General features: G+C 65.5%; 108 protein-coding genes and 1 riboswitch (1 of these 109 cut by a window edge). Of the genes, 54 read left to right on the top strand and 54 right to left on the bottom strand.

Translation table 11 applies throughout. From position 1 onward, the window contains the following. Nucleotides 1–43 precede the first annotated feature (43 nt). The gene (locus tag ACQ3DC_RS11445) at nucleotides 44–2962 is read right to left on the bottom strand and encodes an exo-alpha-sialidase (protein WP_430752362.1); all 2919 of its coding nucleotides are present in this window, start codon (nucleotides 2960–2962) and stop codon (nucleotides 44–46) included. A 177-nt stretch (nucleotides 2963–3139) separates the two neighbouring features. On the opposite strand from ACQ3DC_RS11445, the gene ACQ3DC_RS11450 reads away from it, so the two are divergent. Continuing rightward, nucleotides 3140–4831 carry a sialidase family protein gene (locus tag ACQ3DC_RS11450; protein ID WP_430752274.1) on the top strand — a complete coding sequence of 564 codons (1692 nt, stop codon included), beginning with the start codon at nucleotides 3140–3142 and terminating at the stop codon, nucleotides 4829–4831. Between the two features lie 52 nt (nucleotides 4832–4883). On the opposite strand, the gene ACQ3DC_RS11455 is transcribed toward ACQ3DC_RS11450, so the two are convergent. Next, nucleotides 4884–5786 carry a DUF4862 family protein gene (locus ACQ3DC_RS11455; RefSeq protein ID WP_421093630.1) on the bottom strand — a complete coding sequence of 301 codons (903 nt, stop codon included), beginning with the start codon at nucleotides 5784–5786 and terminating at the stop codon, nucleotides 4884–4886. Nucleotides 5787–5903: 117 nt separating this feature from the next. Here ACQ3DC_RS11455 and ACQ3DC_RS11460 point away from each other — a divergent pair, with 117 nt between their 5' ends. The 8 genes from ACQ3DC_RS11460 (at nucleotide 5904) to nagA (ending at nucleotide 15404) form a co-directional block, all read left to right on the top strand. Next, a complete protein-coding gene (locus ACQ3DC_RS11460) occupies nucleotides 5904–7529 on the top strand; it encodes an ABC transporter substrate-binding protein (RefSeq protein ID WP_157242445.1) in 1626 nt (541 codons plus the stop codon). 111 nt (nucleotides 7530–7640) lie between these two features. Beyond that, nucleotides 7641–8597, top strand: a complete 957-nt coding sequence (locus ACQ3DC_RS11465) for an ABC transporter permease (RefSeq protein WP_323057261.1) — start codon at nucleotides 7641–7643, stop codon at nucleotides 8595–8597. Between the two features lie 3 nt (nucleotides 8598–8600). Beyond that, a complete protein-coding gene (locus ACQ3DC_RS11470; RefSeq protein ID WP_430752275.1) occupies nucleotides 8601–10727 on the top strand; it encodes a dipeptide/oligopeptide/nickel ABC transporter permease/ATP-binding protein in 2127 nt (708 codons plus the stop codon). Continuing rightward, a complete protein-coding gene (locus ACQ3DC_RS11475) occupies nucleotides 10724–11530 on the top strand; it encodes an ATP-binding cassette domain-containing protein (RefSeq protein WP_430752276.1) in 807 nt (268 codons plus the stop codon). Before ACQ3DC_RS11470 ends, ACQ3DC_RS11475 begins: the two co-directional genes overlap by 4 nt. Before the next feature lie 35 nt (nucleotides 11531–11565). Then, nucleotides 11566–12495 carry a dihydrodipicolinate synthase family protein gene (locus tag ACQ3DC_RS11480; RefSeq protein WP_430752277.1) on the top strand — a complete coding sequence of 310 codons (930 nt, stop codon included), beginning with the start codon at nucleotides 11566–11568 and terminating at the stop codon, nucleotides 12493–12495. A 22-nt stretch (nucleotides 12496–12517) separates the two neighbouring features. Next, nucleotides 12518–13489, top strand: a complete 972-nt coding sequence (locus ACQ3DC_RS11485) for an ROK family protein (RefSeq protein WP_430752278.1) — start codon at nucleotides 12518–12520, stop codon at nucleotides 13487–13489. Then, nucleotides 13486–14169, top strand: coding sequence for an N-acetylmannosamine-6-phosphate 2-epimerase (locus ACQ3DC_RS11490; RefSeq protein ID WP_430752279.1), 684 nt, complete (start codon nucleotides 13486–13488; stop codon nucleotides 14167–14169). Before ACQ3DC_RS11485 ends, ACQ3DC_RS11490 begins: the two co-directional genes overlap by 4 nt. Beyond that, on the top strand, nucleotides 14166–15404 hold the full coding sequence (nagA, locus tag ACQ3DC_RS11495; RefSeq protein WP_430752280.1) for an N-acetylglucosamine-6-phosphate deacetylase: 1239 nt from the start codon (nucleotides 14166–14168) through the stop codon (nucleotides 15402–15404). Before ACQ3DC_RS11490 ends, nagA begins: the two co-directional genes overlap by 4 nt. Nucleotides 15405–15436: 32 nt before the next feature. Here the strand turns inward: nagA and ACQ3DC_RS11500 are convergent, their stop codons facing one another. Next, entirely contained in the window at nucleotides 15437–16204 is a 768-nt protein-coding gene (locus ACQ3DC_RS11500) for a glucosamine-6-phosphate deaminase (RefSeq protein WP_430752281.1), read from the bottom strand. Nucleotides 16205–16303: 99 nt separating this feature from the next. Then, nucleotides 16304–17035 carry a FadR/GntR family transcriptional regulator gene (locus ACQ3DC_RS11505; RefSeq protein WP_323057270.1) on the bottom strand — a complete coding sequence of 244 codons (732 nt, stop codon included), beginning with the start codon at nucleotides 17033–17035 and terminating at the stop codon, nucleotides 16304–16306. 525 nt (nucleotides 17036–17560) lie between these two features. On the opposite strand from ACQ3DC_RS11505, the gene ACQ3DC_RS11510 reads away from it, so the two are divergent. After that, entirely contained in the window at nucleotides 17561–17701 is a 141-nt protein-coding gene (locus ACQ3DC_RS11510) for a hypothetical protein (protein ID WP_157242452.1), read from the top strand. A gap of 59 nt (nucleotides 17702–17760) precedes the next feature. Here the strand turns inward: ACQ3DC_RS11510 and ACQ3DC_RS11515 are convergent, their stop codons facing one another. Next, nucleotides 17761–18039, bottom strand: a complete 279-nt coding sequence (locus tag ACQ3DC_RS11515) for a hypothetical protein (protein WP_157242453.1) — start codon at nucleotides 18037–18039, stop codon at nucleotides 17761–17763. Nucleotides 18040–18307: 268 nt separating this feature from the next. Then, nucleotides 18308–18961, bottom strand: coding sequence for a hypothetical protein (locus ACQ3DC_RS11520; protein WP_157242454.1), 654 nt, complete (start codon nucleotides 18959–18961; stop codon nucleotides 18308–18310). Nucleotides 18962–19426: 465 nt separating this feature from the next. Here ACQ3DC_RS11520 and ACQ3DC_RS11525 point away from each other — a divergent pair, with 465 nt between their 5' ends. Then, on the top strand, nucleotides 19427–19999 hold the full coding sequence (locus ACQ3DC_RS11525) for a hypothetical protein (protein WP_157242455.1): 573 nt from the start codon (nucleotides 19427–19429) through the stop codon (nucleotides 19997–19999). Between the two features lie 49 nt (nucleotides 20000–20048). Here the strand turns inward: ACQ3DC_RS11525 and ACQ3DC_RS11530 are convergent, their stop codons facing one another. The 8 genes from ACQ3DC_RS11530 to ACQ3DC_RS11565 all read right to left on the bottom strand — a co-directional run bounded on the left by ACQ3DC_RS11530 (nucleotide 20049) and on the right by ACQ3DC_RS11565 (nucleotide 29984). Further along, nucleotides 20049–21254 carry an MFS transporter gene (locus ACQ3DC_RS11530; RefSeq protein WP_430752282.1) on the bottom strand — a complete coding sequence of 402 codons (1206 nt, stop codon included), beginning with the start codon at nucleotides 21252–21254 and terminating at the stop codon, nucleotides 20049–20051. Nucleotides 21255–21397: 143 nt separating this feature from the next. Then, nucleotides 21398–21649 (bottom strand): hypothetical protein, encoded by a 252-nt coding sequence (locus ACQ3DC_RS11535; RefSeq protein ID WP_430752283.1) that lies wholly within the window; start codon nucleotides 21647–21649, stop codon nucleotides 21398–21400. A gap of 99 nt (nucleotides 21650–21748) precedes the next feature. Further along, nucleotides 21749–22675, bottom strand: a complete 927-nt coding sequence (gene pdxS, locus ACQ3DC_RS11540) for a pyridoxal 5'-phosphate synthase lyase subunit PdxS (protein WP_041652076.1) — start codon at nucleotides 22673–22675, stop codon at nucleotides 21749–21751. Nucleotides 22676–22818: 143 nt separating this feature from the next. Beyond that, nucleotides 22819–23442 (bottom strand): phosphatidylinositol phosphate synthase, encoded by a 624-nt coding sequence (gene pgsA, locus ACQ3DC_RS11545; RefSeq protein ID WP_157242049.1) that lies wholly within the window; start codon nucleotides 23440–23442, stop codon nucleotides 22819–22821. Continuing rightward, nucleotides 23432–24019: an HIT family protein gene (locus tag ACQ3DC_RS11550; RefSeq protein WP_321213642.1), complete on the bottom strand. Its 588-nt coding sequence runs from the start codon at nucleotides 24017–24019 to the stop codon at nucleotides 23432–23434. The genes pgsA and ACQ3DC_RS11550 overlap by 11 nt, the downstream gene beginning before the upstream one ends. Nucleotides 24020–24037: 18 nt before the next feature. Further along, nucleotides 24038–26047, bottom strand: coding sequence for a threonine--tRNA ligase (thrS, locus tag ACQ3DC_RS11555; protein WP_430752284.1), 2010 nt, complete (start codon nucleotides 26045–26047; stop codon nucleotides 24038–24040). 116 nt (nucleotides 26048–26163) lie between these two features. Beyond that, nucleotides 26164–29652: a DNA polymerase III subunit alpha gene (locus ACQ3DC_RS11560; RefSeq protein WP_430752285.1), complete on the bottom strand. Its 3489-nt coding sequence runs from the start codon at nucleotides 29650–29652 to the stop codon at nucleotides 26164–26166. Next, entirely contained in the window at nucleotides 29649–29984 is a 336-nt protein-coding gene (locus ACQ3DC_RS11565) for a DUF6504 family protein (RefSeq protein WP_321213645.1), read from the bottom strand. Before ACQ3DC_RS11565 ends, ACQ3DC_RS11560 begins: the two co-directional genes overlap by 4 nt. 157 nt (nucleotides 29985–30141) lie before the next feature. On the opposite strand from ACQ3DC_RS11565, the gene ACQ3DC_RS11570 reads away from it, so the two are divergent. Next, nucleotides 30142–30531, top strand: a complete 390-nt coding sequence (locus ACQ3DC_RS11570) for a hypothetical protein (RefSeq protein WP_157242047.1) — start codon at nucleotides 30142–30144, stop codon at nucleotides 30529–30531. A gap of 19 nt (nucleotides 30532–30550) precedes the next feature. On the opposite strand, the gene ACQ3DC_RS11575 is transcribed toward ACQ3DC_RS11570, so the two are convergent. After that, nucleotides 30551–30871 carry a chorismate mutase gene (locus tag ACQ3DC_RS11575; protein ID WP_157242046.1) on the bottom strand — a complete coding sequence of 107 codons (321 nt, stop codon included), beginning with the start codon at nucleotides 30869–30871 and terminating at the stop codon, nucleotides 30551–30553. 19 nt (nucleotides 30872–30890) lie between these two features. On the opposite strand from ACQ3DC_RS11575, the gene ACQ3DC_RS11580 reads away from it, so the two are divergent. Beyond that, nucleotides 30891–31313, top strand: coding sequence for a VOC family protein (locus ACQ3DC_RS11580; RefSeq protein WP_430752286.1), 423 nt, complete (start codon nucleotides 30891–30893; stop codon nucleotides 31311–31313). 27 nt (nucleotides 31314–31340) lie between these two features. On the opposite strand, the gene ACQ3DC_RS11585 is transcribed toward ACQ3DC_RS11580, so the two are convergent. Continuing rightward, nucleotides 31341–32102 (bottom strand): SOS response-associated peptidase, encoded by a 762-nt coding sequence (locus tag ACQ3DC_RS11585; RefSeq protein WP_430752287.1) that lies wholly within the window; start codon nucleotides 32100–32102, stop codon nucleotides 31341–31343. Between the two features lie 139 nt (nucleotides 32103–32241). Between ACQ3DC_RS11585 and ACQ3DC_RS11590 the strand changes: the two genes are divergently transcribed. Further along, nucleotides 32242–32499, top strand: a complete 258-nt coding sequence (locus tag ACQ3DC_RS11590) for a mycoredoxin (protein ID WP_104998100.1) — start codon at nucleotides 32242–32244, stop codon at nucleotides 32497–32499. A gap of 21 nt (nucleotides 32500–32520) precedes the next feature. Here ACQ3DC_RS11590 and ACQ3DC_RS11595 read toward each other — a convergent pair whose 3' ends face one another. Next, a complete protein-coding gene (locus tag ACQ3DC_RS11595; protein WP_409339679.1) occupies nucleotides 32521–33294 on the bottom strand; it encodes a lipoate--protein ligase family protein in 774 nt (257 codons plus the stop codon). Here ACQ3DC_RS11595 and ACQ3DC_RS11600 point away from each other — a divergent pair. Then, nucleotides 33287–33679, top strand: coding sequence for a DUF2177 family protein (locus ACQ3DC_RS11600; protein WP_157242043.1), 393 nt, complete (start codon nucleotides 33287–33289; stop codon nucleotides 33677–33679). The genes ACQ3DC_RS11595 and ACQ3DC_RS11600 overlap by 8 nt on opposite strands. Before the next feature lie 11 nt (nucleotides 33680–33690). Here the strand turns inward: ACQ3DC_RS11600 and ACQ3DC_RS11605 are convergent, their stop codons facing one another. From ACQ3DC_RS11605 to ACQ3DC_RS11615, 3 genes are all read right to left on the bottom strand, one after another. Then, nucleotides 33691–35403: an ABC1 kinase family protein gene (locus ACQ3DC_RS11605; RefSeq protein WP_430752288.1), complete on the bottom strand. Its 1713-nt coding sequence runs from the start codon at nucleotides 35401–35403 to the stop codon at nucleotides 33691–33693. Between the two features lie 5 nt (nucleotides 35404–35408). Then, a complete protein-coding gene (locus tag ACQ3DC_RS11610) occupies nucleotides 35409–35951 on the bottom strand; it encodes a PadR family transcriptional regulator (protein ID WP_157242041.1) in 543 nt (180 codons plus the stop codon). A 126-nt stretch (nucleotides 35952–36077) separates the two neighbouring features. Next, entirely contained in the window at nucleotides 36078–36881 is an 804-nt protein-coding gene (locus ACQ3DC_RS11615) for a thioesterase family protein (RefSeq protein WP_430752289.1), read from the bottom strand. A 186-nt stretch (nucleotides 36882–37067) separates the two neighbouring features. Between ACQ3DC_RS11615 and ACQ3DC_RS11620 the strand changes: the two genes are divergently transcribed. Beyond that, nucleotides 37068–37745 carry an endonuclease/exonuclease/phosphatase family protein gene (locus ACQ3DC_RS11620; RefSeq protein ID WP_157242039.1) on the top strand — a complete coding sequence of 226 codons (678 nt, stop codon included), beginning with the start codon at nucleotides 37068–37070 and terminating at the stop codon, nucleotides 37743–37745. On the opposite strand, the gene ACQ3DC_RS11625 is transcribed toward ACQ3DC_RS11620, so the two are convergent. Together ACQ3DC_RS11625 and ACQ3DC_RS11630 are read right to left on the bottom strand one after the other, a co-directional pair. Then, nucleotides 37742–38245 (bottom strand): NUDIX domain-containing protein, encoded by a 504-nt coding sequence (locus ACQ3DC_RS11625; RefSeq protein WP_157242038.1) that lies wholly within the window; start codon nucleotides 38243–38245, stop codon nucleotides 37742–37744. The genes ACQ3DC_RS11620 and ACQ3DC_RS11625 overlap by 4 nt on opposite strands. A gap of 55 nt (nucleotides 38246–38300) precedes the next feature. Next, nucleotides 38301–38498, bottom strand: coding sequence for a DUF1918 domain-containing protein (locus ACQ3DC_RS11630; RefSeq protein ID WP_104999751.1), 198 nt, complete (start codon nucleotides 38496–38498; stop codon nucleotides 38301–38303). A gap of 131 nt (nucleotides 38499–38629) precedes the next feature. On the opposite strand from ACQ3DC_RS11630, the gene ACQ3DC_RS11635 reads away from it, so the two are divergent. Next, nucleotides 38630–39136 (top strand): metallophosphoesterase family protein, encoded by a 507-nt coding sequence (locus ACQ3DC_RS11635; protein WP_430752290.1) that lies wholly within the window; start codon nucleotides 38630–38632, stop codon nucleotides 39134–39136. 74 nt (nucleotides 39137–39210) lie between these two features. Here ACQ3DC_RS11635 and ACQ3DC_RS11640 read toward each other — a convergent pair whose 3' ends face one another. The 4 genes from ACQ3DC_RS11640 to ACQ3DC_RS11655 are packed head-to-tail and all read right to left on the bottom strand — an operon-like array spanning nucleotide 39211 to nucleotide 41936. Beyond that, the gene (locus tag ACQ3DC_RS11640) at nucleotides 39211–39666 is read right to left on the bottom strand and encodes a DUF1810 domain-containing protein (RefSeq protein ID WP_430752291.1); all 456 of its coding nucleotides are present in this window, start codon (nucleotides 39664–39666) and stop codon (nucleotides 39211–39213) included. Next, a complete protein-coding gene (locus ACQ3DC_RS11645; protein ID WP_430752363.1) occupies nucleotides 39650–40219 on the bottom strand; it encodes a DNA alkylation repair protein in 570 nt (189 codons plus the stop codon). Before ACQ3DC_RS11645 ends, ACQ3DC_RS11640 begins: the two co-directional genes overlap by 17 nt. After that, nucleotides 40216–40575, bottom strand: a complete 360-nt coding sequence (locus tag ACQ3DC_RS11650) for a TraR/DksA family transcriptional regulator (protein ID WP_430752292.1) — start codon at nucleotides 40573–40575, stop codon at nucleotides 40216–40218. Before ACQ3DC_RS11650 ends, ACQ3DC_RS11645 begins: the two co-directional genes overlap by 4 nt. 20 nt (nucleotides 40576–40595) lie before the next feature. Next, the gene (locus ACQ3DC_RS11655; protein ID WP_430752293.1) at nucleotides 40596–41936 is read right to left on the bottom strand and encodes a lytic transglycosylase domain-containing protein; all 1341 of its coding nucleotides are present in this window, start codon (nucleotides 41934–41936) and stop codon (nucleotides 40596–40598) included. 268 nt (nucleotides 41937–42204) lie between these two features. Further along, nucleotides 42205–42376, top strand: a riboswitch (cyclic di-AMP (ydaO/yuaA leader). A 3-nt stretch (nucleotides 42377–42379) separates the two neighbouring features. On the opposite strand from ACQ3DC_RS11655, the gene ACQ3DC_RS11660 reads away from it, so the two are divergent. Further along, entirely contained in the window at nucleotides 42380–43213 is an 834-nt protein-coding gene (locus ACQ3DC_RS11660) for a LysM peptidoglycan-binding domain-containing protein (RefSeq protein WP_430752294.1), read from the top strand. Nucleotides 43214–43368: 155 nt separating this feature from the next. Here the strand turns inward: ACQ3DC_RS11660 and ACQ3DC_RS11665 are convergent, their stop codons facing one another. The 6 genes from ACQ3DC_RS11665 to ACQ3DC_RS11690 all read right to left on the bottom strand — a co-directional run bounded on the left by ACQ3DC_RS11665 (nucleotide 43369) and on the right by ACQ3DC_RS11690 (nucleotide 48547). Next, on the bottom strand, nucleotides 43369–44844 hold the full coding sequence (locus ACQ3DC_RS11665) for a protein adenylyltransferase SelO (RefSeq protein ID WP_430752295.1): 1476 nt from the start codon (nucleotides 44842–44844) through the stop codon (nucleotides 43369–43371). Further along, entirely contained in the window at nucleotides 44841–45872 is a 1032-nt protein-coding gene (locus tag ACQ3DC_RS11670; RefSeq protein WP_430752364.1) for a ribonuclease Z, read from the bottom strand. The genes ACQ3DC_RS11665 and ACQ3DC_RS11670 overlap by 4 nt, the downstream gene beginning before the upstream one ends. 67 nt (nucleotides 45873–45939) lie before the next feature. Next, entirely contained in the window at nucleotides 45940–46122 is a 183-nt protein-coding gene (locus ACQ3DC_RS11675) for a hypothetical protein (RefSeq protein ID WP_430752296.1), read from the bottom strand. A 219-nt stretch (nucleotides 46123–46341) separates the two neighbouring features. Further along, nucleotides 46342–47697, bottom strand: a complete 1356-nt coding sequence (locus tag ACQ3DC_RS11680) for a phenylacetate--CoA ligase family protein (RefSeq protein ID WP_430752297.1) — start codon at nucleotides 47695–47697, stop codon at nucleotides 46342–46344. Nucleotides 47698–47733: 36 nt separating this feature from the next. Next, entirely contained in the window at nucleotides 47734–47991 is a 258-nt protein-coding gene (locus tag ACQ3DC_RS11685; protein ID WP_430752298.1) for an SHOCT domain-containing protein, read from the bottom strand. Between the two features lie 124 nt (nucleotides 47992–48115). After that, nucleotides 48116–48547, bottom strand: a complete 432-nt coding sequence (locus ACQ3DC_RS11690) for a hypothetical protein (RefSeq protein WP_157242029.1) — start codon at nucleotides 48545–48547, stop codon at nucleotides 48116–48118. A 191-nt stretch (nucleotides 48548–48738) separates the two neighbouring features. On the opposite strand from ACQ3DC_RS11690, the gene ACQ3DC_RS11695 reads away from it, so the two are divergent. The 6 genes from ACQ3DC_RS11695 to ACQ3DC_RS11720 all read left to right on the top strand — a co-directional run bounded on the left by ACQ3DC_RS11695 (nucleotide 48739) and on the right by ACQ3DC_RS11720 (nucleotide 56152). Continuing rightward, entirely contained in the window at nucleotides 48739–49605 is an 867-nt protein-coding gene (locus ACQ3DC_RS11695; RefSeq protein WP_157242028.1) for a universal stress protein, read from the top strand. Nucleotides 49606–49672: 67 nt separating this feature from the next. Further along, nucleotides 49673–51277 carry a DUF4389 domain-containing protein gene (locus tag ACQ3DC_RS11700; RefSeq protein ID WP_430752299.1) on the top strand — a complete coding sequence of 535 codons (1605 nt, stop codon included), beginning with the start codon at nucleotides 49673–49675 and terminating at the stop codon, nucleotides 51275–51277. Nucleotides 51278–51394: 117 nt separating this feature from the next. Then, nucleotides 51395–51733: a hypothetical protein gene (locus tag ACQ3DC_RS11705; protein ID WP_157242026.1), complete on the top strand. Its 339-nt coding sequence runs from the start codon at nucleotides 51395–51397 to the stop codon at nucleotides 51731–51733. A 117-nt stretch (nucleotides 51734–51850) separates the two neighbouring features. Beyond that, nucleotides 51851–52309, top strand: a complete 459-nt coding sequence (locus ACQ3DC_RS11710; RefSeq protein WP_157242025.1) for a universal stress protein — start codon at nucleotides 51851–51853, stop codon at nucleotides 52307–52309. Nucleotides 52310–52357: 48 nt separating this feature from the next. Then, entirely contained in the window at nucleotides 52358–53338 is a 981-nt protein-coding gene (locus ACQ3DC_RS11715; RefSeq protein ID WP_430752365.1) for a polysaccharide deacetylase family protein, read from the top strand. An 18-nt stretch (nucleotides 53339–53356) separates the two neighbouring features. Beyond that, on the top strand, nucleotides 53357–56152 hold the full coding sequence (locus ACQ3DC_RS11720) for an HAD-IC family P-type ATPase (protein ID WP_430752300.1): 2796 nt from the start codon (nucleotides 53357–53359) through the stop codon (nucleotides 56150–56152). A 41-nt stretch (nucleotides 56153–56193) separates the two neighbouring features. Here the strand turns inward: ACQ3DC_RS11720 and ACQ3DC_RS11725 are convergent, their stop codons facing one another. Then, nucleotides 56194–56805 carry a hypothetical protein gene (locus ACQ3DC_RS11725; RefSeq protein ID WP_323057083.1) on the bottom strand — a complete coding sequence of 204 codons (612 nt, stop codon included), beginning with the start codon at nucleotides 56803–56805 and terminating at the stop codon, nucleotides 56194–56196. A 137-nt stretch (nucleotides 56806–56942) separates the two neighbouring features. On the opposite strand from ACQ3DC_RS11725, the gene ACQ3DC_RS11730 reads away from it, so the two are divergent. Then, a complete protein-coding gene (locus ACQ3DC_RS11730) occupies nucleotides 56943–57380 on the top strand; it encodes a VOC family protein (protein ID WP_430752301.1) in 438 nt (145 codons plus the stop codon). A gap of 128 nt (nucleotides 57381–57508) precedes the next feature. Continuing rightward, nucleotides 57509–58036, top strand: coding sequence for a hemerythrin domain-containing protein (locus ACQ3DC_RS11735; protein ID WP_430752302.1), 528 nt, complete (start codon nucleotides 57509–57511; stop codon nucleotides 58034–58036). Between the two features lie 14 nt (nucleotides 58037–58050). Here the strand turns inward: ACQ3DC_RS11735 and ACQ3DC_RS11740 are convergent, their stop codons facing one another. Next, nucleotides 58051–58518 (bottom strand): universal stress protein, encoded by a 468-nt coding sequence (locus ACQ3DC_RS11740; RefSeq protein ID WP_430752303.1) that lies wholly within the window; start codon nucleotides 58516–58518, stop codon nucleotides 58051–58053. Nucleotides 58519–58793: 275 nt separating this feature from the next. Here ACQ3DC_RS11740 and ACQ3DC_RS11745 point away from each other — a divergent pair, with 275 nt between their 5' ends. Next, nucleotides 58794–59468, top strand: coding sequence for a response regulator (locus ACQ3DC_RS11745; protein WP_157242021.1), 675 nt, complete (start codon nucleotides 58794–58796; stop codon nucleotides 59466–59468). 45 nt (nucleotides 59469–59513) lie between these two features. Here the strand turns inward: ACQ3DC_RS11745 and ACQ3DC_RS11750 are convergent, their stop codons facing one another. Continuing rightward, entirely contained in the window at nucleotides 59514–61169 is a 1656-nt protein-coding gene (locus ACQ3DC_RS11750; protein ID WP_421093672.1) for a GAF domain-containing sensor histidine kinase, read from the bottom strand. Nucleotides 61170–61447: 278 nt separating this feature from the next. Between ACQ3DC_RS11750 and ACQ3DC_RS11755 the strand changes: the two genes are divergently transcribed. From ACQ3DC_RS11755 to ACQ3DC_RS11775, 5 genes are all read left to right on the top strand, one after another. After that, complete coding sequence (locus ACQ3DC_RS11755; RefSeq protein ID WP_157242020.1) at nucleotides 61448–61909, top strand: pyridoxamine 5'-phosphate oxidase family protein; 462 nt, start codon at nucleotides 61448–61450, stop codon at nucleotides 61907–61909. Nucleotides 61910–61955: 46 nt separating this feature from the next. Next, entirely contained in the window at nucleotides 61956–62828 is an 873-nt protein-coding gene (locus tag ACQ3DC_RS11760) for a universal stress protein (RefSeq protein ID WP_157242019.1), read from the top strand. A gap of 27 nt (nucleotides 62829–62855) precedes the next feature. Then, nucleotides 62856–65324, top strand: a complete 2469-nt coding sequence (locus tag ACQ3DC_RS11765; protein ID WP_430752366.1) for an HAD-IC family P-type ATPase — start codon at nucleotides 62856–62858, stop codon at nucleotides 65322–65324. 68 nt (nucleotides 65325–65392) lie between these two features. Then, complete coding sequence (locus tag ACQ3DC_RS11770; protein WP_321213666.1) at nucleotides 65393–66448, top strand: zinc-dependent alcohol dehydrogenase family protein; 1056 nt, start codon at nucleotides 65393–65395, stop codon at nucleotides 66446–66448. Nucleotides 66449–66509: 61 nt separating this feature from the next. Continuing rightward, a complete protein-coding gene (locus tag ACQ3DC_RS11775) occupies nucleotides 66510–66932 on the top strand; it encodes an Hsp20/alpha crystallin family protein (protein ID WP_157242018.1) in 423 nt (140 codons plus the stop codon). A 41-nt stretch (nucleotides 66933–66973) separates the two neighbouring features. Here the strand turns inward: ACQ3DC_RS11775 and ACQ3DC_RS11780 are convergent, their stop codons facing one another. The 7 genes from ACQ3DC_RS11780 to ACQ3DC_RS11810 all read right to left on the bottom strand — a co-directional run bounded on the left by ACQ3DC_RS11780 (nucleotide 66974) and on the right by ACQ3DC_RS11810 (nucleotide 79267). Continuing rightward, on the bottom strand, nucleotides 66974–67999 hold the full coding sequence (locus ACQ3DC_RS11780; protein WP_157242017.1) for a 6-phosphofructokinase: 1026 nt from the start codon (nucleotides 67997–67999) through the stop codon (nucleotides 66974–66976). Next, nucleotides 67996–71181, bottom strand: coding sequence for an HAD-IA family hydrolase (locus tag ACQ3DC_RS11785; protein ID WP_430752304.1), 3186 nt, complete (start codon nucleotides 71179–71181; stop codon nucleotides 67996–67998). Before ACQ3DC_RS11785 ends, ACQ3DC_RS11780 begins: the two co-directional genes overlap by 4 nt. Before the next feature lie 42 nt (nucleotides 71182–71223). Beyond that, the gene (gene ppsA, locus ACQ3DC_RS11790) at nucleotides 71224–73638 is read right to left on the bottom strand and encodes a phosphoenolpyruvate synthase (protein ID WP_430752305.1); all 2415 of its coding nucleotides are present in this window, start codon (nucleotides 73636–73638) and stop codon (nucleotides 71224–71226) included. 111 nt (nucleotides 73639–73749) lie between these two features. Continuing rightward, nucleotides 73750–76305, bottom strand: coding sequence for a cation-translocating P-type ATPase (locus ACQ3DC_RS11795; protein WP_421093652.1), 2556 nt, complete (start codon nucleotides 76303–76305; stop codon nucleotides 73750–73752). Then, entirely contained in the window at nucleotides 76305–76766 is a 462-nt protein-coding gene (locus ACQ3DC_RS11800; RefSeq protein ID WP_421093651.1) for a universal stress protein, read from the bottom strand. Before ACQ3DC_RS11800 ends, ACQ3DC_RS11795 begins: the two co-directional genes overlap by 1 nt. Nucleotides 76767–76833: 67 nt before the next feature. Then, entirely contained in the window at nucleotides 76834–78813 is a 1980-nt protein-coding gene (locus ACQ3DC_RS11805; protein WP_430752306.1) for a heavy metal translocating P-type ATPase, read from the bottom strand. Next, entirely contained in the window at nucleotides 78785–79267 is a 483-nt protein-coding gene (locus tag ACQ3DC_RS11810) for a pyridoxamine 5'-phosphate oxidase family protein (protein ID WP_157242012.1), read from the bottom strand. Before ACQ3DC_RS11810 ends, ACQ3DC_RS11805 begins: the two co-directional genes overlap by 29 nt. A 157-nt stretch (nucleotides 79268–79424) precedes the next feature. Between ACQ3DC_RS11810 and ACQ3DC_RS11815 the strand changes: the two genes are divergently transcribed. The 5 genes from ACQ3DC_RS11815 (at nucleotide 79425) to ACQ3DC_RS11835 (ending at nucleotide 81944) form a co-directional block, all read left to right on the top strand. Further along, nucleotides 79425–79889: a flavodoxin family protein gene (locus tag ACQ3DC_RS11815; RefSeq protein ID WP_430752307.1), complete on the top strand. Its 465-nt coding sequence runs from the start codon at nucleotides 79425–79427 to the stop codon at nucleotides 79887–79889. Between the two features lie 66 nt (nucleotides 79890–79955). Then, on the top strand, nucleotides 79956–80426 hold the full coding sequence (locus ACQ3DC_RS11820) for a pyridoxamine 5'-phosphate oxidase family protein (RefSeq protein ID WP_157242010.1): 471 nt from the start codon (nucleotides 79956–79958) through the stop codon (nucleotides 80424–80426). A 15-nt stretch (nucleotides 80427–80441) separates the two neighbouring features. Continuing rightward, nucleotides 80442–80813, top strand: coding sequence for a DUF5655 domain-containing protein (locus ACQ3DC_RS11825; RefSeq protein WP_421093648.1), 372 nt, complete (start codon nucleotides 80442–80444; stop codon nucleotides 80811–80813). Between the two features lie 74 nt (nucleotides 80814–80887). After that, nucleotides 80888–81358, top strand: a complete 471-nt coding sequence (locus tag ACQ3DC_RS11830) for a GyrI-like domain-containing protein (RefSeq protein ID WP_157242009.1) — start codon at nucleotides 80888–80890, stop codon at nucleotides 81356–81358. A gap of 22 nt (nucleotides 81359–81380) precedes the next feature. Next, nucleotides 81381–81944 carry a flavodoxin domain-containing protein gene (locus tag ACQ3DC_RS11835; RefSeq protein WP_157242008.1) on the top strand — a complete coding sequence of 188 codons (564 nt, stop codon included), beginning with the start codon at nucleotides 81381–81383 and terminating at the stop codon, nucleotides 81942–81944. Between the two features lie 55 nt (nucleotides 81945–81999). Here the strand turns inward: ACQ3DC_RS11835 and ACQ3DC_RS11840 are convergent, their stop codons facing one another. The 3 genes from ACQ3DC_RS11840 to ACQ3DC_RS11850 form a co-directional block, all read right to left on the bottom strand. Then, nucleotides 82000–82509 (bottom strand): DUF1003 domain-containing protein, encoded by a 510-nt coding sequence (locus tag ACQ3DC_RS11840; RefSeq protein ID WP_321213675.1) that lies wholly within the window; start codon nucleotides 82507–82509, stop codon nucleotides 82000–82002. A 113-nt stretch (nucleotides 82510–82622) separates the two neighbouring features. Next, entirely contained in the window at nucleotides 82623–84068 is a 1446-nt protein-coding gene (locus tag ACQ3DC_RS11845; RefSeq protein ID WP_430752308.1) for a DUF5129 domain-containing protein, read from the bottom strand. A gap of 52 nt (nucleotides 84069–84120) precedes the next feature. Beyond that, on the bottom strand, nucleotides 84121–84891 hold the full coding sequence (locus ACQ3DC_RS11850) for an SDR family NAD(P)-dependent oxidoreductase (protein WP_430752309.1): 771 nt from the start codon (nucleotides 84889–84891) through the stop codon (nucleotides 84121–84123). A gap of 151 nt (nucleotides 84892–85042) precedes the next feature. On the opposite strand from ACQ3DC_RS11850, the gene ACQ3DC_RS11855 reads away from it, so the two are divergent. The 13 genes from ACQ3DC_RS11855 (at nucleotide 85043) to ACQ3DC_RS11915 (ending at nucleotide 98942) form a co-directional block, all read left to right on the top strand. Further along, nucleotides 85043–85894, top strand: a complete 852-nt coding sequence (locus ACQ3DC_RS11855) for a universal stress protein (protein ID WP_157242005.1) — start codon at nucleotides 85043–85045, stop codon at nucleotides 85892–85894. Nucleotides 85895–86040: 146 nt separating this feature from the next. Then, the gene (locus ACQ3DC_RS11860) at nucleotides 86041–86940 is read left to right on the top strand and encodes a CPBP family intramembrane glutamic endopeptidase (RefSeq protein ID WP_157242004.1); all 900 of its coding nucleotides are present in this window, start codon (nucleotides 86041–86043) and stop codon (nucleotides 86938–86940) included. A gap of 121 nt (nucleotides 86941–87061) precedes the next feature. Continuing rightward, on the top strand, nucleotides 87062–87592 hold the full coding sequence (locus ACQ3DC_RS11865; protein ID WP_370460697.1) for a hypothetical protein: 531 nt from the start codon (nucleotides 87062–87064) through the stop codon (nucleotides 87590–87592). Then, nucleotides 87589–87783 carry a hypothetical protein gene (locus tag ACQ3DC_RS11870; protein ID WP_321213679.1) on the top strand — a complete coding sequence of 65 codons (195 nt, stop codon included), beginning with the start codon at nucleotides 87589–87591 and terminating at the stop codon, nucleotides 87781–87783. The genes ACQ3DC_RS11865 and ACQ3DC_RS11870 overlap by 4 nt, the downstream gene beginning before the upstream one ends. Nucleotides 87784–87840: 57 nt before the next feature. Further along, nucleotides 87841–88713, top strand: a complete 873-nt coding sequence (locus tag ACQ3DC_RS11875) for an HNH endonuclease (RefSeq protein WP_430752310.1) — start codon at nucleotides 87841–87843, stop codon at nucleotides 88711–88713. Between the two features lie 108 nt (nucleotides 88714–88821). After that, the gene (locus tag ACQ3DC_RS11880; protein WP_321213681.1) at nucleotides 88822–89568 is read left to right on the top strand and encodes a hypothetical protein; all 747 of its coding nucleotides are present in this window, start codon (nucleotides 88822–88824) and stop codon (nucleotides 89566–89568) included. 170 nt (nucleotides 89569–89738) lie between these two features. After that, entirely contained in the window at nucleotides 89739–90761 is a 1023-nt protein-coding gene (locus ACQ3DC_RS11885; RefSeq protein ID WP_323057068.1) for a LacI family DNA-binding transcriptional regulator, read from the top strand. A 143-nt stretch (nucleotides 90762–90904) separates the two neighbouring features. Then, the gene (locus tag ACQ3DC_RS11890) at nucleotides 90905–92197 is read left to right on the top strand and encodes an ABC transporter substrate-binding protein (RefSeq protein WP_157242001.1); all 1293 of its coding nucleotides are present in this window, start codon (nucleotides 90905–90907) and stop codon (nucleotides 92195–92197) included. Nucleotides 92198–92268: 71 nt separating this feature from the next. Continuing rightward, the gene (locus ACQ3DC_RS11895; RefSeq protein ID WP_321213684.1) at nucleotides 92269–93237 is read left to right on the top strand and encodes a carbohydrate ABC transporter permease; all 969 of its coding nucleotides are present in this window, start codon (nucleotides 92269–92271) and stop codon (nucleotides 93235–93237) included. Between the two features lies 1 nt (nucleotide 93238). Beyond that, nucleotides 93239–94117, top strand: a complete 879-nt coding sequence (locus tag ACQ3DC_RS11900; protein WP_104998153.1) for a carbohydrate ABC transporter permease — start codon at nucleotides 93239–93241, stop codon at nucleotides 94115–94117. 2 nt (nucleotides 94118–94119) lie between these two features. Beyond that, nucleotides 94120–95637, top strand: coding sequence for a glycoside hydrolase family 32 protein (locus ACQ3DC_RS11905; protein WP_430752311.1), 1518 nt, complete (start codon nucleotides 94120–94122; stop codon nucleotides 95635–95637). A gap of 133 nt (nucleotides 95638–95770) precedes the next feature. Beyond that, complete coding sequence (locus tag ACQ3DC_RS11910) at nucleotides 95771–96850, top strand: glycerophosphodiester phosphodiesterase (RefSeq protein ID WP_430752312.1); 1080 nt, start codon at nucleotides 95771–95773, stop codon at nucleotides 96848–96850. Nucleotides 96851–97085: 235 nt separating this feature from the next. Beyond that, the gene (locus ACQ3DC_RS11915; RefSeq protein WP_430752313.1) at nucleotides 97086–98942 is read left to right on the top strand and encodes a substrate-binding domain-containing protein; all 1857 of its coding nucleotides are present in this window, start codon (nucleotides 97086–97088) and stop codon (nucleotides 98940–98942) included. Between the two features lie 139 nt (nucleotides 98943–99081). Here the strand turns inward: ACQ3DC_RS11915 and ACQ3DC_RS11920 are convergent, their stop codons facing one another. Further along, entirely contained in the window at nucleotides 99082–99993 is a 912-nt protein-coding gene (locus tag ACQ3DC_RS11920) for a hypothetical protein (RefSeq protein ID WP_430752314.1), read from the bottom strand. Between the two features lie 70 nt (nucleotides 99994–100063). Continuing rightward, the gene (locus ACQ3DC_RS11925; protein ID WP_430752315.1) at nucleotides 100064–101032 is read right to left on the bottom strand and encodes a metallophosphoesterase; all 969 of its coding nucleotides are present in this window, start codon (nucleotides 101030–101032) and stop codon (nucleotides 100064–100066) included. A 363-nt stretch (nucleotides 101033–101395) separates the two neighbouring features. Between ACQ3DC_RS11925 and ACQ3DC_RS11930 the strand changes: the two genes are divergently transcribed. The 4 genes from ACQ3DC_RS11930 (at nucleotide 101396) to ACQ3DC_RS11945 (ending at nucleotide 105042) form a co-directional block, all read left to right on the top strand. Continuing rightward, nucleotides 101396–102088, top strand: coding sequence for a histidine phosphatase family protein (locus tag ACQ3DC_RS11930; protein ID WP_430752316.1), 693 nt, complete (start codon nucleotides 101396–101398; stop codon nucleotides 102086–102088). 24 nt (nucleotides 102089–102112) lie between these two features. Next, nucleotides 102113–102667, top strand: coding sequence for a DUF3090 domain-containing protein (locus tag ACQ3DC_RS11935; protein ID WP_430752317.1), 555 nt, complete (start codon nucleotides 102113–102115; stop codon nucleotides 102665–102667). Then, a complete protein-coding gene (locus ACQ3DC_RS11940) occupies nucleotides 102667–103434 on the top strand; it encodes an SCO1664 family protein (protein WP_430752318.1) in 768 nt (255 codons plus the stop codon). The genes ACQ3DC_RS11935 and ACQ3DC_RS11940 overlap by 1 nt, the downstream gene beginning before the upstream one ends. Before the next feature lie 69 nt (nucleotides 103435–103503). Further along, nucleotides 103504–105042, top strand: a complete 1539-nt coding sequence (locus tag ACQ3DC_RS11945; RefSeq protein WP_430752319.1) for a DUF222 domain-containing protein — start codon at nucleotides 103504–103506, stop codon at nucleotides 105040–105042. Between the two features lie 79 nt (nucleotides 105043–105121). Here the strand turns inward: ACQ3DC_RS11945 and nrdF are convergent, their stop codons facing one another. The 7 genes from nrdF to ACQ3DC_RS11980 form a co-directional block, all read right to left on the bottom strand. Continuing rightward, a complete protein-coding gene (nrdF, locus tag ACQ3DC_RS11950) occupies nucleotides 105122–106096 on the bottom strand; it encodes a class 1b ribonucleoside-diphosphate reductase subunit beta (protein ID WP_056079660.1) in 975 nt (324 codons plus the stop codon). Between the two features lie 92 nt (nucleotides 106097–106188). Then, nucleotides 106189–108309 carry a class 1b ribonucleoside-diphosphate reductase subunit alpha gene (gene nrdE, locus ACQ3DC_RS11955; protein WP_157243134.1) on the bottom strand — a complete coding sequence of 707 codons (2121 nt, stop codon included), beginning with the start codon at nucleotides 108307–108309 and terminating at the stop codon, nucleotides 106189–106191. A 20-nt stretch (nucleotides 108310–108329) separates the two neighbouring features. Beyond that, entirely contained in the window at nucleotides 108330–108794 is a 465-nt protein-coding gene (nrdI, locus tag ACQ3DC_RS11960; RefSeq protein WP_430752320.1) for a class Ib ribonucleoside-diphosphate reductase assembly flavoprotein NrdI, read from the bottom strand. Between the two features lie 74 nt (nucleotides 108795–108868). Then, nucleotides 108869–109114, bottom strand: a complete 246-nt coding sequence (gene nrdH, locus ACQ3DC_RS11965) for a glutaredoxin-like protein NrdH (protein WP_013601222.1) — start codon at nucleotides 109112–109114, stop codon at nucleotides 108869–108871. A gap of 383 nt (nucleotides 109115–109497) precedes the next feature. Then, the gene (locus tag ACQ3DC_RS11970; protein WP_321213724.1) at nucleotides 109498–110922 is read right to left on the bottom strand and encodes a class I SAM-dependent methyltransferase; all 1425 of its coding nucleotides are present in this window, start codon (nucleotides 110920–110922) and stop codon (nucleotides 109498–109500) included. Beyond that, the gene (locus tag ACQ3DC_RS11975) at nucleotides 110919–111650 is read right to left on the bottom strand and encodes a DUF1365 domain-containing protein (RefSeq protein WP_157241987.1); all 732 of its coding nucleotides are present in this window, start codon (nucleotides 111648–111650) and stop codon (nucleotides 110919–110921) included. The genes ACQ3DC_RS11970 and ACQ3DC_RS11975 overlap by 4 nt, the downstream gene beginning before the upstream one ends. Further along, nucleotides 111647–112504, bottom strand: the 3' portion of a protein-coding gene (locus ACQ3DC_RS11980) for an NAD(P)/FAD-dependent oxidoreductase (protein ID WP_430752321.1). The gene runs 543 nt beyond the window's last position; the window shows 858 of its 1401 coding nt (coding positions 544–1401); its start codon lies off the right edge, out of view; its stop codon occupies nucleotides 111647–111649. Before ACQ3DC_RS11980 ends, ACQ3DC_RS11975 begins: the two co-directional genes overlap by 4 nt.

Here is a 112504-nt window from a genome sequence, read left to right on the forward strand (position 1 = left end):
CCGGCCGTTCCTGTCCACTCTGTTCTCCTTGAATTCTGGCCGGTTATCCCTTCGGGGTCACCTGCAGCCTGTCGAAGGAGGCCTGTTTGCCGTCCTGGTCGAGGACCACGACGTCGTCGCGTCCGTTCTGGACGTCAGCCGGCAGGATGAACTCCACAGTGTTGTGAGTGGTGGGGAAGAACCAACCGATGCGCTGGCTGTGCTTGTTGAGGTAGACGTAGTACCACTGGCCGTATTCGAGGCCGTTGAGGACCACTTTCTGGCCGTTGCGGTATTTCTCCGCGGTGCCCAGATCGAACGGCGGAAGCTGTTCCTCAAGGTCCTGCACGGTCAGCGCCGGAACGGTTTCCGGGCGCGCCGGCTGCAGGTCCAGGACGGTTTCGCCGCCGGCCAGCATTGCGGAGATCTGCTGTGCACCGTTGGCGGCTGTGACCTCGAACTCCACAGCCTCCAGCCGTCCGGCGGCGATGTCGGCAGCGGTCAGGACGTAGTCGCGGGTTGTCGTTACGGTGGCGCCCACCCCCAGGCCCGGTTCGTAGATGGCAGCGTCGGGGGCACTCAGTTCCGTCAGGGAGACATTTCCGGCGTTGCCCAGGGTGTAGGTGTAGGTGACGGTGTCGCCTGCAGAGGCATACCGGTCCCCGTCGGTGTCCTTCCACTCCGTTGCTACGGTGCCCTCAAGCCGTGCATCACGGACCTTGAGGTCCACTTCCCCGCCATCAACGGCGTAGGTCCGCGCAGACTGGCCGGAAGAACTGACCTCCCACGTGGTGGCCGGAACAAAGAAGCCCTGCTCGGCTTCCGCCGCGGTGACTTCATGCCGCGGCGTGGTGCAGGCGTAGCTCTGGCCGGCGGGCAGCACACCGTAGCGGCAGTTGCCGGGGCCTTCAGGGACAAAGGGGCTGAAATTTCCGGCCGTGGGAACGACCTTCTCCGTCAGCGGGCTGGTGTTGGTCACATTGAATGTGTAGGGAAAGGCTTCCCCGGCGGTGTAGGGCTGGGTGGCCAGGTCACGGCCGGCATCGTTCCGGGTGCCGCTGATGTCCGCTGCAACCAGTCCGTCCCGTAACGCAACGGCCGCACCGGTAAACGTGACTGTCTTGGTGAGGGATGGCGTCGAGCTGGCCGTGATGGTGAAGCTCGCCTGGGGAACAAAGTAGCCGCGTGCGATGTCCTCGGCCGTCAGCGTGTGCTTTGCCGTGGTGCAGTTGTAGCTTGAACCGGCGGCAAGGTTGTTGTACCGGCAGTTCGGAGCCGACGGCGGAAGGAAGCCGGCGTCGAAGGTGCCGGATACGGGCACCGAGTTCGCCGTGACGTTGGCCGTGCTCCTGACGTTGAACGAGTAGCCCAGCGCCTCGCCCTCACGGTAAGGGTTGGCGATGACGTCCCTGGCAGGTGCGGATCCTGCGACGGAGAGGCCTACCTGCGGCGCCACCGGAACGGTGGCCGTGAAGGTGTGCTGCGAGACCCGGCCGTCCGACGTCGTAAAGGCCGCGTTGAGGTTTTGCGGACCGCTGGCGCTGGTTGAGGCGGTCAGGTCGACGTTGACGGTCACCGAGGCGCCGGGCGCGACGTCGGGCACGGGAACCGTGGAGGCGGACCAGCCGCTGGGGGTGTAGACCGTGGCGTTCGCGCCCGAGAGCGTGGCGGCTTCCTGGTTGGTGATGGTGACAGGGACCTGCTGGGTGGCACCGGGTGCGGTGGTGACAGCCGGCACTGACAGCGGAGCGCAGGCGTAGTTCAACCACGCGTCGTCGAACTTGGAGAACGTGATGTTGTCCGTGTAGTTGCCCTCGTAAAGGACCCCGAACTGCCCGTCTTCCAGCCGGGTCACGGTGGAATAGGCGGAGAAGCCCGGACGGATGGTGCGGACCCCCGGCCAGGTCGCTCCGTCGTCACACGAAATCCTTGCCGATACGTTCTCCCGGCCGGTCTTGGAATTGGAGTTGGTGAAGATCAGTTTCCTGGCCTCAGCGGATCCTTCCGCTGCCGCAGGATACATCCGGGCGATGGCTCCGTTGTTGGCCGGGTCCGGAAGTTCCGTGTCCTGCGTTACCGGGCCGTAAGTGGCGCCGCCGTCGGTGGAGATCGCCACCTTGCGGTAGCCCTGGTTGGCGTTGTCGCGGGAGTTCAAGAGGACCCGGCCGTCCGAAAGTTCCACGGTTTTGTTTTCATCCATGCGGTCACCCACGTTGGCACCCTTGTGCCAGGTGGCCCCGTGGTCATCCGAGAAGACGCTGTAGGCCTGGATTTTATTGGTGCCGTCAGCTTGCCTGACATCCCCGGCGTACTGCTGGATCAGGCGGCCCTTGTACTGGCCGTACTTGAGCTGGATCCCCTCTCCGGAAGACGCAAAGTTGGATCGGATGTCACCTGCTGCGGGGTTCGTCTTGTTGGTGCCCGGCTTCGTGACGCTGGTAATCAGCCGCGGTTGGCTCCAGGTGACGCCGCCGTCGGAGGACTCGATCACGGCGGAGGATATGACAGTGCGGTCGGCATCGTCGTTTCCGTACTGGCTGCCGAAGAAGCCCTGGTCCTTGGAGTAGACGAAGAAGGTGAACACCTTGCCGGTCTCGGCATCAAAAATGTAGGAGGGGTCACTGTAGCCGTACTTGGGGGTGGTTGCATTGCCGGTGTGGCCCGCAGCGATGACCTGCACGGGACCCCAGGTGCGGCCGCCGTCGGTGCTGCGCCGCTGCACGATCGAGTTGGGGTTTGGGGCGTCGGCGGCGCTTCCCGGCCTGCCGTCCCAGGAGGCCAGGACAACACCGTTTCCCAGGTATGTCATGGCCGGGATCCGGTAGAAGAAGTTGCTGGCGGTCCGGTCTGCCGCCAGGTTCATTTCCGACAAGGTCCCGGGAGGTGCCGTGGGGCTGTTCGGCGGGATGGGGGCGGCTCCGGCAGGAACGGCTCCGGCCAGCAGGGCAAGGGCCAAGGCCGCTGTTCCTGCACTCCTTCCCACCACTGCTGCGCGTCTGGTTCTTCTTTTGGTGGAACCCAAATTAGATGTCCTTTCGGGGTGCCCGCTGCATTTGCGGGCCTGGTGAGGTGACCGTCGGGAGAGGCAAAAATCTGCACCTTCTACATACGACGTCCTACCACCGTATAGTGGTCGGCTTCACATTGCTAGACTTAAGGGGTGACGTCCTACATCTTCCCTCATGTCCCCCGACTCCCAGATGCCGTCCCGGCCGTGGAGCACGTCCTCGCCACCCGCGGCACCGGCGGCTACCGGCAGTACCGCATCCCGGCCCTCGCCGTCACCGCACAAGGAACCCTGCTGGCCGCCTACGATGGCCGGCCCAACCTTGATGACCTGCCAAGCCCCATTGACTTGCTGCTCCGCCGCAGCACGGACAGCGGCCGCACATGGGGCAAGCAGGCCGTGGTCCGCACGGGAAAAGGCCTCGAGGGTTTCGGGGATCCGAGCCTGCTGGTGGACATGGAAACGCAGCGCATCTTTCTCTTCCATGCGGCGGGCACCCGGGCGGGATTCTTCGAAGCCACCGCGGGCCACGATCCGGACGATGAGTACGTCCAGCACTGCGATCTCAGCTTCTCCGACGACGACGGCCTGACCTGGCAGCACCGCAGGATCACCAGCCAACTGAAGAACAGTACTGACCGCCCGGTCACGGGAATCTTTGCTGCTGCCGGCCAGGGCATCCAAATCCATTCAGGACCTTTTACGGGCCGGCTGGTGCAGCAGTTCGTTGTCCTCTGCGAGGGCACCATCATGGCCGCCTCCGCGTACAGCGATGACCACGGAGACTCCTGGACCCTCGGCCAGCCTGTTGGTGAGTGTACGCACGGCTTCAGCCCCAACGAAAACAAGGTGGTTGCACTGGCGGACGGCCGCCTCCTGCTGCACAGCCGCGGCACGCCGCGCCGCCTGGCAGCAACATCAGACGACGGCGGGGCCACCTGGAGTGCGCTTAGTCCCGTTGAGGAGCTTCCGGATCCGAGCGACAACGGTTCCCTTGTCCGTTTCGACGGCCTGCCCAATGTGGCCGGCCGGACGGACGGCGCCACCGACTCGTGGCTGCTGGCCACCAACAACCACGACACGGCCCTGCGGCGGAACACTGTACTCAGCCTGTCGCCGGACAACGGCCGCACCTGGCCAACGAAACTGGTCCTGTGCCCGGGAAGCTCCGCGTACTCGACGGCAGCGCGTCTCCCCGACGGCAATATCGGCGTCCTGTATGAGCGGCAGGGTTACCGGGAGATCGTATTCGCCTCCGTGCCGCCGGAGCAGCTCACGCAACAACGTGCTGCGCCTCCCGAGACTGCGCCGGGGGAGGAACCTGGACTGGTATTCGATATGGAACTCCGTTCCATCACCCCCGGACGCCCGGCCGCCTGGCTCAACGCGGGTGATTTCCACGTCATGCCTGCCAATACGGGAGGCTGGAACGTCCATACCTGGAAGGAGATCGGCCAGGGCTACTCCGACGAATCAGCGCAAGTTATCGGCACCCGGGAGGCACAGGACCTGAACTACGGCCCTGTCACACCCGGTTACAGGGCCGGTGACATCCTGGCTTTCACCGGCAGGGCACGCAATCGCGGCACTCTCCCAGTGACCGAGATGCGCCTGGACGGCCCGGGCGCGGATGCGTTCCCCGCTGCGGATCTCCTGCCCGGGGCGGAAGCGCTCTACTTCACTCCCACGCACACCGTGACCGAAGCCGAGGTAGAGCGAGGGTCCGTAGAAGTGGCGTACACGGTCGAGGGAGTCGTGGGCGGTTCCCGCCACCGCACGTCCCGGACCTTTCATTTCGATACTGCAACAGGGGCGGTCCGCGTCGAACACAGGCCTTGGTCGTGACCGGCTTCCGGCCGGACCGTCACTGATCTGCAGTTACGGCACTCCATCCCGGTCAGATCGGCGCCTCCACCAGATCGCACATCTGCCGCAGGCGCCCTGCCCTGTCGCCGGCCGACAGGCCATGCTGGGGAAGCCCGATCTTGAAGCCTGAGATGGCTACCGGCCCCGCCGCCGCCAGGCAGCGCTGGACCTCGGCGCGGTTCAGCAGCGAGCTCGGCGGGGCACCATCAACCTCAAGAGCAGGGAGGTGGGCATCAATCCATGGGTATCCGAACTCTGTTGGCTCCGGGGAGCATCCGGAAAACATAATCCCCGCGAGGACGCCTGCTTCCCGGGCAAGCAGCAAATGCTCAACTGCGGTGCCGGTGTCCCCTGATTCAATGACCGACCGCGCCCAATTGACCAGGACTCCAACCTGATCCCACCCCTGGCCCTGGAGCGAGGCGACGACATTGACCTCCTCAGCGAATGTCAGAAAGCCCTTCTCCGGCCTACTCCCCCGCCGCGGAGCGTCGCAGTGCTCCACGAGCACACGCGTGCTGCCCCATTCCCAGTCGAGTACTTCCTTAAGGGACTCCTCAAACAAGCGGGACGAGGAATGCAGGGGCGGCGCAGAGTGCAGCTCAATTGCCTCCACCTTGTGCCCCTCGCCCGCGAGGCGGGAGGCATAATCCCGCACGCCTGAAACAAACTGCAGCGCCGCCCTCCGCCCTTCATCGTCCCTGGAGGCCAAGCCGAAAGTGGGGGCCTGGCTCACTCGCTTCATGGTGCCGGGAATTGCGGTCACTACGGCCGACCACCCCTCGGGAGCCCCCGCCGGCCACGGGCTTCCGCCATGGGGGCCGTAGGGCAGCTCCAATCCCCGGATTGAAGGGATACAGCCCAACTCCTGGTAGAAGCGCTGCGGCAGGTCTTCCGGCTGGGCAGGATAGGCACCAACGATGAGGGACGACATTTGGACTCCGTTGTGGATGGCGAACGCACTTGACGATGCGCTGTGATGGGACTTACAGTTTTATCACGAGCTCGGACGTCCTACATCCGATAAACCCTCTGGAATCGCGAGGCCCACATGAACATCTCCTCCAAGAACCTGCCGCTGGTCAATGACGCCAGCCGCCGGAACTTCCTCAAGCTGACTGGCGCCATGGGCGTCGCCGCGGCCTTCACCGCTTCAGTGGCTGCGTGCGGCAGCCCGGCAGCCACAACCACCGGCGGAGGCGCCGCAAGCGCCGCCGCGATCAACAAGGACCTCATCATTGAGGCGGGCATCTCCTACGCACTCTCCACCGGTTTTGATCCCCTGAGTTCCTCCGGAGCCACGCCCATGGCCGCGAACCTGCACATCTTTGAAGGCCTCGTGGAGCTGCATCCGGCCACCCGCGAGCCGTATAACGCCCTGGCAGCCGCGGACCCCAAGAAGGTCAACGACACCACGTACCAGGTGACCATCCGCGATGGTGCCAAGTTCCACGACGGTTCGCCCGTCACCACCGAGGACGTCGCTTTCTCGTTCACCCGCGTCATGGACCCGGCAAACAAGTCCCTGTTCTCGCAGTTCATCCCGTTCATCCAGGACGTAAAGCCCGTCGACGCAAAGACGGTGGAGTTCACCCTGAAGTACGCCTTCCCCGGGTTCGGCCCCCGCATCTCCGTGGTGAAGATCGTCCCCAAGGCACTCGCCAGCGACCTGAAGGCCTTTGATGCCAAGCCGGTGGGCTCCGGTCCCTACAAGCTCATCTCCGCCGTCAAGGACGACAAGATCGTTTTCGAGGCGTTCGCCGACTATAACGGCCCCAAGCCTGCGCTGGCCAAGGGCATGACCTGGCACCTGCTCTCCGACGCCGCTGCCCGCGTCACCGCCGTGCAGTCCGGCCGTGTCCAGGCCATCGAGGACGTCCCCTACCTGGACGTGGAAGGACTCAAGTCCAAGGTCAAGGTTGAATCCGTCCAGTCCTTTGGCCTGATGTTCCTGATGTTCAACTGCGCAAAAGCCCCCTTCAACAACAAGCTCGTCCGCCAGGCGCTGCACTACGGGCTGGACAAAGACGCCATCATCAAGAAGGCCCTCTTCGGCAACGCCAAGCCGGCCAGTTCCTACTTCCAGGAAGGCCACCCGGACTACGTCAAGGCCAAGAACGTCTATGGCTACGATGCCGGTAAAGCTGAACAGCTGCTCAAGGAAGCCGGCGTCACCAGCCTTGAGTTCGAACTGCTCACCACGGACACCGCCTGGGTCAAGGATGTCGCGCCGCTGATCCTCGAGTCCTGGAACAAGATCCCGGGCGTGAAGGTCACAGTGAAGAGCATCCAGTCCGGCGCGCTGTACGCGGACCGCGTTGGCGCCGGTGACTACTCCGTCGTCGCGGCTCCGGGCGATCCGTCAGTCTTCGGTAATGACGCGGACCTGCTCCTGAGCTGGTTCTACTCGGGCGCTACCTGGATGGAAAAGCGTGCCTACTGGACCGCGCCTGAACGCGCCAAACTGCAGGAACTCATGAATAAGGGTTCGCAGGCAGCTGCGGCAGATGCCAAGAAGATCACCGGCGAAATTGTGGACCTCGTCTCAGAGGAACTTCCCCTGTACCCGATCTTCCACCGCCAGCTGCCCAGCGCGTGGGACGACAAGAAGCTCAACGGCTTCAAGCCGCTGCCCACCACTGGCATGTCGTTCATCGACGTCGGCCGCACGTCCTAGGCAGCCCCTTGCGTTGCGAGGCCGGCCCCGCGCACCTGATCCCCTCGGGAGCAGCCAGGGCAGGCCTCGCAACTTATTGAACTGCAGCATCCAAACACACCGGAGAATAAATTGGTCACGATATTGCGCCTGCTGGGCCGCAGGCTCGCAGCATTGCCATTGATGATCCTGGGCATCACCCTGCTGGTCTTCCTCGTACTGCAGGCCGCACCGGGCGATCAGGCAAGCTCGGCACTGGGCGAAGGCGCCAGCGAAGAAGCAAAGCAGCAGTACCGCCAGGAGAATGGGCTGGACGATCCGCTGGTCGTCCAATACTTCGCTTTCCTTGCAAAGCTGCTGCAATTCGACCTCGGTGTCACCACACCGCCCGCCAAGTCCGTGGCGTCGATGATCGGCTCAGCGTTCCCGCTCACGCTCCAGCTGACGTTCCTGGGCGTCATTATCGCGGTGGTCGTATCCCTGGTATTCGGAATCCTCGGCGCACTTTACCGTGATAAGTGGCCGGACCAGCTGGTCCGGGTCTTCTCCATAGCCGCCATCGCCACACCGTCGTTCTGGCTGGGCATCCTGCTCATCCAGTGGTTCGCCTTGGGCTCCAGTCCCCTGTTCCCCTCAGGCGGAATTGCGACGCCGGAATCAGGTTTTGGCGGATGGCTGAACTCCATGGCCCTCCCGGCCCTCGCCCTCGGCATTCCCGTCTCGGCATCACTGATCCGCGTGGTCCGCACCTCAATGGTGGAGGAACTGGACCGGGACTACGTGCGCACAGCCATCGGCAACGGTGTTCCCTACCGTGAGGTGGTCTCCCGGAACGTGCTGCGCAACGCACTGGTGACTCCGGTGACCGTGCTGGGACTCCGCGTCGGCTACCTGCTGGGCGGCGCCGTCGTGATTGAAATGATTTTTGCCCTGCCCGGCATGGGCCAGCTCATCCTGAACGGCATCACCAACCTGGACGTCAACCTCGTCCAGGGCGTGGTGCTCACCATCTCCGTCACCTTCGTTCTGGTGAACATCGTGGTGGATCTCCTGTACTTGCTCATCAACCCCCGAATCAGGACGGTATAGCCCATGCGCAGCAAACTCGCTGAACGGCTGAGCGCCCCGGGCCTCCGGTTCAAAGCCCTACCCTGGGGCTCCCGCATCGCCCTCCTCTTCCTCATCGCGGTCGTCCTGGCCGCCATCCTCGCGCCGGTCCTCGCCCCGCACGATCCGCTTGAGACCTTCATCCCGGCCACCCCGCCCGGCGCCGAGCACTTCTTCGGCACCGACCGGCTGGGACGCGACATCTTTTCCCGCCTGCTCTTCGGCGCCCAGTCCTCGCTGCTGATCGGCCTCGGCGCCGTTGGCCTGGCCATCCTGGTGGGCGCCCTGCTGGGCTCCTTCGCAGCGACGTCCAGCAAGGCCGTGAACGAACTGATCATGCGCCTCATGGACATCCTGATGGCCTTCCCCGGCATCGCCCTGGCGGCGGTACTGCTGGCAGCGTTCGGCAACTCGGTTCCCACCATCATCATTGCGATCGCCATCATCTACACCCCGCAACTGGCCCGCGTGGTCCGCGCCAACGTGCTGTCCCAGTACGGCGAGGACTACGTCCGCGCCGAACGCGTCATCGGCGCGGGCCGGTTCTACATCCTCCTCAAGCACATCGTCCGCAACACGGCCGCCCCCGTGCTGGTGTTCGCCACGGTCATGGTGGCCGACGCCATCATCCTCGAAGCGTCGCTCTCCTTCCTGGGCGCCGGCGTGCAGGACCCCGCGCCATCGTGGGGCAACGTGATCTCCTACGGACGCAACCTGGTGCTCTCCGGCGGCTGGTGGGCCACAACCTTCGCCGGTGCCACCATCCTGCTCACGGTTCTGTCGCTGAACATCCTCGCCGAGGGCCTTACCGACGCCATGGTGAACCCCAGGCTGCGCAAGGCGGCGGCCGTAAAGGACGACGACGGATCAGCTGCGGCTATTGGCGCTGCAGTTGCGGTGGACACGGAAGTTGGCACGTCCGTGGCCCAGTCCTCCGTCGTGGAACAGCACGAGCTCGACGGCGTCCAGGCGGCTCCCGGCGGCGTCCTTACCGAGGAGGACTACAACCAGGCCGCCGTCCTGTCCGACCCGAAGCTTGCTGCGGCGAACCCGCACCTGCTGTTGGATAAGGAACTGGAACTGCTGGCCGCCATCGAAGCCAGGCGCACCGACAGGCTCCCCCAAGTGGAACCGGGCGCCCGCAACGTGCTGGAAGTGAAGAACCTATCCATCCGTTTCCCGGCCCGCTTTGGTGACATCGCAATCGTGGACAACGTCTCGTTCACAGTCCGCGAAGGCGAGACCATGGGCCTGGTGGGCGAGTCGGGCTGCGGCAAGTCCATCACGTCCCTGGCGGTCATGGGGCTTCTGCCCAAAACGGCAGAGGTCACCGGGTCCATCAAGTTCGACGGCAAGGAACTGCTGGATCCGGCCACGAAGCACAGCAGCATCAAGGCCTACGAAGGCCTCCGTGGTGAACAGATCGCCATGGTCTACCAGGACGCCCTGAGCTCCCTCAACCCGTCCATGAAGATCAAGGACCAGATGGAGCAGCTGACCAGGCGCGGCGGCCGCAAGACCCCCGCCGAGCTGCTGGAAATGGTCAAGCTCGATCCGGTACGGACCCTGGCCAGCTACCCGCACGAGCTTTCCGGCGGGCAGCGCCAGCGCGTGCTGATCGCCATGGCCCTGTCGCGCTCCCCCAAGATCGTGGTGGCCGATGAACCCACCACCGCCCTGGATGTGACCGTCCAGAAACAGGTGGTCGACCTGCTCAACGAGCTGCGCGAGCAGCTCGGATTCGCCATGGTGTTCGTCAGCCACGACCTCGCCCTGGTGGCGTCCCTGGCGCACCGGATCACCGTGATGTACGCCGGCCAGGTGGTGGAATCCGCCCAGGCATCCGAGCTTTTGCGCAATCCCAAACATGAGTACACCCGCGGCCTGCTCGGCGCTGTCCTCTCCATTGAGGCCGACGCCGTCCGCCTGCACCAGATCCCCGGCACCGTTCCCTCACCGCGCGACTTCGCACCGGGCGACCGCTTCGCGCCGCGTTCCCTGCGGTCCGACGCCGATCCCGACCAGAAGCTGGTCCTGACCCCGGTTGGAGCCGCGGCCGGCGGCGATGCCGACCACTACTGGGCAAGCCACCTGAAGGAGGATGCGAAATGAGTGAATCAACCGGCAAGCCGGTCATCGAACTCAAGGACGTCAAGGTCTACCACCAGGCGCGGGGCGGCAAACTCTTCCGGCCCAACATAGTCAAAGCAGTGGACGGCGTGGACTTCACCATCAGCCGCGGCGAAACCGTCGGCATAGTGGGTGAGTCCGGCTGTGGCAAGTCCACGCTTGCGTCGGTCCTTGTGGGGCTCCAGCCGCCGACGTCGGGCCAGGTGCTGTTCCACGGCAGGCCCGCCATTAAGCGGAACGCCGCGCTGCGCAAGGAGTTCGGCCGGTCGGTGTCCGTGGTCTTCCAGGATCCGGCCACTGCACTGAACCCGCGCATGACGGTCCAGGACATCCTCACGGATCCCTTGCAGATCCACGGGATCGGCACCGCCGCTTCCCGTGCAGCGAAGGTCAAGGAACTGTTGGCGCTGGTGGGACTGCCGCAGTCCGCAGCCGAAGTGACGCCGTCACAGGTCTCGGGCGGCCAGCGGCAGCGCGTGGCGATCGCCCGGGCACTGGCGCTGGACCCGGACATCATTGTGGCCGATGAGCCCACCTCGGCACTCGACGTGTCCGTCCGTGCCCAGGTGCTGAACCTGCTCTCTGACCTGAAGACCGAACTGAACCTCGGCATGGTGTTCATCTCGCACGACATCCAGACCGTCCGGTATGTCTCCGACCGCATCTGCGTCATGTACTTCGGCAAGATCGTCGAGCAAGGCAGCGCAGCCCAGGTGTTCGACAACCCCACCAACGACTACACCAAGAAGCTCTTGGGCGCTGCCCCGAGCCTTCTCCACATCTAGATCCCCCCATCAGCACCAATCATCGGAGAACCTACGTGTCCACCCAGTTCCAGGGCGTCATCCCGCCCGTTGTCACCCCCCGCCACGCCGACGGCAGCATCGACACGGCGTCGCTGACCAACGTCACCAAGCATCTGCTCGACGGCGGCGTATCCGGACTGTTCGTCCTGGGCTCCTCTGCAGAGGTTCCGTACATGACCAACGCCGAGCGTGAGCTGGTGGTCAGCACCATCGCCGAAGCCAACGCGTCTGCTGGTGCTGACGCCGTGCCGCTGATCGTCGGCGCAAACGAGCAGACCACGAACCGCGTCATCGAGGAGGCGAAAAAGGTCATCGACCTCGGCGCCGACGCCATCGTGGTGACCTCCATGTACTACGCGATCGGCAACGCCGCAGAAACTGAAACGCACTTCCGCGCCGTCCACGCCGCCGTCGACAAGCCGATCTTCGCCTACGATGTTCCGGTCCGCACGCACTTCAAGCTCCCCACCGACCTGCTGGTCCGGCTGGGCCGTGACGGCGTGATTGCCGGCGTCAAGGATTCCTCCGGCGACGACGTCTCCTTCCGCCAACTGCTGCTGGCGGCGAAGGACATCCCGAACTTCGACATCTTCACCGGCCACGAAGTCGTTGTCGACGGCGCCCTCCTGGGCGGTGCACAAGGCGTGGTGCCCGGCCTGGGCAACGTGGACCCGCGCGGCTACCGCAGCCTCGTCGACGCCGCCCAGGCAGGCGACTGGGCAAAGGCCGCATCCGAACAGGACCGCCTCGCAGACCTCTTCGAGATTGTGTACACCCCCAATGGCCGCGTCTCCGGCGGGGCGGCAGGCCTCGGTGCCTTCAAGACGGCCCTGCAGCTCATGGGCATCATCGAATCCAACACCATGAGCGTGCCGATGCTTTCCCTCAACGAAACCGAGACCACGGCCATCAAGGTGATCCTGGAACGCAACGGGCTGCTCTAGCACCGCCCAAGAAAGAGAGCAGATGCAGTACGCGATCGGTGTTGATCTTGGCGGCACCAAGACTGCTGCGGGCGTTGTTTCCTCCGCCGGCGAGGTCCTGTTCCCGGAGACGATTCCTACTCTGAACCGGGCCGGCAGTGATGCACTCCTCGATGCCACCGCTGGACTGGTTTCATCCCTCCTTGGCCGGGCCCGGGCTGAAGGCCTGGATGTTGCAGGTGTCGGGGTAGGCTCTGCCGGGGTGATTGATGCCGGGCGCGGCGTGGTGGTGTCGGCGACGGACGCGATCTTCGGCTGGACCGGGACGGCACTCACCGGCGGGTTGGCAACGCGGCTGGGCCTGCCGCCGTCGTCCATCAAGGCCGTGAACGATGTCCACGCGCACGCCCTGGGTGAATCCTGGGCAGGTGCCGCCGCTGGAACCGCCAGTTCGCTCCTGGTGGCTTTCGGCACCGGCGTCGGCGGAAGCTTTGTGCTCTCCGGGCACCCGGTCCTGGGCCACCGGTTCGTGGGCGGCCATGTGGGCCACTTCGCTTCACCCTACGCGTACGACGGCGGCACTCCGGTTCCCTGCGTTTGCGGCGGTTCCGGCCATGTCGAGGCCATAGCCTCCGGGCCCGCCATCCACGCCACCTATCTGAGGCTCGGCGGCCGCGAGGGGGAGGCGGCTGACACGCGGGCCGTTTTCGCGCTGGCGGGAGCGGGCGACACTACGGCCATCAGAGCCGTAAGGCTCGGCGCGTCTGCCGCCGGCCAGGCTGTTGGCGGACTGGCCAACGTCCTCGACCCGGCGGTAGTTGTTGTTTCCGGCGGACTCACCGATGCCGGCGCCCCCTGGTGGGAACCCATGGAGCGGGCGCTGCGGGCCGAGCTCCTCCCCGCCTTGTCCGGGCTTCCGGTCCTGCCCGCCAAGCTCGGCAACGCAGCGGCTATCGCGGGCGCTGCGCGCCTTGTCCTGCCGCACACAAACCCCTCCGAAGGAACCGACCAGTGATCCTGACTTCCGAAGCACTCGAGGCCCTGCGCGGGCACCTCATTGTGTCCTGCCAGGCCTATCCCGGGGAGCCAATGCGCGATCCCCGGACCACGGGGCAGGTAGCCGCCTCCGCGGTTATTGGAGGCGCTGCCGCCGTGCGGGTCCAGGGCCTGGCCGACGTGCAGCACACGCGTTCCGCGGTAGAGGTCCCGGTGATCGGGCTCTGGAAAGACGGCCATGACGGCGTCTTCATTACTCCCACCCTTCGGCACGCACTGGCAGTCGCCAACGCCGGCGCCCATGTTGTGGCAATCGACGGCACCCGCCGGGGCCGGCCGGACGGCCTCACCCTGGCGCAGACGGTGGCCGGCATCCATGCTGAATCCCACGCCCTCGTGATGGCGGACTGTGGTTCCTTCGACGACGCCGCGGCAGCGGTCGAAGCCGGAGCAGACCTTGTGGGCACCACGCTGTCCGGCTACACCGGCGAGCGTCCCAAAACCTCCGGCCCCGACCTGGACCTCCTTCGGCATATCGCGGGAGCGGACTTTGGGGTCCCCGTCATCGCCGAAGGCCGCATCCATACTCCCGCCCAGGCACGGCAGGCCCTCGACGCCGGCGCCTTCGCCGTCGTCGTCGGGACAGCGATCACGCACCCGGCCACCATCGCCGGCTGGTTCGCCGAGGCCCTGAAATGACGCCGCCGGCCGCGCCGCCCGGCAACTACCTCATCTCGGGCACAGTTGTGACGGACGGGCATTCTGCCGCGAATTCCGCGGTCGCCGTAGTTGACGGCATCATCGCCTACGTGGGGCCCTTGGCCGATCTTGACCGCTCCGTCCTGCCTGAACTTGAACCGCTCGAACCTCCGGCCGGAAGCATGATCCTGCCAGGCCTGGTGGATTTGCACTGCCATGGCGCGGCCGGCGGAGACTTTCCAAGCGGCAACCTGGCCGCGGCCCGCACTGCCATAGACTTCATCCACCGCAGCGGTACCACTACCCTGCTGGCCAGCCTGGTGACCGCGCCGCGCGAAGACCTGTTGAAGGGCATGATGGCCCTGCGGCTGCTGACTGACGAGGGGCTCATCGCGGGCATACATGCCGAGGGCCCGTTCCTGTCCGACGCCCGCTGCGGGGCGCAGGACCCGCGGTTCCTGCTGGACCCCGACCTGGACCTGCTGGACGAGTTGCTGGACGCCGCCGGCGGTCACCTGCGGACCATGACTTATGCGCCGGAACTGGCCGGCGCGGAGGCCCTGGTCCGAAAGCTTGCGGAGAACGGCGTGGTTCCGTCGCTGGGCCACACGGATTCTGACGCACGGACTGCGGCGGCTTCCCTCACGGAGGCCGCGGAACTGCTTGCCGCCTCCGGCCGCGAACCGATCTCGCGCCCCACGGTCACACACTTGTTTAACGGGATGCCTCCGCTTCACCACCGCAGCCCGGGCCCTGTTGCCGCTTGCCTACGGCTGGCCGGCGCCGGCAGGGTGGCCGTCGAACTTATCGCCGACGGCGCGCATCTTGACCCGGATACCGTTCAGATGGTTTTCGAACTGGTGGGCGCGGACAATATTGCTCTCGTGACCGATTCCATGGCCGCCACAGGCCTGCCTGACGGTGACTATCGTCTGGGGCCTGCTTCCGTCTCGGTCAGGAATTCCGAGGCGCGACTGACCGGCAACGGGTCCCTGGCCGGCGGCACCGCGACCCTCCTTGACGTTGTCCGCCGCACCATCGAGGCAGGTGTGGATCCGGCCGCCTCCGTTAAGTCAGCTACGGCCGTTCCGGCGGCGATTATCGGCCGGGCCGGAGACCTTGGGAGCCTCCGCGCGGGCCGCCGCGCCGACGTCGTTGTGGTGGACCGGGACTTCCACCGCGTCCTGGTCATGCGCGCTGGCCGCATCCTGTGCCGCCCCGCAGCCCGGCCCTGAACCTGCCGTCTCCGGCTCCTTGTGCAGCGGCCCTACACTGCGGCGGATGCACCGCCCACGCGCACGGCTACCTGTCCGCTGCCTGGAGGCAATTGCGCAGCAGCGGCTTCGTCAGCCACCACCGTCACGTGAGGGTGCAGCTGCAGGACCGATGCAGGGCAGTCCGATGTCACAGGTCCGTTGAGGGCGGCAGCAAGGATGCCTGCCTTGTCCGCGCCGTTGACCACCAGCAGGAGATGCCGGGCTTCAAGAATGGTGCCCAGTCCCTGGGTGATGCAGAGCAGGGGCACGTCCGACGGCGAGTCGAAGTAGCGCGCGTTGGCCTGCCGGGTTCGTTCTGTGAGCATTTCAACCCGGGTCCGGGAATCCAGTGCCGAGCCCGGTTCATTGAAGGCCAGGTGGCCATTGTGGCCGATCCCGAGGATCTGCACGTCAATGCCGCCCGCGCCGGCGATGGCAGCCTCGTAGTCAGCCGCCGCGCGTTGGGGGTCCGGGGCGCTCCCGTCCGGCACCGAAACCTTCGCGGGGTCAAGGTGCAGCCTTTCAGTCACTTCGCGCCGGACAACTTCAGCGTAGCTTTCAGGATGTCCTGCCGGCAGGCCCACATATTCGTCCAGCGCGAAGGCCCTGGTACGCGTCACATCAAGCTGGTGCCTGGCCAGAGCTTTATAGATCGGAAGGGGCGATCCTCCCGTTGCCACACCCAGCACGGCGTTCGGCTTACTGCGGATGACGGCTGCCAGGATCCCGGCCGCGACGGCGCCTGTGGCTGGGGCGGTAGGCACTACGAAAATTTCCACGGCAAAGCACTCTCTACGAAAAACGGAACCGGGCACGGGTGAGGCCGCCCGGAGCGCGGGCGTTGAAGGAAGTCCAGGCAGGGAGTCGGCGGGCGTCCGTCAGGAGGCCGCGACGTCCTTGAGTTTCAGGCGGATGCCGTCGAAGTGGCGCTGGAGGCGCTCTGATGCCAGGGTCTTGTCCCTGCCGGCTACGGCCTCGTAGATGTCCCAGTGGATCTGGACCTGTTCTTCAAGGTTGACCGGCCCGGAACCGAGCGCCTCATGGATTTGGCGGTACACCTGCCAGAACACGTCCATCAGGTTGATGAGCAGTTCGTTGTTCAGGGGTGCGTAGAGACGGCGGTGGAACTCCGCGTCATGCTCCGCGAGGGGTTCGCCTTTTGCGGCGGCATCCTGCATCGCCTGCATGGTGGACCGGAGGTCTGCAAGATGGTCCTCCGTCAAAAGGTCGATGGCCGAACCGATGAGACCCGATTCAAGTGCCTGCCGCACATCAATGAGTTCCATTGCTTCTTCGCCCTTGTGCCTGAGCGAGAGCCTGCCGCGGAAGGTCAGTCCGGACACCAGGGCACTGAAGTTGTTGGGGGCAACGAACATGCCGAACCCGTGCCTGATTTCTATGACGCCGAGCGCCTGCAAAACCTTGAGGGACTCGCGGACAGTGTTCCGGCCTACACCCAGCTCAGCGGACAGTTCACTCTCGGTGGGAAGCGCGTCCCCAACATCGAGGCCACGTTCCAGGATCAGTTCCATGATGCGCGTTTGAAGTGCCTGGGAACGGATTTGCGCGCTAAACCTTGCCGACGATACCGCTGCGGGTGTTACTGTCACGTGATCTCCTTCGACCGCACTCTGTCGGCGGTCTTCCTCTTTTAGTAAGTGTACAGGAGATAGGACGTCCCTCCTTCGTTTTCGGGAAATGTTTTATCCGCTCCCGGCAGGGCAGGTGCCCAAGTTCCCAGGACGGCCAGTCCCGGGCATGGCGATCTTCACGCTCAAGATCACCTGGTTGAACTTCAGCTACGGCGTTCCTGCTGCCGGCGAACCCCCGCCCCGTCCGGCCCGCCCACCCCCGACTGCAGGGCCAGGCCAGTACGGACGGCCGTGGAAGTTATCCTTCATCATCCCGATCCACCCAGCGCCGGGTAGTCATGGTTTGCGGTTAGGGCTTGCGCTACGGGTCAAGGCCACCACTTGCAAACCCTATCGTAAGCATGCTTATGATATGTGCAGCCGAAGACGAACGGCATGGAGAATCGAGAAGGGCGCGCTCAGCGAACGGGGCGCGCTTTTTTCGTGCCTAAGCGTTACGGAGTTGCGCCCGGGTCTCCGGTCATGCCGTCCTAGACTTTCGCCATGCACCCCTTAGCGGCAATCGGCCTGGTGTTCCTCACAGGGCTTGCCTGGATGGTCACCATCCTGACCTTGTTGATTGCCCTGGCCAAAGCCCGGCGCCGTCCTCCGGCTGAAATCAGGCACGCAGGCCCAAACGACTGATGGCGAGGCAGCGTAGCATTAGCCGGCTAGAGGGTTGCCAGTTCAGGAACACTTGGCAGCTACTTGGGCAGAGTGAAGAAGCTCTCGGAACCGTCCGGATGATGCACTGGAGCCTCGGCGCGGACGACCTCAAGCTCAGCAATGTCCACAAGCCGCCGGCTCCCGGCGAGCACGTCCATCATCCAAAACAGCTCATGATTGGGGGCCAGCTCCGTCACCTCACCGCGGTGGACAAGGGTGCCCTTGCAGTAGGCCTCTACGCAGTCACCGGAGGTGAGCTCACTGTTGGAGCGAATGAATGTGCCGCGGGAATCGGTCAGGTCGGAATTGTCGTCCATGCTCCCAGCCTTGCGCTTGAAGGTTACTAGCAGGTAACCGGGGAGAGACGCCTTCGGCGTCCCCTAAGGGACGGATAGTCCGCTCCGCTCTACGCCCGGTGGCTGGAACGCCGCAAAATCACTGCAACGCAAGGCCCGCGGGAAGGTCGCTGACAGCCGTGGTCAGAAACCCATTCAGGAACACCCACCAGACACATGAACGCCGAGAACTCGGACAGAAAGAGACCTGACGCGACGTGGCGAGTTCACTGACACAGGTGTGCGCCTGCTACGCCCGCGGGACCGATTCAACCGAGTCCACCGCGAATGGCTTGGCCGCCGAGCGCTGCAGGGGACGACGAAGGCGGACCTGGTACAAACCATCCCTGAACGTGACGCGGGGATCCAACTGGACAACCAAGAGGGGCTCTTCGCGGGCCGCGTCCACCCTCAACACTATTCCCTCACGCCGGCCGTCCACGAGCAGCGGTGTGGCCGGCTCCACCGCGGTCTCCCTCAGGCGGTTCTGAAATTCCGCCGTGGCCGCCAGGAAGAGGATTCCATGGGCGGCCCCAACGACGCGCAGCGGAATCACCATGTCACGCGGCGGGTGTGCGGGAGAGGGCGGAGCTTGCACCTGATAGTGCCGGGCAGACGACGTCCTGGCTGCCTTCAAGACCCGGTCGCATTCCGGGCAACGGGTGCGCCTCCCGACGTCGGCCACCATGGTCACCAGCAGTCCCCTGGGTGCGTGAGCCCACTTATCGGCCACAATGTGGCACCACGCCGGGTGGTACTCGTTCCCGTACTTCATCACGTAGACCTGATCATCGCCGAGGAGGGGCATCCCCTCCCGCCAGGCGGCCGGCTGGATCGGCTTGAGCACGCCGAGGTCACCGGCTCTCGCATCGGCGGGGCGGCCCGCATTAAGGTACTTGCGCAACAACGGACTGCGTTGCCTTTTTGACTGTGGAATCCCAGGTCCTTCCTGTGCAACGGGAGTGCGATCAGGCACACCCTCATGACCCCCTACTCAGCTTGCGTCCATTTCCCGCAAGTTGCCAGCCGGGACTATATCTTTCTGTCCGGACCAGGGCGCGAAGTTCCGCCAGGATGCTTGACGCGTGATAATTCACCCCCGCAGTCATGCTGCCTGATCTCAATGCCCCGATGAATGAGCAGAAGTTCCATCGCTGCTTGTCATTCTGATATGCCCCCATAATCGCCGGGCGCGTCCTCCGCGCAACCAGGGCGCTACCGCGCCGGCGTCAACCCGGCCAGGAACTCCCCTACGCGCGCACCGTCGCCCTCTACCTCACCAGTGACACCACCGCCACCTCCATCCGCCTTCCACCATCCACACCAGCGAAACCGCCGTCCGCGGACAGGCCTACCTCATGCCGGCACCATGGCGGCGCTCACCGGAGTGCTCGCCGCACAGGGCGTCACTATCGTCGGAGACGAAACCTTCTCCCCTACGACGGCGAACCCGGCACCAGCCGCCCTGCCCGTCGGCTCCACCCAAACCAGCGCGATCAACGCCGAATTCTTCTGCCGCGGCAGCTTCCTCGAACCCACCGACCGCATCACGCTCCCGACCACCCGTCAGGAAGCAGCCAAAGCGGCCGCCGTCGAACACCCCGTGGAAACCATCGCATCCCAGCCAGCTGATGCGACGCTCCGGCAAGGCCGGCACCACTGGGCAGACGTGCTCGATTCCAGAACCTTCCCGAGCGATGAAGACTGCCCCGCACTTCTCGCCAGCCTGCAATTCCAGGGAATCCGCGACCGGCTCAACGCAGACTTTCCCGGCCTGGACGAACCGATGGAGCTGATCCTGTTCGCCCAAACCGACCAGGCACCCAAGTGGTCACGCATCGGGCGGGCACAGCAACTGCTCCACCATGCATACTCGCACCAGCGTCGACCGGACTCCAGGTTGTCAGGCTGTTTCATGCACGCGCCGGGCTTCTCGGCATAGGCCGCTCCGCCATCCCGTCGCTGCGTCTCGTGCCAGTAGCGACCCCATGTCAATTTGAAGCGCTGATCACCCGATCACGCCCGGCAAAAACGCCCGTCACGGTAAGCACTGCCATGATGCCCGCGGTGACGAGGAGCGCAAGCGTCCAGTCTCCGCTTACGTCGCGAAGACCGCCGAACATTACCGGCCCCACCGCACCGAGGCCGTACCCGACAGATTGCGCCATGCCGGACAGGGATGCGGCCTGCGGGTAATTCACGGTCCGGAGGCTAAACAGGGACAGAGCGATGACAATGAGGCTCCCGCACCCGATTGCCCCGAGAAAGATCCACAGCAGTATGAGGTCCGGCGCAAGGGCCAGCCCGAGAAACGTCACGAACATAAGCGCGCCGCTCGTAAAGGATACGAGCCGTTGGTCCGAACCCCGGTGAAGGATTCCCCCTGCGGCAAGGCTCGCGAACACGCTGATGAGCAGGAAAACGGACAGATGGATGCCCGCAGTAGTCGCGGGGACCCCTTGGCCTTGCTCGATAGTGGGCAACCATGCCATCAGGACGTAGAAGGCGATCGATTGCAGCCCCATGAAGATCGTCACCTGCCAGCCCAAGGCCGAAACCCAGGGCGACAGGTACGAGGCGTCTGGCGTGATGACGTGTGCGGTGCCTGCCCTGTGCCGGCGCAGCCACGGCAGGAGCACGGCCATGGCGATAAGGGCAAGTCCCACCCAGATTCCGAGGGCAAGCCGCCAGCCCCCCGGGGATGTTTCTGCCACGGGAACGACGACGGCGGCCCCGATCGCGGCGAAGGCCGCCTGTGTGGCGGTGTAGCTTCCGGTGACCTGGCTGACCCTCGTCGGAAAGTCCCGCTTCACGAGGGAAGGCACCAAAACATTGAGAAACGCGATAGCCATGCCGATCAGTGCGGTGCCCGCCCAGATGAAGCCGGGCACCGGTAAGGAGCGAAGCACGATGCCCAAGGCAAGGATCAGCAGGGACATCCACAGCGCCCGGTCGAGACCCAGACGGGAAGCGAAGCCGGGCGCCACAGGTGAGAAGACTGCGAAAGCAAAGAGCGGAAGGCCTGTGAGGAACCCTGCTGCGGCGCTTGAAAACTCAAGATCACTGCTGATGTTCGCGAGTACCGATCCCACACTGACAAAGGACACCCGAAGGTTAACCGCGATGAGCAGTACCCCGATGAAGGCCAGGCCAAACCTGACAGTGCGATCCGGGGCGTTCCGGGTGACAACGGGCATGATACGTTCTTCCACCGTTCAGGAGATTAGGAGCGCACGAGGCGCCCAGCCGATTCCAGCCTTGCCGGTAGTGAGCAAGGGATCCCCAAGCAGCTGGAGTGGTTATCCAAGGGTGAGTGAGTGCCGCGAACATTCCTGCGCTGCTAGGCGCTGATTTCCAGTGTGACACCATCGTTCCCATGGAAAATTCGGCGTTCACCAAGATCCTTGAGCACTATCCAGACAAGTGATCCATCGGGTGTGGCGCAGTCTATCGTTCCGTACGTCACGTACCCTCCGCCGTCTGTAACCCGCACATCTTGGCCCTCCGCCAGCGCGTCCCGTGAGACTGATCGCCAGTGAGGTCTCACCAGGGATTGAGGGGGCAGTTCGAGTGACGCGGTTTCAATTGCCATTAGTGCTCCTAATTGATGCCGAAAGCCGCGGTCTTGGTGCCGAACCTTGTTCTGGACACGAGCAGGCTTCCGGTCAACGTGTTGTGGGGAACTCCCGTGTTACCAGCCGCGTTCGGCGAGGCGGTGGGGCTGGGGGATCTCGTCGACGTTGATGCCCACCATGGCTTCGCCGAGGCCGCGGGAGGCCTTGGCGATGACGTCGGGGTCATCGAAGAAGGTGGTGGCCTTCACGACGGCGGCGGCGCGCTGGGCCGGGTTGCCGGACTTGAAGATGCCCGAGCCGACGAACACGCCGTCAGCGCCGAGCTGCATCATCATGGCCGCGTCAGCGGGGGTGGCGATGCCGCCGGCGGTGAACAGCACCACCGGAAGCTTGCCGGCGGCGGCAACTTCCTTGACCAGTTCGTACGGTGCCTGCAGTTCCTTCGCCGCAACGTACAGCTCGTCCTCGGGCAGGGCCGCAAGCTTGGCGATCTCGGAACGGATCTGGCGCATGTGGCCGGTGGCGTTCGAGACGTCGCCGGTGCCGGCCTCGCCCTTGGAACGGATCATGGCCGCACCCTCGTTGATGCGGCGCAGTGCCTCACCGAGGTTGGTGGCGCCGCAAACGAAGGGAACCTTGAAGTTCCACTTGTCGATGTGGTTGACATAGTCGGCCGGGGTCAGGACCTCGGACTCGTCGATGTAGTCCACGCCCAGGGACTGCAGGACCTGGGCCTCCACGAAGTGGCCGATCCGGGCCTTGGCCATGACCGGGATGGACACGGCATCGATGATCTGGTCGATCATGTCCGGATCCGACATGCGGGACACGCCGCCCTGGGCCCGGATATCGGCCGGAACGCGTTCCAGCGCCATCACAGCAACGGCACCGGCGTCCTCGGCGATGCGGGCCTGTTCGACGTTGACGACGTCCATGATGACGCCGCCCTTGAGCATCTCAGCCATACCGCGCTTCACGCGGTTGCTGCCCGTGACGCTGTTCGCGGACGAACCGGCTTCGCTGCTTACATCAGGTGTAGACACAAAAACCCCTATGGGTAGATAGATGACCTTCGCCGGGGTGCAGGGCGGCACGGAGATGCCGATGTACACGCACCGGGTTGCCGGATCCATTGACCGGGCAGTCCTAATACTAGTCTCACCGCGGCCAGCAGGCTTAATTCGTGTTAATCAGCAGGCGACGGCTCGGCGAGGGACTGGCGGCGGACGGAAAGCACGCGCTGGACCACTGTGATGAAGCTGGCCACGGCCAGCAGCAGGAGCGTCACCAGCAGCACCAGTTCCGGAAGTCCAAGGCCCGTGAAGCCGGTAACCACCAGCACTGAGACGAGGCGCTCGGCCCGCTCCGCGATCCCGGTGTTGGCCGTGAACCCCAGCGACTCGGCCTTTGCCCTGGCATAGGAAACCACCATGCCAAGGACCAGGCAGACCATGGCTGCCACGGCGATGGGAACGTTCGCCCCGCCGGTGAAGAACCACACGGCCAGGCCGGCGAACAGGGCGCCGTCGGCGATCCGGTCAAGCGTGGAGTCAAGGAAGTTGCCCCACCGGCTGCCCACCTCCCGCATCCTGGCCATGATGCCGTCCAGGACATCGGAGAAGATGAACGCGGTGATGAACAGGGTTCCCCACCAAAGCTGGCCGAGCGGATAAAAGACCAGGGCACCCACCACGACACCGGCCGTGCCGACGACCGTTACCGCATCCGGCGAAACACCGATCTTGAGGAGCCAGCGGGCAAGCGGGGTGAACAGGGCGGTGAAGAAACCGCGGGCATGCCTATTCAGCATCCGTCTCCCCGGGCCAGGCGTCGGCCACCTGCTGGCGGACCTCGTCGAGGGTCTGCGTAATGGCCTTGGTCTGGGCGATGATCGGGAAGAAATTCCCGTCACCGCCCCAGCGGGGAACGATGTGCTGGTGGAGGTGCGCCGCGATTCCGGCACCGCCCACGACGCCCTGGTTCATGCCCAGGTTGAAGCCCCCCGGGTTGGCCACTTTCCGCAGGACCTTCATGGCGGTCTGGGTGAGTTCCGCGAACTCGGCGGTCTCGTCGAGAGTCAGGTCTGTGTAGTCGGGAATGTGACGGTACGGGCACACCAGGAGATGGCCGGGGTTGTAGGGAAAGAGGTTCAGCACCACGTAGCAGGTCTTTCCACGGTGGACGATAAGGGCTTCCTCGTCAGTCCGTCCGGGGCCAACGCAGAAGGGGCAGTCGTTCTCATTCTTGAACTGGTGCTGCCCGCCTTTGATGTAGGCCATGCGGTGCGGAGTCCACAGGCGCTGGAAGGCGTCCGGGACACCGGCGAGGTCAAAGTCGTCGGTAACGCCGGCATCGCCTGGATACCCTGCGCCTGTGTTCTCCTGCACCGTGCTGTTCCGTTTCCGCTAGCTGGTCCGGTTACGGACGGCTTCCGTGATCCGCTTGACTGCCTCTGCCACGGGCACGCCGTTGTCCTGGCTTCCGTCCCGGAAGCGGAACGACACTGCGCCTGCCTCGGCGTCATCCCCGCCGGCGATCAGCACGAACGGGATCTTGTCCTTACTGGCGGTGCGGATCTTCTTCGGGAACCGGTCCGAGGAGGTGTCCACCTCGGCACGGATGCCTGCGGCCTTAAGCTGGTCGACGACGTCGAACATGTACTCGTTGAACGTTTCCGCCACCGGGATGCCCACCACCTGCACCGGGGCAAGCCAGGCGGGGAAGGCGCCGGCGTAATGCTCGGTGAGCACTCCCATGAACCGCTCAATCGATCCGAACAGTGCGCGGTGGATCATGACGGGGCGCTGGCGGGTGCCGTCTGCCGCCTGGAACTCCAGTTCGAACCGTTCCGGCAGGTTGAAGTCCAGCTGGATGGTGGACATCTGCCAGGTCCGGCCCAGGGCGTCCTTCGCCTGCACGGAAATCTTGGGGCCGTAGAACGCGGCCCCGCCCGGATCAGCGACAAGTTCCAGGCCCGATTCCTCGGCCACTTCGGCCAGGGTCCGGGTAGCTTCGTCCCAGGCGGCGTCGTCGCCGACGAACTTCTCGGGATCCTTGGTGGAGAGCTCCAGGTAGAAGTCGTTCAGGCCGTAGTCCTTGAGCAGGTCCAGCACGAACGTCAGGGTCTTGGTGAGCTCATCCTTCATCTGCTCGCGGGTGCAGTAGATGTGGGCGTCGTCCTGTGTCATGCCGCGGACCCGGGTCAGGCCGTGCACCACGCCGGACTTCTCGTACCGGTACACCGACCCGAATTCGAACAGCCGCAGGGGCAGCTCACGGTAGGAGCGTCCGCGGGCCCGGAAGACCAGGTTGTGCATGGGGCAGTTCATCGGCTTGAGGTAGTAATCCTGGCCGGGCTTGCGGACTGTGCCGTCTTCATTGAGTTCGGCGTCCACGTGCATGGCCGGGAACATGCCGTCCTTGTACCAGTCCAGGTGGCCCGAGACCTCGTACAGGTGGCCCTTGGTGATGTGCGGCGTGTACACGAACTCATAGCCGGCCTCAACATGGCGCTGCCGGGAGTAGTCCTCCATCTCCTTGCGGATGATGCCGCCCTTGGGGTGGAAGACGGGAAGGCCCGAGCCGAGTTCGTCCGGGAAGGAGAACAGGTCCAGCTCAGAGCCAAGCTTGCGGTGGTCGCGGCGTTCGGCCTCGGCGATGCGCTCCTGGTAGGCCTTGAGGGCATCCTTGGTAGGCCACGCAGTGCCGTAGATCCGCTGCAGCTGCTGGTTCTTCTGGTTACCCAGCCAGTAGGCGGAGGACGAACGGGTGAGGGCGAAGGCATTGGAGATCAGCTTTGTGTTGGGCAGGTGCGGCCCACGGCAAAGGTCGCACCAGACGGTGGTCCCGTCCTTGCGCTCCACGTTGTCGTAGATGGTGATGTCGCCGGCACCGACCTCGACGTTGACGCCTTCGCCGGCCTCTGCGGCTTCGTTCTTCTTGCCCAGGAGTTCAAGCTTGTAAGGCTCGTCCTTCATGGCTTCGCGGGCCTCGTCCTCATTGACCACACGGCGGACGAACTTCTGGTTCTGGTTGATGATCTTCTGCATCATCTTTTCGAGGGTCTTGAGGTCCTCGGGAGTGAACGGTTCGGCAACATCGAAGTCGAAGTAGAAGCCGTCGGTGATGTACGGGCCGATGCCCAGTTTGGCGTCCGGGCGCAGCTGCTGGACGGCCTGCGCCATGACGTGGGCGGTGGAGTGGCGGAGGACGTTCAGCCCGTCCGGGGACTCGATGGTGACGCCCTCGACGTCGGCGCCTTCAGGCAGTTCCTGGTCCAGGTCCTTAAGCTCGCCGTTGACGCGGGCAACAACAACATCACGGCGCTCAAAGAAGAGTTCCGCACCGGTTGTCCCGGTAGTCACCTTGGTCTCTTCGCCATCGACGAGAAGGGTGATCTGCTGGGCATCTGACACGGGTGTCTCCTATTCAAAGTTAAGGCTTCATAGCTTGTGGCATACGGGGACCACAGCCAGCCATCGTCAATGCTATCGGTTCAGCTCAGGCCCGACCAACGCGGCGCACCCGAGGATCAGCCGCCGAATCCCGTGATGGCGAGGGTCCGGGTGATTCCGTCCAGGGGGTGCCGGGCCTCCGGTTCCTGCGCCTGGGACTCCTGGAACGGCAAGGTTTCGGCGCGGCTCAGGTCCCAGGCCATGCTCGCGCTCAGGCTGATTCCCCGCGGGCCGGTCCGCCTGGTGGTGCCACGGATCAGGAGCAGCCGGGTTCCAAAGAGGAGCATTCCTGCCTTTTCCTGGGCTTCATGGAAGAAGACCGAATCGATGCAGCCGGTGCCGTCGTCGATGCTGATGAAAACTACCCGCCGGCCGCCCCGCATGGGCGGCGTCTGGGTTGCCACGCGAACCCCGGCCACCAATACTTCCGTCCCGTTCCGCAGGCCGAGGAGCTTGTCCGCCGTGGTGACTCCCAGCCTGTTGAGCATCGGCCGGTGGCTGTCCATCAGGTGGCTGCTGACATCAACAGCCATCAGGTCGAGTTCGGCCCGCACAGTTTCCACCAGGGTAGGCGCCGGCAGCCCGGGCTTGACGTTGCGCAGTTCAACATCCCCCAAAGGCAGGGAGAGCTGACCCTCGATAACCTCCACACCTTTCCGTCCGCTGCCGGCACCTTGGAGTTTTTGCAGGTGTTGGACAAGGTCCGCACGGTTTGCGTTGCCGCCTGCCTCCCGGTGAAGGGAATCAAAAGCGCCCAGCTGGGCCAGCCGCTTGATGCTGGGCTTGCTGACCCTGGACCGTGCCCTCAGGTCTGCGAGTGAGTCAAAGGGCTGACCGGCAACGATCCGCTTAAGTTCTGTTGCGGACAATCCGTAAATGCCGTTCAGGCTTAGCCTGATTCCCAGCTTTCCTGCATCCGGGCCTTGCTCTACCCGTTCCACCCGGTATTCTGCCTTGCTGCGGTTGATGTCCAACGGGAGGATCGGGATGCCCAGGCGCCGTGCTTCCGCTACCAGCAGCCTTTTGGGGTACATCCCGGGATCGTGCTCCCACAGCCCGGCAAGGAATGCTTCGGGATGGTGCGCCTTCAGCCAGGCCGACTGGTAGGTGGGGACTGCAAAGGCAGCACCATGCGCTTTGCAGAATCCGAAGCTTCCGAAGGCTTTCAAGGTCCCCCAGACGTTGTCCACCACAACGGGCGCGTAGCCCCTTTCCCGGGCCGCTTTGCGGAAGAACTCCTCCACGCCCAACTCAAGGACCTCGTTGCCCAGGGCACGGCGGAACTCGTCCGCACGTGCCAGTCCGCAGCCTGTCATGACGTCGAAGGTCTTCAGGATCTGTTCGTGGAAAACGGTGACGCCGTGGGTCTCCGCGAGCACCGGTTTCAGGTCCGGATGGGGGTACACCTCGGGGGCGAATCCGTGCCTGTGCTCAAGGAAGGGCCGGACCATGTCCGATTTCATGGGGCCGGGGCGGAACAGTGAAATATCGATGATGAGGTCGTTGAATTCCCGGGGCGCCATCTTGCCAATGAGCTCACGCTGCCCGGGCGATTCAATCTGGAAGCAGCCCAGGGTGTGGGTGCTCCTGATCAGTTCAAAGGTGGCTTCATCGTCCAGCGGGACGGCATTGAGGTCGATGCGCCCGTTGTCGGCAATGTAGTCGGGACCGGTCCCGTCCGGACCAGGTGAATGCTTTCCTGCTGCCACCACTTCTTCCTTGGAGGGGTGGATGCGGATGACTTCCCGCACGGCAAAAGCCATGGCGCTCTGCATCCGGACCCCAAGTACATCAAGCTTGAGCATTCCCATGGGATCCATGTCGTGCTTATCGAACTGGCTCATGGGGAGGCCAAGTCCGCTGGGCTGCACAGGAGTGCGGTCCAGCAGGGTTGCGTCGCCAAGGATCACGCCGCAGGGATGCATGGAAATATGCCGGGGCAGCCTGTCAAGGCGTTCCGTCAGGTCCACCAGCAGGTCAAGCTGCTGGTTTCCATCCAGGTCCCGCTGTTCCACCCGGCCGGCGAACTCCCGGAGCTCAGGTTTTTCCTGCAGCGCTTCACGGAAATTGCGGGCAGAAAAGCGCCACAACTGCTTGGCAATCTCCCCCACTTCGTCGCCGTCCATGCCCAGCGCCATGCCGGCGTCCCGCACTGCGCCCCTGGCCCGGTAGCCATTCTGCATGCTCATCAGGGTGACCCGCTCAGCACCAAAGCGCTCAAAAATCCGGTGGTAGACGTTGTGCCGCTCCGCGCTTTCAACGTCTATGTCAATATCCGGAAGGGTTGCCCGGTCCTGCGACAGGAAGCGTTCGAAAATGAGGTCATGCTGCAGGGGGTTCACCTGGCTGACGTCGATCAGGTAATTGACCAGGCTTGAGGCGCCGGATCCACGGGCTGCTGCCCGCACTCCCATTTCCTGGATCATGCGGGAGACCTCGGCAACTGTCAGGAAATAGGAGGAGAAGCCGAGGTTGCGGATGATGCCCAGTTCGTGATCGAGCCGGGAGCGCATCCTTTGTCCGGCAGTGCCGGTAATTCCCGGGAAGCGCCTGGTGATTCCAGCCTGGCACCGCTGGACCAGTTCAAGGTGCGGATCCTGGCTGATCCCGATGACTGAAGCTTCCGGCACTACGGGCTGCTTCCACCCCATGTCCGTGACCGGATCAATCCTGCAGAGGTCCGCCAGCGCCTCGGTCTGCGCCATCAGCTGCTTGAGGTCCGCTGCACCATAGCCTGCCGCAGAAATGATCTCCTTGCCCAGGCGGAGCATCTCCGCGGAGGATTTAAGCCAGCCTTGGCCTGTTGGCTGCAGCAGGGGCTCTTCCGCGAGTTGCGGCAGGGATTTCAGGGTGCGGGCTGAGTCGAGCACATCTGCGGTGGGCGCTCCGTCTGCAGCGCAGTACCTTACGGCGTTTGTCAGGATTGCAGGAACATGATGCTCTTCTGCCAGCTTGAGCATGCGGACAGCATGGGCGGTACTCAAGGGCTTTCCGGGTGCGCTGAGCTGGGAAACTATCTCGGCAACCAAAGTGCCTGCGGGCATGGCGTCCAACCATTGCTTGAAGAGGGTGCGCGGACGAAGGTAGCGCCGCCCGCCCATGGCGCGGCCGACGTCGGAATCAGGCCCGACCAGGACAGTCAGCACCGGTTTCAGGGTTTGGGGATCGAGGGTTCGGGAGGCAAGTTCGGCCCTGGTCACGGCGGCTGGAACTGTTCCCCCGGATTTCCCGGAGGTGCGGGCATGGGCATCTGATATCAGCCTGCAGAGCGCGCGGTAGCCCGCCCCGTTGTTGTTGCCCCGGGCCAGCACCACCACCCTGCCGGCAAGCTGGGTGCGGTGATCGCCGTCGTCGTCAAATACCGCAAGGTCAACACCCACAATGGGATCGATACCCGCTCCCATGCATGCCTTGAGGTGTTTGATGGTTCCGTACATGCCGTCACGGTCAGTGCAGGCAAGGGCCGTTGCACCGTCAGCGGCGGCGGCCTGCGCCAGTTCCTCTGGCCAGGAGACGCCGTAGTGCGCACTGAAGGCAGTGGAGACGTGAAGATGGGTGAAGCTCATGCTGTCCTGGGCCGGAGTGCGTCATGGATGCGCAGCAGCCGCCAGCGGCCGCTTTGGATATGCCTGGTGAGGTCAAGCGTCAGGGTTTCTTCCGGCCCCTGGACTCCACGGACAGGGTGGTCAGGCCGCACCTGGACCCGCCAGATTTCGTGGTCCACCAGTCCGCGGCCGCTGCCAAGCGGAGCGCGGCTTTCTTCCGCCCACCATTGCCGGCGTTCGTACCAGCGCACCGGTTCAGCACAAACAGCATAGGAACGTCCTGCCCACAGCAGGCGCTGCGGTTCGCCGTCGGCGGTGCACTCGACGTCCACGGATTGGCTGAACATGCCCATGGCGCCTCCCGGATCTCATCTGGCTTATTCGAATACTTGTTCGAATAAGCCCAGTCTACCCCTGCCCTGAACGTGCGCAAAGAAGGTTCAGAGGAAGGACTAAGGAGAATGGCGCGCAAGGGTGGACGGACCGATCGACAGGGAGCAGGATGGTGCCATGAGCACCCAAGACGCACTTCTTAAGCAGGCAAGCATCTCAACCCAGGACTCCACCGTGGTGGCCACGTTCAATATAGACGGCACCATCCCGGCGTCCGGTGCTTACGTGGTAGGTCTGGTAGGGGCTACTCCGGACTATTCAACACAACGGCGGCTATGCATTGAGTTCATGAACGGGGAGGCGATTGCCTTTTATTCATTCAACCGTGAACAGGGAGTCGAAGAAGACTACGACCTGTCCGGTGTGACCCACTCCGACAGCACCATTACGGGCAGCTTTCCCCTGGCGGCCTTGAACGGCCTTGGCAAGGGGCATGTCATGTCAGCCTTCAGCGAGGCCGAGGGCAGGGAATTCCAGCACGGCGTCCCCGTGGAGGAACACCTCTAAACAAGGGCTTGCGGGCAGTTCAGCTGTTCCCTTTGTGGACCCGCATTTCCAGTTCGATGAAGCCGGAGATCATTGCCCGGTACGTGGACTCCACAATGTCCGGGTCGATGTCTTTTTTCTCGGCTGCCGAGCGGACATGCTCAATGATCCGTTCCACGCGCCCGGGCGCACGGACCTCGGCGTCATCACCCTTGAGGGTTCCGGCAATCCGGATCAGCCGTTCCCGGCGGGCGATGAGGGTGACAATCTGCTCATCCACCTCGTCGACAGCAATGCGGACCGCAGCGAGCTGTTCCTTGTCGGCCAAAGCATCTCGATCATTTCCTTGAATTGTCGCCATCGTCTGACAGTATCGAAGCATGCAGCCCAGAGTCGACTTCATCTCACTAGGTGTCCGCAGCGTTTCCGCCTCCCGCGCGTTCTATGTGGACGGCCTTGGCTGGCCGGTCCACCGTGAACTTGAGGGTGATGTTGTGTTCATCCAGGTGAACCACGGTTTGGTGCTGTCCCTGTGGGACGTGCGCCAGATGCAGGCTGACGCCAGCGTCAGTCCGCCCGGTCCGGTTCCCTGCATCACGCTTAGCCACAACCTTCCGTCCACTGAGGACGTGGACCGGGTCATGGAGGAAGCGGCCGCGGCGGGGGCTGCCATCATCGCGGAGCCCATCACCCAGCCGTGGGGCGGGTACAGCGGATACTTCGCCGATCCGGACGGCTTCCGGTGGGAGGTTGCCTACAACCCCGCCTGGAGAGTGGACGACGACGGCGCGGTCACCGTATAGCGCTTGCCGCGGGTCCGCGACGGACTGCTAGAAGAGAGCCTCCACGGGCCGGATGAGTTCCGGCCCGTTGTTCCGGACGTTGCCGACTTCTTTTCCCACAGAGTCCACGCGCCAGTCCGCCGCCACGTCCTTGACCCCCGCCCGCACCAGGTCCACCAGGCCGGCGGCGTCGTCCGCGGCTGGGTCGAGCCACGCCCGCATCGTGGCTTTGTCCATCGGCAGCGGCACGCGGTCATGCAAGGCCGTCAGTTTTCCAAACACCGTTGACTCGCTGCCGGGCGGCGGGGTGTCAGTGGTCAGGATGGCCGTGGAGAGCATCCAGCCGCCCGGCTCCCCCGCCGGCCACGCGGGATCCTTCCACCACTCATAGAGCCCTGCGAAGACCAGGCCCTTACCCCCGTCCGGATGGACATAGTACGGCTGCTTCGACTTTCCCGGCCCCTGCTTCCATTCGTAGTATCCATCTGCCGGGACCGCGCAGCGGCGCGACCTGGCGGCCTTGCGGAACGCCGGCTTCTCAAGCACGGACTCACTGCGTGCGTTGATCATCCGCGAGCCGATGCCCGGGTCCTTGGCCCAGGACGGGACCAGCCCCCACCGGGCAACATGGAGCTGGCGCACCTGCCTGGCAGCCGGCCCGTCATCCACCAGGCGTTCAAGGACGATGGGAACGTCGTCCGTCGGGGCGACATTCCACGACGGAGGAATGGTCACCTCGTCCTCCAGTTCGGCGTCGAACTCGGCCAAGAGGTCCCCCACGGCACGGGCCATGACATAGCGTCCACACATGGCTCCAGCATGCCACCGGCGCCAGATGGTGTCATCCGAAGGACATATGAACGGCCCGCGGCCTCTGTTGGCCGGGAATAGGCACCGCCGCGTTACCGTTGTCAGGAACGAAACCATCAACGACACAGAGGAGAGCTCCGTGGACTTCACTCCCGACTCCGGCACCATCACCATGTTTTCCACTACCTGGTGCGGCTACTGCAACCGGCTGAAGAAGCAGCTGGATGCCCAGGGCATCGGCTACACCGAGATCAACATCGAGGAAGTGGAAGGCACTGCCGAACTCGTGGAGCAGCTTAACGGGGGCAACCGCACGGTACCCACCGTCCTCTTCCCGGACGGCACCGCGGCCACGAATCCGTCCGCAGCCGAGGTCAAGACCCGCCTCGCAGCCTAGGCGCTAACGCCATCGCGCGGGTCATGCCCCCAGGCTGCTGAAGGAAGCGGCCTTCAGGACGGCATGGCCCGCGTAGGCGGCAAGCAAGGCATTTTCCACCGCGGCAACGTCCACGCCAGGGACCAGGTCTTCGACCGCACCTGCCGTGGCGGGGTTCCAGTCCAGCCCCAGGGCGGCATAGCTGTCGGTCAGCACCTTGCGGATGGGCGCAGAGTTTTCCACCACAATGACGGAACTGAAGAGCCAGCCGCCGGCCACTACGCGTTGCGCCGTGCCCACCAGCTTCACCTGGTGGCCGCCGTCAGCCGGGTCGGTTCCGTGCACGCTGAACTCGCCGGGGCAGTATTCGCCCGGAATCTCGCCCACGGCCGCCTGAACGCCGACGCTGCGCAGTACCTCGGCAAACAGCTCCCCAAAGTAACCGAACCTGGTTTTGGAGCCTGCGATGGCGTCGGCGTCCGGTTGAAGGTGGTCCACCACCAGGGTCCCCTCGTGGTAGGCGGCCGCCCGCCCCCCTGCCCGGCGGACCAGGGGCTCGAAGCCGTTGGCCCTGCACGCCCGGGCAGCCGCCTCAAAGCCCGGCAACCGGGTGTCACGCTGGCCGAAGGCCACGGTGGGCGCAGGCCGGTAAAGCCGGAGTGTGGGGCCAATGTCCCCCTTCTTCACCCGTGCCAGGAGTTCCAGGCCGAGCTCCAGGTCACGGCCCGCGCCCAGCGACTTTTCCTGCCGCACAACGGTTAGTGTGCGGGGCCCCGGGCCGTCGTCGTACATGTTGCTATGCTCCCCTATGGTCATATTGCAGTTCCTGGTGGTCGCCGCCGCCTTCGCGGCGATTGACGCCGTCTGGCTCAAGCTGATGAATCCCTTTTACCGCAGCCACATCGGCGAGCTGCTGGCGGATAAACCACACCTAGGTTACGCCGTCGCCTTCTATGTCATTTACATCGCCGGGATTGTGTTTTTCGCCCTCCGGCCTGCCCTCGACGGCGGCAGCTGGCTCACTGCCCTGGGTTACGGCGCGGCATTGGGCGCCTTCGCCTACGCCACCTACGACCTCACCAATGCCGCCACCCTGAAGGTGTGGCCGCTGCAGCTGATCGTGGTGGACATGCTGTGGGGCGCCGTACTCACGGGGCTGTCCACGGTTGCCGGCTGGCTTGTATTCCAGGGACGCGCCTGACGCTGAGGCGGTCACGGACCGCGGCGGCCCGCCCACAGCCCGTGCAGCAGCGGGACCACGGACCCGGCCATGAGGACGCTGCCCAGGACAAGGTCGTCTGCCCGCACCACGGCGCCGGCAATGAGCAGGGCCGCAAAAACAAGGGCCGACGCCGACCGCCGGGCCCTGCGGTCCAGCCGGGCGAGCTGCCGCTCAATGCGGGGATTAGCCACCGCAAGCGACCCCTCCTCGAGGCGGCCGGCCAGTGCTTCCAGGCGTTTGGGCAGGCGCAGGGCGATCGCCGCGGCGTCGAGGGCCTGCTGGACCACGTCCTGTACGAGGTTGCCGCGCTCGTCCCGCAACAGCCGGGCCGCATACGGTTCCACCGAGTCCCACAGGTTGAAGCGTTCATCAAGCGAGCTGCAGACACCGGACGTCAGTGACATCGCCCGGATGATCAGCAGGAAGTTCTCCGGGAACTGGAACGGCAAAGAGCGGATAACGTCACCGAATTCCACGCCGAAATCGCGGAACTCCTTGGGATCCACTTCACGAAGCTCGGCAAACCCCATCCCGCCGAAGCGGGCGAAGAGGTGCGTCATGGCCCTTTCCAGCTCCATGATGTCCGCCGACGGCGCCAGCACGCCGACGTCGTTGATCGCCGCCACCAGCCCCTTGCCGTCACGCGCGGCGGCCGCAATCAGCAGCTTCCTCAGCCCGCTGCGCGTGGAGTCGGTGACCTCGCCCATCATGCCGAAGTCGATGAACGTCAGTTTCCACGGATGTCCCCCCGAGCCGGCGGGAACAGGAGTGACGAAGATGTTGCCCGGGTGCGGGTCCGCGTGGAAGAAGCCGGTGGTGAACAACTGGTCGAACATAACGGACGCGAACACCGGGGCCACTTCGGCCGGATCGATGCCGGCGGCGCGAAGGGCTCCGGCCTCCGTGATCTTGATGGCCGTGACATCTTCAAGGGTAAGGACGCGCCGGGTGGTCCGCTCCCACGCGACGCGGGGCACGCCGACCCTGTCATCAGCTGCAAACGCGGCCTCGAAGCGCTCGGCATTTGCCGCCTCATGCAGGTAGTCGATCTCCTCGAAACTCGTCTGCGCGAACTCCTCGACCAGCGCCGGGACATCCGCACGGCTGGAAACCAGGCGGATGCGGCTGAGCCACCCTCCCACCTTGCGCAGGGCCGCCAGGTCGACGTCGACAATCCCGTCGATGCCCGGACGCTGCACCTTCAGGACCACGTTGCTGAGCCCGGTGTCGGCGGCATCGGCGGGCAGGAGGCGGGCACGGTGCGCCTGGCCCAGCGAGGCGGCCGCGACCGGCATCTCCTCGACGAAGGCGAACACCTGCTCAAGCCGGGCGCCCAGTTCCTTCTCCGCAAGGGCGCGGATCGCGGGAAACGGAACCGGAGGGACTTCGTCCTGCAGCCCCTCAAGCTCCCTGGTGATCTCGGGCGGAAGGACGTCGAGCCTGGAGGACAGGAACTGCCCCACCTTGATCATCAGGCCGCCCAGTTCCACTGCCATCAGGTGGAAGTTCCGGGCGAAGCCCTGCATTCTCTTCGAACGTGTCCGCCCGGCGATGCGGGCAAGTCCGATCCGCGGGAGGAAGAGCTCAAACCACCACGTCACAGCCAGGTTCCACGCGGCAAAGCGAAGGATGCGGCGGTAGCGGGCGCGGGTGCCTCCGGCGCCGGGCACCCGGGCGGGGCGGTCCCGGCGGACGAACGCCACCCGCGTCAGTCCTGGGCGAGGATCGAATAGATCCGGCGCCGCGCCTCATCGAGCACTGCCACGGCCTGCCGCACCTGCTCCGGTGAACCCGTGCGGCCAACCTGGGCTGCAGCCTGGGCCAATTCCACACCGGCCTTGGGCAGGGCCGTAAACCCGCCGGCCTGGGAACCCGCTGATTCCCAGGGGGCCGCCGCGGCATGGTCGTTGGCCACTTCCTCACGGCCGGCCTCTGTCAGCGAATAGATCTTGCGGCTGTTGGACTCTTCCGCGCGGATGGTGCCCTCGTCCGCGAGCAGCTGCAGCGTGGGGTAGACCGAGCCGGCGCTTGGCTTCCAGCTGCCGTTGCTGCGCTCCTCGATTTCGCGGATGATCTGGTAGCCGTGCATGGGCCGCTCCGCCAGGAGGGCCAGCACGGCGGCGCGGACCTCGCCTTTGCCGGCGCGGGTTCCTGCGCGCTTTTCGAACCGGGAACGCAGTTCCTCGACGGCCTGCCACATGCCATCGATGTTGGTCCCGCCGAATCCGCCGGATTGATATGAACCACGCATGATGTTCTCCCTTGTGAATCCTGAACGATATACAACGATACTCAACGACACAGGCTCGGAGCTAGGGGCAGGGGAGATTTCATGAGCGCGCGGCTTCGGCCTCTGCGGCCGAAGCCGCGCGCAATGTCAGGTTCTGCGGATGGTGAGAATCTGCTCGGCACGCCCGAACGGACCCTGGAGGTCGTGCAGCACGGTGGATGTCAGGCCAATCCCGTCTCCGCCGAACGACACAGCATTGTCCAGGCCCAGCCATTCCCCCTCGGGGCGGCGGTACATGTGGATCTGGAGGTCCAGGTTGGGGAAGGCATAACTGTCCTTGCCCGGGGGGACCCGGGCCGCAATACCGTTGGCGGTGTCCACCAGCCCCATGAGCCGGGCAAGGTCGCCGCTGTCGCCACGGTCCGTCAAGGGGTGGTCTGTCCGGAGCCAGACCTTTCCGGCGCCCGGCCGGTGCCCTTCCGCCACCCTCATTTCAAGGGAGCGGATGTAGCCGCCCGGCCAGACGGATGCGCCATCGTACGGCTTGCAGTCCTCCGGTCCGGGAATCGGGCTGTCCTCGATGGCGGCCACTTCGGTGGTATCGCTGGTGACCAGCCGCCAGGCGGTGGCGCGAATGGCAGTCCGCCCGCCGGCCACCAGTTCCGCCTGGAGGAGTTCGATGGTCTTCCCCGGCCGGAGGGTGGTGGTTTCGATATGGAAGGCGCCGCCCGGGATGAGCCCCAGGATCTCGTAGCTGATCCGCGCCATCCGCATGTCCGCCCGCGGCTCATGCCGTTCCAGGCTGTCCGCCATCAGGCCTGACGCGGGCGCCATGTGCTGCTCGTGCACGTTCCAGGCGCCCTGGGCATGGATGGTGGAACGGAATCTTCCCCCGCCCAGGTCCAGGTAGTAGAAGCTTCCTGCGGCCAGTTCAGGCAAATCTGCGGTCAAAGCGCGCCCCTCCGGTGATACTCAGTGAATTGGCCTTAACTCTATCCGCCGTCCTCCCGGACGGGCAGCAGAGGCGGTCTGCCGAGGGAGACTTGGCCGGACGCGGCGAAATGTTGGAGCCGGACAGGATTGATCCGACTAGACTCGGAAACTGGTCCTGTCAGCAACCCTCGGAAGAGGTGTTCCATGCGTGTCATCAGCTACAACCTCCGCAAACACAAGGCGAGCGGTGAACTCCTCGCCCTGGCGCGGAACCATGACATTGATGCGCTCTGCCTCCAGGAGGTGGATTCCAGCGACCTCCCCGAGACGCTGGGGCCGCTGCACCTGGCGGATGCCACCAAGGGCAACCGGCTGGGGCTGGCCATCTATTACCGGATGAGCCGCTTCACTGCCCTGGACACCCAGTCCTTCGCGCTCAAGAAGTCAATGCATGACCGGGTCCTGGCCCCGGCCCATGAGCGGCTGATCGGCACCCGGGTGATGGACAACGAGACGCAGCACGAGCTGGTCATCGGCTCCTTCCACGCCGCGCCCCTCACGGCTTCGAACTCGCTGCGGCGGAAGCAGATCCACGCCGCCCATGCCGAGCTGCTCAGCATGGGCAAAGGCCTGATGACCCTGATGGTGGGCGACTTCAACTATCCGTTCTTCACGAAGAACCTGGACCTGCACATGAAGAACTCCGGCTATGCCTTGTCGCTCAGCAACAGGCGCACCTACACCCGGTACAAGGTATTCAAGGGCCACTTCGATTTTGCAACGTCACTGGGCCTCGACATCGAAAGCGTCGAAACGCTTCCACGCGGGAACTCGGACCACCTCCCGATCCTGGTCACCGCCGAATACGGTCCGGACTACTAGGCCCCCAGCCGTTCACGCAGGCCGGGCCACGATGCCCCGAAGCCCGGGTGCAGTTCGAGGCAGTCCACATCGGCCACCGGCACCCACCGCAGTTCGAGGCTTTCGGGATCACTGATCACGGGATCAAAGGGCTCCCTGACCAGCACCACCACCGTGGTGTACGACCAATAACCCACGTCAAAGAAGGACGTGAAGAGAAGGTCGACATTGCCGGCGGGTACGGCAGCTTCCTCGAAGGCTTCCCGGAGCGCGCCTGTGACGGGCTCCTCGCCATGATGGAGCGCCCCTCCGGGCAGGCCCCACGTCCCCCCGTTGTGGCTCCAGACAGCCCGGTGCTGCAGCAGCACGCCTTTGTCCGGATCGTACGCCAGCACTCCGGCTGCACCGAACCGCCCCCAGTAGCGGCCGCGGTCCCCTTCGACCCAGGCGTCGCCCGGGTCCCGGGGACCGGTGCGGACGGGCGGGGCTGAGGACGCAGTGGAAACCGAAAAGTGATCCATCGTTCCAGTCTGACAGGTGCCGTGGACGGGGTGCACCTGCCGTGCCGGATGTCAGTCAGGCCTGGTTCGCGTGGCCGCGTTCGACGGCGAAATCACCGCCGGGGTACATGATGGTTTCGTGTCCGTCATCAAAGCGGACGAGGTAGGGCGGCGTCCCGCCCTGGCCCCGCACCTCCAGGATCACCCCGTGCCGGTCTGTGGCCCCAACGGTCCTTCCATGGACGATGATGCGGTCGCCTTGCGTTGCCTCCATGGCAATCACCTCCCAGCCCAAGAGTACGACTGCCTACCCGGCGGGGAAAGGGCGAAGGAGAAAGTGCGGAGGGAAATGGAGTGCATGGCGGCGAGGTGGGGAAAGAGCCGCGCCATGGCAGGATTTTGACCATGCCGCTGCATCTTGTGCTGGTTGCCGATACCCATGTCCCGAAGCGCGCCCGGGCGCTCCCCGCACAGCTGTGGTCCGCCGTCGAAAGCGCCGACATGGTGTTGCACGCCGGCGACTGGGTTGAGGCGTCCCTCTTGGCGGAGTTTGAACAGCGGAGCCGCTCGCTGCTGGGCGTCTTCGGAAACAATGACGGGCCGCAGCTGCGCCGGCGGTTGCCGGAAGTTGCCACGGCCACGCTCGAGGGAGTCAACTTTGCGATGGTCCACGAAACCGGCCAGGCAAAGGGACGTGAGGCACGCTGCGAAGCGCTGTACCCGGAGGCGGACGTCCTGGTCTTCGGGCATAGCCACATCCCGTGGGACACCACCACCCCGCGCGGCCTGCGCCTGCTGAACCCGGGTTCACCCACCGACCGCCGCCGGCAGCCGGCCTGCACTTACATGACCGCCGTCGTGGACGCCGGCCGGCTGGCCGACGTCCGCCTGGTGGAGGTTTCCCGCGGCTGACGGGAGGCGGGAAGGGACGGGGTCGACAGGGGCCGCGTACTGCTTGCGCCGGAACAGTAGACGTGCTTGGCTTTTCAGTCCTGGTCCTGCTCCGCGAGCAGGGCGTCGGTGGCCTCGTCCGGCTGGCCGTCAAAGAACTGGGCAAGGACGGTCTTGAACACTGTTTCGCCGGGCGCGGCGCGGAGGAACAGGGTCATGGACGAGTGCAGCTTCCTGGCATCGATGCCGCCCAGGATTTCCTCGGCAGTGCGCCCGGCGTGGTTGGTGAGCGCCAGGGCGCACTCCAGGAGCCGCGGGCCCAGGACCTCGTGGTCCAGGTACGCCCGGGCTTCGGCCAGCGAAGTGATGGCGTATTTCCGCGAGGTAGGGCTTTGCCCAAGGCCGGCGAGCTGCGGAAAGATGAACCACATCCAGTGGCCGGCCTTGTTGCCGAGCTGAAGCTCAGCCAAGGCCTGCCCGAAGGTCCCGCCCTCGCCTGCGCCGCTGTCCTGGGCTGACACGAAGCGTTTCAGGTCATAGGGATCGTTCATAGCTGTCTCCTTTGTGGGGGGCCTCAGTGCCGGACTGCTGCCCAATGCAGGCCGCAGCCCTGCGCAGCCGCCCGTCCGGGTCCTGGCTCCACCTGGCAAGGACCACACCTGCGCGCTGCCGGTCGCATCCTGCCAGTCCAGCCAATAGCGGCAACACTACGTCGGACAGCAGGGGGTCCACCAACTCGGGGCTTTCCGCGGAACGAAGGAAGCCCTCGATCCGGGTCAGGTCGGAGTGCAGCAGGAGGCCGGCCCTTGACTGCAGGAGCACCACGGCGGCCAGGCGCCGCTCAAAAACCGGCCTGCTGCCAGGTTTCGGCTGGCCCCACAGCCCGGACGCCAGCTGGAGCACGGCATCGTGGTCCAGCTCCTTGAACTTCCGCAGGGCGTCCCGGACCGTTCCCCGGACGGCGCCCACCGAAGAGCCGTAGGAGGACAGCACCCCGCCCAGCCGGGACTCGACGTCGTCCGCCCGGTACCAGGCGCCTTCATTCTGCAGGGTGCGGTCGATGAACGCCGCGGCGGCCGCCACACAGTCGGTCCCGCCGTTCATCGGCCACGTCCCGCGGCTGCGTGCCGGATGCAGAACGGTGTCCACGGCCTGGCCTCCAGCCTTCCCTCCGCGATAGGTTCTCCACAAACCGCACAGATGCCGTACGTGCCGGCAGCGATCCGGGCCAGGGCGGCCTCCACCTGGTCAAGGCCGGCGGTGCTTTGCTGCAGCAGGGCAGCTGCCTGGGACAGCTCGAAGGCAATGGTGGAACCCTCGGGATCGTGTTCGTCGTCGACGTTCGAATCCTGGCGCGCAGAGTTTGCCGAGGCAATGTCGGCGCGGAGCGCCGGGAGCAGTGCCACCTTCCGCTTCCGCTCCTCCTCGAGGAGGACGCGGAATCTTTCGAAATCAGGCATGGGAAAAGCCTAGCGCGGTGTCAGTACCAATTCCTGGCCACGGAGTGGTTCCAGGCCGAGCAGGGGGAACCGTACCGCTCGCGGATATAGCCAAGGCCCCACTCGATCTGTGTCCGGTAATTGGTCAGCCAATCGCTGCCGGCGCTGGAATACTTGCCCGGCGGCAGCGCCTGCGGGATGCCGTAGGCACCGGAGTACGGGTTGGTGGCCGTTGTCAGCCAGTTCGATTCCTTGGTCCAAAGCCGGGCAAGGCAGAGGAACTGGTCCGATCCCCAGCCATAGGCCCCCAGCCTGCCCGAGGCGTAGCTTTTGGCACCGGCAGGATCGTTGACCGCACCCGCAGGAGCAGAGGGAATTACGACGGCGGGCGGGCTGGGCGGCGCGGCAGGCGCCGGAGCGGGGACAGGCGGAGCAGGATCCGCCGGCGCAGGGTTGCCGGCCGGAGGATTTTCAGGTGCCGGATCGGCAGGAGCCGGACGCACGGGGGCGGGAGCAGCAGATGGCTGCGCCTTTGCCGCCGCGGCGGCTGCGGCAGCCCGTCGTCGTGCCTCTTCTCCGGCCGCGGCCCTTTTCGCCTCCTGCGCTGCTTCATAAGCGGCCAGAGCCGCCTGTCCACGCCGGAATTCACCCTCAACCGCCGCCGTCGTGCCCTTCAGGGACGCCAACTGCTCGGTCAGCTCCCGGTTGCGCTGCTGTTCTTCCGTAAGCTGGCGTGCCATGGCTTCCTGGGCCGATCGGGCCGCCGCAAGCTTTTCCGCCGCCTCGCCGGACAGCCGTTCACGCTCGGCCCGGGCGGCTTTCTCCTGATCGGCCAGTGAAGCCGTGACTTTCCCCGCGGCGGCTGCCTTGTCCACAAGGCCCGCCGTTTTGCCGCCCACCAGATGCACCACGTTGAGCCCGTGGACATTGTTGTTCCCGATCGCATCAAGGGCCACGAAGAACCCCATGTTCGTACCGCCCGTTTTGTAGGACTGGGCGGCCAGGGCTCCGATGTCCTTCCTGTGGCGGATGAGTTCGGCTTTGGCGGTCCCGGCCTGTTCCGCCAGCGACTCCACTCGGGCAGTGGATGCTGCCAACGCGGCATCAGCCGCTGCAGACTCAGCGGCTGACGCCACCGCCGCGTTGCCCAAGGCCTCCGACTGCGCCTGCAGCCCGTCCAACAGGCCTGCGATCATACCGATCTCTTTTTCCGTGCCGGCCTCGGTCAGCTTGGCCCGCTCCACGTCCTCCCACGAGGGGTAGCCACCAGGCGGAACGCCCTCGGCCGCGCCGGCCGGAGTCAGCCAAACGCTGCCGGCGAGGGCGGCGGCCAGCAGTATTCCGGGCAGGCGGTGCCGGGCATTTAGAACGGAACGGGACATAGTTCGGAAGCTTACCGGCTTCAACCTTCACTTCAAGGATGAGGGGCCTGCATCGTTATACAGCAGAGACAAGCCATCGACTTTCCACGGTGAAAGCCTGAGCGTGCGCGCAGTGCCCGCGACCCAGAGTCGATTCGTTTGCATAAACCGAGAGGAGAACCTCGCATGTTACCCAAACGTGACAATCGGCGCCGGGGCGGGTTATGGTCTTAAGGTGTCCCTCCCAGACGGGACATTCCCCTCAGCTTGCCGAGCCCTGCCGCTGAACCGGGAACCATCGCTATCCAGCTGGCAGGGACGGGGGAACCAAGTTTCCACGGCCTCTCAAGAGGCCTTGGGGTTAAGTCGCTGGCACCTCCGTTCCTTTCGGAGTTGCTCCCGGCCGGGTATCTCCAGCCCGAACCCGACAGCTCACCCCGCAGGCATGGGAGAGGCGATCAACTGTGTCAAAAATTTCCACCACCGCCCGTCACCGCGCAACTCCGGCCCGCTCCATCATCCTGGAAGGACTGGCTGTTTCGGCCAAGTCCCAAGCCAGGACCCTGGGCCGTCCGGCGCTCGCCGTCGCAGCCGCATCCGGCATTGCCTTCGGCGTCGGAGCCCCGGCGCACGCCGGTGTGACAGGTCCGGACACCACTGAGACCACTAACATCCAGGCCTCCGCCGCCCCGGCAGCAGCAGTTGCAGCCCCCGCCGCCGCGGCCGGAACCGTCCATACGGTTGTATCCGGCGACACGCTGGGCGCCATCTCGTCCGCCTACGGCGTTGCCCTGAGCGATGTCCTGGCAGCCAACGGGCTTTCAATCTCCGCGGTTATCTACCCCGGCGACCAGATCCAGATCCCGGGTGCAGGCTACGCCCCGGCAGCTCCGGCCGCCGCACCCGCCCCGGCACCCGTCCAGACCGCCGCTGCCACGGCACCGGCGAACACGGGGATGAACCTGTCCTATGCCTCTGCCAGCACCGGCACGGGCACCGGAGCAGCAATTCTCGCCTCGGCTTACAGCCAGGTGGGCGTCGGCCAGGACTGCACCGCGATGGTGGAGAACGCCCTGCGTTCCGTTGGCCTGAGCGTCGGCGACCTGGCTCCCACCCAGTTCTTCCAGTACGGCACTGTTGTGGGTTCCCCCGCTCCCGGTGACCTCGTGATCACGGCCGGCCACGTGGGCGTTTACGCCGGCGACGGCCAGGTTGTCAGCGGCGGCGTGAACGGTTACAGCACCGAAGTCCACTCCATCAGCTGGCTGAGCGGCGCTTCCTTCGTCCGCGTAGCGTAACCAACGGCGACGGGGCAGTCCGCTCGCAGCGGGGCAGGCCCATCCAGCAGACAGGGGCGGCAGCCGGATTTACCGGCTGCCGCCCCTGTTCCGTCTCACGTTCCCTGCCTCATTGCGCCGCGGGTCTTCCACGCTTTCCCTGGTCCCGCAAAGGGCTAGGTGCCGCAGAAGGTCCGGTATTTGCCGAAGTCCTCCGGCGGTCCTTCCGTGTAGCGTTCCAGCCCCGGACGCTCCTGGAACGGGGACCGGACAACCTCAAGGAGGCGGTTAAACGGGTCAAGATCGCCCTCGGTGGCAGCGGCCAGTGCTTCCTCCACCAGGTGGTTCCTGGGGATGTACGCGGGGTTCACGCTGTCCATGAGTTCGGCGTCGGGCTTCAGCGCGGCCCAGCGTCCGGCCCAGGCATCGAAAGTCCCCAGGTCCAGCACCATGCCGCGGGCAGGCCTGGAGTTGCCCCGGGCGGCCTGTCCAAGGTTCCGGAAGAATTGCGTGTAGTCAACGGGTCCGTCCTTCAGCAGGCCGATCACGCCATCCACAAGGTCCGAGGCTTCGTCACGTTCCGGGCCTGCCGCAGGGCCGGCAGGCACGCCGAGCTTGGCCTTCATGCCCTCGAACCAGGCATCACTGTACCGGCCGCGGAACGTGCCTAGGGCCTCCACCGCGGGGCCGACAGCCTGTTCCTGGTCTTCGTTGAAGAGCGGCAGCATGGCCTCAGCGAGCCGGGCCAGGTTCCACTCGGCTACCACGGGCTGGTTCGCGTAGGCATAGCGGCCGCCTACATCGATGGAGCTATACACGGCGGCGGGATCAAACGCGTCCATGAATGCGCAGGGCCCGTAGTCGATGGTTTCCCCGGAGATGGTCATGTTGTCCGTGTTCATGACCCCGTGCACGAAGCCCACCAGCATCCACTTGGCCACGAGCTCCGCCTGGGCGGCGACCACTGCTTCAAACAGCGCCAGGTAGGGCTGTTCGGACCGGGCTGCAGCCGGATAGTGCCTGCTGATGGCGTGGTCCGCCAGCCGGCGCAGCAGGTCCATGTTCTCCGTGGCCCGGGCGTATTGGAAGCTGCCCACGCGGAGGTGGCTGCTGGCCACACGGGCCAGGACGGCGCCCGGCAGCATCGTGTCCCGGCGCACCGGCCGCCCGGTGGCTACGACGGCCAGGGCCCGCGTGGTGGGAATGTTCAGGGCGTGCATGGCCTCGCTCACAAGGTACTCCCGCAGCATCGGGCCGATGACGGCCCGGCCGTCGCCCGCGCGGGCGAAAGGTGTACGGCCGGAACCCTTCAGGTGCACATCCCGCAAGCGCCCGCCGTCGGCAACTATTTCGCCCAGCAGCAGCGCGCGGCCGTCGCCGAGCAGCGGTGAGTAGCCACCGAACTGGTGCCCGGCGTACGCCTGGGCTACGGGGGTCGCACCCGGGGGGAGGTAGTTGCCCAGCAGGAGGCGCACGCCTTCCGGCGTCCGCAGGTAGTCGGGTGCCAGCCCCAGCTCGGTCGCCAGCGCGTCGTTAAGGACCAAGAGTTCAGGCTCCGGCGCTTCCTCCGCCTGCCACGGAACGGCCAGCTCCGCCAGTTCACGGGCAAAGCGGCCCTCGAAGACGACAGTTGATTCTGCTGCAGCAGTCATGGGTTAACCCTATCGCCGTCGCTTGTCCGGCCGTTGATGAGCTCATCGGTGACCTCCCCGGCTCGAGGAATGGCATGGCCTGGCAGAGCGGTCCGTTCAGGTGCAGTGGACCGTTCCGGTGCCGTGACGCCATGCCCCGGCCAGCGGCGCCGCCGGGGCATGGGGACGCGTTGCAGGTCCTGCGCGGCGATGACGTCAGTATCCGCCGCACGGGCCCTGGCCTGGACCGCGAGCGGCGCGGCGTCCTCGCCGTACCGTGAGGAGAAGTGCGTCAGCACGAGGGTTCGGGCGGCTGCCCCCGCTGCCAGTTCCCCTGCCTGCCCGGCGGTGAGGTGACGGTACTGGCGCGCCAGCCCGCCGTCGTCATCGCTGAAGGTGGACTCCGCAACGAGGAGGTCGACGCCGTCGGCCAGCTCCTCGGCGCCCTCGCAGGGCGCCGTGTCCATTACGAAAGCGAAGCGCTGGCCGGGCCGCGGAATGCTGACATCATCGAGGCGGACGCCCGCAAGGCTGCCTTCATGCTGCAGGCGCCCGATCGCGGGGCCCGATATTCCTGCCGCGGCAAGGCGTTCAGGCAGCAGCGTGCGGCCGTCCGGTTCCACCAGCCGGTAGCCGTAGGTCTCAATGCGGTGCTTCAGCGGCCGGACGTCAAGGCCTTCGGCCACCGTCCCGCTTCCGCCGTGGGGGCGAAGCCTGAGGTCGATTCCCGGTGAACTGACAGACACGAGGGCGCGCACCACGTCTTCCCCGGATAACGGGTAGTGAAGATGGATAGGGTGCGCCACCCCGTCCAGGGCCATCCGCGACAACACCCCCGGCAGGCCAAAACAATGGTCTCCGTGGACGTGGGTGAGGCAAATGCGGGTTATCTGGCTCGTCGGGATCCCCGCGTGGATCATTTGGCGCTGCGTTCCCTCGCCCGGGTCAAAGAGGAAACCTTCCCCGTCCCACCGGAGCAGGTAGCCATTGTGGTTCCTGGTCCGGGTGGGGACCTGGGAGGCCGTACCGAGGATGGTGAGGTCGCGCATGGCGGTGGGTGCCAAAAAGCAGGCTCCGGAGGAGTCCGGGACCTGCTTTTGTGGTTGCCGGGTCGGCTTAGCGCCGCCGGAGCATTCCCATGATTTTGCCGGTCACGCCACCGGTCCGGGCTCCTGCGGGGCCCGTCGTGCCGGGTGCCCGGCCCGTGGCATTCAGTCCGGTCCGGCGCGTTGTTCCGGGGGTCCCGGTCCTGCCGGAGAATCGTCCAGCGGCATTCCTGATCATGCTTCCCAAGTTCATGTGAAACTCCTTCAGTGTTGATCCTGCCAACCGATATTCATCAGCCTGCTTATGATTTTAGCGTAGTTTGGCTGCAACTAGGGGAAGCAGCAGAAGTTCCCCCTGCATTTGGCTCGATCAGCGCAGGAGCCCCGATCCGTTCTGCTGGCTGGCCGACGTCCGGTAAGGGACACCATTGCCGAACAGTTCACCGGAAGCGTCCAGGTCCGTTCCGACGGCTCACGGCCTGAGCCGGCGGACGAAGGGCGCCTTGCCCAACGGTGTCCGCTCCAGCTGGTCCACCACGGACACAGAGACCGGGGTTCCCGCGGCGCCGGCTGCTGCGAGGGCTTCGGCCACCGAAGCCTGGATGCCTGCTGTTGTGTTTCCCGCCGTCAGTCCTGCAACGAGGACCCGCAGTCCCGTGCGTTCCTGGACCACCTGCCAGCCGGCGGCGGCTGGCAGGTCCAGGACGTGGTGGAACACGATGGGGTGGACGCTGACAAGGCCTGCCCTGCCTGGCAGCTCAAGCACGTCCTCCAACCTGCCTTCGATATCCTCCATGCGGATGAACGAGCGGCCACAGGGGCATCCGCGCTGCCCCAACGTGACGCTGTCCGACAGCTCATAGCGGATCAGCGGCAATGTCCGCGAGAACAGGACCGTGACCAAAAGCTTCGCGCCTGTTGACCCGGGCGGTACCGGGACGCCCTCCTTGTCCACTGGTTCGACAATGAGCAGGTCCTCGTAGACATGCCGGTTCCGGTAGACGCACGGTGAAGCGATGCCGGCCGTCTCAGTGGCGGCGTAGACATCGAACGGTGCACTGCCCCAGGCCCTTTCCAATTCCCGGGCAGCGGGCGGGGTGAGCACCTCCGAGGCCGACATCACTGCCTGCGGCGAAATTTTCAGGCGCCCGGCCAGCTGTTCGGTCGCCAGGGGCAAAAGCGCGGAAGCGTAACCCACCAGGACCCGGGGCTGGAACCCGTTCAGCGCCGCCACTGTTTCATGCATGGGTGCGGTCACGTCCAGCCGGAGCGTGGGGACAAGCCCCGAACGCAGCGAAGCGCCAACCACGGCGGACTGGTGGGTGGGGACGCGCGAGCTTACCAGCGCCATTTTAAGCGGCCGGCCGAGGCCGGCCGCTATTCCAGCCCAGTCATTAGCGCGGGCATAGGAAGCCAGCACATGTGCCCATTCCGGCCGGCTCCACACGAAGGTTCCGCGTGGACCGGCGGTCCCGGCTGTCGCCGCAGCCCACCAGCGCCCCCTCCACGGCAAGCCGGGATCACCGTCCTCGGCGGCGAGGGTCCGGAGACGTTGTTCCAGGCCGGCCAGGCTCAGGTCGCGCGTTGTAAGGATCTCGTCGAAGTGGCCCATGAGGTCGGCCTTGGTCACGGGCGGCAACTGGGCAAGGGGAGCCCCGTAGAGCCCTGCATGGCGGCGCCGGTAGAACTCAGACCCGGCATAGGCGGCCGTCCGCAGTCTCTGCAGGGCACGTTCCTGGTGGGCAGCAATCCGGACAGGGGTCCAGCGGTCCCGCCGCTTCAAGGCAGCCCGAAGAACGAGCACCCGGGCTATGAGCCGCACATCCATGCGATCCGGCCTTGGAAGAGCCGGCACGGCGGCGCGTCAGGCCCCGCGGGCGCGGCGGAGGGCGGAGAGGCGGGCCGAGTATTCCGTCTCGTCTATTTCACCGCGGGCAAACCGCTCGGCCAGCAGTTGCTCCGCACTGCCGAGACTGTGGCCTCCGCCGTCCCTGCGGTTGCCGCCTGACATCGAGCGGGCAAAAACCACGATGGCGGCGATGATTGCACCCCAAAAGAGGATGAAGCTCACCACCATCAGGATGTAGCCCCAGGCGCCCATGTTCCCGTCCCACCACATCATCCCTGCATCCTCACCTCGCGGAGCCCCGCCACTGCTCCCTGTTCGATGATCCATCCGGCCCGTGTGCGGTGCCAGAGTCTTTCGTCCCCAGGATGAATGGCCAGGTCAGGACAGCCGCGGCCCCTCAGCGCTCCAGATCGTCGGGTTCGAACTCACTGAGAGGGGAGCCGCCAAAGCTTTCCGTGTCGTCACTGCCCTCAGCCCCTGGTCCGTTCGGATTGCCGCCGAAATCCACATCGGCAACGGCCTCCTCCAAGGTGGGCGTTACGGGACCGTCCTGGGCTTCATCCGCTGCGTAACCTGCCTGGGCTGATCCTTCACGGAATGCCTGGTCGCTGATGAAGTCCTCTTCTTCCCCGGAGACCGCCTCGTCCTGGAGCAGCGGATCGTCCTGCCAGCGGTCCGGATTGTTTTCGGCCGCTCCCGGATAGCTGTCCGGTTCGCCCTTCACCGGGTCAAGTTCAAATGATGCAGCCGCGCCGGGGGTCTCATCAAGGAGCACGTCGTCATCCCGGACAACCTCAAGGCCGTCGTCAGGGAGGTTCTGTTCCGTCATGGTGATGCCTTTCTCTTGAACAGCCAATGTCTCTTGGACAGGCAAAGCGAACAATAGTAAGCATACTGATGAAACAGGGGGGCGCTAACTTCCCCCGGCACGACTTGCCGTGACCTTTGGCCCTATATCTCCCGGGGGCACAGCGCCAGTCTTGAACTGGACCCGCCCGAGAAGAAACAGGAAGCCCGGCCATGACAACTCGCAAACCAATCGCAGTCGCCACCAACGACTCCCCTCAGAGCCAGGCTGCCGTGCTCTGGGCTGCCCGCCGGGCCGAACGTTCCGGCCTGCCGCTGGTGATCCTCCACGTCGTGGACGACCGGTGGGCGGCTGATCCGTATCCGTGGATCGGCGTTCTCGAGGAGGCGGGCGACAAGCTCCTGCAGACTGCCGCCGGCCGTATCCGGGGGGCCTTCCCCATCAGCGTTACCACCCGGCTTCTTACCGGAAGCGTGGGAGGCTCGCTGGCGAAGTACTCCGGCAAGGCATCCATGGTGGTTGTGGGCTCAGGCACGGGCCACCTCGGCGGAACCCTTGCAGACCGGGCGCTGCAGGTTGCGGCTTCTTCAAAGGTTCCCGTTGCGGTGGTAGGTACACAGGAGCTTGAAGGCCGGTCCGGCGTGGTGGTGGGAGTCGACGGCTCCAGGGAGGCAACCCAGGCTGTGGCCTTCGCCGCAGCCGAGGCTGACCGTGAGGGGGACGACCTCACTGTGGTCTATGCCATCAACGCGCCCGACCGAGTTACGGATGCGGGCCTGCTGACCACCAGCCTGGCCGACCTTGTTACCGAGGAAGAACGCATCGTCCTGTCCGAAACAGTGGCCGGTCTCAACGAGGACTATCCGAGCCTGACGGTGCATCGCGTGCTGGAGACCGAAAGGGGACCGGTGGAATCGTTGGTTGATGCTGCCTCCGGGGCCAGGATGCTCGTGGTGGGCAGCCGCGGAAGGGGCGGAATCAAACGGCTTCTGCTCGGTTCCACAGCCTACGGCGTCCTCAAGCACCTGCCGTGCCCTACCGTGATCACCCGGATCCAGGCAATCAAGAACACACCCTAGGAAGCCCTGGCAGCTGCCCACTCCCCCGCACACACCTGTCCCATTCCCTACGTTCCGGGCCGGCACCATGAAAAAGACTGCTGCAGTAATCATGCTTATCCTCGGGATCCTGATCTCAATCGTCGGGGCCACCATCCTGGCCGGAGGTGCCGTGGCGTCCGTAGTGGGGACCGCCCAAGGCGACGGATACCTCACCACCCGCACGGAACGCCTCTCCGTTGGATCCCACGCCCTGACCTCGCCCAGGCTCGACGCGGTAGGCGGGGGCGTACCGCCCCGCCTTCCCTTCGACGTCGGTACGCTCAGGCTGCGCGCCTCTTCCCTGGACCCCGGCAAGGAGATCTTCGTGGGCGTCGCCCCGCAGGCCGACGTCGAGCGATATCTTTCGGGCGTGCATCACTCGGAGCTGATTAAAGTCGACAGCCGGCCCTTCCGGGCCGAATACCGCGACATCCCGGGCACCGGCACCCCCGCACCCCCGGGAGAGCAAACGTTCTGGAGCACCTCTGCCTCCGGGTCCGGCCAGCAGGATCTCACGTGGGACCTTGCCGCAGGCAATTGGGCGATAGTCATCATGAATGCCGATGCCAGCCCCGGGGTCAATGCCGAAGTGCAGGCCGGTTTCCGCTCCGACCTGATCCGGCCCGCGGCAACGGGGCTGCTGGTGGGAGGCGCCGTTGCGCTGGCAATCGGGATTCCGTTGCTGATCCTGGGAGCCGTCGGACTCGGCCGGCACACGGGGCCGCACTCCGGCGGGCCGGCCGCGCCACCACCCGGCTACGGACCGCCCCCCGGATACGCACCACCCCCCGGCTATGGACCGGTCCCCGGATATGCACCACCACCCGGATACGCAGGCGGAGCACCGGGAGCGGAAGGCACCCCAGGAGGTCCCGGTTATCCGGGCTCACCGGGAACTCCGCCCCTGCAACAGCCCGGCCAAGGCGACCGGGCCGACCGCGCACCCTACCCGGCCCGGCTCTTCGGCGACCTTGACCCGGCCTTGTCGCGAGCAATGTGGCTGGTCAAGTGGTTCCTTGCCATCCCGCATTTCATCGTGCTGTTCTTCCTGTGGTTTGCGTTCGTCGTAACCACCATCGCGGCGTGGTTCGCCATCCTGTTTACCGGGCGCTATCCCCGGCCCCTGTTTGACTTCAACGTCGGCGTCCTGCGCTGGAACTGGCGAGTGGCTTTCTACGCCTACGCCGCTGCAGGAACGGACCTCTACCCGCCGTTCACCCTGGCACGCACCAACTATCCTGCCGATTTCGAGGTGGACTACCCGGAACGCCTCTCCCGGGGGCTGGTCCTGGTCAAGTCGTGGCTGCTTGCGATCCCGCACCTGCTCATCGTCGCAGCCTTCTCCGGCACCCCCTGGACCTGGCAGGCGGAGACCGATGATTTGGGAACCACCTACCAACGGAGCACAGGCCTGTCGCTGCTGGGCCTGCTGGTCCTGGTTGCAGTAGTGGCCCTGCTCTTCACCGGCCGCTACCAGCGCCCGCTGTTCGACCTGATACTCGGCATCAACCGATGGATCTACCGCGTCCTGGCCTATGCGGCCCTGATGCGGGACGAGTACCCTCCGTTCCGGCTGGACCAGGGCGCCCGTGAGGTACCGCCTCCCCCTGGCGGGACCGCCGTACCAGGAGCCACCCCGCCACTTGAGTGAGGGCCTGCCTTGATGCTGCCGGAGCGTCCTGCCGCCTGCCGGTCAGCCTCTATTACTGGCTGCGAGCCCGCCCTAAACTGGTTCTGCAATCAGCGGCTGCGGACAAGAGGAGAGGCCATGGCGGTCATCGAGCAGGTGCGCGAAGGAATGCACGTCGTAGCGTCGGACGGGAAGAAAATCGGCAAGGTCGACGACCTGAAAATGGGTGATCCGGAGGCTGTGACCTCTGACGGCCAAACAGACCCTGAAACGGGAGGCCTCGTCAATACGGCGGTCGATGGGTTTGCCGCGACGTCCAGGTTGCCCCACCACACCGCAGAGAGGCTGCTGCGGATCGGCTATGTCAAAGTCGACAGGTCCGGCTTGTTGGCTGGTCATGCCTACTTCGCATCGGATGAGTTGGACCGGGTCGAGGGCGATACGCTGTGGCTGAAGGAGGGCCGGCACACCGACTAGCCTGGCCCTTCCCACCCCTCGGCACTGCCGCCTGCAGTGACTTTCGGCCCTACCTTTGCGGGAGCCCGCCGGGACACTATTGCCAGTGTGGCCGCACGGGCCGCATGAGGAGCTGAGATGAATACTTCCGGAGCGCCGTTCGCACGGATACTGGTGGGGGTCGACGGATCGGAGGCTTCCATTGAAGCCCTGCGGCAGGCCCAGCGGCTGGCGGTGCCCCTCGGGGCGAAGGTCCTGGCCAACGCCTACTGGGATTATCCGCAGGTCTACACAGGCTACGTGATGATGGGCATTGAGGGCTTCGAGGAACGCGCCGGGGAAATCCTGGCTGAGGCGGTCAAGACCGCCTTCGGTGACGAAACGCCGTCGAACGTCATTTCCACGCTGGTTCGCGGCCATCCCCGGGAATCACTGATCGAAGCCAGCCGCGACGCGGACATGGTCGTGGTGGGGAGGCGCGGCCACGGCGGCTTTGGCGGGCTGCTGCTTGGCTCAGTCAGTTCCGCCCTGGTGGCCCACGCCCATTGTCCCGTGCTGGTGGTACACACACCGGAAACCCACACGGCCTCGTCCTAGGCAGGGCAGCTTGGGCCGGCGCACAGCAGGTACAGACCGTTGACAACAATGCGGCAGGGCGGACGACGGCGGGTGGCGGCCGTGGCGGCCGCCCTCGCCCTGCTGGCCCTCGCCATAGTCCTGGCCCTCTTGCTAAGGGCGCCGGGAGGCCCGCCGGCGGCAGGGCCGTCAGGCTCTGCGAGCCCCTCCGCAACCCCGGTGGCGTCAAGCCCCAGCCCCGATGCATCCAGCGCCGTTCCCTCGGCGTCGCAGCCTGCGGAAGCCTCGACAGAACCACCCGAGGCCGGCCAAAATCCCGTCCAGCCGCCGGTTACCGTACCTCCCGTCCCTTTTCCCCCGCCGTCGGAGCCCGTTGCCACCCCTGGCCCGGTTCCGCCCGCAGCTCCCTTTCCGGCCTCGCTCCGTGACCAGGACCTCACGGTCATCCCTCGCGCCGGGCAGGTCGTGGCGCTGACTTTCGACGCGGGAGCCAACGCTGCGGGGCTGCCGAAAATCCTCTCCACCCTGTCCGCAAAAGGGGTTGCCGCCACGTTCTTCCTGACCGGGAACTGGGCAGACACCAATCCCGGAGGGGTGGGGCAGATTGTTTCCGCGGGGCACCGGGTGGCCAACCACTCCATGACCCATCCTGGTTTCACCGGCCTCGACGGTACCGGGATTGCGCAGCAGGTGCGCGGAGCGGAACAGGCCATCCTGGCCGCCGGCGCCGACCCCACGCCGCTGTTCCGCTTTCCCTTCGGGGAACGCGATGCCCGGACCATTGCCGCTGTCAACGACCTGGGCTATGTTGCAGTCCGCTGGACTGTGGACACCCTGGGCTGGAAAGGCACCAGCGGCGGGATCAACACGCAGATCGTTGCCGACCGCACACTGGCGGGCCTGCAGCCGGGCGAAATTGTCCTGATGCACATCGGCTCCAATCCCAACGACGGCACTACCCTGGACGCCGATGCCCTGCCGCAGATCATCGACCGGATCAGCGCCGCGGGGTATGGCTTCGTCACCCTCGACGCGCTGCTGGCCCCGTAGGCAAGGAGGGCCAGACCCATGGCTAAGGCCCGGCAGGCAGGGCCTGGAGGCAGAAAATCCGGTCCGGCCGCGAACGGTATGCCTGATCCGGCCCACCACGGCCTTCCCCTGCACGAGGTGGTCCTCCTGCTTGGGACAGACCACGTGCGGGGCCTCGCTTCCGCGGAGGTGGCCCGCCGGCAGGAACAGTTCGGTGCCAATGTCCTGCCGCGCTCACGGGGTGCGGGAATTCTCCGGAAACTGGCGCGGCAGTTCAACAACCCGCTGGTTTACGTCCTGTTGGCCGCGGCCGCCGTCACTCTCGCCCTGGGCGAGTACCTGGACTCGGGCGTCATCCTCGCCGTCGTCCTGGTGAACACGGCGATCGGCTTCGTCCAGGAGGTGCGGGCAGAGGCTGCCCTGGATGCGCTGCATTCCCTCGTCCGCACCCGTGCCGTGGTCACAAGGGACGGGCAGAGGCGCGAGGTTCCCTCCGAGGAGCTGGTACCGGGGGACCTCGTGCTGCTCGAAGCCGGCGACAAAGTGCCGGCGGACCTCCGGCTGGTCAGGTTGTCCGGCCTGCGCGCGGATGAGTCAGCGCTGACGGGAGAATCCGACGCAGTCGCCAAGGACGAGGTGGTACTGCCCCCGACCACCCCCGTCGCGGACCGCCGGAACATGGTCTACAGCGGCACCCTGGTGACCGCGGGCAGCGGGGCAGGCGTCGTCGTCGCAATCGGCGGCGAGACGGAACTCGGCGAGATCCATCGGCTTATGGGTGCGGTGCAGCCGGTGGCTACACCGCTGACCCAGAAACTGTCACGCTTCAGCATGACGCTGACGGTGGCCATCCTTGCCCTGGCCGCCGTGGCTTTCCTTGCCGGCGTGGCACGCGGCCAGGAGCCCGCGCAGATGTTCACCGCTGCCGTCGCACTGGCTGTGGGGGCGATTCCTGAAGGCCTGCCGGCAGCGGTCACTGTAACCCTCGCCATCGGTGTCCGCCGCATGGCCCGGCGCCGCGCCGTGGTCCGGCGGTTGCCGGTGGTTGAGACGTTGGGCAGCACCACCGTTATCTGTTCGGACAAGACCGGCACCTTTACGGAAAACCAGATGACGGTGCGTGCGCTCTGGACACCGTCCGCAAGGTACGAGGTGACAGGTTCCGGTTACGGCCCGGAGGGGCAGGTCCTCCGTGCCGGGGCCGGCGTCCGGGCGGCCGGAACCGCCACGGACCGGACGACGGCGGCGGCGCAGGACGAGGGACTGTACTGGTCCCTTCTGGCGGGAGGCGCCTGCAATGACGCCAGGATCATCAGGGAGGGACAGCACTGGCAGGCCCGGGGGGACCCCACGGAGGCGGCCATGGTGGTGGCGGCAGGGAAGGGCGGCGTGGAGGCCGGGGAGTTCCTTTCCTCCCATCCGCGGACCGGCACGCTGCCGTTCGCCTCGGAGCACCAATACATGGCAACCCTCCACACCTCCGCCTTCCAGGACGGCAGGGGCACGGGGTCCGGCATTGTGCTGGTCAAGGGCGCGGTGGAACGCGTGCTGGAGCTGTGCGCGGGGCAGATGGATCACCAGGGCCGCACCACGCCGCTGGCCAGGCAGTCAGTACTCGATGAGGCCCACCGGTTCGCCGGCACCGGGCTGAGGGTGCTTGCCACGGCGATGATGCGCCTTCCTGCCGGCGGCGCCCTGGCCGAGTCAAGCCTGCACGGGCAGCTGACGCTGACGGGACTGCAGGCCATGTTCGATCCGCCGCGGGAGGCAGCGGCGGCATCGGTGCAGGCCTGCCACCAGGCGGGCGTGGCAGTGAAAATGATCACCGGAGACCACGTGGGAACAGCCGCCACCATTGCCAGGGCGGTGGGCCTGACCGCGGACCGGGCGGACGGGACGGCACTGACCGGAACTGAACTTGACGCGATACCCGCGGACGGACTGCCCGACGCCGTCGAGCGGGCAACGGTCTTCGCACGGGTGTCCCCCGAACAGAAGCTTCGCCTGATCGGCGCCCTGCAGTCCCGGGGAAACGTCGTCGCCATGACAGGCGATGGCGTCAACGACGCACCGGCCCTGAGGCAGGCGAACGTGGGCATAGCCATGGGGCGCTCTGGAACGGAAGTGGCCAAGGAGGCCTCGGACATCGTCCTCACCGACGACGACTTTGCCACCATTGAGGCTGCCGTTGAGGAAGGCCGGAACGTCTTCGACAACCTGACCAAGTTCATCGTCTGGACCTTGCCCACGAACATGGGGGAAGGCCTGGTGATCCTGGTGGCAATCCTGATCGGGGCAACGCTCCCCGTCCTGCCCACCCAGATTCTGTGGATCAACATGACCACCGCTGTGGCCCTGGGCCTGATGCTTGCCTTCGAGCCGAAGGAACCGGGCCTTATGTCCCGCCCGCCACGGGCCCCCGGCCGACCGCTGCTGACCTGGACACTTACCCTTCGGATCCTGCTGGTCTCCACCCTCCTCGTGGCAGGCACCTGGTGGATCTTCGAACTTGAGCTCGCTGGCGGCGCGTCCCTCGCGGAAGCCCGGACGGCGGCCGTCAACCTTTTTGTTGCGGTGGAACTGTTCTACCTGTTCAGCTGCCGTTCCCTCACCAGGTCGGTCTGGCGAATCGGCTTCTTCAGCAACCGCTGGGTCATCCTTGGCGTCCTGGTCCAGGCAGCCGGCCAACTGGCCATCACGTACCTGCCGCTGATGAACGAGCTTTTCCATACGGCCCCGATCACGGCGGAAACCTGGCTGCGGATCCTGGGCATCGCACTGCTCGCGTCCCTGGTTGTGGCAGTGGAAAAGCGCTTCCGGCGCCGTGAGTTCTAGGGGCCGTTCAACGATGCGGCCAACGCCCGGCCCGCCGTGCCTTACGTCTTCGGCAGGAGCCGGACCATCACCAACCCGGTGACCGCGGCCATGGCCACCGCCATCAGGACGGCGGCCCCGGCTCCTATGGCGGCAACCAGCCACACATCCTGGCCGGGCTGCCACAGCGGCGTGGCCACCGCCATGAAGACGCCCAGTCCTGCCGTCCACGCCGCGGCGCTTCCTGCCACCCACCGCCAGGCCCGCGGAACGTGGTGCCGCAGCTCAAACCACTGCGCAAGGCCGATCGAAACCAGGATGACCACGGCCGCCACGGCTCCCGTAGCGGCCTGGGCGGGTGCGGGCCAGCCCTGCCAGCCTTCGTTGCTGAAGGTCAGCAGTGCCACGGTCCAGGCAACCACCGCCGCGGCGGCCGTCAGCAGGACCCACCGCAGAACCGATACGCCGGGCAGCGTTGTCCTGAGCACCCGCACCTGGAACCACCCCAGGACCGCTCCTTCAACGAGGCCGGCCAGCACCAGCAGCGGAACCGCCGCCGCGGGCCCCGGGGCAACCGGGACGGACTGGGCGAGTACGGGGGCAAGGAATCCCAGGCTCTCGCCGAGGCTCACCCAGCCCACCCAGCGGGCGAAGAAAGTGTTTCTGCGCGTCACAACGGGCCCCTTAGCCACCGGTCACAGTCCTCCTTCCGGTGTCTTCCCCAGAGTGGGACGGGCAGCCGCGGAACACCAGTGCCAAAGGCCCTGCGGTGGCACTGGAGCCGGCCTGTCCGCCTTGGTAGCTTCAATGCATGGCCATCAAACTTGAGAACGTCGGTATCGCGGTTCGCGACCTCGAAGCGGCCATCGCCTTTTTCACCGACCTCGGGCTGATACTCGTCGGCCGTGACACTGTCAGCGGCGAGTGGGCCGACACTGCCGTGGGGCTTGATGGCAACCATGCCAGGATTGCGCTGCTCCAGACCCCGGACGGCCGGGGTCAACTTGAGCTCTTCGAATACATCCACCCCGACGCGATCGAGTCGGATCCGACCCGTCCAAACGACATCGGCATGCACCGTGTGGCCTTCTCGGTCGACGACATCGACAAAGCCCTCGAAACAGCTGCGAGGCACGGATGCCATCCGCTCCGCGGCGTGGCGACCTACGGCGATGCCTACAAACTCACGTACCTCCGCGGTCCCAGCGGAATCCTCCTGATGCTCGCCGAGAAACTGCATAACGACTGACACCCTGACCGGGACCAATGGCTCTGCCTGCGGCCTGCGCCTGCTGCCCATAGTTAATGGCAGGCAAGCGTCGGTCCATTACCAGCAGTCCGCAGCCAACAGCCGGCATATGAGTTAGGGAGAGAACCATGAAGCACCCCAAGGACGCCGCCGCCGAGACCCAGGCGCTCCAGGCCGTCGAACAGCATCACGCGAACATGCTCGGGCAGCTCAAGGGGCTGGTGGCCCTGCTGATGGAAGCGGTTGAGGCAGGCGACACGGAAGCCGAACGAACAGCACATGCAACGCTGTTGGACTGGTGCGACAACGAGCTTATTCCCCACGCCCTGGCAGAAGAGGGGCCCCTGTACAGTGGACCCCGCGACACCCCGGAGGGGCGGCTCCTGGTGGAGGGAATGCTGGCCGAGCACCGCGTCATCGTGGACCTGGTGGAGGAACTTCGCACGTCCAAGGGACTGTCCGCGGCAGTTGCCGGCGCTGCCATCCAGCGGATGTTTGCCATGCACCTGGATAAGGAAAACCGCCTCCTGATGCCCTTCGTTGCCGGCTCCCCTGAGCTTTCCCTTGCCGCAGCGGTCAAGGGACTCCACGAATTGACCGGGGAAGGCAGCGGGCACCACGCGGAAACGCACGACGGCGGCGCGCACCAGCGGTGACCTGCCCGGCGTCCCTATTTTCCGCCGTCGGCTCCTCTCGCGCGGGCGCGTTCTTCGTCCGGGGCATGGACTACCAGGACAGGGCAATGGGCGTGGCTGACGCACGCAGAACTGACCGAGCCCGGCACAAAGCCGCTGTGCCCCCGCCGCCCAACGATGAGGAGCGCGGCGCTGCGGCTCCCCTCAACCAGGAGCTCGCCGGGTTTTCCACGCATCAGCCGGGTATGGACATATGACGGCCGCTCCGGGCCGAACGCAGCTGTGAGCGCCTGCTCCAGCGACTGCTCCGCAGCGTACTGAAAACCTTCAACACCCACTACCAGGTAGAGCCCGAAGCCGGCCGGAACATCCCAGCATGCCCAAGCCTCCACCGTTGCTTCGAGCGGCCCGGCCAGGGTTGCGGCCGTCCGGAGAGCGGAAACAGAGGCGTCGGAACCGTCCACGCCCACAATTATTTTGGGGTGCCGTTCGGGGGCATCCATGATGCGGGCTCCATTCTCTTTGGCCTGTTCCAAGACTGGAGAAGGTGCGGGCCTGCGGGATAGGGCCTAAAGTCACAGGGGGATGCCGGCCGGCAGCAGGACCGGCCGGCCCGGCACAGTCGCGGCCACAGGGTGCGTTGTATGATCACGACTCCAGACTTTGGTCCCTTCCTGCCGATCTGTGGGCAAGGAAGAATAGTCCTAGGCCCTTGGCAGGGCTGCCTCACACAGCAGTGAGTTTTGGTCCTTATGAAAATGGGAGCGGTTGGGTGCAAATGCATGAGTCAGGTCCGGAAGGGACTGCAGGTCTCCGCGGGCCCCTGCGCGTTTTTATCCTCGACGACCATGAACTCGTCAGGCAGGGACTGAAGGACCTGTTGGAGGGTGAGGGGTTTGTGGTGGTCGGCGAAAGCGGATCGGCGGCGGAAGCCACCCGGCGCATCCCGGCATTGCAGCCGGATATTGCGATCCTGGACGGTCGGCTTCCCGACGGCACCGGCATCGAGGTCTGCAGGGACGTGCGCTCGTTCGACCCCCGCCTGCACTGCCTGATCCTGACCAGCTACGACGACGAGCAGGCCATCCGCGGGGCTGTCCTGGCAGGCGCGTCCGGGTACATCCTCAAGCAGATCAGGAGTGACGACCTGCTTCAGGGCATCCGCAAGGCCGCCATGGGCGAATCGCTGTTCGAGCCCGGAGTCAAGGAGCGGATTATCGCCGGCCTTTCCAAAGCCCCCACAGACCCGCGGTTGGACGCGCTCAGTGCGCAGGAGAAGAAGGTACTGGCGCTGATCGGGCAAGGACTGACGAACCGCCAGATCGGTGAGGAACTTTTCCTGGCGGAGAAAACCGTGAAGAACTACGTTTCTTCCATCCTGGCGAAATTGGGGTTCGAAAGGCGGACCCAGGCAGCCGTCTACGTCACCCGGAATGCACAGGACGCCCAGTAACCCTGTGCACGGCGGTGTACAACATTCAGTCGTTTTCGGCGCAGATCATTGGCGGTGGACGGACCAGGTTATCCGGGTGCCTTCCCCCGGGGCGCTTTTAATAATGCAGGTGCCGCCCAGCAGCTCTGCGCGGTGCCGCATGTTCGCGAGGCCGCTGGCCTTGGCAGGCTCGCCAAAACCGCAGCCGTCGTCCGTGAGCACCAGTTCAACCTGTTTTTGGGTGACGGAAACGGTGACGCGGATTTCCTCGGCGCCCGAGTGCCTGGCCGCATTGCTCAGTCCTTCCGAGAGGACGGACAGCAGGTGGCCGGCGATATTCTCCCTGACAGCATCGTCCACGGGCCCGGCGAAGGCGACTTTCGGTGCCACGGCATAGCTCCGGGATGTCTCCTGCACCACCTTCAGGATGCGGCCCGTGAGCGGTTCACGCTCTTGCTCGCCCGTGCGGAGGGAGTAGATCGTGTCCCTCAACTTCCTGATGGTGTCGTCGAGCTCGGACGTGACGACCGCGATCCGCTCATGGGCGACAGGATCCAGGGTGTAGCGGCGGAGGCTCTGGATGCTCAACCCGGAAGCAAACAGCCTCTGGATAACGAGATCGTGCAGGTCACGGGCAATCCGCTCCCGGTCGGTGAACAGCAGGTTCTGTTCGCGCAAGGCATGGACGCGGGCCAGGTCAAGTGCCAGCCCGATCCTGCTGCCGAAAAGCGAGCTGGACTCAATTTCGGCCTGGTTATAGGCAGCCGCGCCCACCGGACGCGCAAGCAGCAGCACGCCATTTTCACTGTTGCTGTGGCCCAGGGGGCACACCAGGACCGAACCCAGCTTTTCAACGACCTCGTCATCAAATACCAGGCGGGGGTCCCGCGCCACAAGCGACTCCCCTGTTTCAATGACCCGGGAAACCTCGTCCGACCCGGTAATTTCCTGCCCCGCCTGCAGGCCCTGCACCCCCAGGGATGCCCTGCATCTTAGGGCGCCGTCACCAGCGGGAACGGCAATCACGGCCAGCGCTGAATCCGACACCCTCAATGCGGTTTCGGCAACGAGATCGAGGTTGTCCTCAGTTTCGGGGTGCGGGGTCATGATCAGCCGGCTGCTCAGCTCCATGCCCGCCTCCAGCCATTTCTGGCGCCGCTTGCTGTCTTCGAAAAGGCGGGCATTCTGGATGGCCACACCGGCAGCAGCAGCCAAAGCGACGGCGAGGTCCTCATCCTCCGGCGTGAAGTCCTGGCCGCCGTCCTTTTCCGTCAAGTAAAGATTCCCGAACACTTCGTCCCTCACGCGCACGGGTACGCCAAGGAAAGTCTTCATTGGCGGGTGGTTCCTGGGAAAACCGGACGCTATGGGGTGCTGGCCGAGGTCGTGCAGCCGCAGGGGCCGCGGCTCGCGGATCAACAGTCCCAGGACGCCATGCCCTGTCGGCAGGTCCCCGATGGACCCGATCGCGTCGTCGTTAATTCCCACAGTGATGAAATGGCTAAGGCTGCGGTCCTCGGCAATGACCCCCAGCGCACCGTACCTGGCGCCGACAAGTTCGCAGGCCGACCGCACCAGTCGGTCCAGCACGGCTTCCAGGCTCAGATCCTCGGCCAGGGCCACCACGGAAGCCAGGAGGCCGTTCATCCGTTCCTGGGTCTGCAGCAATTCGTCCGCACGGGCAACAAAATCCCGCAGGAGGTCTTCTGCCCTTTCCTTCATAGGAGAGCGCCACGGCTCAGTACTCACGTCCGACCTCCTGTGACAGTTACCCGCGACGCTGCGGGCCCAGCAGCACTTCAATCGTCCGGGCCGGTTTGCTCCCCCGGAAAGGTCACCTTTGCCTGAGCACGAAGGCATACCTTGGGGCCAGTTTAGAAGAAAAAGTCAAGGCCTGAAATGCCCTAATTGAAACGCTTAGCAATGCCCGCAGACTGCCACGAAATGCTGCGGGACCTTCTTCCCTAGCCGGGTGGGATTCCCCGCCTTAGGCTACGGCCATGGATACAGCTGCGACAGAACCGGAAGCCGAAAGCCTGGGCGTACATGATTGCTGGAGATACCTTCGGTCCACCTCCCTTTGCCGAATGGCCTTCACCCGTGGCAACACGGTGGAAATCTTCCCGGTGAACTACGTGCCCAGCAACGGAACACTGCTGATCCGGACGGGAGAAGGCACGAAATTGGATGCAGTGGCGGAACGCAGGGTGGTGGCGCTGGAGGCCGACGGCCTGAACCAGTACGGCACCATCGCCTGGAGCGTCGTGGTGAAGGGCCACGCTGTGGTCGTTACCGACGCCGAGGAATTCCAGGACGCCGCCGACGCGGGGCTCTCGCCGTGGCAGGCGGGACCAAAGAACAGCCTTATCCGCGTTACACCCGAGGAGATCACCGGGCGGCGATTCGTGATCGCCCCGCCTACCCGGTGGTGGGCCCCGCAGGAGCCGGGCGACAGGGCCTGAGGCACATCTTCACCGCCGCACTGAGAGAACCAAGGAAGGTAAACCCATGGACGCAAGCAAGCCCATCGCCGTCGGCATCATCGACTCCTCCCCCTCGAACGCCGCCCTGCTGTGGGCGGCCGCCCGTGCCCGCCGGCTCAGGCTGCCGCTGGCCATCCTTCATGTCCTGGATGACCGCTGGATGGCAGGCGAGGCGCTCGATGCGCTCCCCTATATCGACGCCCTGCGGAACTCCGCGCTCGGCATGCTGAAGGAGGCCGGGGAACGCGTCCGCGCAGCAGAACCTGACCTTCAGGTAACAACTGAACTGCTGGAAGGAAGCGTCGGGGGATCCCTTGGCGACTATTCAACGAAAGCATCCATGCTGGTCCTGGGCAGCAGCGGCCACTCTCGCGCTGCACTGACGGACCGGGCGCTCCAGGCGGCTGCCCACGCAGAATGTCCGGTGGCGGTCATCGGCGCAGGCCACGGCGGCGGGCAAGGCGTCGTGGTGGGCGTGGACGGATCAAGGGAGTCCACCCAAGCCGTGGCCTTCGCGGCATCCGAGGCTGACGCACTGGGCGAAGAACTTACCGTCATCTATGCCTTCACCGGCCCCAACCGCTGGATCAAGGCAGGGCTGCCGTCCAGCAGTTTCGCGGAGCACGTGATGCAAGAGGAACAGATCGTCCTGTCAGAGACCGTGGCGGGGCTCCGCCAGGACTACCCCGGCCTCGTGGTGCACGGAGTCCTCGAAACCGTCCTGGAACCTGCCGACGCCCTGGTCCAGGCAGCTGCCAACGCACGGATGCTGGTTCTGGGCAGCCGGGGCAGGGGCGGCTTTGGAAGGCTGCTCCTCGGATCGACGGCGCACGGCGTCCTCACCCAGCCACCCTGCCCCACTGTGATCACACGGCTGAAGAAGACCCGGCATGAGTAATGACGGACGGAACCTGCTGACGGCGTGATGTATGAAGCCGGGGAAAGCCTCGAACACCACCCGTCCTCAAGCATGCCCGGGGGCCGGCGGTGGCACGATGGCCTCACCTCGGCTGATGTCCTGGAACGCACCAGTGCCGGACGCATCAACCGCGTCCCGGGAACAACAAGCCGCAGCCTCTGGGAAATCGTCCGGGCGAATGTCCTGACCCTTTTCAACGGCATCGTGGCGGGGTGCTTCATCCTGCTGTTGGTGCTGGACCAGTGGCGGGACGCGCTCTTTGGCTTTTCGGCCCTTGGTAACTCACTGATCGGAATCGTCCAGGAATACCGCGCGAAGAAATCCCTTGACCGGTTAGCCATTCTCCACGCGGCGGAGAGCAAGGTTGTGCGGGACGGCAGGCCCCAACGGATCCCTGCGGACGCCCTGGTTCCGGACGACATCGTCCTGCTCAGCGCCGGGGAACAGGTAAGCGCGGACCTGCGCCTCCTGGACGGAGGGTACGTGGAGGTGGACGAGTCCTTCCTGACCGGAGAATCCGAACCCGTGTCCAAGGCTCCCGGAGCGGTGCTCCTGTCCGGGTCGCTGATCATGGCCGGCAGTGGCCGGGCAGCGGTGTTCCGGGCAGGACCGGACACGTTCGCCTACAAACTTACGGCTGAGGCCAAGCGGTTCTCCCTGGTCACGTCCGAGATCCGCTCGGGCCTGGACAAAGTCCTCCGCGTCATTACGTGGCTGCTCCTGCCCACCGCAGCACTCGTGGCCAACGCCCAGATCCAGAATGCCGGCGGCTGGGAGGACGCCCTCAGTTCCGGGCGCTGGATACCCGGGACCTTGGGCCTGGTGGCCAGCATCATCTCCATGATTCCGCTCGGCCTGGTCCTGCTCACCAGCGTTGCGTTTGCCGTGGGCGGGGTCCGGCTTGCCGGCCACATGGTCCTGGTGCAGGAGCTGGCGGCCGTTGAGGTCCTGGCGAGGGTCGACGTCCTGTGCCTGGACAAGACGGGCACCCTGTCCTCCGGTTCCATCAAATTCGACGCCGTGCACGACGCCGGCACACCGCCGGCGGAGGGGTGGCGGAGGGCCCTGGAGTGGTTCGGCGCAAACGAGGAAGCCAGCACGACGGCCAAGTCCATCGGCGCCGCTTTTCCGGCGGGCGACCTCCTGGCGGCGGCCGCGTCCGTGCCGTTCACTTCCGCCCGGAAGTGGAGCGCAGTGACGTTCCCGCCCGGATCCGGGGCTCCCGGAACCTGGGTGTTGGGAGCTCCTGACGCTGTCCTTGCGGGATCCTCCCGGCGTGCCGGGGCCCACCGGCTCGCCGCGGCACTGGCCTCCACCGGGCTGCGGACCCTGGCACTCGCCCACATGCCGGGCTCCCTGCCCGGTTCCGTGCCCGAATCGGGCGAAAGCGGCCGGCTGCCCCCCGAACTTGTTCCGGTGGTGCTGTTGACCTTCCGTGAGGACATCCGGAAGGACGCACACAAGACCCTCGCATACTTCCGGCAGCAGGGGGTGGCCGTGAAGATCATTTCCGGGGACGATCCGCGCACCGTTGCCGTCCTGGCGCGCGAAGTGGGGTTTGGACAGGGTGCGGCCTATGACGCGCGAAACCTGCCCGCCGACCCCCTCCTGCTGGAAAAGACCATGGAGGACCACCACGTGTTCGGCAGCGTCACCCCTGCCCAGAAGCGGGACATGGTCCAGGCCCTGAAGCGGCGCGGGCACACGGTGGCAATGACCGGAGACGGCGTCAATGATGTGCTTGCGCTGAAGGATGCGGACCTGGGCATCGCCATGGACACGGCATCACCGGCCACCAAGGCCGTGGCACGGCTTGTCCTTTTGGACGGGCGCTTCGACAGGTTGCCCGCGGTCGTGGCGGAGGGCCGCCGCGCCATCAGCAACATCGAGCGGGTCTCCATGGTGTTCCTCAGCAAGACCGTGTACATAACCCTTATCTCGTTGGCTTTCGCCCTGCTGTTGCTGCCCTTCCCGTTCCTTCCGCGCCAGCTTTCCGTACTGGACGGACTGACCATCGGCCTGCCCGCATTCTTCCTGGCCCTCCAGCCCAGTGCACAGCGCTATGCACCTGGTTTCCTGAAACGCTCCCTGGCCTTCTCGGTACCGGCCGGTATGTGCGCCGCGCTGTGCGTGCTGGCGGTCGCCGCCTACGCGCGGCTGGGCGGCCAGCACGGCACCGGGGCGGTACAGTCTGCCACCATCATCAGCCTCGCCCTGATCGCGGCATGGATCCTGGTGATGGCATCCCGGCCGTTGAACTGGATCAAAACCCTCATTTTGGCCGGCATGTACGGCGGCCTGGTCCTCTTGTTCACCGTCCCTCCGGTCAAGGATTTCTTCAGGCTCGACTGGCCGCCCCCGGACCTGCTGGCGGCCTCCGTCATAGTGGCCGTGGCAGGAAGCCTGGCTATCGAAGGAATCGGCCGTTTTCAACGGCGCCTGGCCGGCGGCCAAGGAATGGCTGGCGGAAAATGACTTTCGGCTCTGGCCGGGCTGCGCCGGCCGTGCCACAGTGATAAGCCGGATGGCACGAGGAGGAATCGGTGCTCGCTTGGTGGGTGGGCCGCCCCGGCCCCGTCTCTACCCGTCCCCTGACCATGGGGATCCGCGAAAACCCCAGGCCCGGGGCCAACGAACTCCTGGTTGACGTGAACGTGTGCGGTGTCTGCCGCACGGACCTGCATCTCGCCGAAGGGGACCTCCCGCCCCGCCGTCCCCGTGTTGTGCCAGGGCACGAGGCAGTGGGCGTGGTAGCCGGGACCGGGCCGGGCAATTCCCCGTTCGCACCGGGTGACAGGGTAGGCATCGCCTGGCTTGGCGGGGTCTGCGGTACCTGCGCCTACTGCCGCCGCGGGGACGAAAACCTGTGCACGGCACCCGTCTTCACCGGGTGGGACAAGGACGGCGGCTACGCCCAGCAGCTCACTGTCGCCCAGGACTTTGCCTACCCTATCCCTGAGGTGTTCACCGATGAAGAGGCGGCACCCCTGCTGTGCTCGGGCATCATCGGCTACCGCGCGCTGAAGCGGGCCCGTGTGCCGGCCGGGGGCCGCCTTGGCATCTACGGTTTCGGCAGTTCCGCCCACCTGACCGCGCAGCTGGCGATGCACCAGGGGGCGTCCGTCTACGTCATGACCCGCTCGGCGAAGGCCCGTGCCCTTGCCCGGGATCTCGGCGCAGAGTACGTCGGCGGCGCCTACGACGATCCACCGGTGCCGCTTGATTCCGCCATCCTCTTTGCTCCTGTGGGGGACCTCGTGCCGGTGGCGCTCCGGGCCCTCGATCGTGGCGGAACGCTGGCGATTGCGGGCATCTACCTCAGCGACATACCGGCCCTGAACTACCATGACCATCTGTTCTACGAGCGTCAAGTGTGCAGCGTTACCGCCAACACGCGGGCGGACGGACTGGAGTTCCTGGCGCTCGCAGCCGAAATTCCGCTGGCACCGGCCACCACCGTCTACCAGTTTGATGCAGCCGCTACCGCGCTGGACGATCTCGCCGGGGACAGGATCACCGGTTCCGCCGTGCTCCGGGTTCGCCCGGAAACACCTGCAGGCCAGGGTGGGACCTTGGACTCTGGAACCTTCACCGCGTAAAGCGGATGGTGGTAGTGCCGGGCAACCAGCTGTCCCGGACCAGTATGAGCAGGAGGCAATAATGACTGAGCTGATGAAGTGGTTTGAGTCGCGCCGCTCCCCCATGGACCTGATTGAAAGGCTGTTCGAAGGCGAGACGGGGACGGCCGCCATCCGGGTAGAGGAGATGGTGGACGGCAACACCTTGGTGGTGCGGGCGGAGCTGCCCGGCATCGACCCGGACAAGGACGTTGACGTGACAGTGACCGACGGCGTGCTGTCCATCAAGGCCGAGCGGCAGGAAAAGAAGGAACACAAGGACAAGGACAGTTACCGGTCCGAATTCCGTTACGGTTCCTTTGTCCGGCGGCTCCCGCTGCCCAGCGGCGTCCAGCAGGGCGACGTCACCGCGTCCTACAAGGACGGCGTCCTGGAAGTCCGTGCTCCCCTGCCGGACCAGGGCCAGGGACCGGCGGCCTCGAAAATCCCGATTAGCAGGGGTTGACGGCTGGTGCCTGGTACTGCCGGGGCCAGGCACCACTCCGGTCAGCCGAACAGGACTGCCGCCTCCCGGTACCGCTCCTCGGGTACCACCTTCAAAGTTCCAAGGGCGAGCTCCAGGCCCACGGTGACAACGTCGGTTCCCCGCAGGGACACCATGGTCCCCCAACTCCCGTTCGCTGCCGCTTCCACGGCGGCCATCCCGAGCCTCGTGGCAAGCACGCGGTCGTAGGCCGTCGGTTCACCGCCCCGCTGGATATGGCCCAGGACGGTGGCCCGCGTTTCAATGCCGGTCAGCTCCTGCAACTGCTGTTCCAGCAGGCGGCCGATGCCGCCAAGCCGGGGCCGCCCGAAAGTATCAAGGCCCCGGGGCGCATAGGGTGCTTCCTGTCCCTCCAGCGCAAACGCCTCCGCCACCACCACCAGGGGTGCCCTTCCGCGGTCCCGTGCCGACATGACCCAGGCCGAGACCTGCTCCAAGGACACGGGATGCTCGGGAAGCAGGATGGCGTGGGCGCCTGATGCCATTCCCGCGTGGAGCGCAATCCAGCCGGCGTTGCGGCCCATGACCTCCGCGATCATGCACCGGTGGTGGGATTCCCCGGTGGTCCGCAGCCTGTCGATGGCTTCCGTTGCCGTTTGCACTGCTGAATCGAAACCGAAGGTGTAGTCGGTTGCACCGAGATCGTTATCGATCGTTTTGGGTACACCCACCACGTTGATGCCCTGGTCGGACAGGGCTTTTGCCGCCGCCAGCGTTCCTTCACCGCCAATGGCGATAAGGCCGTCCAGGCCGTTGCGCCGGAGGCTTTCCCTTACCGCGTCAGTGCCGCCGTCCTTGAGCGGATTGGTGCGGGAGGTTCCCAGGATGGTTCCGCCAAGCCGGGAAAGTCCCCGGACACTGGACCGGGGCAAGGGAACAACGTCCTGCTCCAGGACTCCCCGCCAGCCATCGCGGAAGCCCAGGAATCCGAATCCGTGGGCTACATCGCCCCCCAGCACGGCTCCCCGGATCACGGCGTTCACCCCCGGGCAGTCACCGCCGCTGGTCAGGATTCCGAGTTGCTTCATGATGCGGCCGATCCCTGCGCCTTCGCCGGCAGGCGGAAACTCCTGGCCAGCCCGGCCGGGAGGGCTGTGTCCCTCCCGTTCACATGCAGCGTGATGGGGGCCGCGTCTCCTGGTGCGGAGGCAATGTGCAGGCGCCCGTCCTTGAGTTCAATCTTGAGGTGATGTCCCCGGTAGCGGACTTCAAAGGCCACAGCCCGCAGCCCGGTGGGCAGGTTGGGCGCGAACACAATGGTGTCGCCGCTGAGCCGCAGCCCGGCGAAACTGCGTTGGATGACGTCGATGGTCCCGGCCATGGCGCCCAAATGGATTCCTGCCCGGGTTGTGCCATGCTGCGTGTCGTCGAGGTCGGCATCGAGGGCTTCCCGGAAACTGTCCCATGCGCGGTCCGCGTCCACCGCGGCCAGCACGGATGCATGCGCCACCCGGCTCAGCGTGGATCCATGGGCAGTCCGGGCGAGGTAATACTCAATGGTCCGGTTCAGCTGGTCCGCGGTGAAGGCGTATCCGAGTTCGGAAAGAAGGCTGATGAGCCCTTCCTGGCCCAGCAGGTAGGGCAGCATCAGGACATCGGCCTGCTTGGCGAGTTTGTAGCGGTTGGTACCGTCCCCCTCGGCCTCCAGGATCAGGTCCAGCCGCTCGATGCTGTCATAGGCCTCCCGGTAGCGTTCCCAGTCGAGTTCCTCCAGCTCTTCGTAACCGGCGAACTGGCTGATGATGCCGTCGGAGTGGAAGGGAACGAAAAATGCCTTGCCCACCTGCTCCCAGCCGGCAACTTCCTCATCCGTAATGCCGAGGCGGTCCATCAGCCCGCCCAATTCGTTGCCCTGCACAATGGAGACAAGCTCAGCGGCCCGGAGGCATGCCCAGGCAGCCATCACGTTGGTGTAGGCGTTGTCATCAAGTCCCGGATCGGCGCTGCCCGGATATCCCGTGTGGTACTCATCCGGCCCCACGACGCCGCGGAGGTGGTAACGGCCGGTGTCCTGGCTGCGCTCCGCCCGGGACGAGAAGAACCGGGCAACGTCGATGACCAGTTCAGCGCCCCGCCGGAGGAGCCAGGTTTTGTCATTGGTGGCCTGGTAGTACTGCCAGGCGTTGAAGGCCACGGCCAGGCCAGCGTGCAACTGCATATGCGAATTGTCTTTGACCCACCGCCCGGATCTGTCGTTATAGAGCCATTTGGGCGTCTCCTCCGTCCCGTCACTGCCGCTCTGCCACGGAAACTTCGCACCGGAGAGCCCCAGGACGGAGGCCGCGTGGCGGGCCGCGGGAAGCCTCCGCCAGCGGTAGTCGATGAGGGACCGGGCGACATCGGGCGTCCTCGACGTCAGGAGGGGCAGCACAAACAGTTCGTCCCAGAAGACGTGGCCCCGGTAACCCTCGCCATGGAGACCGCGGGCAGTGACTCCCGCATCCAGCTCGGCCGTATGGCGGGTCAGGGTCTGCAGCACATGGAAGATGTGCAGGTTGAGGACCAGGCGCACCTGGACCGGCGCGTCGATATCCACCCGGAACGGGTCCAGTTCACGCCGCCAGGCCTCCTGGTGGGCAGACAGGAGGGCTTCGAAATCGTCACCGCACCGCTCCAGTACGGCCCGCGCAGCCGACGCCGGGGAGGAAATCGCGCGGTCACGGGAGGTCACTACGGCCACGGCCTTGCTGATCCTGGACGGTGCCCCGTCGACGAGCGGAACCTCGAACGTCCGGAAGTGAAAGGCACCCTTCCTGCCGGGATGTCCGCCGCCCGCCGCCCCGGATACCAACGTACGGAACGCGGCAGCAATCCGGACCAGGCTTTGCGTCGTTTCAGCTTCGACGACCGAAATGTCTTCCGGATTGGATGGCTCGACGCCGCTTCCGGCCTTGGTCCGGTCCACCAGGTGGATCCCGGGAACGGACCCCTTGCCGGGAGTGTTCATATTCCTGACACCGGCGTTGACGCCGCTGCGGACTTCCACAACACCGTTCCAGCCCAGCGGGGTGACTTTCATGTCCAGGGCAAGGAGGTGGGGCTCGGCCATGGACGCGAAACGCGTCTGGACAACTTCCAGGCGCCGCTTGTCAGCGGCTTCCAGCAGCAGCCGCCGCTCCAGGACGGCGCGCTGGAGATCCAGGGTGCGGCGCTCGCGGAGGACTGTCATTCCACCCGTCGACCACCACTGTCCGGGCGACAGCCGAAGGTCGACCGGAAGGCAGTCAGGGGCATTGACCATGTGCTCTTCCACGAGCACTTCACCGGCCACCTCGGAGGCCACCCGGTTGTAGACGCCCGCGAGGTACATGCCCGGGTACCGGAAGCTTCCGCCCTCCGGCGCCGCTCCCCGCACGCCAAAGTAGCCATTGCCAAGGGTGGTAAGCGCTTCGCGGTGCCCCTCGTGGCCGGCGTCGAAGCCCTCATAGATCAGTTGCCAGGGATCACCCACAACGAGGCCCAGGTCCAGTTCGCCAACGTCGTTGAGGACAGAGCGCGCCCCGGCGGCTTCGAGTTCCCGCCGGCTGCCGTTGCGGTCGATTCCCACCACCAGCCCGAATCCGCCCCGGTGCGCCGCCAGTACCCCCGCGACCGAGTCTTCAATGACCACCGCGTGGGACGGCGATACCCCCAGGCGGAACGCGGCGGCCAGGAAGACGTCAGGGGCGGGCTTCCCGCGGAGGCCCAGGTTTGCTGCGGCGGTCCCGTCCAGGATGACGTTGAAATAGCCCGGAATGCCGGCCGCGTCCAGGACGGAGGAGGCATTGCGGCTGGACGTGACCACACCGGTGGGAACACCGGCGTCGGAAAGTCTTTGCAGCAGCTGCATTGTCCCCGGATAGCTTTGGACGCCGTCCTCCCTCAGGTGCTCGAGGAACAGGCGGTTCTTAAGGGCGCCCAGCCCAAAAGCCGTCCAGGTGCCCGGCTCATCCCGGTCAGATCCCCGGTCGACTTTCACTCCCCTGGAGGCAAGGAACTTCAGCACGCCTTCTTCCCGGGGAAGGCCGTCAATGTAGTTGCGGTAGTCGGCTTTGGTGAGGGGGGACCGGTCCGCGGTGGCGGGTATCCGGGGATCCTTCAGGATCTGTTCGAAGGCCTCTTTCCAGGCGGCCTGATGCACCAGCGCCGTGTTGGTGACCACCCCGTCCAGGTCGAAGATAACGGCGTCAAAGGGCGGCTTGGCGGCAGCAGCAGTGGGCGACGCGGTCATATGACAGGGATACCAGCAGGCCGTCCGCCCGTGACAGTGCCGTTAGGCCTGTCTGCCCAGCCGCTGCTCGGCTGCGGCGATGACGGGCAGGGCCTTCAGGAACGTGTCCGGGTTCAGCGAGATGGAATCAATGCCCTTGCTGATCAGGAACTCGGCAAGGTCCGGGTGGTTGCTCGGGCCCTGCCCGCAGATGCCGATCTTGATGCCGGCCGCGTGTGCTTTGTCGATGGCCTGGGCAATCATCGAACTGACGGCGGGGTCCCTTTCGTCGAACAGCCCGGCCAGCTGCTCAGAGTCGCGGTCCACGCCCAGGACCAGCTGGGTGAGGTCGTTGGAGCCAATGGAAAAGCCGTCGAAGCGCTGGGCGAACTGTTCCGCCAGCACCACGTTGGAGGGTATCTCGCACATCATGTAGAGCTGCAGCCCGGCGCTGCCCCGTACCAGGCCGTGCCCGGCCATGGCCTCTATGACCAGGTCAGCCTCGCGCAAGGTCCGGCAGAAGGGAATCATGACAATGACGTTGGCGAAACCCACTTCCTCGCGGACGCGCTTAAGGGCCCTGCATTCCAGGGCAAAGCCCTCGCGGTAGTGCTCGCTGTAATAGCGCGAGGCACCGCGGAAACCCAGCATGGGGTTTTCTTCCGCGTGTTCAAAATAGCCGCCGCCGATCAGGTGGCTGTACTCGTTGGTCTTGAAGTCGCTGAGCCGGACGATTACGGGCTTGGGATGGAACGGCGCCGCGATCTTGGCGATCCCGGTGGCCAGCACATCGACGAAGTACTCCTGGGGGTCCCGGTAGCCGCTGGTGAGTTTGCGGATGAGCGCTGCTTCCTCAGGGTCTGCCACCCGCTCGGGGTGCACCAGGGCCATCGGATGGATGCGGATGAGGTTGTTGATGATGAATTCCATCCGGGCCAGCCCCACTCCAGCCGCCGGCAGGCGCCACCATTTGAAGGCTGCGGCAGGACTGCCGATGTTGACCATGATGTCGGTGCCGGTGGCGGGAAGAGCCTCCATGTCCACTTCCTCCACGGTGTACTCCAGGAGTCCTTCGTACACCCGGCCTTCTTCGCCTTCCGCGCAGGACAGGGTGATGGGGTCACCGTCAGGCAGGGCTTCGGTTGCGTTGCGTGTTCCGACGACGGCGGGTACGCCCAGTTCCCGGCTCACGATCGCCGCGTGGCTGGTAGGCCCGCCGTGGTCCGTGACGATGCCCGCTGCACGCTGCATCACCGGCACCCAGTCCGGATCTGTCATCCGGGTCACCAGCACCGAGCCGTCCACGAACGATTCGATGTCCTTCGCATCCCGGATGACGCAGGCCGGCCCGTTGGCTATGGCATCACCGATCGCCGCCCCTGATGCCAGCACGCGCCCCGGCTCACGCAGGTGGTAGGTGCGGAACGTGGAGCTGCTGCGCCGGGCCTGGACCGTCTCCGGCCTGGCCTGCACCATGAACAGTTCGCCCGTTACGCCGTCTTTGGCCCATTCCATGTCCATGGGCCTGCCGTAGTGTGCCTCCACGGCAGCGGCCCAACGCGCCAGCAGGACAACTTCCTGGTCGTTCAGCACCAGGATCTCCTGCTCCCGTTGGCTCGTTTCCACCATCCGGGTCCTCGCGTTTCCCCCGAGGCTGTAGACCATCTTGCGTTCCTTTGCGCCGCGTTCCCTGTCAATCACGGGGCTGAAGCGGTCATCGGCGAGCAGCGGTTTGAACACCTGGTATTTGTCCGGGTTGATGGTGCCCTGCACTACCGTCTCGCCGAGGCCCCAGGCGGCGCTGATAAGCACGGCCTGCGGGAACCCGGACTCCGTGTCGATGGAGAACATGACCCCCGAAGCGCCGACGTCCGAGCGGACCATGCGCTGGACACCCACGGACAACGCCACCTCCAGGTGGTCGTAGCCCTTCATTTCCCGGTAGCTGATGGCGCGGTCCGTGAACAGCGAGGCGTAGCAGTTCCGGCAGGCTTCGAGGACGGCGCGCTCCCCCGCCACATTGAGGAACGTCTCCTGCTGGCCCGCGAAACTGGCGTCCGGCAGGTCCTCCGCTGTGGCACTGCTGCGGACCGCAACCGCAACCTCGGGCTGGCCGGCGCGGCGGCAAAGGAGGCGGTAGTGTTCCTCGATTGCCTGCCCGGTGCTTTCCGGAAAAGTGGCTGACAGAAACAGTTCCCTGATGGCCGCCCCGGCCTGGCGCAGGGTGGCCCGCCCCGCGCGGTACTCCCCGAGGTAGGCCCGGATGCGCGGCTCCAGGGCGTTGGCTTCCAGGAAAGCGCGGTAGGCAGCAGCGGTGGTGGCGAACCCTTCCGGGACCCTCACGCCGGCCGAACGCAGGGACCGGCTCAACTCGCCCAGGGAGGCGTTCTTTCCCCCCACGGACGCGATGTCCCCTATCCCGGTGTCAGCGATCCACATGACATGGACATCGGCACGGGGGGTTGCGGGTGCAGTCATGCCTTGATTCTGGGCCGTGGCGGAAGACGCCGGGCAGAGTCTTTGGTCCCGAGCACGGCCCGCCCCCGGAACGCGCCCCTTGCCGGGCCCCGCACCAGGGGCGGCTGCCGGTCATGCGTGGTTGGAGCGGCCCCTGATGCGCTTGTAGGCCCAGTCCGCAGCCAGGACGGCCGGCACTGCCGACAATGCCACGAGGAGTCCGGCAGGCGCCGGGGGGGCCTGCCCCAGGACGGCGGCGAGCTGGGGAATAAACAGGCAAGCCGCGAGCACACCCAGCTCAGCCAGGATCGCCCATGCCAGGAGCCTGTTCGTGCCCCAGCCCAGCCGCCAGGGCGGAACGGTTGCACTCCGGCAGGCGAAGGCGTTGGCCAGCTGACCCAGCACCACCGCTGTGAAAGCGGCACCTGAGGCGGCCATCAGCAGCCCGGGCTCCGGCGTCTCGCCGCGGTCCCAGCCACCGCCGAAGAGCACCGCGGAAAATGCGGCCATTTCGATGACGGCCTCCACGGGGCCAAGCACGCAGAAGACGCGCACCATCAGCTTCCGGTCCATCAGGTGCCGCCGTTCCGGGGGCCGCGCAAGCACGCGTTTGCCCGGCTGCTCAGCGCCCAGGGCCAGAGCCGGCAGCAGGTCGGTTCCGATGTCCAGGGCAAGGATCTGCAGGACGCCGAGGGCCAGCGGAAACTGCCCGCCGGAGAGCGCCCAGATAACAAACGGGGTCAGCTCCGCCACGTTGTCCGTGAGGTGGTAGGTAAGGAACCTGTGGATGTTGGCGTAGGTGGCCCTGCCCTGTTCGATGGCGGCCACGATGGTTCCGAAGTGGTCATCGAGGAGGACCAGATCGGCCGCTTCGCGTGCGACATCGGTGCCGCTTAAGCCCATGGCCACCCCGATGTCCGCTTCGCGCAGGGCCGGGCCGTCGTTTACACCGTCTCCGGTCATGGCCACCACGTGTCCCCGGGACTGCAGCGCCCTGGCAACCCGCAGCTTCTGCTCCGGGGAAACCCTGCTCACCACCACTCCGTCGCGGTCCAGGAGCGCGCCGAGCAACTGCTCGTCGTCCGGGAGCTCCGTGCCTTCCAGCACCCGTTCGGGAACCCCCATCAACCCGATCTCACGCGCGATGGCCGCAGCAGTACCCGGATGGTCACCGGTGATCATGGCGAGTTTGAGACCGGCATTACGGGCGGTCCGGATGACCTCGCCCACGTCCGGCCGGGGCGGATCATGAAGCCCGATCAGGCCCAGCAGCTCGAGGCCGCGTTCGATGTCCTCGGCGGGGCGGGACTCCCAGAGCGCCGGCGCGCCCTCCAACTTCCGCCGCGCCACGGCGATGACACGCAGCCCCCGGGAGGCCATCAGATGGACTTGTTCCCCGACCGGTTCGGGCACGGCGCCGCAGAGCGGAAGAACCGCCTCCGGGGCGCCCTTGCAGAACAGGTCCTGTCCAACGATCGCCGATTCCCGCCGTCGTACGGGATCGAAGGGGAGCCTGCGCGAAGGCACCCTCCCGTCGCCTGCTGCCCCTGTCAGCCGCCGTGCCAGCACGTCGATGGCCGCTTCCATTGGGTCGCCGGAGGCCCGCCACTGTCCTTCGTGCAGTTCGGCGCGGCCTTGTGAGGCGGCAAGGGCCGCGAGCGCAGTTTCGGCGGCTTTGTCCTTTCCCTCCCCCAGGACTGTCCCTTCCGGGTTGTACCCGTCACCGGCAATGTGTACCTCTCCTTGGGAGGTGAAGACCTCGACGGCGTTCATCCTGTTCTGGGTCAGTGTGCCCGTCTTGTCCGTACAGATGAACGTGGTGGACCCAAGGGTCTCCACCGCCTCAAGGTTGCGGACCAGCGCATTGCGGGCAGCCATGCGCTGGGCGCCCATCGCGAGCGACAGCGTCACCGTGGGCAGCAGGCCCTCGGGAACAAGGGCAACGGCGACGCCGATGGCGAAGAGGAAGGAATCCCGCCACTGGATGCCCACCAGCAGGGACACCAGGAAAAAGACGGCGGCAATTGCCAGGGCAACGGATGCCACCACGCGGACGATCCGGCGCAGTTCCAAGGACAGCGGAGTGGGTGGGGAAACGGCTCCGCTGGTCAGGAGCGCGATCCCGGCCAGCCGGGTCCTGGCGCCCGTGGCCGAAACGGCGGCCTCCGCGTTGCCGTTGACCAGGAACGTCCCGCCCCAGGCAGGATCGCCGCCGGCTTTCGGCACCGGTTCGCTCTCCCCGGTCAGCATGGATTCGTCCACGGTGCAGGACGCAGCGGTGACCAGCACGACGTCGGCGGGGATGCGGTCTCCGGCGGCCAGCAGCACGACGTCGTTGATCACCAGTTCACTGGCATGGACTTTCCGGACGCGCCCGTCCCGCCGCACCAGTACGTCAGCGGGCAGCAGTCCCCGCAGTTTCGCCGCCGCGTGCTGGGCGCGTTCCTGCTGGATGTGGGCAAAGACGCCGTTGACAAGGACGACGACGATAATCGCCACGCCCAGTTGCGGCATGTCCGCGAGGAAGGCAAGGCCCGCCGCGCACCACAGCATGAGGGCGAAGAAGTGCGTCAGCTCCCCCCAGAGTTTCCGCCACTGGGGCACCGGTTTCTCGGCCGGAAGGAGGTTGGGGCCTGCCTGCTTCAGGAGATCCGCGGCCTGGACCGAGGTCAGGCCAGCCGCGGTCATCACACGACGTCCGCCTCCTGGCCCACCAGGAGCACCGGGCACACGGACCGTGCGGCGCACGCCTTGCTGACGGAGCCCATGCTGGTTCCGAGGAACCCTCCCTCACCGTGCCGCCCGACTACCAGAAGCTGTGCCCGCCGGCTTTCCTCCACGAGGACCTTGCCCGGCGGCCCGAACTTCACCGTTACCCCGACATCTTCGGGCCGGTCGCCGGAGAATGCCCTCCCCAGGGCTTCGTCCACCAACCGGCGGGCCGCGTCCTCAAGCCTCGCGGTAAATTGGCGGTCGGCGCCTTCAATGTGGGGCAGCACCAGGTAGTCCGGCATGCCGATGCAGGTGATGACCTCCAGCCGGGCGCCAAGGCGGGCCGCGAGGGTGCCCGCGTACCTCAGGGCTGCCGATGAGAATTCTGACCCGTCGACACCCACAATGACGGGCTTGGACACTGTTTCTGCTTTCATATCCACCACATTCCCTACTGGCGGCGGCCGTGGGAAGGGCCGAAGGTCATGCCGGCCCCCTGCCGTTTCAGCCTCGGCCCACGGGCTTTTTCGGCCTGGGTCCGTGCAGCGCCCTCAACCCGTTCAAGATTGTGGCCAGGTCCACGAGTTCCTGGAGGAGTGCCCCCGTGACGGCCGGGATGTACCCGGTCATGGCAACAGCCATGAGCCCGATGCTGAGGCCTATTCCTGTCCAGATACTCACCAGGGCCACAGCGACGGTGCGTTTCCCGATTTCGACTGCAACGGCGACTTTGGACAGGTCGTCGAGCATGATCACCACGTCTGCCGACTCACTCGCGGCTGTGGCGCCCTTGGCCCCCATGGCTATCCCGACGTCCGCCGCGGCGAGCACAGGGGCGTCATTGACGCCGTCGCCCACCATCAGCACCGGTCGCTCCCGCACGCCGGCCACCGCGTTGACCTTGTCCTCGGGAAGGCAGTCCGCCTGCACGTGCCGGATGCCTGCTTCTTCGGCAATGTGCGCCGCGGTCCCCCGGGCATCACCGGTCAGCAGCATGGTGTGCCGGATTCCCAGGCGGTGCAGCCGGGCAAGCGTCTGCCCTGCGTCGGCGCGCAGCGGGTCCTTCATGATGAGGGCGCCTGCGTACGTGCCGTTCACGGCCACGTAGACCGCCAGCTGCCCGCTGCGCAGGGCGGCTTCCCGGAAACCCCGTGCTGAGCTGCGGACCAGGCCCGCCTTGCCCACCACCACCGTGTCCCCGCCGCATACCGCCTCCACCCCCTGGGTGGCATGTTCCGTGGCCCGGGTTACCGGCAGGAGTTCAAGGTCGCGCAGGGCGGCAGCTTCAATGACGGAGGCTGCCAGGACGTGCGAGGAGTATTGCTCTGCGGAGGCGGCAAGCTGCAGGATCCGCGCAGGGTTCATCGATCCGCTTCCCTCCCCTCCCGGTGCTGCCTGCACGGTATCCAGGACCGGCCGCCCGGAGGTCAGCGTTCCTGTCTTGTCGAACACCGCGGTCCTGGCCTTGGCCAGCTGCTCGAGGGTTCCGCTGTTCTTGATGATGATGCCCTTGTGGGCGGCCTGGCTGGTGCCGGCCAGGAAGGCCACCGGCGCGGCGATCAGGAGCGGGCACGGAGTTGCCACCACCAGGACCTGGGCGATCCGCACGGGATCCCCTGAAAGAAGCCACGCGGTTGCAGCCATGAGGACCGCGAGCGCGGTAAACGGAACGGCGTAGCGGTCCGCCAGGCGGACCACCGGGGCGCGGCTGGACGCCGCCTCCTCCACCAGGGCGATGATGCGGCTGTATTGTGAATCGTCCGCGGTCGCGGCGGCCCGCATTCTGATGGCCGTCTCGCCGTTGACGGAGCCGCTGAGCAGGAGGTCGCCCCGGACCCGCTCAACCGGGAGGCTTTCGCCCGTCAGCGAGGATTCATCCATGCTGGCAGCGTCCGAGAGGAGCTCCCCGTCCACTGGTACGAGCTCGGAGGGACGCACTACCAGCACGTCCCCCGGCAGCACCCCGCCAACCGGGGTGTCCTCCAGGACTGATCCGGGGGCTTCCCGGTGCGCGAACCGCGGAGCCCTGTCCAGGAGCGCCCTCAGCTCCCGTGCTGCGCGTCCCTGGGCAAAGGTTTCAAGTGCTTCCCCGCCGGAAAGCATGAGGATGACCACCAAGGCAGCAAGGTACTCACCAACCCACACCGTGCTGCCAATGGCCATGAGTGCCAGGACGTCGATCCCCCAACGGCCCTGGCGCAGGGAACGGAACATTGACACGGCACGGGTCACGCCGACGACGGCGGCATAGGCGGACGCGCCGAGCCGGGCCGGCTGCCCCAGGCCGGACTGCAGCAACAGTCCCGTCACCGCGAGCATCAGGCATGTCAATGCCACCAGCGGGTACAGCCGGACAGACGCGATGCCCCTGCCCGCCAGGGACGTGCGGGGCTGCTCGGGGTTCGCCGCCTGCAGCGGCCCCAGGGACGTGCCGGGCGGACCGGCCGGCCGACCCTCAGGCAAAACCTGCCCGCGCCGGATCATCCAGGTGGCTCCACCAGGTCAGCGGCGAAGTGATCTTGAAGCGCCGGCCGGTCACCGCCGTCGGAGTTATCCGCACAAAGTAGTCCTTGTGCCCCGCCTGCCACGGAAAAAGGGTGAGCCCGACGCCGGTCATCAGGTCCGGGGAAGGTTCAAGGACAACCGCATGGCCCTTCACCTCGACGCTCCACGCGGTTCGCGTTCCCTGGTCGGTGCCGTCGGCTTCCAGGGCGACGGCGGCGGGCCCGGCGGCCGCGTGAAGTTTCGTTCCTTCTCCGGTGCGGAAGACCACCGACTCATGGTCCACCTTGTAGTTCACGGGGAAGATTTCCGGATGGCCGTCAACCAGGACGGCGAGGTGGCCAACCGATACTGTCCGCAGGAGATCCCAGCAGGCACTGGCGCCAAGGACCTCCACTGCCGCTGAGGCGTCCCGTTCCGGTGAGTTGTTGAGCATACAGCTGAACGTACTGCCACCCCTCGGCCGCCGCTAGGGCATTTAGGCCCGGAGCCCGCCTCCCGTATGACTTTCGCCCCTGCCGCCCAGGCCCGGCGGCGCGCATTCTTGAAAGGGGAACCCCGGCTTCCGCCCGTCGATGAAAGGGACCAGGACCATGAAGGCATTCGTCGTCTATGACTCCGCCTACGGCAACACCAGGACCATCGCCGAAGCCCTGGCGGCGGGCCTGGGCAGCATGGCCGCTGCTTTCCCCGTGGACCGTTTCGATCCCGGTTCAGTCCAGTCCGGCGATCTCCTTGTGGTCGGCAGTCCCATCAATGGCTGGCGCCCGACGCCCAAAATCACCCAGGCGCTCGCCGATCTTGCGGCCCGTGGACTGTCAGGGGTCCGGGCCGCCGCGTTCGACACCAGGCTCAAGCTCTTCATCCACGGGGATGCGGCCAGGAAAATCAGCCGGGCACTCAAGGACGCCGGCGCAAGCATTGTCGCCGGCCCCATGGCCTTCTATGTCAAGGGCAGCGAAGGCCCTCTTCGCAAAGGGGAGGTTGACCGCGCAGCTGCGTGGGCTGAAACGCTTCTCTCGCGCCTGCAGGACCAGGGCAGCCACAGGGAAGCCTGAACTCGCGGACAGGTCAAAGGTCTTTGGGCCCTTTCAGGGCTATGGCCGGCGCCGTAGGATCTGGACATGACCGACAAGAACATGGTGCCAGAAGCTGAGATCCTTGACTCCGACGAGTGCTGGAAACTACTGGAACACACCAGCGTGGGACGTCTTGGCGTCGTCGTGGACGGCCAGCCTGATGTGTTCCCGGTGGGCTTCAAGGTTGACGGCCAGGGCCTTGTTTTCCGGACAGGGAGTGGAACCAAGCTGCAGGCCATTGAAGCCAACCCGCTGGTTGCCTTGGAAGCGGACAGCGTCAGCGCCGAGTTTGGCCTGGCCTGGAGCGTTGTGGTCAAGGGCAGGGCGGTCCAGGACGATGCCGCGGGGCCGGCACTGAACGAGACGCGGCGGGGGCTCTTTCCCTGGCAGGGTGTAGGCAAGGACCACCTCATCCGGATTGTTCCCCAGTCGGTGACGGGCAGGAGGTTCACCCTGTCCGCCTCCGGTACCTGGCGCACCCCGCTGGACGAGGCCACCCGCGCAGGATTCGAATAGACCCCGCCCGTTCCCGTGGAGGGCGGCGAACCCTGGACGCTTGACCGTTTTTTTGAAGGTTCCGCCACGGCCTACGGCATCTACCGGGCGGCAGAACGCATGGCATCCGCTCTCGGACCGATGGAGGTCCGGGTTTCCAAAAGCCAGGTTTCGTTCCGCCGCCGGCACGGCTTCGCGTTTCTTTGGCGCCCTGGGACCTATGTGAAATCTTCGGTTCCCGTTGTCCTGACCCTTGCGCTCCCCTACGAGTTGCCATCGCCGCGGTTCAAGCAAATCGTGCACCCGTCCCCCGGAATCTGGATGCACCACCTTGAGCTGCTGGAGAGTAGCCAACTGGACGCCGAAGTGGAGCATTGGATGCGCGAAGCCTATGGTGCTGCCGGCTGAGGCCGGGCGGCCCGGACACCATTTAGAGTCCTAAGGCCCTGTGACGCCTGCAGCCTGCGGCGCACGCTAATGCCATGAACAACTCTGCCCAGCACCCAAGGAAAGTCCACCTTACAGAGCAGCCCGTCGCCGTCGTCCGCGAACGCGTCCCCATGGCTTCCCTGACTGACTTCTTCAGCCGGGCCTTCGGCACGGTGATGGCTGCGGCCCGGAAACAGGGTGCCAGCCCCGCAGGACCGCCTTTTGCGCTCTACCGGGGAATGCCCAGCGAGACAGTTGACGTGGAAGCCGGCTTCCCCATCGACGGCAACTTCACGGAGGCTGACGGGGTGGCGAGCGGGACCCTGCCTGAGACAGATGCCCTGGAAGCGCTCCACGTCGGGCCGTACGACACCCTGGAGAACACCTACCACGCGATCCTGGGGCAGATGGAAGCCGAAGGACTCACCCCGTCGGACACCATGTGGGAGTACTACCTGAGCGACCCGGAAACTGAACCCGACCCCGCGAAGTGGCAGACCCGGGTTGTCTGGCCCGTCGCCTAAGTGCCAATCAGGGAGGTACCCGATGAAGGTTCTCGTTGCGTACGCCAGCCGGCACGGCTCCACCGCCGGCATTGCCGAACGCATCGCTGCCCGGATCACTGAAGACGGGATCGAGGCCGAGGCCCGGCCCGTGGCAGAAGTGGATGACGTGGGCCAGTATGAAGCCGTGGTGCTGGGCAGCGCCGCCTACATGGTCCACTGGCTTAGGGAAGCGACGGCCTTCGCCAAGCGGCACCGGCGGGAGCTGCAGGCCAGGAGGGTCTGGCTCTTCAGCAGCGGCCCGCTCGGAAACGACACTGTCGATAAGGACGGTGAGGATGTCTTGAAGAGTGCCAGGCCCAAGGAGTTCGCCGAACTGCAGGAGCTGCTCCGGCCCAGCGGAGAACAGGTCTTCTTCGGCGCGTGGAACCCGGATTCCCCTCCCATCGGAATCGGTGAGCGCCTCATCCGGCTCGCGCCGGCAGCGAAGGAAGCCCTGCCGGCAGGCGATTTCCGGGATTGGGCGGCCATCGACGCCTGGGCTGACGAGATCGCTGCCGGCCTGGAGGCTGCTGGCCGTCCGGACTCCGGCACCCCGGCAGACTAGCGGCCGCCTGATCTTCAGTCTGCGGTTCCGCCGCGCCCCGCCCGGCAACCCCTGCCTAGCCGCCGGCCGGGCGGCCGGCCGTACTGCCGCCGTCGTCCGTGCCTGCATCTTCCCCCTGTAGCGGCGCGGCCGGCGGCAGGGGGCCGGGTTGAAGCGCGCCTGGCCGGGAGATCATGGCCCGGAGCTCCTCCAGCAGCTCAACCTGCTGGCTGTTGATTGCCATCAGCCGGTCGATTTCCGACTTTGACTGGACGTCCGTCTCGTAGTCGTGGCGGGCCATCGCCGCCGCGATGGCGTCCTGGCGCTTTGCGGCAATCAACAGGATGGCGCCCTGGAGCCCGGCCAGCATGGAGAGGAAGAGGTTGAGGAGGATGTAGGGGTAGGGGTCCCAGGCGTCCGATGCGAGCACGTAGGTGTTAAATGCGGCCCATGCCGCCATGAAGGCGACGAAGAGCCCCACGAATGTCCAGCTGCCCATCCCGTTGCGGAGGACGTCCGCCGCCCGCTCACCCCGGCTTAGGCCCTCCTTGTGCCGCGCGTGCCACGTAGTTCTTCGCTCGCTCATGTGCCTAGGGTAAGTGCCGGCCCCGGGGTGGCCGCTCGGCCCGCCGCGGAACGCGCCGGTAGCCCCTGGAATTACCCAATGAACAGGGCGCCCGGAAGGCGCAGGTCCCGGCGCTAGAAGCTGGATGAACTGCCCGAGCCGGAAAAGCTCCCGCCGCTGCTTCCATAGCCTGTGGTGCTGCCGCCTCCGCCGCGGGCGGAGCTGACGCTGCTGACCCCGGTGTTGAGCCCGGAATTGAAGGTGGCCACGGAGAAGAAGTGGTAGGACGGGTAGACGGTGCCCAGGATGCTTGGCTCATAGGAACGGCGCCGGTGGTCCAGGCCTTCCTGCGCTTCCTGCATTTCCTTCCGCATGAGTTCGGCTTCACGTGCATTCTTCGCGAAGCCCCCGATGACCGTTTCCGCGTGGCTTTCCAGGAGCGAGGCGAGCCGGGTCCGGGCGTCGTAGAGGCGGTCCAGCGCCTCTTCCGGGCCGATCCTTCCCTCCGCCAGCTCGGCGGTCCAGCGCTCGATCTCCCGCAGGCTCTGGTCGCGGAAAGACCGCAGCGCCGCCGCGGTGGCCGAATCCCCCTGCCCGTGGCGCTTGGTGAGGAGCTGTTCAAGTCCGGCCAGGTCGCTGCGGAAGGGTGCCAGCTGCCGGTCCCAGGCAGTCTGCCAGGCGCTGGCGCGGTTCAGGAGGGCGTTGCTGTCCGCGATGACGTCGTCCAGCGCGTCGAGCTCCGAGGCCGCGTCCGCGTACTGTCGCGCGAGCTTGAGATTCTTCCGCCGGCTCAAAGCGCGCCCGGAGAACGCGTGCACTTTGTTGGACAGCTCGCTGGTTGCGTTATAGCGGTTCAGGAACGTGCGGTGTTTCTCAAGCACCTGGCTTCCGTACCTGGATGCCTCGGGAATGGTGCCGGCGTTCAGCTCGGTCACCTCCAGATCCATGCTGACGTTCGCGTAGCTCCGGTCCCCGCGCTCAATCTCTTTCCGGCTGGAGGACCTGGTAACAGCCCGCACGATGATCCAGGCTCCCGCGCCGAGGGCTGCCAGCCCAGCGGTGACCCAGGCAGTGACCAGGAAGGCAGCCGAGAGGTACCAGGGCTGGTTGATGAGTTCGGCGGCACGCCGGACGCCGGCGATGGTTCCGTCGGTCCACTGGGCGTCCCGCAGAAGTTCTTTGGCCGAGTCCTGGATGTCCGCCCGCTGCTCCAGGGACACCTTGCGGTCCTCGCCCATGTATGTGCCTACATGGCGGCCCACCGGGTCGAGGGCAAAAATGAACAGCCCGTCCGCCCACTTTTGGCCGTCCGCGCTGATCCATTCAGGGTGCTCGGCCCGGGCGAACCTCAGGACCTCCTCGTTGAGGTTATCCTCCGCACTGCCGTTGTAGGTGTACACCACAACCTTGGTTGGATTGTGGAACTCAATGCGTTCAAGGGCCGGTACCAGCGTGTTCCGGTTTAGCACCCCAGCCGTATCCTGGACCTCGACGGACGCCGGCCGAACAGCGAAGGCAACGCCTGCACTGCCGGGCAGAAGCACCAGCAAAGCCAGCAGCAGACCAACGATCCTGCGCACAGTCCTGTCCTGTCCTGTCCTGTCCTGTCCTGTCCCGCGGCCTGCGGCCCGCTCAAATGGCGTTCCATCCGTTATCCGAGGCCAGCACCACGCCGTTGATGTTCGTGCCGTCCCTGCTCAGCAGGAAGGCGATCCCCGCTGCGACCTCCTCTGCCTCGGCGATGGGCGGAACGTTCGCCTGCATAAACGGCCCCAGCACCTCGGCAGCCAGCCGGGACTTGAACTCGGCGTGGATATTGGTCCTGGTCCCGCCCGGGGCCACAGCGTTGACGCGGATTCCCCGGCGCCCGTACATGACGGCTGAGCTGCGGGTGAGGCCATTCACCGCATGCTTGGACACGGTGTAGGCGGCCCCTGCCGCGGAACCGCGGAGGCCTGCCTCGGAGGAGACATTCACAATCGAGCCGTACCCCGCGGCCAGCATCAGCGGCACCACTGCCCTGGTAAGCCGCATGACGGCGGTCAGGTTGACGTTCAGCACGCGCTCCCACGTTTCGTCGTCGAGCTCGTGCACCGGCTGGAAGCTGTCCATGATCCCGGCGACATTGGCCAGCGCGTCAACCCGCCCCCCGGCAGCAGCCACGACGCTCTGCACCACAGCCTCGTTGCTGATGTCCCCGGCCACGGGCACGAAACCCAGTTCGGCGTACTCCGCCGAGAGGCTGTCCAGGCCCTCAGCGCTGAGGTCGCTGGCAATCACCCGGCCGCCTTCCCGGGCAACACGAAGGGCGGTGGCACGCCCAATGCCGGAGGCGGCGCCGGTGACGATGACGGTCTGGCCCTCGAACCGGTGCGGAGTGATGTTTTCCTGCCAGGCGGCCATGTGGTGCTCCTCGTCTCGGACAACAGTTCTTGCTTCCGGCAACTGCGGGTGCTCTGCTGGAAGGGCGGGTACACAGCAAGCCCACCCCATCAGCATGGAGTCCCACAGCGAGCCGCCACAGGGCCGAAGGTCCCTGCGAAGGAGAGGAGCAATGGAGGAACCTGGAACCATCGTCGCCGGATACGACGGTTCGGCCGAAGCTGCCGCCGCCATCACGTGGGCAGCGCAACAGGCTGACCTGCGAGGCTGTCCCCTCCACGTCGTCCACGTTTCAATCTGGCCGCTGCTGACCCACAAACTGGGCCCCGTTCCAGGAGTAGCGGACAGCGGCCTGGAACGGTCAGCACAGGCGATCCTCGAGGAGGGCGTCGGCCGCGCCCAAGCCGCGGCACCCGGGCTGGACGTCCAGGGCACCCTGCTGCATGGGCTGCCCGCCTCGTACCTTGCCGAGATCTCTGCCGGCCAGGAGATGGTTGTTGTGGGCAGCCGGGGGCTGGGCGGATTCCTGGGGCTGCTGGTGGGTTCGGTGAGCCTGGAACTCGCCGCCACTGCTTCCTGCCCCGTAGCTGTGATCCGGCCGGACCTCCACCCTGGCGGGCCGGTCGTCGTCGCGGTTGACGCATCCGGTTCTCCCGCGGCCCTGGAGGACGCTTGCGCCTTGGCCTCGGCATGGCAGGCAAAGCTCAATATCGTCCACGTCCACCATGTGCCTGCCGGGTACGCGCAGCGGAACGGGCCCGACGCCGAGGCTGCCGCCGGCGAAGTGCTCCACGCCGCCCTCCACCGTGCCCGGGCGCTCGCACCCTACGTTGCCGTGGAGGGCAGGGTACTCACCGACGCGTCGGTCCCGCATGCCATCCTCAAAGCCTCGGACGACGCGCGGATGCTCGTCGTGGGAACCAAAGGCCACGGCTTTTTGCGGGAGACCATCGGTTCCACCGCCCATGCGGTCCTTCACCACGCGCGAGGCCCGGTCCTGATCTCCCGGCGGGGAACTGTCTGACCCGCTGCTCCGTTCCTGCGCCTGGCCCGAGCCAGGCCCTGGAGCCCCTGCCCTATGTTCCAGGCGAATCGGGCCGGACGGCCCTATGCCGTGCGTTCCGTGGAAGGGAAGCTGAAGGTACATCAGGCGTAAACCGGGAGGATCTCATGCTTGCCCTTCGGACATCAGTCCGGAAGCATCCGCTGTGGTGGTATTACGGCATTACTTTCCTCTTGTCATGGGGCAGCATTGTGCTGGCCGTATGGGCCTCCACCGGCGGCCTGTCGCCCACCCCGGAAGAGTTCCAGCTGACGGTCCCGGTCACCGTGCCTGCGATGCTGCTCGGGCCGGCTGTTGCCGGCCTGCTGCTGACGGGAGTCGTGTCCGGACGGGCAGGGTACCGCGAATTATGGTCGCGCCTGCAGAAGTGGCGCGTGGGCGGCCGCTGGTACGCCGTCGCCCTGCTGGTCGCGCCAGTGACGATGGCCGCCGTCGTGCTGGGCCTTTGGTTGTCCTCCGCGGATTACGCACCACGGATCGCCACGGCAGAAGACAAGGCCGGCACCATCGTCATGGCGCTTGTGCTCGGGCTGGTGGTCGGGCTCCTCGAAGAAATCGGCTGGACCGGGTTCGCCATCCCGAAGGCGCGCCGGCGCCTCAGCGTGCTCTGGACCGGAATCATGGTGGGAGTGCTGTGGGGTGTATGGCATTTCTTTGTGAGCTACTGGGGCGGCGGCGGGACAAACGGCGGCATACCGCTGGAGATCTTCCTGTCCCTATGGTTCGTCGCCGTGCTCGTGGGGCAGCTCACCGCCTACCGCGTGCTCATGGTGTGGGTCTACGACCACACCGGCAGCCTGCTCCTGGCAATGCTGATGCACGCCAGCCTCGCGACGTTCCAGTTCATCCTGAACCCCCTGACGCCCGGGATCCCCCAGCAGGTCTACCCGTGGGGCCATGCGGCAACAGCCTGGCTGGTCGTCGCCGTCGTCATGCTGGTCCGCCGCGGAGACCTGACACGGGGACCTGGGACCCTTTCGGCCCGGAAACCCATCCACCATTCTTGAGGGGACGTGGTCCGACGACGTTGCGGCCGTCCAGGAGGAAAGGATCCTGGGCCGCGAAGGCGTGTGGCAGTAGCGGGGTGTCAGGCGGGCCGGCCGCTCTTCCCCGGCCTATGCTGGCCAGGTGACCCCTGCACCGACCCCCAGCACGCTTGATGTCGTGGTGCATTCGGGACCGGCTGACTGGTGGGTGATCCTTGCCGGCCTCGGGCCGTTGGCCGTCCTCATCGCCGCCCTGCTCGCCTTCTACATCAACTGGCGCACGCTCAAGCAGCGCACCACAGCGGACAAGACGGCCCTGGACCAGAAGCGGGAGGCGGACGCCCGGGCCCTGATGCAGAAGACTGAAGCGGACAGCCGGGCCGAATGGTGGCGGCGGACCCAGTGGGCGCTGGACCGGGCGCTGGACCAGGACGAGGGAACGAAGGCCCTGGGACTGGCCACCCTGGAAGTGCTGGCCCGCAGCGAACTCGCGCGCACCGAGGAACTCGAGTTGTTCGACATCGCGTGGAAGAGCGTCTCCGGGGATGAGAACGGGGACGACCCTGGGGAGGAAGGAAACACCGGCGCGGAGATGCCGTTCATGGACGCCGGCCGCAACATGGGCGAGAATGGAACGACGGATGAAGACACAACCAAGGAGGCTGGACCATGAGCGCAGCGTCGCCTGAACACCGGTTTGTCCATCCTCCGCGGAGCACTTCCGCCAGTCCCGCCCCGAAGAAGGCCACCCCGGCTGAGCACCGGGTCCAGGTTGCGGCCGCCAGGCTGCGCGTCACGCTCGATCAGCGTCTGGGCCGCGAAACACCCGCAAAGACCAAGGCGCTGGCCAAGGAACCTATCTAGGTTCCGCTCGGATGGCTGTGGTACCCGACGCACAGCACGTGCTGGATTAGGTGAGTAGTGGCTGCAGTCCTCCTTGGATGGAATCCCAACGCATGGGACCGCTGGGACTACCGTGCCGCCGTCGAGCAGGTGGAACAGTCCGGGCGGTTCCTGCAGCGCTGGAGCATTGGCCTCGCACTGCATGTCCGGCCGGGGGCTGAGGCCTGGCTCCTGGTAGAGGGCAGCACTGACGCAGGTTCCGGGCTCATCGGACATGGGGTGGTGGTGTCCGAACCCTACGCAACCATGCCACGAGGGGAACGCGAAGACGCCGGCTGGCACGTCAGCGTCGCTTTCGATGCCCTGCTCCCCCTCGGCGAGCAGATACCGCCGGAGGCCATCAGCCATGCCGTCCCCGGGATGGCCTGGCGCGACATCACCTTTCGTTCAGGCATGGACCTTCCACCAGGGGCGGAGCCTGGCCTTCGCCGGCTGTGGCGGGAGCAGGGGCCGTCCGCCGTTGTCCCTGCCCAAGTGGTTTCCGGGACCTATCCCCAGGCCGCGGTCAGCAGTATGGAGGTGAACCGCTACGAGCGGGACCCCGAAGCGCGCCGGATGTGCCTTGCTTTCCATGGAACGTCCTGCGCTGCCTGCGGGTTCTCTTTCGAGGCCTCGTACGGCGACACCGGCACAGGCTACATCGACGTCCACCACGTAGTGCCGCCGGAAATGCTCGGGGCCGGGTACCAGTTGGACCCCATTGTCGACCTTGTTCCGCTGTGCCCCAACTGCCACGCCCTGGCGCACCACGGGGTGACAGAACCACGCACAGTTTCGGAACTCCGGAACATCATCGCTGCTGCCGGCCACCTGAGGGGCGAGGCGGTAAGCCCCCGTGCCCTCCAGGCGCAGGATGACGCCCGGCGGATTCTCGAGGGCCGCCAGGACTGACCAGGTGGCCGTCCCTGAGCCTGCCCGGGGACCTTATGCCCTGTTTCCTCCGGCGGCTAAGCCGCATCCTAGTCGCGGGACCTGTAGGCGCAAGGAGCGGGAACAGCCATGCCAACAAGACGGAAAAGCAGTCGAACTGCCGGCGCACCCGCACGCGGCGGGCCGGGCGCCTTGAGCCCGGCCGGGGCCGCCTGCCGGTTCGGGTTCCGGGTGGCAGTGGCCACTGTCGGCGTGACAGTCCTGACATTTGCGCTTGCCCTGACGGCACTGCCGGACAAGGTCCCCTACCCGTTCACTGGCGACGGAATCCCTCAGCAATGGCCCGGAGACTATTACTGGCTGTTTCCGGCGATGGTCCTGATGCTGCTTTTCGTGGCGTTGGTTGCCGCGCTTCATCAGTACGCACCGGATAAAAGCAAGACCTACAGTTCGCTGGCGCTGTGCCTCGCGGTGATCGCGGCGACTGTCCTCCTGATCAACTACTACATCCAGGCAGTGGTCATGCCCACCAGCCTTGAAAAAGGGCAGCTTGACGGTTGGTCCATTTTCACGCAGTACAACCCCCACGGGATCTTCATTGCCTTGGAGGAACTGGGGTACCTGCTCATGACCCTGGTCTTCCTCTCCCTGGTGCCTGTGTTGTCCACCCGGACCAGGCTTGAGCGGAGTATCCGGTGGCTGTTCCTGGCCAGCTTCGCCGCGGCAGTGGCCTCCCTCGCTGTCGTGGTGGCATTGCGCGGCATGAACCGGGAGGACGTCTTCGAAATCATCATCATCAGCATCGCCTGGCTGACGCTGATCGCCGGAGGGGTCCTCCTGGCTGTGCTTTTCAGGCGCGGACCGCAGGTGGCGTAAGCCTTCGACGGCGGCTCTGCTTGCCATCAGCGGTGCCCGCACGGCTCTTGCACACATTGTCCGCGGCCCCAGGAAACCCAGGTTTTCCAAACTCGCCCCTTGACGGCTGCAAAACGTTTTGCATATAGTGATCCAAGCAACATACAAAACGTTTTGCAAAGGAACGGTCGATGGCGACGAAGGTAAACATCCGGGACGTAGCGAAAGCTGCAGGCGTGTCCGTGACCACTGTGTCCCACGCCCTGAGCGAAGCGCACAGCTCCCGGGTGAATGCCAGGACTGTCGAGCACATCAAAGCCGTCGCCGGCGACCTCGGCTACGCGCCGAACCGTTTGGCGAGCGGACTGCGGAACCAGCGCTCCCAGATCCTGGGCCTTGTCAGCGACGAGATCACCACCACCCCCTTCGCCGGCGCCATGATCCAGGGCGCACAGGACGCCGCCTCAGAGCACGGACACCTGCTGATGGTGGTCAACTCCGGCCTGGACAATGAACTGGAGCGCCAGGAGATCCGGGCACTGCAGCAGCACCAGGTTGACGGAATCATCTTCGCCCGGATGTTCAACCAGCTGGTGTCCGTACCCGATGAACTCAGCGCGGTTCCCACCATCGTGCTGGACGCCACCACGGACAACCCCGGGCTGTCCTCGGTAGTGCCGGACGAATTCGGGGCCGGCGAGTCCGCTGCCGAACTCCTGGTGGCGGCAGGCCACCGCAGGATCGCCATGATCAACAACGAGGACGACATTCCTGCCGCCCACGAACGGCTCGCGGGTTTTCGTTCAGCCCTGGACCGCCATGGACTTGAGCTGCCGGCGGACCGCCTGGTGGCTGGGCATCCGAGCACTGCCGGCGGGCGTGCGGCTGCACTGGATCTGCTGTCCGGAACGGAACGGCCCACCGCGTTGTTCTGTTTCAACGACCAGATGGCCATGGGCGCCTACCAGGCAGCCGGCTATCTTGGCCTGGACATCCCGGCGGACCTCTCGATTGTGGGGGTGGACAACCTGGAACTGATTGCCGACGCCCTCTGGCCGGGGCTGTCCACCATGGCCCTCCCCCACTATGAAATGGGCCGGTGGGTGGTCCATAAGCTGCTCAACGAACTTGAGAACCCCGGCGCACCCCGGGTGCATGAAAAGATCGCCTGCCCGCTGGTCGAGCGGGACTCCGTGGCCCCGCCCAGGAACTGACCTGCAGAGCCCCCGGGCCAGGTGCTGTTATCCGCTTTCCCTAATTCCCCCAAAAAAGATCGGGAACGCAGCCGTTGCAGCGGCCGCGTTCCCAGCAGGACCCCGTCACACCCCTCCACCCTGTCTAAGCAGAAAGACTGATCATGAACAAGAAGCTCACCAAGGTCCTGGCGACCAGCATAGCCGCCGTCGCCCTCACCGCCACCCTCGCCGGCTGCGGCAAGGGCAGCGCGTCCTCCTCCAGCGAAGGTTCCGGGGAGATTGCCCTTTGGACCCACAACGCCGGTAACCCGGACGAGCTGGCTGCGGTCCAGAAGATCGTGGACTCCTACAACGGCAGCCAGGACAAAGTGAAAATCAAGGTCCAGGCCTTCCCGCAGGACTCCTACAACGACTCTGTCGTTTCCGCCGCCGCCGCGGGGAACCTCCCCTGCATCGTGGACATCGATGGCCCCAACGTGCCGAACTGGGCATGGGCCGGATACCTGAAGCCCCTGGAACTGGATGCCGACCTTTCCAAGCAGCTCCCCAGCACAGTGGCTGAATGGGACGGAAAGCCCTACGCGGTGGGCTACTACGACGTCGCGCTGGCCATGATGGCACGCACCTCAGACCTGGAGGCCGCCGGGGTGCGGGCTGCCACCATCGAGCAGCCCTGGACCAAAGAGGAGTTCCAGGACGCCCTGACAAAGCTCAAGGCCCTCGGCAAGTGGGAGCACCCGCTGGACCTGGGCACCGCCGGCACCGGCGAATGGCTTCCGTACGCCTACTCCCCCTTCCTGCAGTCCTTCGGCGGAGACCTGGTCAACCGCGACGGCTTCCAGAGCGCCGAGGGCGAACTCAACGGGGACAAGGCTGTGGCGTGGGCCGAGTGGTTCCGCGGCCTGGCCGACCAGGGATTCATCGCCAAGAAGAGTGGCAAGGATTCCACCCAGGACTTCCTGAACAACAAGAGCGCCATCGTCTACACCGGTTCATGGGCTGCGGACAAGGCCAAGGCCGCGCTCGGTGACGACCTGGTGGTTATGCCCCCTGTTGACCTGGGTGAAGGCCCCAAGATCGGCGGCGCCTCCTGGCAGTGGGGCGTCACCAGCGGCTGCAGCAATTCCGAGGCCGCCATGGACTACCTCTCCTACTCCCTGAAGCCGGAGAACATCGCCGCCGTCGCCAAAGCCACCGGAGCCATCCCCGCCAGCAATGAGGCGGCAGCCCTGATCCCGGCCTTCGCCGAGGGCGGCGCCAACCGGATCTTCATGGACTTCTCGCGTGAATACGCCGTCATGCGCCCCGAGACACCCGCCTACCCGTTCATCGCCACTGAATACGGCAAGGCCGTCCAGGACATCCTGAACGGTGCAGACCCGAAGTCCACCCTGGACAGCGCCGTGAAGGCGATCGACGCCAACATCAAGTCCAACGGCGGCTACAAGAAATAGCCGGAGCACGCCGGAGGGATGCGCCGCAGCGCGCCGCATCCCTCCGGCCGCCCGACCTACGGAGACCCCTCATGGCAACTTCCCACCTTCCCACCCGCCCACGTCCGGCCACCCCCGCAACTGCCGTGCCGCCGTCGAACGCTAAACCCGCCGCGCACCGCCGGCCCGGCTTCCGCCGGGACCAGCTCAGCGGCTGGGGCATGATCGCCCCCGCGGCGGTGCTCCTGCTGGCCTTCATCTTCATTCCGGCCATCCTGGGCTTCGGCCTGGCCTTCACCAACGCCCGGCTCATCTCGCCGCGGCCGGTGGAATTCGTGGGCGTGGACAACTTCGCCCGGCTCTTCACCGACCCCACGTTCTACCGCGCCCTGCTCAACGTCGCCTACTTCACCGTGGTCATCGTTCCGGTGCAGTCCGGCCTTGCCCTGGTGATGGCGCTGCTGATCAACAAGAAATTCCGCGGAGTGAACTTCTTCCGCACCGTGTACTTCCTGCCTGTGGTCACCTCCATGGTGGTGGTCTCGCTGCTGTGGCTGTTTATGTACCGCAAAGACGGCCTGATCAACGAGATCCTCGCCGCCGTCAGCTTCGGCCTGATCGACGGGCCGGACTGGCTGGGCGATCCCAACACCGCGATGCCGGCCATCATCATCCTGTCCATCTGGCAGGCCGCCGGCTTCCACATGATCATCTGGCTGGCCGGACTGCAGGGCATCTCCGGCGAGCTCTACGAGGCGGCGCAGCTGGACGGCACCAGCCGGTGGCAGCAGTTCCGCTACGTCACCTGGCCCGGCCTCTTCCACACCCGGAGCCTGGTGCTCGTGACCATCACCATCCAGGCCCTTGGCCTCTTCGACCAGATCAGCGTAATGACCCAGGGCGGGCCCATGGATTCCACCACAACCATCATTTACGAGGCTGTCCAGTCCGGCTACCGGCAGCAGGAAACCTCCTACGCCTCCGCCATCTCGCTGGTGTTCTTCGTCCTCGTCCTGATCGTCTCCGTGGTGCAGCGCCACCTCACGCGGGAGAAAGACTGACATGAAAAACCAACTGCTCCTCAGAAGCGCCGGCACCATGCTGGTGCGCATCCTCTTCGCGGTCGTCGCTGCGTTCCCCATCGTCTTCATGCTGGTGTCCTCGCTGAAGCCGGACCAGCAGATCTTCGGCGACATGTCCTCGCTGGCCGCGTTCCTGCCCATCGGCAACATCTCCTTCGACAACTACGCAGCCGTGTTCGACCGCGTCCCGGCAGCCCGCTTCCTGCTCAACTCGGTGGGCGTCTCCGCCGTCACCGTTGTCCTGGGCATCTTCGTCAACAGCCTCTGCGCCTTCGCCCTGTCCCGGATGCAGGTCCGCGGCAAGAAGATCGTGTTCACCGCCATCCTGGCCACGCTGATCGTGCCCTTCCAGACCCTCGCCCTGCCGCTGGTGTGGTGGGTCAACCAGCTCCCCTACTTTGAACTGAACGGCTTCAGCCTTGAATTCTCCAAGGGCTGGCTGGACACCTACCAGGTGCAGATCATCCCGTTCATCGCCAACGCCTTCTCCATCTACCTGTTCCACCAGTACTTCGAGTCCATCCCCAAGGAACTCGACGAGGCCGCCCGCATTGACGGGGCCGGCTGGTTCAAGATCTACCGCCAGGTGGTCATGCCGCTCTCCGGACCGGCGACGGCCACGGTAGCGATCCTGACCTTCCTGCCGGCCTGGAACTCCTACCTCTGGCCGCTGATGGTGGTCCAGTCCGAGGAACTGCGCCCGGTGATGATCGGCATCCAGTACTTCTTCCAGCTGAACGTTTCGTGGGGCGAGGTGATGGCATACGCTTCCCTGATCACCGTTCCGGTGGTGGTGCTTTTCATCGCCTTCCAGCGTTCGTTCGTCAACAGCATCGCCTCCAGCGGCGTAAAGGGCTAACCATGAATTCATTGACGACGGCGGCGGGCGCCACGTTGGCTGCCACCGACCAGTACCGGCCCGCGTTCCACTACACCGCCGAACGGAACTGGTTGAACGATCCGAACGGGCTGGTGTACCTCAACGGCACCTACCACCTCTTCTACCAGCACAACCCGTTCGGCGCTGACTGGGGCAACATGTCCTGGGGGCACGCCACCTCGCGGGACCTGCTGCACTGGGACGAGCAGCCCGTGGCCATTCCGTGCGACGAACACGAGGCCATCTTCTCCGGCTCGGCGGTATTCGATCAGCACAACACCAGCGGCCTCGGCACAGCGGCCAATCCCCCGCTGGTGGCCATTTACACCAGTGCCTACAGTGACGCCGCGCCGCTTCCGGGCCGGCAGGCGCAGTCGCTCGCCTACAGCCTCGACGAAGGCCGGACCTGGACCAAGTACCACGGCAATCCCGTGCTGGACCGCGCGTCCGCTGACTTCCGCGATCCAAAGGTTTTTTGGTACGACGGCGGCGCCGGAAGTTACTGGGTCATGGTCGCCGTCGAGGCGGTGCAGCGCCAGGTAGTGCTGTACAAGTCGGCCGACCTGAAGGCGTGGGAACACCTGAGCACCTTTGGCCCTGCCAACGCCACCGGCGGCGTCTGGGAATGCCCGGACCTGTTCGAGCTGCCCGTGGACGGGAATCCGGAGGACAGCCGGTGGGTCCTCATTGTGAACATCAACCCGGGCGGCATTGCCGGCGGCTCCGCGGGACAGTACTTCGTGGGAGAGTTCGACGGCGTGGCGTTCCATTCCGGATCGACTGTCACCGAGGGCCTCCAGAAGGACAGCAGCCGGATGCGGGAGTACGGCTGGCTGGACTGGGGGCGGGACTACTACGCCGCCGTTTCGTTCAGCAACGTGCCGGACGGGCGCCGGATCATGATCGGCTGGATGAACAACTGGGACTACGCCCGCGAGACGCCCACCGGCGGCTGGCGCAGCGCCATGTCCCTGCCGCGGGAGGTGTCGCTGACCCGGGTAGACGGGAAAGTGATGCTTCGGCAGCAAGCCATTGATCCGTTGCCGGAGCGGGAAACAGGGCACGTCCGGCTGGGGCCGCAGCCCTTGGCGTCCGGCGTTCTGGACGTTCCGGCCGCCGCATCCGTGGCGCGGATCGACGTTGAGCTGGAGCCGGGCGCTGCCGCGGGAGTGGGACTGGTGCTTCGGGCGGGGGACGATGAGCGGACGGTCCTCCGCTACGACACTTCGGACGGGATGCTGCGGCTGGACCGCCGCGAATCCGGGCAGGTTGCCTTCCACGAAACCTTCCCGTCGATCGAAGCCGTGGCCGTGCCCTTGCAGGGAGGCCGGCTGCGCCTGCGGGTCTACCTGGACCGCTGCTCGGTGGAGGTTTTCGCCCAGGACGGGCTCGCCACGCTCACTGACCTGGTGTTCCCCGGGGAGGCGAGCACGGGCCTGGCCATCTTCGCCGAAGGTGAGGGGGCGCACCTCGTGGTGCTCGACGTCGTCGGCCGTTGAACCTTCCGGGAGTACGGTCTTAGTTCATGCCTGCGTAACGTCCCCGCCACCTGTTCGCTGTTCTTGGTTTCATCTGGATCCCGAGACTTGGTGTGCCCTTTCACCGGGCACCCCCCAACTTGGAGATTGACAGATGAAATACGCAAAGCTGCTGACCGCTGCGGCCATATGCACAGGAATGGCGCTGGGAACATCCCTTCCGGCCCAGGCCGCCGACACCAACCCCAACGGCACGGACAACCACTTTGACCTCCAGGCGCACCGCGGCGGGCTGGGACTGACCGTGGAGTCCACCCTGGCGTCCTTCGCCACGGGCATCGAAACAGGTGTCTCCACCCTTGAACTGGACCTGCAGATCACCAAGGACGGCCGCGAAGTCGTCACGCATGACCGGAAGATCAGCGACAAGAAGTGCGCCGACACCGCCCCCGTCACCCCCGGAGACCCGCAGTTCCCGTACGTTGGCAAGTACATCAAGGACCTCACCTTCGACCAGGTCCGCAGCCTGGACTGCGGCTCAAAGACCCTGCCGCAGTTCCCGGGCCAGCAGGCGTCCCCAGGCGCCAAGATGCCTACCCTCGCCGAAGTTTTTGCCCTGGTGGACTCCTACCGGGCAAGCCAGGTGAAGTTCAACATCGAGACGAAGGTGGAGGCCGGCGCGCCCGAGCAGACCGCTCCCCGGGAACAGTTCGTAAATGTGGCACTGAAGGAAATCAAGGCTGCCAACATGCAGTCCCGCGTTTCCATCCAAAGCTTCGACTGGGGCGCACTCCGGCTCGTCCAGGAGATGGACCCGCAGATCCGCACCGTAGCCCTGACCAACAAGGACTTCCTGCAGGCCGGCAAGCCCGGCAGCTCACCCTGGTTGGGCGGCATTGACTCAGACGACTTCGGCGGTGACCTGGTGGACGCGGCCGCGTCCCTGGGCTTCGACGCCGTTTCCCCCGTCCACGGCACGCCCCAGAACGGAACCGTCACCGACCCCGGCTACGTCCCGTATGTCACGGCGGACATGGTGAGCCGGGCACACGCCAAGGGGATGCAGGTCATTCCCTGGACGGTGGACGACAAGCCCACCATGCGCGCACTCATCGACACCGGAGTGGACGGCATCATCACCGACTACCCGGACCGCCTTCGCGACGTCATGGCCGAGTACTCCATGAAGCTTCCGAAGAAGTTCTCGCTGGAACCCGGAGCTGCCCGGCCGTAAAGCCGGTGCCGGCACCAAGCGGGCCCTGCACGGTATTCCGTGCAGGGCCCGTTTCTTGGCAAAAATGTGAATCACAACGCTCAGTTCGCGCCCGCCGGGGTTATCCTCAAAGTGCGTCTCCGGTTGCGGGGGCATTCGGGCGGGGGCTAGGCGCAATCGCGGTTTCACGGCCGCGGGTCGGTTTCATGTTTGTATTCACACCGGGGAAACCCGGCGGAAGCCAAAGGAAACGTGCATGGGCCGCCGACGCGCAGCAACTGACCCGATTTATCCACGCTGGATCTGGACTGCCGCAGCGGCAGCCGTGGCACTCCTGATCGTAGGCGCCGCATTCGTGCTGCGGGCGGTGATTTTTCCCGCCGATTCAGGAGGGGGCGGCGCATCAGGCACGCCTCCGGTAAGTGAATCCCTGGCGCAGGACAGCCCTGCCGCCGCCGCCGGGAGCGCTCCCTGCATCCCCTTGAATATCCTCACTTCGCTGGAAAACGCGGACATGGTCCGTGCCCTGGCCGGCGAGTACACGGCGAAACCCCGGAGCGTGGACGGCAAATGCGTGGCTCCTGCAGTGATGCAGGAAAAATCGGGAGTCGCTGCCGGCAAGGTTGCTGCACAATTCTCCGGTGCGCCGGCAGGTGACAGGCCCGCCATCTGGCTGCCGGACTCCTCCGCGTGGTTAAGAATCGCACGGGAAGGTGCCGATGGGAGCCTTGTCCCCGATGAAGGAACCAGCCTCGCCCGGAGTGCGATTGTGGTGGCTATGCCGGAGACGATGACCGCCGCGCTCGGCTGGGACAGCAACCCGCCGTCGTGGTCTGAGGTCTTCCGGATGGCCGGGGAACAGGACGTGTGGGAACGCCAGGGCCATGGCGACTGGGGAAAGTTCAAGTTCGGCAAGGCCAGCCCGCTCGTCTCGACGTCGGGCTTGATGGCCCTCGCAGCTTCCTACGGTGCCGCCGGCGGCAGCGTGGGAGGTTTGGAGGGCATGGATCTGAACGCACCATCGCTGGTGGAGAAGGTGCGCGACGTGGAGCTCGGCACCAGCCACTACATGGCCACTCCCGAGCATTTCCTGTGGCACGCCAGGCAGGCTGACGACGCCGGGCGGGTCTCGGAGTTCCTTTCCGCGGTGATCGTGGATGAAAAGTCTGTTTGGGACTACAACCGGGGAGTCGTCAGCGAGGACGGCAAAACGAAGCAATCCGGTCCCGCGCCGAAGGAACCCCTTCGCGCCATTTATCCCGACGACGGCGTGCACGTAGCGGACAACCCCGCAGTAATCCTTAACGGTGATTGGGTGGGGCGCCAGCAGCGCATGGCGGCCGAGGACTTTCTCGCGTTCGCAGTAACGGAACAGGGCCAACACGTTGTGAAGGCATCCGGGTACCGCAGCATCCAGGGGAAGCTGGATGCCGGCGTGGCCGCGACCGGACGGTACGCTGAGACGCTCCAGCCGCTGCCGCTTCCCAAGGGCAAGGTGCTCAACGACATCAAGGACAGCTTCGCCGATGTCCGGAAGCGGGCCAGGGCCCTGTTCCTGCTGGACGTCTCGGAGTCCATGGTGCAGGAAACCGGAGTGACCAAGCTGCAACGGGCCAAGGACGCCGTACTCAAGGCGCTGGACCACTTCGTCGGCGAAGATGAGATTGGGCTTGCTGCCTTCTCCCACGTGGGCGACGGTCCCCTGACACCGGGCATCGTAAGCCCCGTAGCTCCCTTTGCAACCAACAAGGACGACCTCAAGGCCAAGCTCGCTGAACTTAAGGCCGTAGATGCTACGCCTCTTTTTGAAGCGGTGAGCCGCTTCGCGGGCGAACAAGCGAAGGAATACAAAGACAGCTTCATCAACACCATCGTGCTTTTGAGCGACGGAAAAAACGACACCACCCATCCGGGGGACCTGAAGGGTCTCTCGGAACAGTTGAGCCGTCAGAACCACTCCACGCCGGTACTGGTTTTTACCCTCGCTTACGGTCCCGACGCCGATGTCCCCACCCTTAGGGGGATCGCCAAGGCCAGCGGGGCCCACTACTATGACGCCACCGATCCAAACAGGCTCGAAGAGGTGCTCAGCGAACTGGTGACCAGTTTCTAGGGCGGCCCGCCACGAGAAATCCTGCTGCAGCCTGACCACCTCCACGATGCCAGTGACGTCGACGGCGGTGCCCACTGCCGCGCTGAGCAGCTTCGAAACCAGGGCTGCTTCGTAGGCTGCGTTGGAGAGGTGCCGGATCTTAGGGCAGCCCGTCCACCGCGCCGAGGCCGCGCCGGGCAACGACGTACCCCCAGAGCAACAACGCGTGTGGACGGGTTCCTCGCCAGTTCAAGGGGACCGAAGCGCCGCTCTTCTCAAAGACAATGGCCGCCCACCGGCGTCGCACCAGCCCGGGCCGGCGCAGGCGGAGTTTGTCGAGGGAGGCATACGGGATCCAGTTCCCTGCATGTTGCTTTGCAAGGCTTACCGCCCGCACTGGCGTCACAGTGGTGCGCTGAAAACGGGGGTTATCGCCGTGGTCCAGAGGATTGTGCGGGATGGTTCCGGCGGGCAGGATAAGGATTCCGTTCATGTTGACCCAGACCTGAACCCGCCGGCCGTCGCTGGTCGCGTCCTCGGAAACCAGGCGGCATAGGTCGTCGCTTTCCGGAGCTTCCACCGCATCCTGAGATTTCTGAGCCGTGGCGGACGGGCTGGACGGGCCGGTGCCGTCGACGACCGGGGCATCAGTCTGCCCGGCGTAATGCGGGTCATGTGCTCTCCTGTTGGCGGCTGCGACAGCCTGCATCACTGCTGCGCGCAACCCATCGGCGCACAACCGGGGTGCGTCAACGGCGAACACCTCCCGATCGAGCTGGACAACCGAGCGGACACCGGCCTGCTCTCCCATAAGTTCTGCCAGGTCGTCATAGTCGGGACGTACAAGCAGACCCACTTCGTCGTCCAGTCCCACCTGCCAGCCATGGCCGGAAATCTCGGGTTCCACCTCGAAGGCGACATCAATCCAGTCCACCAACTCGGCCGCACGAACCGGCCCAAGATCCTCCCCCGCGATGCACGGCATGAGGAGTCCCAGACGCTGGACCACGTCAGCGGCGTGAACAGTACAATCATGCTTGTTCAGTTGGTGATGCACCATGTTCGTCCGCACCCACTCGAGTTCGACTTTCCTTCGGCAAGCACGAGTCTAGGGCACCTCGCCGTCGTGGGTGACGCCGCGCTCAGACCTCGTATGCAGGAGCGCCTATTGGGACGATCCGGTTCGGCTCGCGTCCGAAGCCCTCAACCACCAGGCGGTCGTCGTAAGCCTGGACAGTCGCATATGAATTCACCGTCGTGTCGAGCATGCCCTTGAAAGTCATGAAGTGGGTGCCACCGGCGAAGCCGTAGTTGCCTGCATGGTTGTGGCCGTTGAACCAGGCGACCACATTGTCGTACGAGGTCACCAGGTCCACCAGTGTGGTGTCGTTGTAGGCATTGTGTTGGTCAAGGGGGAAGACAGGGTGGTGCGCGTTGAGCACAACCTTTTCGCCGTTGTGGCGAGCGAGTTCAAGGGTCTGCTCAATCCAGGCGAGCTGCTCCGGACCAACACCGCCGTTCCAGGTCTGGCCGTTCGGCTTGCCAGCCGCCTGCAGTTCGGCCCGCATCTTTTCGGCCAGTACGTAGTTGGCGGAACCTTCGGGGTTGCCGTAGGTGCTGACGTCGTTCGTGTCCACGATGATGAATCGCCAGCCGTTGCGGCGAAACTGGTGGTACGACGCCGGCATGTTCATGGTGCGCAGCACCTCCTCGCGGGGCATCTGGAAGTCATGGTTGCCGAGTACGTGGTACTTCGACATCCGCAGCTGCTCCCAGATGGGCATCACGGCATCGAAGCTCTCCGGAAACTCGTCGACGAAGTCGCCGAGGTGCAGCGCGAAGCGAAGGTCTTCCTCATTGAGGGTGGCCACCGCCTCCTGCAGCTTGCTGATGGACTGCCGGTAGAGCCGGACACCGCGGTCGGGCTTGTCAGCGTACTGGCAGTCGGCGATGACTCCGAACCGCAATGGCGGCTCGGCGCCGCGGGAAGTTGCGGCTGCTGCTGGGGCCCCGGCGACGGCGAAAGCGGCGGCCGCACCGGCACTCATGCCCAGGAAGCTGCGGCGGCTCTGGCCATGGCTGATGTGGGATGCGGGGAACTGGATCGGCATCGTGAGCTCCTGGGTGATAGGGAAAGGAACAGCACGAGCCAAGCAGCGCCAGGTGACGCTGCGGCAACGCAGCAGGGGCTACACCGTAAACTTCGGCCAAAGTCCCAAGGGACAACAAAAATGGTGCCGTGGCAGTTCGGCGGGCCGCGATGCTGTGTCTTGACCAAATGAAAGGGTGGCCGACGGCGGCAGCGCGTGCCATCCACCAGCGACTCCACCCGCACCGTCATGGTGCGGGCTATTGCCTACCCAGGTCCCCGACGGGCACGCCTACTCCCTTCCGAAGGGCCGATGCCAGCGCCGGACAAAATCTTCATGGGTCTGGGTGGACACCGCCGTCGAGCGGGTAGATAGGCTGGGTGGATGGCGACAGTTATTCTCGTGCGGCACGGCCGCACCACAGCCAATGCCACTGGACTGCTGGCCGGGCGGGCCGCCGGTGTCAGCCTGGACCAGATCGGGCGCGAGCAGGCGGCCTTGACCGGAGAACGGCTCGCGGCAGTGCCCGTAGTTGGGGTGGTGTCGAGCCCTCTCGAGCGTTGCCAGCAAACGGCCCAGCTCATCCTCGACCGCCAGGCCGGCAATCCGTACGCGCCGGTGGAACCCGATCTCACCGAGTGCGATTACGGCCAGTGGCAGGGCCGCATGCTCAGTGATCTCGCAACCGAAAACCTGTGGTCCGCTGTGCAGTCGCAGCCGTCCGCCGTCGTCTTTCCCGGCGGTGAATCCATGGCCGGGATGCAGGCTCGGGCGGTAGCAGCGATTCGGCGCCACGATGCAGCCTTCGAAGCCGAGTACGGGCCGGGAGCCGTTTGGGTGGCGGTGAGTCACGGTGACGTCATCAAATCAATTGTTGCCGACGCGCTTGGCATGCACCTCGACCTGTTCCAGCGCATTAACGTGGGCCCTGCCTCGGTATCGATCGTGCGCTACGGCGCCACACGACCAAGCGTCTACGCGACCAACACCGATGGCGGGGATCTGTCCTGGCTGTCGAACGGCATCCAGTCCGTCGACGCGCCCGTGGGCGGCGGTGCAGGGCAAGGGGCGCCATGAAGCGCCTGTGCCTAGAATGCTCTTATGCCTACACGTGTTCATGAGTTCGACTGGCCTGATCGGGTCGTCGTTGGCACCATTGGCCTTCCGGGGGCACGAACGTTCTACCTGCAGGTGCGGGCAGGGACTCAGATCGTAAGTATCGCCATGGAGAAACAGCAGTCAGCCCTGCTTGCGGAGAAGATCGACGAAATCCTCGACCAGCTTCTCAACATCGAGGGCAACCCCCACAGCGTTCCCACCAGTACTCCCGTTGAACTGGTTGACAATGACCAGCTCGAGGCCGTCCAGGAGCAGTTCCGGACCGGCGCCATGAGTTTAGGCTGGGACCCGACGACGGCGCAGGTCGTGATTGAGGCCTACCCGATCACCGATGTCGACGCTGATAACGACGACGAATCGCTTGATGAGGATGACGCCGACGTGCCCGAAATGCTACTGGTGCGGATGCCGGTTGGCACCGCCCGCGCATTTGCCAAGCGCACGCGGGAGGTTGTGGGCGCCGGGCGTCCTGCGTGCCCGCTCTGCGGTTACCCCATAGACGCGGACGGGCACGTCTGCACTTTGCCCGAGGCCTGATGCCGGCGCCTGACCTGGTGACGGCCGAACTGACGCTCACCGGGCGCATTACGACGGCGTCGAACGCCACCTTCGTGGGCAGCATCGGCGATACGACAGTTGTCTATAAGCCCATAGCCGGGGAGAAACCGCTGTGGGATTTTCCCGACGGCGTCCTTGCCCACCGGGAGGTCGCCGCCTACCTGGTCTCGGAGGTCCTCGGCTGGAACGTGGTGCCTCGCACCTGGCTGCGCGATGGCCCGTTCGGCGAAGGGATGGTGCAGCTGTGGCAGGAGACAGACCCCGGCCAGAACGCCGTGGACCTCATTGCGTCGGACGACGTACCGGAGGTCGGTTGGAAACACGTCCTTGAGGGGCAGGATGAGAACGGACGGATGGTCGCCCTCATCCATGAGGACTCTCCGGCGCTCAGACGCATGGCGGTGTTCGACGTCGTCGTGAACAATGCCGACCGCAAAGGCGACCACATCCTTGCCATGGCGGGCGGCCACCGGCACGGCGTGGACCACGGGCTTACCTTTCACCGTGACCACAAGCTGCGCACGGTGCTGTGGGGGTGGCTGGGAGATGCCCTGACCGTCGAGGAACTTGAGGGCATCGACCGTGTCAGCGAAGGACTGGACGGTGAGCTGGGCCGAAACCTGGCGGACCTGCTCAGCGCCGAAGAAGTCGCCTCGCTCGCCGCGCGCTGCGCCCGGTTACGCTCGGCGGGTAGGTTCCCGGCTCCGAGCGGTGAGATGTCGGCGGTGCCCTGGCCGCTGTTCTGAGGGAATCACGCTACGGGCTTCGCAAGCTGGTGCACAAAAAATGTCACACCCTCCTTCAATAATGGGTACATGGCAAGCGAAGCGGTGGAAAAGGCTTTTGGGGCGATCGACGACGCGATTGCCATAATTCGCGCCGAAGTCGCCCGGCCCCATCGCGGGCCGGCGTCGGACACCGACCCTCTGGCCGCCGTGGCTGATGAGTGCTTGGACGTCCTTGCCGGGAGCGCACGGGCCGAAGCTCGGATCGCGGCATTGAAGGCGGAGGCAGCAGCCACCTATGCGGACTCGGCGCGGTCGGCGGCGCCCGTAGACATGCCGGCCCAGGCCCAGGAAATGGCAATAGCGGCCGAGGTGGGCTGCGTCCTGGCCATCGGCGATCGGGCCGCAGGCATGCTGCTGGAACAATCCCATGCTCTGGCTACGTCCCTACCCCGGACCCTGTCAGCCTTGCAGGCGGGAACTGTTTCGTGGCAACACGCCAAGGTGATGGTGGACGAAACCGCCACCCTCGACCGCGACGCAGCGGGGGCACTTGAAGCCCACTTACTCGGGGATGATGCGGCCACTCCTGCCCGCGGCTGTCCGGCCGGCGAGATGCCCGCCTTCAGGTTCCGGCGGAAGGCCAGGACCTGGCGCGAACGGCACCACCCGGACAGCATCGAAAAACGCCATGCTAAAGGAGTGCAGGACAGATGCCTGGAATACACCCCGGAGCAGGACGGCATGGCGCGGGTGTCTGCCTACCTGCCGGCGGACCAGGGGGCTGCGATCTGGAACCGCATTACCGCCATCGCCCGGGGCCTGCAGGGGCCTAACGAGGCCCGGACGCTCACCCAGTTGCGGGCAGACGTATTCGCAACGGCAGCCCTGCGCAGAGACAACGGCTGCACCCGCTGCGGCAACGGCGTCAGGGCCGCGAGCGGGGCTGGGCCGGATGCAGGGGCCGGCGGTCTTGCCGATGTACCTACGCCCCGGGCCGAAATCCTGGTTACCGTTCCTGTCTTCTCCCTGCTCGGGGCGACGGAGGAGCCGGCCATGCTCGACGGGTTTGGACCCATTCCTGCCTCCATGGCACGGAATCTGGTGGCCAATGGAGCGGACTCGTTCCACCGGGTGCTCGTGGATCCACGGGACGGGGCACCCCTGGAAATCGGCCGCACCAGTTACCGGCTCACGAAGGCCATGCGGAACTGGCTACGGATGCGCGACGGCAAATGCCCGTTCCCAGGGTGCAGCAACCATTCCCTGGACAACGAGGCAGACCACCTCCTGGCCTGGCATCACGGCGGAACCACCGGGATCAGCAACCTGGGACAGCCCTGTCCACGGCACCACAGACTCAAACACGCCAGCGGCTGGAGACCGACGCCGGCAACAAAAAATGAGCCGCCCGGCTGGGTCTCACCATCAGGACGGAACTACAAAAGCGAACACCAGGACTGGGAGCCGCCCCACTGGCCGCGTTCGATCGCGCCGGAAGCCGGCGAATGGAAACCACAACGGCCCTACCCGCCTATGCCCACCGCCCTGGGCGGGACCGCGGACTACCTTAAGGTACCGCCATCTGCCGCAGAACAGTTCCTGCGCGCCTACCTCAGTGCCAACTAACTGCCGGCAAAGCACAAGGGACCACGCAAATCGTGCGGAGTCCCTTGTGTCAGGTCCGAAAGGTATCGCGGCAGGGGTCCTAGAAGTCCCAGTCCTCGTCTTCGGTGTTAACAGCCTTCCCGATCACGTAGGACGAACCTGACCCCGAGAAGAAGTCGTGGTTCTCGTCAGCGTTGGGCGACAGGGCCGAGAGGATGGCCGGGTTCACGTCGGTGACGGACGCCGGGAACATCGCCTCGTAGCCCAGGTTCATCAGCGCCTTGTTGGCGTTGTAGTGCAGGAACTTCTTGACGTCCTCGGCCAGGCCGACGCCGTCGTAGAGGTCATGCGTGTACTGGACTTCGTTCTCGTACAGCTCGAAGAGCAGCTCGAACGTGTAGTCCTTGATTTCCTGGCGCTTCTCCTCGGAAACCCTCTCCAGGCCCTTCTGGAACTTGTAGCCGATGTAGTAGCCGTGCACTGCCTCATCGCGGATGATCAGGCGGATCAGGTCGGCCGTGTTCGTCAGCTTGGCCCGAGAGGACCAGTACATGGGGAGGTAAAAGCCCGAGTAGAACAGGAAGCTCTCCAGCAGCGTGGAGGCCACCTTCCGCTTCAGGGGATCATCGCCCTGGTAGTAGTCCATGACGATCTGGGCCTTCTTCTGAAGGTTCTCGTTCTCGGTGGACCAGCGGAAAGCCTCGTCGATCTCCTTGGTGGAGGCCAGCGTGGAGAAGATGGAGGAGTAGCTCTTGGCGTGCACGGACTCCATGAACGCGATGTTGGTGTACACGGCCTCCTCGTGCGGGGTCAGCGCATCCGGAATCAGGGAAACGGCGCCCACAGTGCCCTGGATGGTATCCAGCAGGGTCAGACCGGTGAACACGCGCATGGTGAGCTGCTGCTCGGCAGGCGTCAGCGTGTTCCAGGACTGGACGTCGTTGGACAGCGGCACCTTCTCCGGCAGCCAGAAGTTGTTGACCAGGCGGTTCCAGACGTCGACGTCCTTGTCGTCCTGGATGCGGTTCCAGTTGATGGCCTCGACGTGGCTAAGCAGCTTGACCTTCTCGGTCATGTCATCCCCTATGCGTTGGGTGGTTTTCTCTAAGTTAAAGCGTACGACGGCGGGCGGGCACCCGCCGTCGTACTAGCACATTTAGTTGAAGACTAAAGCATGCAGGAAACGCAGCCCTCAACCTCAGTCCCTTCCAGCGCGAGCTGGCGGAGACGGATGTAGTAGATGGTCTTGATGCCCTTTTTCCAGGCGTAGATCTGGGCCTTGTTGATGTCGCGCGTGGTGGCGGTGTCCTTGAAGAACAGCGTCAGTGACAGGCCCTGGTCCACGTGCTGGGTGGCGGCGGCGTAGGTGTCGATGACCTTCTCGTAGCCGATCTCGTACGCGTCCTGGTAGTACTCCAGGTTGTCGTTGGTGAGGTACGGCGCCGGGTAGTAGACGCGGCCCAGCTTGCCTTCCTTACGGATCTCGATCTTGGACGCCACCGGGTGGATCGAGGAGGTGGAGTTGTTGATGTAAGAGATCGAGCCGGTAGGCGGCACGGCCTGCAGGTTCTGGTTGTAGATGCCGTGCTCCATGACCGAAGCCTTCAGCGCGCGCCAGTCTTCCTGCGTGGGGATGTGCACGTTCTTGAAGAGCTCACGGACCTTCTCGGTCTGCGGCACCCATTCCTGCTCCGTGTACTTGTCGAAGAACTCGCCGGAGGCGTACTTGGACTTCTCGAAGCCGCCGAACGTCTGGCCGGTCTCGATGGCCAGCAGGTTGGAGGCGCGGATGGCGTGGTACACCACCGAGTAGAAGTAGATGTTCGTGAAGTCCAGGCCCTCTTCGGAACCGTAGTGGACCCGCTCACGCGCCAGGTAGCCGTGCAGGTTCATCTGGCCCAGGCCGATGGCGTGGCTCTGGTCGTTGCCCTTGGCGATGGACGGCACCGAGGTGATGTTGGACATGTCGGACACGGCCGAGAGCGAGCGGATGGCCGTCTCGATGGTCAGGCCGAAGTCCGGCGAGTCCATGGTCTTGGCGATGTTCAGCGAGCCCAGGTTGCAGGAAATGTCCTTGCCGGTGTCCGCGTAGGACAGGTCATCGTTGTACGTGGTGGGCTGGGAAACCTGGAGGATCTCAGAGCACAGGTTGGACATGATGATCTTGCCGTCAATCGGGTTCTCCCGGTTCACGGTGTCCTCGAACATGATGTACGGGTAGCCGGACTCGAACTGGATCTCGGCAAGGGTCTGGAAGAACTCGCGGGCCTTGATCTTGGTCTTCTTGATCCGGGAGTCGTCCACCATCTCGTAGTACTTCTCGGTGACCGAGACGTCGGAGAACGGCATGCCGTAGACGCGCTCCACGTCGTACGGCGAGAACAGGTACATGTCCTCGTCCCGCTTGGCCAGCTCGAACGTGATGTCCGGGATGACGACGCCGAGGGAGAGTGTCTTGATGCGGATCTTCTCGTCCGCGTTCTCGCGCTTGGTGTCCAGGAAGCGGTAGATGTCCGGGTGGTGCGCGTGCAGGTACACGGCTCCCGCACCCTGGCGGGCACCGAGCTGGTTGGCGTAGGAGAAGCTGTCTTCGAGGAGCTTCATCACGGGGATGACGCCGGAGGACTGGTTCTCGATCTGCTTGATCGGGGCGCCGACTTCGCGGATGTTGGTCAGCGCAAATGCCACGCCGCCGCCGCGCTTGGAGAGCTGCAGCGCGGAGTTGATGGACCGGCCGATCGACTCCATGTTGTCTTCGATGCGGAGCAGGAAGCAGGAGACCAGCTCGCCGCGCTGCTTCTTGCCCGCGTTCAGGAACGTGGGGGTGGCCGGTTGGAAGCGGCCCTCGATGATCTCGTCCACCATCTGGAGGGCAAGCTGCTCGTTGCCGCGGGCCAGGTGCAGGGCAACCATGCAGACGCGGTCCTCGTAGCGCTCCAGGAAGCGCTTGCCGTCGAACGTCTTGAGTGTGTAGGACGTGTAGAACTTGAACGCGCCAAGGAACGTCTCGAAGCGGAACTTCTTCTTGTAGGCACGGTTGAACAGTTCACGGATGAAGTTCATCGTGTACTGGTCCAGCGTCTCGCGCTCGTAGTACTGGTTCTTCACCAGGTAGTCGAGCTTCTCTTCCAGGTCGTGGAAGAACACGGTGTTGTTGTTAACGTGCTGCAGGAAGTACTGGTGGGCGGCCTCGCGGTCGGCCTCGAACTGGATCTCGCCGCTGGGACCGTACAGGTTCAGCATGGCGTTCAGCTCGTGGTAGCCCAGGCCCTTGTAGGCGGCGGGCATCTCGGGCTTCTGGGCCCTGGTTACTTCTGTGTCTGCGACAGTCGTGTCCAAAACGTATCCAATCCTTGGTTGACCCGGGTGACGTCTTCCGGCGTTCCCATAAGTTCGAATCTATAGAGGTGGGGTACCTGGCATTTGGCGGCGATGATGTCCCCCGCCATGCAGTAGTTGTCCCCGAAGTTTGTGTTGCCGGCACCGATGACCCCGCGCAGCAGCTGCCTGTTCTGCGGGGTGTTCAGGAACCGGATGACCTGCTTGGGAACGGAGCCTTCTCCCCCGGTGCCGCCGTAGGTGGGCACCACCAGCACGAACGGCCGGGTGGCGAGCAGGGGTGCGTCCTTGGCTAGGAGCGGAATCCGGGCCGCGTCGCGGCCAAGCTTGGAGACAAAGCGGCTGGTGTTCTCGGACGCCGAGGAGAAATAGATAAGCTGGCTCTCCGTAACAACCGCCGGGACCGGCCCTGAAGATGCCACGCGCTGAGCCACGTGGAAATCCTGGACTGCTGGTGCTGCCGTAAGAGTCACCTCGGCTGGTTGTTGTTTGTCGGCAGGGAAAGGCCTTAAGCCACGGAGGAAACGGCGGAGAGGGCCAGTTCCTCGATCTTGTCCGGGCGGAAGCCCGACCAGTGGTCCTGGTCCGTGACCACAACGGGTGCCTGCATGTAGCCCAGTGCCTTCAGTCGCTCGAGGGCTTCGGCGTCCTGGGAGATGTCAACGCTCTGGTACGTGATGCCCTTTTTGTCGAGAGCCCGGTAGGTGGCGTTGCACTGAACACAAGCAGGCTTGGTGTAAACCGTTACGGTCATGATTCCTGTCCCCTTTTCTGGAAAAACTTGCTCGTCCGGTGTTCCCGCCCAAGCTGTATGTAGATACTACATCTAGTGCAGACGCCTCTTCGGAACCCCAAGATGATGTATTACAAGTATGTCATTTAATGCACCGTTAATCCACAGGCAAGGTCCCTCAAAATGTCCGGAATCCCGCTAAATTCGTGGACTGAATCCACACCCTGTGGAGTACTTAGCCACATTTAACGCCCAGCGTGTCGCTGGAAAGACGGCGTGTCGCGGCCCCTGCCGAGGGGGTGCTGGAGGGGTCCGTGGCACAGGAAAGGGGCCCCGAAGTGACCTTCGAAACCCCTCCTGGTGATGAAACGCACGACGACGGCCGCCGCCTCATGCATGAAGCGCTAGAGCAGCGCCTCCCGGCGGTCCAGCACGATTTGCTGCACGTCCAGGTAGCCGGACTGGAATCCCGCCCGCGAGTAGCAGAGGTAGAACAGCCACATCCGCTGGAACACGGCGTCGAAGCCCAGCTCCCCCACCTCGCGGGACCGCTCCAGGAACCGTTCCTCCCACAACCGCAGGGTGGCGGCGTAGTGGTCCCCCATGCCCATCCGCTCCCGCACGCGCAGCGAGGTGTGCTGCTGCGTCACGCCCTCGATGGCGCGGACGGACGGCAGGAACCCGCCCGGGAAGATGTACTTGTGCACCCACGTGTACGCGTTGCGGGTTGCGAGCATGCGGCCGTGCGGCATGGTGATCGCCTGGATGGCCACCTTGCCGCCGGGGGCCAGCACCCGGTCGATGGTCTGGAAGTAGATGGGCCAGTACTCGTAGCCCACCGCCTCGATCATCTCTACGGACACGACGGCGTCGTACTCGCCCTCCACCGCACGGTAGTCCTGGAGGGCCACGGTCACGCTGTCCGCGTAGCCGGCCGCCGCGATCCGTTCCTGCGCCAGCGCCTGCTGTTCGCTGGACAGGGTCACGGAGTAGACGGTGGCGCCACGGGCTGCTGCCCGAAGCGCCAATTCACCCCAGCCGGTGCCGATTTCCAGGAGCCTGGTCCCGGCTCCGACGCCGGCCTTGTCCAGCAGCCTGTCGATCTTTGCCTGCTGGGCTTCGGCCAGCGCCTCCCAGCCAACCGAGGCGAGCGGCCCGGCGTCGGACGGAAACAGTGCCGCCGAGTAGCTCATGGTGGTGTCCAGGAAGTTGGAGAACAGGTCGTTGGACAGGTCGTAGTGCCGCGAGATGTTGCTGCGCGTATTCTGCTCGGCGTTCCGTTCCTGCCGTGGCGTGCGCGGCAGGTACAGCGAGCGCAGCTTCTGCAAAGGAGTGGGGATGAGCGTGTCCACCGACGCCGCGAACACCTCAAGGACGCCCGCCAGGTCGCTGGCTTCCCAGTCTCCGGCCATAAACGACTCGCCCAGCCCGATCAGGCCGTTGTCGCCGATCCTGGCTTCGAACGCCTCCGGCCGCATCATGGTCATGACCGGCGCGTCCGGACCGCCGGTGCCGAGCACAGTGCCGTCGGGGTACTCCACCCGCAGCGGCAGCCGCTTCACGGCTCCTTTGAACAGGAGGCCGGCGGCTTTGCCGGCCACGGCAGCCTTGGCGCCCGACGGCGGCTGGGCCACTTCCGGCCACAGGTCCGGATCGATGGTGGCGGGCGACGCCGGCACGCCGGCCGCGGTCCAGGCTGCGGGAGAGTGCGCGGGGGCCTTGCCGGCAGCGTCGCCTGCTGCCATGAGTCCAGCCTTATCGGCGGCTGTGCCTGCTGCCTTGCCTCCGACATAGGCCGCAGTTGCTTGGTTGTCGTCCGTCATTGTCATTGAACTGCCTCCTGTGAGGGGTGGTGTGGCCGGGCGACGACGGGCAGGCGTCTTGCCCAGAGTGTAATGCCCTGCACCCTGATGAGTGCGGAAACCAGCAGCGGCGCGGCCGGCACCGCAAGGGCGGCCGCAAGGATGTTCCGGAGGGTAGCGGGCCGGCGGATGCCGTCCATGCTGGCCACGAAGGGCCGGTGGCCCTCGCGCTCCAGCACGATGGACACCGCCAGCCGCTCCCCCGGCGCAGGCAGCTTCATCCGGTACTGCCCGCTTACGTCGTTGAAGGGTGAGACATAGAACGCCTTGGGCACCGAAGCCCGGCCGGCCGCATCCGTCCGGAGCAGGTAGCAGTGGCGCTCCCCGTACGTGTTGTGGACCTCTGCCACCACGCACTCAAGCTCACCGCTGGTCCGGTAGCACCAGAACAGCGTCAGGGGGTTGAAAACGTAACCGAAAACCCTGGCGCTGGTCAGCATGTGGATAGCGCCGCCGTCAGGCTCTATGCCCTGGGTGCGCAGGTAGCGCTCCACGTTGCTGCGGATGCTGGCATGCGGATCCCCGAGATGGTCACCGGCCTTGAACACGGCCAGCGGCCGGAGCAGGAACGGTAGCCGCGGGAGCTGGTCCACATCCACGAACCAGCTGTAGTTGCGGTACGTGAACGCGTTCTTCAGCGGTGTGCGCCGCACGTGCGAGATGGACGTGCGGTAGAGGGCTGGGGCAGTGGTCATGCGGGTTCCGCCGCGGACAGCAGTTCCCGTTCCCCGCCGTCGCGGGAGCCGGGCAGATCGGCAGCTTGGGCAACGGGCCAGGAACGGCCCAGCGCCTCGGCGGCCCGCACGCCGGACAGCGCGCCGTCCTCATGGAAGCCCCAGCCGAGGTAGGCACCGGCGTACGCGATGCGGTTGTCACTGAGGCCCGCGATTGCCTGCTGGGCCTGCAGCGACTCGGGGGTGTACTGCGGGTGCTCATACACCATCCGCTTGAGGACCCGGTCATCCGCAATCAGCTCCGACTCCCCCAGGCTCACCAGGTAGGGCATGCCGTCAGCCGGGCTGAGCCGCTGCAGCCGGGTCAGGTCGTAGCTCACCAGGACCTTGTCCGGCCGGGCTTCGCAGGACGGCAGGCGGTAGTTCCAGGAGGCCTTGGCATTGTCCGAGGCGGGCAGGACGGCCGGGTCCCGATGGAACACAGTGTGGTTTACGGAGTACGGCATCCCGCCCAGCGCTTCCTTTTCGGCAGGCGTGGCATCGGCCAGGAACCCGAGGGCCTGCGCAGGATGGGTGGCGATGACAACCGCCTCGAAATCCTCCACGCCATGTTCCGTCACCAGCTCGACGCCAAGCTCGTGGCGCCGGACGGCGGTCACCGGCGTGTTGAGCCGGACATCTGCCAGCGTGGCCGCGAGCTTCTCGACGTACCTGGCCGAGCCGCCGCTGACCGTCCGCCACTGCGGCGAGCCTTTGACGCCCAGCATGCCGTGGTGGCCCAGGAACGTGAAGAGGTAGCGGGCGGGGTACGCCAGCGCGGTGGTGGGGTCGCAGGACCACACGGCGCTGACCACCGGGGTCATGAAGTGCGAGAT

It is taken from the genome of Paenarthrobacter sp. NEAU-H11 (genome assembly GCF_050573415.1).
GTDB lineage: Bacteria > Actinomycetota > Actinomycetes > Actinomycetales > Micrococcaceae > Arthrobacter.

Bases quoted from the DNA above. Each gene is read 5' to 3' on its own strand.
- ACQ3DC_RS11755 (WP_157242020.1), top strand. From the start codon at position 61,448: ATGGATACAGCTGCGACAGAACCGGAAGCCGAAAGCCTGGGCGTACAT.
- ACQ3DC_RS11795 (WP_421093652.1), bottom strand. From the start codon at position 76,305: ATGACCGCGGCTGGCCTGACCTCGGTCCAGGCCGCGGATCTCCTGAAG.
- ACQ3DC_RS11715 (WP_430752365.1), top strand. From the start codon at position 52,358: ATGCGGCAGGGCGGACGACGGCGGGTGGCGGCCGTGGCGGCCGCCCTC.
- ACQ3DC_RS11620 (WP_157242039.1), top strand. From the start codon at position 37,068: ATGCGTGTCATCAGCTACAACCTCCGCAAACACAAGGCGAGCGGTGAA.
- ACQ3DC_RS11730 (WP_430752301.1), top strand. From the start codon at position 56,943: ATGGCCATCAAACTTGAGAACGTCGGTATCGCGGTTCGCGACCTCGAA.
- ACQ3DC_RS11850 (WP_430752309.1), bottom strand. From the start codon at position 84,891: ATGGCCGCCTGGCAGGAAAACATCACTCCGCACCGGTTCGAGGGCCAG.
- ACQ3DC_RS11695 (WP_157242028.1), top strand. From the start codon at position 48,739: ATGACAACTCGCAAACCAATCGCAGTCGCCACCAACGACTCCCCTCAG.
- ACQ3DC_RS11735 (WP_430752302.1), top strand. From the start codon at position 57,509: ATGAAGCACCCCAAGGACGCCGCCGCCGAGACCCAGGCGCTCCAGGCC.
- ACQ3DC_RS11970 (WP_321213724.1), bottom strand. From the start codon at position 110,922: ATGACAATGACGGACGACAACCAAGCAACTGCGGCCTATGTCGGAGGC.
- nagA (WP_430752280.1), top strand. From the start codon at position 14,166: ATGACGCCGCCGGCCGCGCCGCCCGGCAACTACCTCATCTCGGGCACA.
- ACQ3DC_RS11890 (WP_157242001.1), top strand. From the start codon at position 90,905: ATGAACAAGAAGCTCACCAAGGTCCTGGCGACCAGCATAGCCGCCGTC.
- ACQ3DC_RS11785 (WP_430752304.1), bottom strand. From the start codon at position 71,181: ATGACCGCGTCGCCCACTGCTGCTGCCGCCAAGCCGCCCTTTGACGCC.
- ACQ3DC_RS11630 (WP_104999751.1), bottom strand. From the start codon at position 38,498: ATGGAGGCAACGCAAGGCGACCGCATCATCGTCCATGGAAGGACCGTT.
- ACQ3DC_RS11655 (WP_430752293.1), bottom strand. From the start codon at position 41,936: ATGTCCCGTTCCGTTCTAAATGCCCGGCACCGCCTGCCCGGAATACTG.
- ACQ3DC_RS11905 (WP_430752311.1), top strand. From the start codon at position 94,120: ATGAATTCATTGACGACGGCGGCGGGCGCCACGTTGGCTGCCACCGAC.
- ACQ3DC_RS11650 (WP_430752292.1), bottom strand. From the start codon at position 40,575: ATGCCTGATTTCGAAAGATTCCGCGTCCTCCTCGAGGAGGAGCGGAAG.
- ACQ3DC_RS11665 (WP_430752295.1), bottom strand. From the start codon at position 44,844: ATGACTGCTGCAGCAGAATCAACTGTCGTCTTCGAGGGCCGCTTTGCC.
- pgsA (WP_157242049.1), bottom strand. From the start codon at position 23,442: ATGCTGAATAGGCATGCCCGCGGTTTCTTCACCGCCCTGTTCACCCCG.
- ACQ3DC_RS11585 (WP_430752287.1), bottom strand. From the start codon at position 32,102: ATGTGTGGACGCTATGTCATGGCCCGTGCCGTGGGGGACCTCTTGGCC.
- ACQ3DC_RS11580 (WP_430752286.1), top strand. From the start codon at position 30,891: ATGCAGCCCAGAGTCGACTTCATCTCACTAGGTGTCCGCAGCGTTTCC.
- ACQ3DC_RS11935 (WP_430752317.1), top strand. From the start codon at position 102,113: ATGCCTACACGTGTTCATGAGTTCGACTGGCCTGATCGGGTCGTCGTT.
- ACQ3DC_RS11460 (WP_157242445.1), top strand. From the start codon at position 5,904: ATGAACATCTCCTCCAAGAACCTGCCGCTGGTCAATGACGCCAGCCGC.
- ACQ3DC_RS11805 (WP_430752306.1), bottom strand. From the start codon at position 78,813: ATGATCCGGCGCGGGCAGGTTTTGCCTGAGGGTCGGCCGGCCGGTCCG.
- ACQ3DC_RS11700 (WP_430752299.1), top strand. From the start codon at position 49,673: ATGAAAAAGACTGCTGCAGTAATCATGCTTATCCTCGGGATCCTGATC.
- ACQ3DC_RS11975 (WP_157241987.1), bottom strand. From the start codon at position 111,650: ATGACCACTGCCCCAGCCCTCTACCGCACGTCCATCTCGCACGTGCGG.
- ACQ3DC_RS11870 (WP_321213679.1), top strand. From the start codon at position 87,589: ATGAGCGCAGCGTCGCCTGAACACCGGTTTGTCCATCCTCCGCGGAGC.
- ACQ3DC_RS11840 (WP_321213675.1), bottom strand. From the start codon at position 82,509: ATGAGCGAGCGAAGAACTACGTGGCACGCGCGGCACAAGGAGGGCCTA.
- ACQ3DC_RS11680 (WP_430752297.1), bottom strand. From the start codon at position 47,697: ATGGATGTGCGGCTCATAGCCCGGGTGCTCGTTCTTCGGGCTGCCTTG.
- ACQ3DC_RS11780 (WP_157242017.1), bottom strand. From the start codon at position 67,999: ATGAAGCAACTCGGAATCCTGACCAGCGGCGGTGACTGCCCGGGGGTG.
- ACQ3DC_RS11810 (WP_157242012.1), bottom strand. From the start codon at position 79,267: ATGCTCAACAACTCACCGGAACGGGACGCCTCAGCGGCAGTGGAGGTC.
- ACQ3DC_RS11625 (WP_157242038.1), bottom strand. From the start codon at position 38,245: ATGGATCACTTTTCGGTTTCCACTGCGTCCTCAGCCCCGCCCGTCCGC.
- ACQ3DC_RS11800 (WP_421093651.1), bottom strand. From the start codon at position 76,766: ATGAAAGCAGAAACAGTGTCCAAGCCCGTCATTGTGGGTGTCGACGGG.
- ACQ3DC_RS11775 (WP_157242018.1), top strand. From the start codon at position 66,510: ATGACTGAGCTGATGAAGTGGTTTGAGTCGCGCCGCTCCCCCATGGAC.
- ACQ3DC_RS11945 (WP_430752319.1), top strand. From the start codon at position 103,504: ATGGCAAGCGAAGCGGTGGAAAAGGCTTTTGGGGCGATCGACGACGCG.
- nrdF (WP_056079660.1), bottom strand. From the start codon at position 106,096: ATGACCGAGAAGGTCAAGCTGCTTAGCCACGTCGAGGCCATCAACTGG.
- ACQ3DC_RS11940 (WP_430752318.1), top strand. From the start codon at position 102,667: ATGCCGGCGCCTGACCTGGTGACGGCCGAACTGACGCTCACCGGGCGC.
- ACQ3DC_RS11740 (WP_430752303.1), bottom strand. From the start codon at position 58,518: ATGGATGCCCCCGAACGGCACCCCAAAATAATTGTGGGCGTGGACGGT.
- nrdE (WP_157243134.1), bottom strand. From the start codon at position 108,309: ATGCCCGCCGCCTACAAGGGCCTGGGCTACCACGAGCTGAACGCCATG.
- ACQ3DC_RS11515 (WP_157242453.1), bottom strand. From the start codon at position 18,039: ATGGACGACAATTCCGACCTGACCGATTCCCGCGGCACATTCATTCGC.
- ACQ3DC_RS11535 (WP_430752283.1), bottom strand. From the start codon at position 21,649: ATGGCAATTGAAACCGCGTCACTCGAACTGCCCCCTCAATCCCTGGTG.
- ACQ3DC_RS11885 (WP_323057068.1), top strand. From the start codon at position 89,739: ATGGCGACGAAGGTAAACATCCGGGACGTAGCGAAAGCTGCAGGCGTG.
- ACQ3DC_RS11635 (WP_430752290.1), top strand. From the start codon at position 38,630: ATGCCGCTGCATCTTGTGCTGGTTGCCGATACCCATGTCCCGAAGCGC.
- ACQ3DC_RS11745 (WP_157242021.1), top strand. From the start codon at position 58,794: ATGCATGAGTCAGGTCCGGAAGGGACTGCAGGTCTCCGCGGGCCCCTG.
- ACQ3DC_RS11640 (WP_430752291.1), bottom strand. From the start codon at position 39,666: ATGAACGATCCCTATGACCTGAAACGCTTCGTGTCAGCCCAGGACAGC.
- ACQ3DC_RS11575 (WP_157242046.1), bottom strand. From the start codon at position 30,871: ATGGCGACAATTCAAGGAAATGATCGAGATGCTTTGGCCGACAAGGAA.
- ACQ3DC_RS11880 (WP_321213681.1), top strand. From the start codon at position 88,822: ATGCCAACAAGACGGAAAAGCAGTCGAACTGCCGGCGCACCCGCACGC.
- ACQ3DC_RS11930 (WP_430752316.1), top strand. From the start codon at position 101,396: ATGGCGACAGTTATTCTCGTGCGGCACGGCCGCACCACAGCCAATGCC.
- ACQ3DC_RS11510 (WP_157242452.1), top strand. From the start codon at position 17,561: ATGCACCCCTTAGCGGCAATCGGCCTGGTGTTCCTCACAGGGCTTGCC.
- ACQ3DC_RS11525 (WP_157242455.1), top strand. From the start codon at position 19,427: ATGGCGGCGCTCACCGGAGTGCTCGCCGCACAGGGCGTCACTATCGTC.
- ACQ3DC_RS11530 (WP_430752282.1), bottom strand. From the start codon at position 21,254: ATGCCCGTTGTCACCCGGAACGCCCCGGATCGCACTGTCAGGTTTGGC.
- ACQ3DC_RS11900 (WP_104998153.1), top strand. From the start codon at position 93,239: ATGAAAAACCAACTGCTCCTCAGAAGCGCCGGCACCATGCTGGTGCGC.
- ACQ3DC_RS11455 (WP_421093630.1), bottom strand. From the start codon at position 5,786: ATGTCGTCCCTCATCGTTGGTGCCTATCCTGCCCAGCCGGAAGACCTG.
- ACQ3DC_RS11750 (WP_421093672.1), bottom strand. From the start codon at position 61,169: ATGAAGGAAAGGGCAGAAGACCTCCTGCGGGATTTTGTTGCCCGTGCG.
- ACQ3DC_RS11895 (WP_321213684.1), top strand. From the start codon at position 92,269: ATGGCAACTTCCCACCTTCCCACCCGCCCACGTCCGGCCACCCCCGCA.
- ACQ3DC_RS11820 (WP_157242010.1), top strand. From the start codon at position 79,956: ATGACCGACAAGAACATGGTGCCAGAAGCTGAGATCCTTGACTCCGAC.
- ACQ3DC_RS11830 (WP_157242009.1), top strand. From the start codon at position 80,888: ATGAACAACTCTGCCCAGCACCCAAGGAAAGTCCACCTTACAGAGCAG.
- ACQ3DC_RS11565 (WP_321213645.1), bottom strand. From the start codon at position 29,984: ATGGGCATGTTCAGCCAATCCGTGGACGTCGAGTGCACCGCCGACGGC.
- ACQ3DC_RS11860 (WP_157242004.1), top strand. From the start codon at position 86,041: ATGCTTGCCCTTCGGACATCAGTCCGGAAGCATCCGCTGTGGTGGTAT.
- ACQ3DC_RS11475 (WP_430752276.1), top strand. From the start codon at position 10,724: ATGAGTGAATCAACCGGCAAGCCGGTCATCGAACTCAAGGACGTCAAG.
- ACQ3DC_RS11685 (WP_430752298.1), bottom strand. From the start codon at position 47,991: ATGATGTGGTGGGACGGGAACATGGGCGCCTGGGGCTACATCCTGATG.
- ACQ3DC_RS11835 (WP_157242008.1), top strand. From the start codon at position 81,381: ATGAAGGTTCTCGTTGCGTACGCCAGCCGGCACGGCTCCACCGCCGGC.
- ACQ3DC_RS11645 (WP_430752363.1), bottom strand. From the start codon at position 40,219: ATGAACGGCGGGACCGACTGTGTGGCGGCCGCCGCGGCGTTCATCGAC.
- ACQ3DC_RS11710 (WP_157242025.1), top strand. From the start codon at position 51,851: ATGAATACTTCCGGAGCGCCGTTCGCACGGATACTGGTGGGGGTCGAC.
- ACQ3DC_RS11595 (WP_409339679.1), bottom strand. From the start codon at position 33,294: ATGACCATAGGGGAGCATAGCAACATGTACGACGACGGCCCGGGGCCC.
- ACQ3DC_RS11925 (WP_430752315.1), bottom strand. From the start codon at position 101,032: ATGCCGATCCAGTTCCCCGCATCCCACATCAGCCATGGCCAGAGCCGC.
- ACQ3DC_RS11670 (WP_430752364.1), bottom strand. From the start codon at position 45,872: ATGCGCGACCTCACCATCCTCGGTACGGCCTCCCAGGTCCCCACCCGG.
- ACQ3DC_RS11815 (WP_430752307.1), top strand. From the start codon at position 79,425: ATGAAGGCATTCGTCGTCTATGACTCCGCCTACGGCAACACCAGGACC.
- ACQ3DC_RS11560 (WP_430752285.1), bottom strand. From the start codon at position 29,652: ATGAGCTTCACCCATCTTCACGTCTCCACTGCCTTCAGTGCGCACTAC.
- ACQ3DC_RS11855 (WP_157242005.1), top strand. From the start codon at position 85,043: ATGGAGGAACCTGGAACCATCGTCGCCGGATACGACGGTTCGGCCGAA.
- ACQ3DC_RS11705 (WP_157242026.1), top strand. From the start codon at position 51,395: ATGGCGGTCATCGAGCAGGTGCGCGAAGGAATGCACGTCGTAGCGTCG.
- ACQ3DC_RS11470 (WP_430752275.1), top strand. From the start codon at position 8,601: ATGCGCAGCAAACTCGCTGAACGGCTGAGCGCCCCGGGCCTCCGGTTC.
- ACQ3DC_RS11485 (WP_430752278.1), top strand. From the start codon at position 12,518: ATGCAGTACGCGATCGGTGTTGATCTTGGCGGCACCAAGACTGCTGCG.
- nrdH (WP_013601222.1), bottom strand. From the start codon at position 109,114: ATGACCGTAACGGTTTACACCAAGCCTGCTTGTGTTCAGTGCAACGCC.
- ACQ3DC_RS11765 (WP_430752366.1), top strand. From the start codon at position 62,856: ATGTATGAAGCCGGGGAAAGCCTCGAACACCACCCGTCCTCAAGCATG.
- ACQ3DC_RS11915 (WP_430752313.1), top strand. From the start codon at position 97,086: ATGGGCCGCCGACGCGCAGCAACTGACCCGATTTATCCACGCTGGATC.
- ACQ3DC_RS11610 (WP_157242041.1), bottom strand. From the start codon at position 35,951: ATGCGTGGTTCATATCAATCCGGCGGATTCGGCGGGACCAACATCGAT.
- ACQ3DC_RS11910 (WP_430752312.1), top strand. From the start codon at position 95,771: ATGAAATACGCAAAGCTGCTGACCGCTGCGGCCATATGCACAGGAATG.
- ACQ3DC_RS11760 (WP_157242019.1), top strand. From the start codon at position 61,956: ATGGACGCAAGCAAGCCCATCGCCGTCGGCATCATCGACTCCTCCCCC.
- ppsA (WP_430752305.1), bottom strand. From the start codon at position 73,638: ATGACTGCACCCGCAACCCCCCGTGCCGATGTCCATGTCATGTGGATC.
- ACQ3DC_RS11720 (WP_430752300.1), top strand. From the start codon at position 53,357: ATGGCTAAGGCCCGGCAGGCAGGGCCTGGAGGCAGAAAATCCGGTCCG.
- ACQ3DC_RS11675 (WP_430752296.1), bottom strand. From the start codon at position 46,122: ATGAACTTGGGAAGCATGATCAGGAATGCCGCTGGACGATTCTCCGGC.
- ACQ3DC_RS11600 (WP_157242043.1), top strand. From the start codon at position 33,287: ATGGTCATATTGCAGTTCCTGGTGGTCGCCGCCGCCTTCGCGGCGATT.
- ACQ3DC_RS11690 (WP_157242029.1), bottom strand. From the start codon at position 48,547: ATGACGGAACAGAACCTCCCTGACGACGGCCTTGAGGTTGTCCGGGAT.
- ACQ3DC_RS11570 (WP_157242047.1), top strand. From the start codon at position 30,142: ATGAGCACCCAAGACGCACTTCTTAAGCAGGCAAGCATCTCAACCCAG.